The organism is Nostoc cf. commune SO-36 (assembly GCF_023734775.1).
GTDB lineage: Bacteria > Cyanobacteriota > Cyanobacteriia > Cyanobacteriales > Nostocaceae > Nostoc > Nostoc commune_A.
In genome coordinates this window covers 6651940-6767282 of the sequence record NZ_AP025732.1, presented here as the reverse complement: position 1 = coordinate 6767282, position 115343 = coordinate 6651940, and the positions used below count along the sequence as shown (strand labels likewise).

At 41.9% G+C, this 115343-nt stretch carries 94 protein-coding genes, 1 tRNA gene, 8 pseudogenes and 1 CRISPR repeat array (2 of these 104 only partly in view); of the genes and pseudogenes, 47 read left to right on the top strand and 56 right to left on the bottom strand.

Annotation, left to right across the window (positions count from 1 at the left end; all coding sequences use genetic code 11):
* On the top strand, positions 1-453 hold the 3' end of the coding sequence (locus ANSO36C_RS30475; protein WP_251960483.1) for a WD40 domain-containing protein. It extends 3084 nt beyond the left edge of the window; only the last 453 of its 3537 coding nucleotides appear in the window; its start codon lies beyond the left edge, outside the window; the stop codon is at positions 451-453.
* Positions 454-521: 68 nt separating this feature from the next.
* On the opposite strand, the gene ANSO36C_RS30470 is transcribed toward ANSO36C_RS30475, so the two are convergent.
* From ANSO36C_RS30470 to ANSO36C_RS30460, 3 genes are all read right to left on the bottom strand, one after another.
* Positions 522-725, bottom strand: a complete 204-nt coding sequence (locus ANSO36C_RS30470) for a hypothetical protein (RefSeq protein WP_251957803.1) — start codon at positions 723-725, stop codon at positions 522-524.
* 10 nt (positions 726-735) lie between these two features.
* On the bottom strand, positions 736-1299 hold the full coding sequence (gene def / locus ANSO36C_RS30465) for a peptide deformylase (protein ID WP_251957802.1): 564 nt from the start codon (positions 1297-1299) through the stop codon (positions 736-738).
* A 168-nt stretch (positions 1300-1467) separates the two neighbouring features.
* Positions 1468-3648 carry an amylo-alpha-1,6-glucosidase gene (locus tag ANSO36C_RS30460; protein ID WP_251957801.1) on the bottom strand — a complete coding sequence of 727 codons (2181 nt, stop codon included), beginning with the start codon at positions 3646-3648 and terminating at the stop codon, positions 1468-1470.
* 131 nt (positions 3649-3779) lie between these two features.
* Between ANSO36C_RS30460 and ANSO36C_RS30455 the strand changes: the two genes are divergently transcribed.
* Together ANSO36C_RS30455 and ANSO36C_RS30450 are read left to right on the top strand one after the other, a co-directional pair.
* A complete protein-coding gene (locus tag ANSO36C_RS30455) occupies positions 3780-4391 on the top strand; it encodes a peroxiredoxin (RefSeq protein WP_229553532.1) in 612 nt (203 codons plus the stop codon).
* Positions 4392-5036: 645 nt separating this feature from the next.
* Complete coding sequence (locus ANSO36C_RS30450; protein ID WP_251957800.1) at positions 5037-5573, top strand: peroxiredoxin family protein; 537 nt, start codon at positions 5037-5039, stop codon at positions 5571-5573.
* A 186-nt stretch (positions 5574-5759) separates the two neighbouring features.
* On the opposite strand, the gene ANSO36C_RS30445 is transcribed toward ANSO36C_RS30450, so the two are convergent.
* From ANSO36C_RS30445 to ANSO36C_RS30410, 8 genes and pseudogenes are all read right to left on the bottom strand, one after another.
* Positions 5760-6767 (bottom strand): DnaJ C-terminal domain-containing protein, encoded by a 1008-nt coding sequence (locus ANSO36C_RS30445; protein WP_251957799.1) that lies wholly within the window; start codon positions 6765-6767, stop codon positions 5760-5762.
* 119 nt (positions 6768-6886) lie between these two features.
* Entirely contained in the window at positions 6887-7396 is a 510-nt protein-coding gene (locus tag ANSO36C_RS30440) for an AAA family ATPase (protein ID WP_251957798.1), read from the bottom strand.
* A 69-nt stretch (positions 7397-7465) separates the two neighbouring features.
* A pseudogene (locus tag ANSO36C_RS30435) lies at positions 7466-8754 on the bottom strand (glucose-1-phosphate adenylyltransferase).
* Positions 8755-9057: 303 nt separating this feature from the next.
* A complete protein-coding gene (locus ANSO36C_RS30430) occupies positions 9058-9252 on the bottom strand; it encodes a hypothetical protein (protein WP_251957797.1) in 195 nt (64 codons plus the stop codon).
* Positions 9253-9384: 132 nt separating this feature from the next.
* On the bottom strand, positions 9385-10734 hold the full coding sequence (locus ANSO36C_RS30425; RefSeq protein WP_251957796.1) for a WD40 repeat domain-containing protein: 1350 nt from the start codon (positions 10732-10734) through the stop codon (positions 9385-9387).
* Positions 10715-11854, bottom strand: coding sequence for a WD40 repeat domain-containing protein (locus tag ANSO36C_RS30420; protein WP_251957795.1), 1140 nt, complete (start codon positions 11852-11854; stop codon positions 10715-10717). The genes ANSO36C_RS30425 and ANSO36C_RS30420 overlap by 20 nt, the downstream gene beginning before the upstream one ends.
* A gap of 154 nt (positions 11855-12008) precedes the next feature.
* Positions 12009-13178, bottom strand: a complete 1170-nt coding sequence (locus ANSO36C_RS30415; protein WP_323374625.1) for an nSTAND1 domain-containing NTPase — start codon at positions 13176-13178, stop codon at positions 12009-12011.
* Positions 13121-14173, bottom strand: coding sequence for a caspase family protein (locus tag ANSO36C_RS30410; protein WP_251957793.1), 1053 nt, complete (start codon positions 14171-14173; stop codon positions 13121-13123). The genes ANSO36C_RS30415 and ANSO36C_RS30410 overlap by 58 nt, the downstream gene beginning before the upstream one ends.
* 145 nt (positions 14174-14318) lie before the next feature.
* Between ANSO36C_RS30410 and ANSO36C_RS30405 the strand changes: the two genes are divergently transcribed.
* Positions 14319-14690 (top strand): CU044_2847 family protein, encoded by a 372-nt coding sequence (locus ANSO36C_RS30405; RefSeq protein ID WP_251957792.1) that lies wholly within the window; start codon positions 14319-14321, stop codon positions 14688-14690.
* Positions 14691-14733: 43 nt separating this feature from the next.
* Here ANSO36C_RS30405 and ANSO36C_RS30400 read toward each other — a convergent pair whose 3' ends face one another.
* The gene (locus ANSO36C_RS30400) at positions 14734-15033 is read right to left on the bottom strand and encodes a hypothetical protein (protein ID WP_251957791.1); all 300 of its coding nucleotides are present in this window, start codon (positions 15031-15033) and stop codon (positions 14734-14736) included.
* 114 nt (positions 15034-15147) lie between these two features.
* A pseudogene (locus ANSO36C_RS30395) lies at positions 15148-16874 on the bottom strand (S8 family peptidase).
* Positions 16875-17634: 760 nt separating this feature from the next.
* Between ANSO36C_RS30395 and ANSO36C_RS30390 the strand changes: the two are divergent.
* The gene (locus tag ANSO36C_RS30390) at positions 17635-19101 is read left to right on the top strand and encodes a glycoside hydrolase family 13 protein (protein ID WP_251957790.1); all 1467 of its coding nucleotides are present in this window, start codon (positions 17635-17637) and stop codon (positions 19099-19101) included.
* Between the two features lie 101 nt (positions 19102-19202).
* Here ANSO36C_RS30390 and ANSO36C_RS30385 read toward each other — a convergent pair whose 3' ends face one another.
* Complete coding sequence (locus ANSO36C_RS30385; protein ID WP_251957789.1) at positions 19203-19622, bottom strand: fasciclin domain-containing protein; 420 nt, start codon at positions 19620-19622, stop codon at positions 19203-19205.
* Between the two features lie 149 nt (positions 19623-19771).
* Between ANSO36C_RS30385 and ANSO36C_RS30380 the strand changes: the two genes are divergently transcribed.
* From ANSO36C_RS30380 to trpD, 6 genes are all read left to right on the top strand, one after another.
* A complete protein-coding gene (locus ANSO36C_RS30380; protein ID WP_094351515.1) occupies positions 19772-20008 on the top strand; it encodes a DNA-directed RNA polymerase subunit omega in 237 nt (78 codons plus the stop codon).
* A gap of 22 nt (positions 20009-20030) precedes the next feature.
* The gene (locus ANSO36C_RS30375; RefSeq protein ID WP_251957788.1) at positions 20031-20639 is read left to right on the top strand and encodes a hypothetical protein; all 609 of its coding nucleotides are present in this window, start codon (positions 20031-20033) and stop codon (positions 20637-20639) included.
* A gap of 51 nt (positions 20640-20690) precedes the next feature.
* Positions 20691-21056: a DUF1818 family protein gene (locus tag ANSO36C_RS30370; protein WP_251957787.1), complete on the top strand. Its 366-nt coding sequence runs from the start codon at positions 20691-20693 to the stop codon at positions 21054-21056.
* A gap of 51 nt (positions 21057-21107) precedes the next feature.
* A tRNA-Pro gene (locus ANSO36C_RS30365) sits at positions 21108-21181 on the top strand.
* A 283-nt stretch (positions 21182-21464) separates the two neighbouring features.
* Positions 21465-22454 carry a ferritin-like domain-containing protein gene (locus ANSO36C_RS30360; protein WP_251957786.1) on the top strand — a complete coding sequence of 330 codons (990 nt, stop codon included), beginning with the start codon at positions 21465-21467 and terminating at the stop codon, positions 22452-22454.
* A 139-nt stretch (positions 22455-22593) separates the two neighbouring features.
* A complete protein-coding gene (gene trpD / locus ANSO36C_RS30355) occupies positions 22594-23667 on the top strand; it encodes an anthranilate phosphoribosyltransferase (RefSeq protein ID WP_251957785.1) in 1074 nt (357 codons plus the stop codon).
* On the opposite strand, the gene ANSO36C_RS30350 is transcribed toward trpD, so the two are convergent.
* The gene (locus ANSO36C_RS30350; RefSeq protein WP_251957784.1) at positions 23597-24634 is read right to left on the bottom strand and encodes a retropepsin-like aspartic protease family protein; all 1038 of its coding nucleotides are present in this window, start codon (positions 24632-24634) and stop codon (positions 23597-23599) included. The genes trpD and ANSO36C_RS30350 overlap by 71 nt on opposite strands.
* A 299-nt stretch (positions 24635-24933) precedes the next feature.
* On the opposite strand from ANSO36C_RS30350, the gene carA reads away from it, so the two are divergent.
* The 5 genes from carA to ANSO36C_RS30325 all read left to right on the top strand — a co-directional run bounded on the left by carA (position 24934) and on the right by ANSO36C_RS30325 (position 29749).
* Positions 24934-26097, top strand: a complete 1164-nt coding sequence (gene carA, locus ANSO36C_RS30345; protein ID WP_251957783.1) for a glutamine-hydrolyzing carbamoyl-phosphate synthase small subunit — start codon at positions 24934-24936, stop codon at positions 26095-26097.
* Between the two features lie 164 nt (positions 26098-26261).
* Positions 26262-26627, top strand: a complete 366-nt coding sequence (locus tag ANSO36C_RS30340) for an STAS domain-containing protein (protein ID WP_251960482.1) — start codon at positions 26262-26264, stop codon at positions 26625-26627.
* Positions 26628-27605: 978 nt separating this feature from the next.
* Positions 27606-28085, top strand: a complete 480-nt coding sequence (locus ANSO36C_RS30335; RefSeq protein ID WP_190941075.1) for a Mini-ribonuclease 3 — start codon at positions 27606-27608, stop codon at positions 28083-28085.
* Between the two features lie 92 nt (positions 28086-28177).
* The gene (gene rlmB / locus ANSO36C_RS30330) at positions 28178-29359 is read left to right on the top strand and encodes a 23S rRNA (guanosine(2251)-2'-O)-methyltransferase RlmB (RefSeq protein ID WP_251957782.1); all 1182 of its coding nucleotides are present in this window, start codon (positions 28178-28180) and stop codon (positions 29357-29359) included.
* An 87-nt stretch (positions 29360-29446) separates the two neighbouring features.
* Positions 29447-29749: a DUF1816 domain-containing protein gene (locus ANSO36C_RS30325; protein ID WP_251957781.1), complete on the top strand. Its 303-nt coding sequence runs from the start codon at positions 29447-29449 to the stop codon at positions 29747-29749.
* A 126-nt stretch (positions 29750-29875) separates the two neighbouring features.
* Here the strand turns inward: ANSO36C_RS30325 and ANSO36C_RS30320 are convergent, their stop codons facing one another.
* Positions 29876-30727, bottom strand: coding sequence for an alpha/beta fold hydrolase (locus tag ANSO36C_RS30320; RefSeq protein ID WP_251957780.1), 852 nt, complete (start codon positions 30725-30727; stop codon positions 29876-29878).
* Positions 30724-31976: pseudogene (locus tag ANSO36C_RS30315) on the bottom strand (methionine gamma-lyase family protein). Before ANSO36C_RS30315 ends, ANSO36C_RS30320 begins: the two are co-directional and overlap by 4 nt.
* Before the next feature lie 90 nt (positions 31977-32066).
* Here ANSO36C_RS30315 and ANSO36C_RS30310 point away from each other — a divergent pair.
* The 6 genes from ANSO36C_RS30310 to ANSO36C_RS30285 all read left to right on the top strand — a co-directional run bounded on the left by ANSO36C_RS30310 (position 32067) and on the right by ANSO36C_RS30285 (position 38914).
* Positions 32067-32888 carry an acyl-CoA desaturase gene (locus tag ANSO36C_RS30310; protein ID WP_251957779.1) on the top strand — a complete coding sequence of 274 codons (822 nt, stop codon included), beginning with the start codon at positions 32067-32069 and terminating at the stop codon, positions 32886-32888.
* Between the two features lie 213 nt (positions 32889-33101).
* A complete protein-coding gene (locus tag ANSO36C_RS30305) occupies positions 33102-34154 on the top strand; it encodes a fatty acid desaturase (RefSeq protein ID WP_251957778.1) in 1053 nt (350 codons plus the stop codon).
* 218 nt (positions 34155-34372) lie between these two features.
* Positions 34373-35452, top strand: coding sequence for a fatty acid desaturase (locus ANSO36C_RS30300; RefSeq protein ID WP_251957777.1), 1080 nt, complete (start codon positions 34373-34375; stop codon positions 35450-35452).
* Positions 35453-35970: 518 nt separating this feature from the next.
* Positions 35971-36669 (top strand): LabA-like NYN domain-containing protein, encoded by a 699-nt coding sequence (locus tag ANSO36C_RS30295; protein WP_251957776.1) that lies wholly within the window; start codon positions 35971-35973, stop codon positions 36667-36669.
* Positions 36670-37109: 440 nt separating this feature from the next.
* Complete coding sequence (locus tag ANSO36C_RS30290) at positions 37110-37820, top strand: response regulator transcription factor (RefSeq protein WP_251957775.1); 711 nt, start codon at positions 37110-37112, stop codon at positions 37818-37820.
* Between the two features lie 5 nt (positions 37821-37825).
* Positions 37826-38914, top strand: a complete 1089-nt coding sequence (locus ANSO36C_RS30285; protein WP_251957774.1) for a sensor histidine kinase — start codon at positions 37826-37828, stop codon at positions 38912-38914.
* Between the two features lie 328 nt (positions 38915-39242).
* Here ANSO36C_RS30285 and ANSO36C_RS30280 read toward each other — a convergent pair whose 3' ends face one another.
* Entirely contained in the window at positions 39243-40124 is an 882-nt protein-coding gene (locus ANSO36C_RS30280) for a succinate--CoA ligase subunit alpha (RefSeq protein WP_251957773.1), read from the bottom strand.
* 90 nt (positions 40125-40214) lie between these two features.
* Positions 40215-41441: a succinate--CoA ligase subunit beta gene (locus ANSO36C_RS30275; RefSeq protein WP_251957772.1), complete on the bottom strand. Its 1227-nt coding sequence runs from the start codon at positions 41439-41441 to the stop codon at positions 40215-40217.
* 772 nt (positions 41442-42213) lie between these two features.
* On the opposite strand from ANSO36C_RS30275, the gene ANSO36C_RS30270 reads away from it, so the two are divergent.
* Positions 42214-43968: a hypothetical protein gene (locus ANSO36C_RS30270; RefSeq protein ID WP_251957771.1), complete on the top strand. Its 1755-nt coding sequence runs from the start codon at positions 42214-42216 to the stop codon at positions 43966-43968.
* Between the two features lie 601 nt (positions 43969-44569).
* Positions 44570-45277, top strand: a complete 708-nt coding sequence (locus ANSO36C_RS30265) for a polysaccharide deacetylase family protein (protein WP_251957770.1) — start codon at positions 44570-44572, stop codon at positions 45275-45277.
* Positions 45278-45281: 4 nt separating this feature from the next.
* Here the strand turns inward: ANSO36C_RS30265 and ANSO36C_RS30260 are convergent, their stop codons facing one another.
* Positions 45282-46412, bottom strand: coding sequence for a class I SAM-dependent methyltransferase (locus ANSO36C_RS30260; RefSeq protein ID WP_251957769.1), 1131 nt, complete (start codon positions 46410-46412; stop codon positions 45282-45284).
* 650 nt (positions 46413-47062) lie between these two features.
* On the bottom strand, positions 47063-48040 hold the full coding sequence (locus tag ANSO36C_RS30255) for a carbohydrate kinase family protein (RefSeq protein WP_251957768.1): 978 nt from the start codon (positions 48038-48040) through the stop codon (positions 47063-47065).
* A 362-nt stretch (positions 48041-48402) separates the two neighbouring features.
* Between ANSO36C_RS30255 and pedR the strand changes: the two genes are divergently transcribed.
* The 4 genes and pseudogenes from pedR (at position 48403) to rfbB (ending at position 51956) form a co-directional block, all read left to right on the top strand.
* On the top strand, positions 48403-48666 hold the full coding sequence (gene pedR / locus ANSO36C_RS30250; protein WP_069073632.1) for a photosynthetic electron transport-dependent transcriptional regulator PedR: 264 nt from the start codon (positions 48403-48405) through the stop codon (positions 48664-48666).
* A 369-nt stretch (positions 48667-49035) separates the two neighbouring features.
* Positions 49036-49736, top strand: a pseudogene (locus ANSO36C_RS30245) (DUF6391 domain-containing protein).
* Positions 49737-49820: 84 nt separating this feature from the next.
* A complete protein-coding gene (locus ANSO36C_RS30240) occupies positions 49821-50816 on the top strand; it encodes a glycosyltransferase (protein ID WP_251957767.1) in 996 nt (331 codons plus the stop codon).
* Between the two features lie 78 nt (positions 50817-50894).
* Positions 50895-51956 (top strand): dTDP-glucose 4,6-dehydratase, encoded by a 1062-nt coding sequence (gene rfbB, locus ANSO36C_RS30235; protein WP_251957766.1) that lies wholly within the window; start codon positions 50895-50897, stop codon positions 51954-51956.
* Positions 51957-51984: 28 nt separating this feature from the next.
* Here rfbB and ANSO36C_RS30230 read toward each other — a convergent pair whose 3' ends face one another.
* Positions 51985-52146, bottom strand: coding sequence for a hypothetical protein (locus ANSO36C_RS30230; RefSeq protein WP_251957765.1), 162 nt, complete (start codon positions 52144-52146; stop codon positions 51985-51987).
* 107 nt (positions 52147-52253) lie between these two features.
* Between ANSO36C_RS30230 and ANSO36C_RS30225 the strand changes: the two are divergent.
* Positions 52254-53448: pseudogene (locus ANSO36C_RS30225) on the top strand (serine/threonine protein kinase).
* 270 nt (positions 53449-53718) lie between these two features.
* Here the strand turns inward: ANSO36C_RS30225 and ANSO36C_RS30220 are convergent.
* Positions 53719-54495: an ABC transporter permease gene (locus ANSO36C_RS30220; protein ID WP_251957764.1), complete on the bottom strand. Its 777-nt coding sequence runs from the start codon at positions 54493-54495 to the stop codon at positions 53719-53721.
* Between the two features lie 345 nt (positions 54496-54840).
* On the opposite strand from ANSO36C_RS30220, the gene ANSO36C_RS30215 reads away from it, so the two are divergent.
* Positions 54841-55989: a DegT/DnrJ/EryC1/StrS family aminotransferase gene (locus tag ANSO36C_RS30215; RefSeq protein ID WP_251957763.1), complete on the top strand. Its 1149-nt coding sequence runs from the start codon at positions 54841-54843 to the stop codon at positions 55987-55989.
* A gap of 139 nt (positions 55990-56128) precedes the next feature.
* Here the strand turns inward: ANSO36C_RS30215 and ANSO36C_RS30210 are convergent, their stop codons facing one another.
* From ANSO36C_RS30210 to ANSO36C_RS30135, 16 genes and pseudogenes are all read right to left on the bottom strand, one after another.
* Positions 56129-56875: a DUF561 domain-containing protein gene (locus tag ANSO36C_RS30210; protein WP_251957762.1), complete on the bottom strand. Its 747-nt coding sequence runs from the start codon at positions 56873-56875 to the stop codon at positions 56129-56131.
* Between the two features lie 215 nt (positions 56876-57090).
* Positions 57091-61302, bottom strand: a complete 4212-nt coding sequence (locus tag ANSO36C_RS30205) for a DEAD/DEAH box helicase (RefSeq protein WP_251957761.1) — start codon at positions 61300-61302, stop codon at positions 57091-57093.
* Position 61303: 1 nt separating this feature from the next.
* Positions 61304-63091 carry an SWIM zinc finger family protein gene (locus tag ANSO36C_RS30200; RefSeq protein WP_251960481.1) on the bottom strand — a complete coding sequence of 596 codons (1788 nt, stop codon included), beginning with the start codon at positions 63089-63091 and terminating at the stop codon, positions 61304-61306.
* A 796-nt stretch (positions 63092-63887) separates the two neighbouring features.
* Complete coding sequence (bioF, locus tag ANSO36C_RS30195) at positions 63888-65051, bottom strand: 8-amino-7-oxononanoate synthase (RefSeq protein WP_251957760.1); 1164 nt, start codon at positions 65049-65051, stop codon at positions 63888-63890.
* On the bottom strand, positions 65044-65226 hold the full coding sequence (locus ANSO36C_RS30190; protein ID WP_251960498.1) for a hypothetical protein: 183 nt from the start codon (positions 65224-65226) through the stop codon (positions 65044-65046). The genes bioF and ANSO36C_RS30190 overlap by 8 nt, the downstream gene beginning before the upstream one ends.
* Positions 65165-65798 (bottom strand): annotated as a pseudogene (gene ruvA / locus ANSO36C_RS30185) (Holliday junction branch migration protein RuvA). The gene ANSO36C_RS30190 and the pseudogene ruvA overlap by 62 nt, the downstream one beginning before the upstream one ends.
* Positions 65798-66557: pseudogene (locus tag ANSO36C_RS30180) on the bottom strand (sucrose-phosphate phosphatase). Before ANSO36C_RS30180 ends, ruvA begins: the two co-directional pseudogenes overlap by 1 nt.
* 162 nt (positions 66558-66719) lie before the next feature.
* A complete protein-coding gene (locus ANSO36C_RS30175; RefSeq protein ID WP_251957759.1) occupies positions 66720-67760 on the bottom strand; it encodes a hemolysin family protein in 1041 nt (346 codons plus the stop codon).
* Positions 67761-68659: 899 nt separating this feature from the next.
* Complete coding sequence (locus tag ANSO36C_RS30170; RefSeq protein WP_251957758.1) at positions 68660-69070, bottom strand: response regulator; 411 nt, start codon at positions 69068-69070, stop codon at positions 68660-68662.
* A gap of 32 nt (positions 69071-69102) precedes the next feature.
* Positions 69103-69426, bottom strand: a complete 324-nt coding sequence (locus ANSO36C_RS30165; protein WP_251957757.1) for a sensor histidine kinase — start codon at positions 69424-69426, stop codon at positions 69103-69105.
* The gene (locus tag ANSO36C_RS30160) at positions 69311-72385 is read right to left on the bottom strand and encodes a PAS domain-containing protein (protein WP_251957756.1); all 3075 of its coding nucleotides are present in this window, start codon (positions 72383-72385) and stop codon (positions 69311-69313) included. The genes ANSO36C_RS30165 and ANSO36C_RS30160 overlap by 116 nt, the downstream gene beginning before the upstream one ends.
* Positions 72386-72718: 333 nt before the next feature.
* Positions 72719-74665: an APC family permease gene (locus tag ANSO36C_RS30155; protein WP_251957755.1), complete on the bottom strand. Its 1947-nt coding sequence runs from the start codon at positions 74663-74665 to the stop codon at positions 72719-72721.
* A 451-nt stretch (positions 74666-75116) separates the two neighbouring features.
* A complete protein-coding gene (locus ANSO36C_RS30150) occupies positions 75117-75554 on the bottom strand; it encodes a PIN domain-containing protein (protein WP_251957754.1) in 438 nt (145 codons plus the stop codon).
* A gap of 2 nt (positions 75555-75556) precedes the next feature.
* Positions 75557-75772, bottom strand: coding sequence for a hypothetical protein (locus ANSO36C_RS30145; protein ID WP_251957753.1), 216 nt, complete (start codon positions 75770-75772; stop codon positions 75557-75559).
* A 300-nt stretch (positions 75773-76072) separates the two neighbouring features.
* On the bottom strand, positions 76073-76678 hold the full coding sequence (locus ANSO36C_RS30140; RefSeq protein ID WP_251957752.1) for a Uma2 family endonuclease: 606 nt from the start codon (positions 76676-76678) through the stop codon (positions 76073-76075).
* A 46-nt stretch (positions 76679-76724) separates the two neighbouring features.
* The gene (locus tag ANSO36C_RS30135; protein WP_251957751.1) at positions 76725-77204 is read right to left on the bottom strand and encodes a hypothetical protein; all 480 of its coding nucleotides are present in this window, start codon (positions 77202-77204) and stop codon (positions 76725-76727) included.
* A 320-nt stretch (positions 77205-77524) separates the two neighbouring features.
* Here ANSO36C_RS30135 and bioU point away from each other — a divergent pair, with 320 nt between their 5' ends.
* Together bioU and ANSO36C_RS30125 are read left to right on the top strand one after the other, a co-directional pair.
* Positions 77525-78547, top strand: coding sequence for a (S)-8-amino-7-oxononanoate synthase BioU (gene bioU, locus ANSO36C_RS30130; protein WP_251957750.1), 1023 nt, complete (start codon positions 77525-77527; stop codon positions 78545-78547).
* An 84-nt stretch (positions 78548-78631) separates the two neighbouring features.
* A complete protein-coding gene (locus tag ANSO36C_RS30125; protein WP_251957749.1) occupies positions 78632-79546 on the top strand; it encodes an alpha/beta fold hydrolase in 915 nt (304 codons plus the stop codon).
* 96 nt (positions 79547-79642) lie between these two features.
* Here the strand turns inward: ANSO36C_RS30125 and ANSO36C_RS30120 are convergent, their stop codons facing one another.
* Complete coding sequence (locus ANSO36C_RS30120; RefSeq protein ID WP_190943037.1) at positions 79643-80008, bottom strand: BON domain-containing protein; 366 nt, start codon at positions 80006-80008, stop codon at positions 79643-79645.
* A 277-nt stretch (positions 80009-80285) separates the two neighbouring features.
* On the opposite strand from ANSO36C_RS30120, the gene ilvN reads away from it, so the two are divergent.
* Complete coding sequence (ilvN, locus tag ANSO36C_RS30115; protein WP_251957748.1) at positions 80286-80804, top strand: acetolactate synthase small subunit; 519 nt, start codon at positions 80286-80288, stop codon at positions 80802-80804.
* A gap of 615 nt (positions 80805-81419) precedes the next feature.
* Here ilvN and acsF read toward each other — a convergent pair.
* The 4 genes from acsF to ANSO36C_RS30095 all read right to left on the bottom strand — a co-directional run bounded on the left by acsF (position 81420) and on the right by ANSO36C_RS30095 (position 86029).
* Positions 81420-82475 (bottom strand): magnesium-protoporphyrin IX monomethyl ester (oxidative) cyclase, encoded by a 1056-nt coding sequence (acsF, locus tag ANSO36C_RS30110; protein WP_251957747.1) that lies wholly within the window; start codon positions 82473-82475, stop codon positions 81420-81422.
* A 530-nt stretch (positions 82476-83005) separates the two neighbouring features.
* Positions 83006-83713: an actin-binding WH2 domain-containing protein gene (locus tag ANSO36C_RS30105; protein WP_251957746.1), complete on the bottom strand. Its 708-nt coding sequence runs from the start codon at positions 83711-83713 to the stop codon at positions 83006-83008.
* 42 nt (positions 83714-83755) lie between these two features.
* Positions 83756-84460 carry an actin-binding WH2 domain-containing protein gene (locus tag ANSO36C_RS30100; protein ID WP_251957745.1) on the bottom strand — a complete coding sequence of 235 codons (705 nt, stop codon included), beginning with the start codon at positions 84458-84460 and terminating at the stop codon, positions 83756-83758.
* A 21-nt stretch (positions 84461-84481) separates the two neighbouring features.
* Positions 84482-86029, bottom strand: coding sequence for an FAD-dependent oxidoreductase (locus tag ANSO36C_RS30095; RefSeq protein ID WP_251957744.1), 1548 nt, complete (start codon positions 86027-86029; stop codon positions 84482-84484).
* Positions 86030-86322: 293 nt separating this feature from the next.
* Here ANSO36C_RS30095 and ANSO36C_RS30090 point away from each other — a divergent pair, with 293 nt between their 5' ends.
* From ANSO36C_RS30090 to ANSO36C_RS30075, 4 genes are all read left to right on the top strand, one after another.
* Positions 86323-87360: an ABC transporter substrate-binding protein gene (locus tag ANSO36C_RS30090; RefSeq protein ID WP_251957743.1), complete on the top strand. Its 1038-nt coding sequence runs from the start codon at positions 86323-86325 to the stop codon at positions 87358-87360.
* Between the two features lie 50 nt (positions 87361-87410).
* Positions 87411-88205, top strand: coding sequence for an ABC transporter permease (locus ANSO36C_RS30085; protein WP_251957742.1), 795 nt, complete (start codon positions 87411-87413; stop codon positions 88203-88205).
* 57 nt (positions 88206-88262) lie between these two features.
* The gene (locus tag ANSO36C_RS30080) at positions 88263-89057 is read left to right on the top strand and encodes an ABC transporter ATP-binding protein (protein ID WP_251957741.1); all 795 of its coding nucleotides are present in this window, start codon (positions 88263-88265) and stop codon (positions 89055-89057) included.
* Positions 89058-89199: 142 nt separating this feature from the next.
* The gene (locus tag ANSO36C_RS30075) at positions 89200-90717 is read left to right on the top strand and encodes a DUF3131 domain-containing protein (protein WP_251960480.1); all 1518 of its coding nucleotides are present in this window, start codon (positions 89200-89202) and stop codon (positions 90715-90717) included.
* Positions 90718-90959: 242 nt separating this feature from the next.
* Here the strand turns inward: ANSO36C_RS30075 and ANSO36C_RS30070 are convergent, their stop codons facing one another.
* The 6 genes from ANSO36C_RS30070 to ANSO36C_RS30045 all read right to left on the bottom strand — a co-directional run bounded on the left by ANSO36C_RS30070 (position 90960) and on the right by ANSO36C_RS30045 (position 99107).
* Positions 90960-91502, bottom strand: coding sequence for a Uma2 family endonuclease (locus ANSO36C_RS30070; RefSeq protein ID WP_251957740.1), 543 nt, complete (start codon positions 91500-91502; stop codon positions 90960-90962).
* 180 nt (positions 91503-91682) lie between these two features.
* Positions 91683-93478: a CRISPR direct-repeat array (repeat unit 37 nt; unit sequence GTTTCAATCCCTAATAGGGATTTTAGGTAATTGCAAT).
* Positions 93479-93937: 459 nt separating this feature from the next.
* Positions 93938-94261, bottom strand: coding sequence for a hypothetical protein (locus tag ANSO36C_RS30065; protein ID WP_251957739.1), 324 nt, complete (start codon positions 94259-94261; stop codon positions 93938-93940).
* Between the two features lie 171 nt (positions 94262-94432).
* On the bottom strand, positions 94433-94612 hold the full coding sequence (locus ANSO36C_RS30060) for a chlorophyll a/b-binding protein (RefSeq protein ID WP_251957738.1): 180 nt from the start codon (positions 94610-94612) through the stop codon (positions 94433-94435).
* Positions 94613-94772: 160 nt separating this feature from the next.
* Positions 94773-96995: an FdhF/YdeP family oxidoreductase gene (locus tag ANSO36C_RS30055; protein WP_251957737.1), complete on the bottom strand. Its 2223-nt coding sequence runs from the start codon at positions 96993-96995 to the stop codon at positions 94773-94775.
* A gap of 1018 nt (positions 96996-98013) precedes the next feature.
* Positions 98014-98319 (bottom strand): hypothetical protein, encoded by a 306-nt coding sequence (locus ANSO36C_RS30050; RefSeq protein WP_251957736.1) that lies wholly within the window; start codon positions 98317-98319, stop codon positions 98014-98016.
* Positions 98320-98813: 494 nt separating this feature from the next.
* Positions 98814-99107 (bottom strand): hypothetical protein, encoded by a 294-nt coding sequence (locus ANSO36C_RS30045; protein WP_251957735.1) that lies wholly within the window; start codon positions 99105-99107, stop codon positions 98814-98816.
* A gap of 201 nt (positions 99108-99308) precedes the next feature.
* On the opposite strand from ANSO36C_RS30045, the gene aroA reads away from it, so the two are divergent.
* The 3 genes from aroA (at position 99309) to ANSO36C_RS30030 (ending at position 104066) form a co-directional block, all read left to right on the top strand.
* Positions 99309-100589, top strand: a complete 1281-nt coding sequence (aroA, locus tag ANSO36C_RS30040) for a 3-phosphoshikimate 1-carboxyvinyltransferase (RefSeq protein ID WP_251957734.1) — start codon at positions 99309-99311, stop codon at positions 100587-100589.
* Between the two features lie 1113 nt (positions 100590-101702).
* On the top strand, positions 101703-102251 hold the full coding sequence (locus ANSO36C_RS30035; protein WP_251957733.1) for a PEP-CTERM sorting domain-containing protein: 549 nt from the start codon (positions 101703-101705) through the stop codon (positions 102249-102251).
* A 225-nt stretch (positions 102252-102476) separates the two neighbouring features.
* Positions 102477-104066, top strand: coding sequence for an alkaline phosphatase D family protein (locus tag ANSO36C_RS30030; protein WP_251957732.1), 1590 nt, complete (start codon positions 102477-102479; stop codon positions 104064-104066).
* 341 nt (positions 104067-104407) lie between these two features.
* Here the strand turns inward: ANSO36C_RS30030 and ANSO36C_RS30025 are convergent, their stop codons facing one another.
* The 6 genes from ANSO36C_RS30025 to ANSO36C_RS30000 form a co-directional block, all read right to left on the bottom strand.
* Positions 104408-106144, bottom strand: a complete 1737-nt coding sequence (locus ANSO36C_RS30025) for an RluA family pseudouridine synthase (RefSeq protein ID WP_251957731.1) — start codon at positions 106142-106144, stop codon at positions 104408-104410.
* Positions 106145-106545: 401 nt separating this feature from the next.
* Positions 106546-106734: a hypothetical protein gene (locus ANSO36C_RS30020; protein WP_251957730.1), complete on the bottom strand. Its 189-nt coding sequence runs from the start codon at positions 106732-106734 to the stop codon at positions 106546-106548.
* Between the two features lie 370 nt (positions 106735-107104).
* Entirely contained in the window at positions 107105-107860 is a 756-nt protein-coding gene (locus ANSO36C_RS30015) for a hypothetical protein (protein WP_251957729.1), read from the bottom strand.
* Positions 107861-107962: 102 nt separating this feature from the next.
* Positions 107963-108211, bottom strand: a complete 249-nt coding sequence (locus tag ANSO36C_RS30010; protein WP_251957728.1) for a hypothetical protein — start codon at positions 108209-108211, stop codon at positions 107963-107965.
* A 141-nt stretch (positions 108212-108352) separates the two neighbouring features.
* Complete coding sequence (gene fdhD / locus ANSO36C_RS30005) at positions 108353-109192, bottom strand: formate dehydrogenase accessory sulfurtransferase FdhD (protein ID WP_251957727.1); 840 nt, start codon at positions 109190-109192, stop codon at positions 108353-108355.
* Positions 109193-109427: 235 nt separating this feature from the next.
* A complete protein-coding gene (locus tag ANSO36C_RS30000) occupies positions 109428-110180 on the bottom strand; it encodes a Uma2 family endonuclease (protein WP_251960479.1) in 753 nt (250 codons plus the stop codon).
* Positions 110181-110493: 313 nt separating this feature from the next.
* Between ANSO36C_RS30000 and ANSO36C_RS29995 the strand changes: the two genes are divergently transcribed.
* The 7 genes and pseudogenes from ANSO36C_RS29995 to ANSO36C_RS29965 all read left to right on the top strand — a co-directional run.
* Positions 110494-110988: an orange carotenoid protein N-terminal domain-containing protein gene (locus tag ANSO36C_RS29995; RefSeq protein WP_251957726.1), complete on the top strand. Its 495-nt coding sequence runs from the start codon at positions 110494-110496 to the stop codon at positions 110986-110988.
* A gap of 577 nt (positions 110989-111565) precedes the next feature.
* On the top strand, positions 111566-111775 hold the full coding sequence (locus ANSO36C_RS29990; RefSeq protein WP_251957725.1) for an RRXRR domain-containing protein: 210 nt from the start codon (positions 111566-111568) through the stop codon (positions 111773-111775).
* A 96-nt stretch (positions 111776-111871) separates the two neighbouring features.
* A complete protein-coding gene (locus ANSO36C_RS34605; RefSeq protein WP_323374541.1) occupies positions 111872-112270 on the top strand; it encodes a cysteine dioxygenase family protein in 399 nt (132 codons plus the stop codon).
* Positions 112263-112538, top strand: a complete 276-nt coding sequence (locus ANSO36C_RS34600) for a hypothetical protein (RefSeq protein ID WP_323374540.1) — start codon at positions 112263-112265, stop codon at positions 112536-112538. The genes ANSO36C_RS34605 and ANSO36C_RS34600 overlap by 8 nt, the downstream gene beginning before the upstream one ends.
* Positions 112525-113283 (top strand): class II aldolase/adducin family protein, encoded by a 759-nt coding sequence (locus ANSO36C_RS29980; RefSeq protein WP_251957724.1) that lies wholly within the window; start codon positions 112525-112527, stop codon positions 113281-113283. The genes ANSO36C_RS34600 and ANSO36C_RS29980 overlap by 14 nt, the downstream gene beginning before the upstream one ends.
* Before the next feature lie 231 nt (positions 113284-113514).
* Positions 113515-114336 carry an NADPH-dependent oxidoreductase gene (locus ANSO36C_RS29975; RefSeq protein WP_251957723.1) on the top strand — a complete coding sequence of 274 codons (822 nt, stop codon included), beginning with the start codon at positions 113515-113517 and terminating at the stop codon, positions 114334-114336.
* Between the two features lie 943 nt (positions 114337-115279).
* A pseudogene (locus ANSO36C_RS29965) lies at positions 115280-115343 on the top strand (PAS domain S-box protein); it runs 4186 nt beyond the window's last position.

Sequence of the window (115343 nt, the reverse complement as noted above, 5' to 3'; positions counted from 1 at the left end):
ACTTTCAGTCCAGATGGTCAGACTTTAGCTAGTGGTAGTGATGACCAAACAATTAAATTATGGGATGTTTACATGGGCAAGTGCTTCGCAACCTTGCAAGAACATACTAATCGAGTCTGGTCAGTTGCTTTTAGTCCCGATGGTCAAACTTTAGCTAGTGCTAGTGCAGACCAAACGGTAAAATTATGGGATGTCCATAATGGTAAGTGTCTGAAAACTTTACAGGGGGCTAATTGGGTCAGGTCAGTTGCCTTTAGTCTTGATGGTCAAACCCTAATTTGTGGTAGCCAAGATGAGACAATTAAGCTTTGGGATGTATTAACGGGTGATTGCCTAAGAACACTGCGATCGCCACGACCCTACGAAGGAATGAATATTACTGGGGTTACAGGGTTAACCGCAGCGCAGTTAATGACGCTAAAAGCTTTAGGGGCAGTGGAAGAGGAGGAGTAAAAATAAAAGGTAAAAGAATGAATTTGCCTTTTTCATCCATTCCCTTACCTTTTTTATGTACCTGATGCTTATTTCATGTTAGCCCTTGCATCCTTAACTGCGGCAAAGAAAAATAATCCTGTGAGTGGAATGCTCAATCCCAGGATAATCGCCGTGGTTGTGAAACCAAAATCTGGTCGTCCGTAACTGAGTTCAAAAATCGAACCAACAGCTGCGATCGCACTTACACAAGAACCACCCAGAAATAAACCGCTTTTTGGAGTTAAATACACTACTAGCCCCCTATTTTATTGGTTTCACCGCTTGATACGAGAAGCCATTTTTAGATAGCTCCTGGGCTAAAGTCAAGGAGTTTTCTACACGGTCTACAAATACCACGCCGTTAAGATGATCCATCTCATGCTGAATGCAGCGTCCTAAGAGGTCATTAGCCTTTAATGTCCGAGGACGACCGTACTCGTCTTTATAAGCAATTTCCACCACTTCGGGGCGCTTTACGTCTAGATATACATTGGGAATACTTAAGCATCCTTCTTGGGCAACAGAGATGTCGCGGCTGACTTGTTTAATAGTGGGGTTAATCAACACCAAGGGCTGATTAGCTGCGTTTTCTGGTTCTAGGTCGATGACAATTAGTTGTTTATGAATTCCTACTTGGGGTGCAGCCAAACCAATGCCATCCTTGCTGTACATAGTTTGCAGCATTTCGCGCACTATTTTGCGGAGTTCGTCATCAACTTTAGAAACTCGCTTTGCAGCTTGACGCAGCACGCGATCGCCTAAGTAATGAAGTTCCAAAGGTGGATTTTTTAACTTTTTTTTCTCAACAGCAATATCAGAGGGCATGAGTCTTGATGGCTAGATGGTGAAAATTCCGATTATTCTAATTCTATCAATCTCAGTTAGACCTAGTAATCGACCAAGCCAAAAATGATCGATGGGTGAAGGCAGGGGGAGCAGCCGATATTTTTCAGCAGGTTAGAAGTTCCCTGATCAAGAAAATTATATTCAGCACTATTTAATGTGGCGAATTACTTCAGCAACTGACCAAGCTTGAGCGATCGCACCTCTGGGTGTATGAGGTAAATCGCCATCAAAAATCTCAGAAATAGAACCAATAGCAGCATCAAATTGGAAGTGATCTAGCAGGGGTTGCCAATCGAAAGGCAGCGATCGCTGTGGATAAAAACGTTGCCAAGCCCGAATATATGGCCCAATTAGCCAAGCCCAAACAGTGCCTTGATGATAAGCGCGATCGCGTTGCTCTTGGTTGCCCTCATATCTTCCTTTGTATTCGGGATCTCCTGGATCGAGACTGCGAAGACCATAGGGGGTAAGTAAGCTGGCAGTTGCTAAATCTAATACTTGACACCCTTGCTGTTCAGAAAAGGCGCAATGGTGCAGTGACAGCGCCAAAATGGCATTGGGACGAACTTGAAAATTCCGGCGATCGTCCGGCTCAATAGTATCGTATAAATAACCCAGATGAGGATTCCAGAACTTTTGCAGCGAGGTTTTTACATTTTGTGCTTGTTGAGCATAACGCTGTGCTTGCTTAGTCAGACGCACTGAATCACCAAACTCCATCTGGCTTAAGCGCTCTGCCCACTGACTTAGCCAGCATAAAGCTGAATACCACAGCGCATTGATTTCGACTGGCTTACCGTAACGGGGAGTGACGGGGTGTGCCCCAATTACCACATCCATCCAGGTAAGGGCTACACCAGGAGCATCCCAACTAACTAGCCCATCAGTAGCATCGATCTGGATATTGAAATGTGTACCACCGACAAATGCTTTGTAGATTTGCTGTACTAAGGGGAATTGCTCTGCCAAAAATTCCCAGTCTTGGGTAGCTTCTAAATAAAGTCCTAAAGTTTCAATCCACCACAACGCCGCATCAATACTGTTATAAATTGGTTCGCCATTGACATCAGGAAATGCATTAGGAATCAAACCGTGGCGACAATAATGCCCAAAAGTTCGCAATACTCCTTTTGCTAGGTCAAAGCGCTGTGGAACTAATGCCAACCCCGGTAAGGCGATTAATGTGTTGCGTCCCCAGTCATTAAACCAGTGATAACCAGCAATCACCGTGGGGCCTGCAATTGAGGCTCGATAGACAATAAACTGATCGCTTGCTTTGAGTAGTTGTTGGTTAAGTGGATATTGGGCATTGGACATTGGGCATGGGGCATGGGGCATTTGAGATTCGTAATTATTCCCCTGCTCCCTGCTCCCTGCTCCTCTGCCTCCCTCTCTCCATCCAAAAATCTGTGAGAGCCTTTCTTGCTCTGCCTCCACGGCTTCTGCAAAGGTTTTAGGGCTGAGAACACCTGACACCGAGTCGGGAAAACCTACTCGTGCTTCTAGAGTCACAGCATCTCCTGGTTGGAGTGTGACTATTAAGTAACCAGGACTGTACAAGTCTTCTTTGTCGCCTAATCCCCGTTTCGTCTCCTCAGACAATCCATAATCCCAATACCAAACTGCATCTGGTTGATAATTTCCTTGTGTCCAGCGCAAGTGCCAAGGTATACCGAAATGTCCAGAATTGATTGCTTGCAGACAGATTTGCTGTTGCCCTAGCAATTGTGAGAACTTTAATTCTTGACTAGCAGTCTGCTGATGGTGAAAGTCCCGTTCTGCTATCAACAGTCGCAACCGTAAAATTGCTGTATGACTTCCCTCGTAGCGATACTGAATTAAAATTCGATCGCAAAATTGGGCATTGGGTATAAGAGGCAGAGGGGAAAAACTTTCTGCAACTTCTCCCCTGCTCCCCTGCTCCCCTGCTCCTCTGCCCCCCTGCTCCCCCGCCCCCCTGCTCCCCTGCCCTTCGTCCCCAGCCCTCACCAAACCATAGGGCATCAGCAATTGTCTAGTTAACTGCCAGTTATCTTGACCCCAATTCCATTTTGGAACTGGGTTAATATCAAAAGAGCGTAGCAGGTCGTAGCCTGTCCGCTCAATCTTACCGTTACCCCAAAAATTTGTGCCCAGTGCTACAACGTTCCCTAATACTTCCAAACTAGCTTCTAGGTGCGAAAACAGCAGAGTCCTCCCAGAAGGTGGGTTTGTCGCGGCAAACAACCAACCATGATAAGTGCGCGTGCGGACACCAGAAACTGTGCCGCTAGCAAAACTTCCTAAGCCATTAGTAAGCAACCATTCTCTTGTATCTAAATCAGACATTTGCTACTCAAAATCGTTATGAGTATGATATAGTCGTAACAGATCGTAATTAAACTGTAAGAGCGTGGATGGGTAAGTTTTACTTGACCCGAATTCCAACGCTAATAAACCGATAAAGGAGAATTAAGTTAATGTCCCTTACTTACGGAACCGAAGGAAGCCTCCGCGTTGGTCAACAAGCTCCCGATTTCACAGCAACAGCTGTGGTAGATCAGGAATTTAAGACAATCAAACTTTCCGATTATCGCGGTAAGTATGTCGTCCTGTTTTTCTACCCATTAGACTTTACCTTTGTTTGTCCTACTGAAATCACAGCATTTAGCGATCGCTACGAAGAATTCAAGAAAATCAATACTGAAGTCCTTGGGGCTTCCGTTGATAGTGAATTCTCCCACCTCGCTTGGATTCAAACAGATCGTAAGTCTGGTGGTGTCGGCGACCTGAATTATCCCCTAGTCTCCGACATCAAGAAAGAGATTAGTGCCGCTTACAACGTTCTTGACCCAGCAGCAGGCATTGCCTTGCGCGGTCTATTCATCATTGATAAAGATGGTATCATACAGCACGCCACCATCAACAACCTAGCTTTTGGTCGCAGCGTTGATGAAACCCTGCGGACATTACAAGCACTTCAGTATGTTCAGTCTCACCCCGACGAAGTTTGCCCAGCTGGTTGGCAACCTGGTGACAAGACGATGAATCCTGACCCAGTGAAGTCTAAAGTCTACTTCTCTGCTGTCTAAATTTTCTTAGCTAGCAAACTCTAATCCATACTGTTGGAGTTAAGAGCAAAATCAATGAAAACCACAGATAAACAGAGATACACATTAAACAGTGTTAACCTCCGTGTCTATCTGTGGTTTTCTCTTGAAGAATTCAGAAGTCAGAATTCAGGAGTCAGAATGCAAAACGCTCGTTCGTGAAACGTCTCCCCTTGGGAGAAGACTCGCTAACGCTTCTCTACGAGACGCTAAAAGCGAACGCGAACTCGCTCTAAGGGAAGCCATGCCGTTCGGCGTTAGCGTCTCTGAAAGAGAAGGCTTTACGCTATCCGCTTTTTTGGTCAGAATTCATGCTGACTCCTGAATTCTGTTCGATTAAAATGGTATTTAGGACTTACGCACTGTACAAACGAATCATCTTGTGTATTAACACAAATGCGTCGTTTCAGGCTTTTGCAAAGTATCTTTTTTTAATTGCGATCGCAAAAAGTTAGTTGAAAAATCTACCTAAAAGCCCAGAAAAACATAGCTGCTATTTCGCCTTTTCTGTCAATGCGTAAGTCCTAGTATTTAAATAATCAGAGTTAAAAATATATTCAGTTTCAACATTGATGGCGACAGTTATATTCCATAAATCTTTGAAAATCTAAAAGCCAAAATACTACTATGCTTACTTCAACTGATTTTAGTGGTTTATTCAATGAGCGATTTTTCCGCAATTTCTTACCAGTTCCAGCTAGCAATAAACTTAGATTGGAAGTAGGAACACCAGACTTTCAACTGCCAGATATTACCAACGGAAGATTAGTAAAATTATCTGATTATAGAGGCAAACAACCCGTACTAGTTGCCTTTACTCGTATCTTTACCGAAAAGCAATATTGTCCCTTTTGTTTTCCTCACATCAAAGCTTTAAATGAAAACTATGAACAATTTAAAAATTGCGGTATAGAAGTTTTAATGATTACGAGTACCGATGAAAGGCAGAGTCAAATAGTTGTGAGGGATTTAGGCTTAAAAATGCCATTATTGAGTGATCCTAGTTGTAGAGTTTTTCGTAACTATCAAGTAGGACAAGCGCTGGGAGCGCCTTTAGCAGCACAATTCGTATTAGATAAAGAAGGGAAACTCCGCTACTGGCATTTATTTTCTTTTCTGGATCACAATGCTAGTGTTGAAACATTGTTAGAGCAATTTAAGTGAATATCAAAAATTAAATGCTTGGTGCGATCGCTTAGTTGCACGGATAACGTGGCAAGCTACCGAGCCTACACCAGAGGCAATAGAAGCGTTTAAATTCATTCTGATGGCGAGAATGGCGCAGTAAATTCATACCGAATTAATTTAGAAACGCAAAGTGCCCCTCCGCGTTTCTAAAATCCACAATATTCACAGCCTGACTTGGTTCAAATGACTGCGGGGATTATAAGTACGTATAGCCCGGATTTTTTCATAATATTCCCGCTCTTGTTGGCTGAGGTCTTTTGGTGGAACGATCGCCACTTTCACCAACTGATCGCCGCGTCCTCCCTTGGCGAGGGGCCAACCTTTGCCACGTAAACGCAGAGATTGACCAGAACGCACCCCTGCTGGTAGTTTGACATTAACTGAACCATCAGGAGTAGGTACATCAATGGACGCTCCCAAAGTGGCTTCATCTGGGGTGATTGGCACTTCGCAAACAAGATTATCGCCTTCCATTTGGAAAAACGAGTGTGGCTGAAGTTCAACTTTTAAGTATAAATCCCCGCGTTGTTGAGTCATGGGGTTGATTTGACCTTTGCCCCGCACACGCAGGCGAGTACCAGTTCTAGCGCCAGATGGAATGCGGACATCTATTGTTTCGTTACCTAAACTGAAGCGCTTTTGCACACCATTAAAAGCTTCGGTAAAAGTGAGAGCGATCGCAGCTTCACTATCTTGGCTAGTACCCGCACCTGCATCTTGAAACCCAAAATCGTTAAAGCCGCCAAAACCACTTGGCGCACCTGTAGAAGTGCGATAAGAGTAACTTTGTGAGCTACTTTGTCGCCCGCCACGAGGAGTAGCACCACCAAAACGTCCTAGCAACTCATTAATGAACTCATCAAAATTTCCGTATTGGCTGAAGTCAAAGTTACCCATATCGGGGCCAACACCGCCGGATGGAAAACCTTGACCGACTTGTTTCCAATATTGGCCAAATTGATCGTACTTTTTGCGTTTATCTGGGTCTGACACAACTTCGTAGGCTTCGCTAACTTCTTTAAAGCGTGCTTCTGCCTGTTTGTTATTTGGGTTGACATCAGGGTGATATTTGCGGGCTAGTTTACGAAAGGCTTGTTTAATCTCCTCTGGACTGGCAGTCTTACTAACTCCCAAAATTGCGTAATAGTCTTTGAAGTCGGTTGCAGCCATCTACCAGCCTCCTATAGAAATTCCCGTTATGTTTTTTTTTAAGATAAGAGATATTATTTTGCCTGGTATAGTGCCAAGCGAAAAGAATCTGACTTTAAATTAACAAAGAATATAGAAAATCAAGTGTGGTTCTCGCTCATTGAGCGATCGCAATTTCCGTACTCCGATTTTTCTGATAAGCGGATCAGGTTGTCTAGTCCTTCTTCCAGGCTTGGGGGAGCATCGCGGAGTTGACGGTGCATCCGCAAAATAATTTCTTCTGGAACCTGGTGCAATCGTCTTTTATTCCGTGCCAAACATAGCCAGACTGGTGTATCTACCCAAATTACCGTAATGTGGGTAAAACCCAACTCACGCGCTAAAGCAATGACATCACGACGATGGCGGCGCTGGGCATTAGTGGCATCGAAAATAGCTTGATTAGTTGTGGAAATAGCTTGCTGAAATTGCCGCTCAATTTCGCGCCAAATCAGCAGCCACGGCCCCTGAACAGCTTGGGAACCGAACAATTGCCCCCGGATGGCATCTGTAGAAATCAGCGCCATTTGGGGGCATTCTGCCAGTAATTGTTTTGCCAGAGTTGACTTACCGCTACCTGGAAGACCAATTAGCAAAATGAGTTTAGTCATTTGTCCTTTGTCATTTGTTACTTGTGACTATTAACTAATGACTAATGACCAATGACCAATGACCAATGACTAAATGATGGTTCCATCGGGAATTACAGCATTTTTCAACACGACAACAATGCCACTGCGGATGTAGAAACCTTGATTTTCCCGTTCAGCTTCTTGCACGTTATCTTTATTAATTATTTTGACATCGTGACCGATGCGGGCATTTTTATCGATGATGGCACCGCGAATCATCGTGTCTATACCGATACCTACGGGAATGTCGTTTTCTACTAAGTTAGATTGACGTTCCACAGAAGCTTGGTAAAAATCTGCACCCATGAGCAAAGATTCTTCGATGACGCAGCCAGATTCAATCCGCGATCGCACTCCCAAGACTGAATGTTGAATGCGGCAATTTTTCAAAATACAACCTTCGCCGATAATTGATTCTGTGATATGGCAATCTAAAAGTTTAGTTGGAGGTAAGTAACGAGCGCGGGTATAAATTGGTGCCTTTTCATCGTAGAAACTAAAAGGTGGCTGGGGCTGCTGAGTCAGTGCTAAGTTTGCATGATAAAATGCCTCAATTGTTCCAATATCTTCCCAGTAGTCATCAAAAAGGTAAGCTTGAACGTTGTAATCTTTAGAGGCATCAGGAATAATTTCTTTGCCGAAATCAGTCCTTTCGATACCTTCTCTCAATAACTTGAACAAAACCTCTTTCTTAAAGACATAAATCCCCATTGAGGCGATGTAAGGCTGTTGCTTGGCTTGTTCTTTTGATAATCCCAGTACACTTGTATCAACTTGCATTTGGGTTAACGCTTCACCTTTGGGTTTTTCGCTAAAGTCGATTACCCTACCAGAATCGTCAATTTTCATCAAGCCAAAATCTGAGGCGCGCCGCTCATCAATGGGGATGACTGAAAGAGTAATATCAGCCCCTGTTTCCCGATGGCGCTGGATAAACTGGCGATAATCCATCCGGTAGAGGTGATCACCTGAGAGGATTAAATATTCTTCTACATCCCATTCTTCCATTAACCATAGATACTGACGCACAGCATCGGCTGTACCTTGGAACAGTTAGGGTTTTCTGGTGTTTGTTGTGCTGCTAGGACTTCTACAAAACCTTCGTTGAAGCCACTAAAGTTATAGGTACGGGCAATGTGACGATTCAGGGAAGCTGAGTTGAATTGTGTCAGGACATAGATTTTGAATATTTCGGAATTTATGCAGTTACTAACAGGGATATCGATTAGGCGATACTTACCCGCTACTGGTACTGCTGGTTTAGCGCGGAGTTTGGTTAGGGGGTAAAGCCGAGTACCCGCGCCACCACCAAGGATGATTGATAATACTTTTTTCACAAAATTTCTCCCGACTGCCTTTCAACTCTCACTCTCAGTTTAGGACTGTCTGCCACCACAGGTAAGGGGGATCATCTGATTCTTTGGGATGAATTTTACAGAATGCTGGTAGTGTATGGATGGTGGGGCTGATAAGGAGAAAAGCTAGAACGTTTGTATTAGTGAGTATGAAGAATGGGTGCGATCAATCGCTACACTAGTTCTACGACGACTACCATTTTTCTATTCTTTTGCACATCACAATACCTCCAATCCCCCTTGTTTGGAGGAATTAGAGGCAAGAGTATCTGATTTTTGGCAAAATCACACAGAATTTGTATTAACCCCTTTTTTTAGTAGACAACGTGGAGAATCTTTATCTTTCCGAGGACATCCGCGATCGCAAAGTTCAATTAAGTTAATTGATTGCTGAAACGGTCGATAATAATTACTCTTCAACCAAAAATTCGCGGTTTCAGAAGGTTCTTCTACGTTTGTCGGCAGTAGAATTAATTTCATGTGCAGTAACTCCCATTTTTAAATTTTTTGTTTTACGAAGCCATCAATGTTTTTCGCCTAAAAGTATCTCTTAAAGCAATCATTGTGTTTTTGACATTACTATTAGTTTGCTAGTTTAGGCTAGGCATTTTTTTAATTGCCTGGAGTTAAAAAAACGTTCTTAAGAAAATCTCCGATATTTATCTCCCTTGCTTTAGTTTTATCAATACTTAACAAATTTTGTAAAATATCAAAAATTGCTGGTTGATTAACAATGTTTATTAAATAATTATATGTATCTTTTGATATTCGTTCTATTAGTTCTTGTCTACTTTCACCAATGTTTACGGTATCCCAAATTCTAACATTTTTATCATCACCACCAGAAGCGATAAACTTACCATCATGGCTAAAACTAACGCTATTTATCTGAACCCCATGCCAAAATTCTGCTATTGGTTCTGCATTTAAATCTCCATAAGTCACGGTAGACCAAACTCTTACAAATCCATCTTTACTTCCAGAGGCGATCATCTGATTGTCAGGACTGAAACTGATTCCATACACTGTATCTTTATGTTTGCAATTTTTTATAGTCTTCTTTGTTTTTATATCCCAAATCCGAACAAAGTTATCTTTATAAGCAGCAGCTATCATTTGACCATCAAAGCTAAACTTGACATCAAAAACTGGAGTTTTTTGAGCCATTTTTTTCTCTAATTCAGGCACTAAAGAATGTAGCAGTTTAGCATCAGGAGGTAAACTCCAAATATTTACTTTGTTATCTCCACCACCAGAAGCGATAAACTTACCATCAGAGTTAAAACACACTCCATAAACTTTATCGTCGTGTTCGCCAATTTTTATGAGTTCATAGTTATGATCTAAAAGCTTCCAAACCCTTACGTTTTTATCCCAATTAGCAGATACAATTGACTGATCGTCAGGGCTGAACATAAGTTTTAAAACAATCTCATCATTATCTTCTTTTGGTTTTATTTGTCTATTAATACTGTTATTATTTATGCTTGTAATTTTTATAATTCCATCAGCATCACCAGAAGCAATCAACTCACCATTACGACTAAAAGTAACAGACCAAACTGGGCTTTGATGTTGTATATCCAAACTATCAATCATTTTCCATGAAGTTGATAAAAAAGTATCGTCTTCTTGCTTACGCCAAACTTTTACAGTTTTATCTACACTTGCAGAAGCAATCATCTTACCGTCTAAACTTACTTTAACATCATTAACATTGTCATCATGTGCTGGAACATTGCCATCAAATCCTTGCAAGCGCCGACCATATTTACCTTCATAGATCATTTCCTGTATATAATAAATTGCTTTGGGATTTTGCTCGACGATATCTTTAATTAAGTCGTGGATAATTTCCAGCAATTTACTGTTGGTTTCTAGCATAAATTCCTTTAATTTCAAATGTGATTTTGATTTAAATTTAATTATCGCCTCAAAGCATCTATCTCTTGTAAAACTCATCACAGATATGTTTATCTTCTTTTGATATCTGGGAATTGTTAGTTAAATAATTTCGCAGAATATCGCAACTATATTTTAATAATTCATCTCGACTTTTTACTTTTACATTACTTATATTTGAATTGATATGCCAAAGCGTGACGATTTTACTCTGAGCCGATGCTATCATTTGATCCTGATGGCTAAAAGTAACGCTGTTGACACTATCACTGTGCCAAAATTCTTCTAATTTATTGCCGTTAGGAATACTCCAAATTTTCACAGTTTTATCTTTACTAGCAGAAGCTAGCATATTACCATCCTGATTAAAACTTACTGCATAAACTGAGTCTTGATGATGGAATGTTCTTTTAATTTTTTCACTAGCAACATCCCAAATTTTTACAGTTTTATCCTGACTAGCAGAAGCTAGGATACTAGCATCTGGACTGAAACTTACTCCATAAATCACATCTCCGTTTGCAAGCTTTTTCAATAATGTTTTATCTTGAGCTTTCCAAACTTTGACAGTTTTATCATCTCCACCAGCCGCAATCATATTACCATCTAAACTAAAATTCACGGCATTAACCCGATTTCCATCTGTCAAGGTTTTGATTAAATCACCATTTGCAACATTCCAAATTTTTACAGTTTTATCCCAATTAGCCGAGGCAATTGTCCGATCGTCAGGACTAAAGCTCACTTTTAAAACAAGCCTATCGTCTTCTTTAACATTTTTTGGTGGGAGAAATTTTTGTTTCAGCTCTCCATTTCGACTATTCCAAATGTTGACAATTCCACCAGCATCGCCGGAAGCAAGCAAATTACCATCGTTACTAAAAGTAACAGCCCAAACCGCACTATTGTGTTTTAGAGGTTGTTTGAATGGCTTACCTTCCTTAGTCCAAAGTCTGACAGTTTTATCGTTACTTGCAGAAGCAATCATGTTACCGTCTGGACTAATGCTAACATCATTAACTGTCTCACTATGTCCTTCTAAGCGATTGCGCTCTTTGGATTGAGAGATAATATTTTGGAGCCTTTTAGTAGATGCGATTTGCTCTGCACCAATTTTTTTTAAATATTTCAGTACTTTTACACTTTTTATCAATGCTTCTAACTGTTTGTGGACTTTCAATAGCTGTTCTGGTTCTAAAATTAAAACTTCGATAACAGCTTTTTCTCGTTGATTTGCTTGTTGCTTCAGTCCAATAACCAAGACTGCAACTATTGTCAAATTAACTACTGCTAAAGACAACCACCAATTTTTTTGCCTTTCAGCTTTAACTCTATTACGGGCTTCCTGTTGTTTTTTCTGCTTCAGCTTTGGCCCTAGCTTCTGCTTCTTCTTGTCGAGATTCTGCTAGCTCTCGCAATTGGCGTTCATGCTCTAGTTCAGATTGTATTTCTCGATTGCGCCTTTTTAAACTCTTTTGCAAAAACTCTATTTCTGGTGGCGTAAATCTTGGTTGAGTTTTCTCTACCCACTCCGCAATTACAGCTAACTTTGCACCCGTTAATAGTGCATCATCGGATTTATTAAATATTTCCTGCCATTCTTGACAATCTTCTTCTAAAGAGCGATGGAGACGAATATTCTCCAAATCTTTAGCAATCCAACTGTTGAGTAATTTCCACTCAGATATCAGCGCTTCATGGGCGACTTCTATTGTCTTTTCATCAGTGATAATTAAGCGTTGTTGGGAATCAGCTAATAATCCTATCACCCGTTGCAGCTGTTGTGGAGAATCTGAAATTGCTGCTAATCTCTCCCAGCTAACACGCCGCCGCGTCACTCCTCCACTTTTACTTAATTGCACCAACTCCATAAATAAGCTTTGGACAAACTTTTGATCTACGGTTGTAAAACTTTGATATAAAATTGTAGCTCGTTTGTCTAAAGCTCCTATAACTCCCCCAATTTCTTCATATCCTATGTGAGTTAAAAGTGGTTGTGGAGATTCCGCTTCTATACAAACTCGCCATAGTTCTTTAAGGGCGTATTGTAAGAGTGGTAATGCTCCCGGCTGTCCAATAATGTCTTGAGCAATTTGCGATACTAAACCATGTTCAAAAGTCACGCCATGCAAATTCGCAGGTTTTTCAATAGCTTCCTGTAATTCAGCAAAAGACATTGGTGTGACGATGAATGCTGTGGGAGGATCGCTATTAATAAGAGTAATAATTTCTAGATATTCAGCACATTTATTTAAAAAATCACCTCGCATTGTCAAAATTATCCGCGTTTGTTTTTCAGCCGCCTTAACTTCCTGTACCACTGAGCGGATAAAAGCTTTTCTTTCCTCTTCGTCTTCACAGAGAGTGAATATTTCTTCAAACTGATCGATAAATAGCACATAAGGCTGATTTTGTTGTTGTCGAGCCAGAATATCAACTAATTTGCCTAGAGGGTGTTCTCCAGGGGTAAAAGATGCGATCGTCCATTCACTGCTTCCAGGCAGCGATTGTCTTTCAGTTGCGGTAACAAACCTGCTTTTACCAACGAAGATTTGCCACTACCTGAGTAGCCAATTACAGCCAAAAAACGACTATCCAGCAAACGTAAAATCAGTGTGCGAACTGCTTGTTGTCGTCCACCAAAATATTGTGCTTGCTCGAATTCAAAAGCATAAAGTCCTCGATAAGGATTTCTCCGATTAAAAGCAACTTCTTCTTTCGGAATATCTAATTGAGGATAAGTTATCAAAGTAATCAAACTTCCTAAGCCCATACGAATTGGTTCTTGTACTGAACCTTTCAATTCGTTGCTGACAAAATCGAATAAGCGATCGCTACTAATTCGCCTACTACTCCCTGCATTTTCAACTGCTAATCCCTTGATAACAGCACCTGTGAAAATACTATATTCTTCACTCTTAATAACTGCTGCGCGTTCAAAGCGGCGACAAGCTGTAATTAAGTAATAATCCTTTTGTTTACTGAAAGCGTTAAGAGTTCTTTCTATTAATTGTTTTTCTAAAAAATAGCCGCTATGACAACAATCGAGTAGCATCACTAAACTACTCAATTGCGAATATCGAATTAAGTCGTTAAGGCTATCCAAGTCAATGCCATATTTTTGTTCAACATTTTCGTTATCCTTAAATTCAATCTGACAATCGGAACTTGCCAAATATCCTTTTTGTTGTCCTAAGTTGTCGGAAATAGTAAACCCATGCCCGCTAAAATAAATCAGCGCTTCATTATTAGCAGCTTGCTCTAGCAGGAATGTTTTGATTTTTTGACCGATTTCAGCGCCAGTAACTTTTGACGCTGCCATTTCATAGCCGTTTTTATCTTTGTTCCAGCGCTGTGGTAGTCTTTGCACAGACTGGAAATCACCATACTGCTCTAGGAGTTGCGCGATCGCTTCAGCATCATTTGTAGTCTTCGACAAACGCGGTAATGATAGGCTGACATACTCAGCGATGCCAATAACAAGCGCGTATCGTGCCATTTAACACACCTTAGGTTGAAAAATGCGGGATAATCTTGAGAGACACAATGATGACTGTGTTACTAGAAACAATACCATCTATTATTTTTCTACAAGCAAATTGAAATTTTTCAGACACGATACAAAAATTTAACTGAGGTATCCCATGTCAGAAGTACAGCAACTATTTTTTGAAGCAGATGGAGAGATTGAGCAGATTGAGATCAACCTCACAGCCACCGAAACAAGTTCGGAAATTGAGGAGGATGACGATGGCATAGAATACAAGGATGTGCGAACAGATGCGATCGCTCGGATGCAACAAGCTCGGCAAATGATTCGCTCTTATACTATCTATGCTCTTAGTGCTTTTAAAGACTTCAATACTGCTGAGATTGAGGAGGTAAAACTTACATTTGGCATTAAGTTGGGTGGCAAAGCAGGCATTCCTTACATTACCGAAGGTTCAGCCGAAAGTAATCTGCAAATTGAGGTGAAGTGTAAGTTTGCAGAAAAACCAAAACCTGACTCACAATAAACGCAAAAAATTATCCGCACAGTGTAGGGTTAGGTAATGCCCATTAAACACCCAATTTTCCTATATTTAGTCTCCTATTAACCAAACCTAATTGCTGCGATCGCTTCAAATATTTCACCCAAGGTTGCTCTGACAACTGAGAAATGGCATTTGGTGAGAGTGTTGCCGTGAAAATATCTTTGCCACTGCTAACACCACTGACACCAAAACTTTCTAAAACAGCAGTTGCAGCAGAGTTTAAAATTGGTTCAGTATGAATGAAAACTGTCAAACTTGGTTCTTCTGAATTTTGAACATCATTCAGCGCTGTAGCAAGAGCAGCATCTAATTTTTGATAATTCATCAGCAATTCCTTAGTAAAGAGGGTAGACAATTACTGTCTACCCTAACTTATCAAATTTATAGGTTATTATTGCCTACCCTTGTACAGAAATAATATCCACCTTTCTCAATCTAATTACAGATTCAAAGCGTTAATCACTCCATAACCCCATTTCTCATCAAATGTGCCTGGGGGTTTTCCGGGAATAGCACTATTTTTACGTAGCAAGTCTTTCACAGCAGCCGGATCAAGTTTAGGATCTCGCTGCAACAACAGTGCTACTAACCCACTTACAAAGGGTGTCGCCATACTCGTACCCGCCTGCACCACAAACTTAGAATTAATCATCGATGAACGGTCAAAATTTGCATCGGCGGAAAGGGTGGAAATAATCATCGCTCCTGGTGCTGCTACATCCGGCTTGTGTCCATTATTGCGTAGGGGGCCTTCACTACTGAAGTCGGAAACAGTATTTAATTCTAAGCCCATTTCTCGTACTTGGCCATCAATATCTGTGTACTTGGTTCTAGTAGTATAGGCAGCAACTGTAATTGCACTGCTGGCGGCTCCTGGTGAGCCAATTTTTACCGCATCCTTCACACTTTTACCTGTAAAAAACACTGATGAAGTGTCATCTAGTGTCCACACATTCAAACATGTGTCAGTTGAAGAACAGTTGCGGACTCGCAGCTGCCAAATACCTCCCATGACTTGCGAGGGGCCAATACCGCGTATTTGCACAAAGAAATTATGGTCGCCGTTGGCTTGGTCTGGTGGTGGTGTCGCTAATTGCACCCGTGAATCTGGTAACTGGTAATCTTGTGCAGCATTACCATCAGTAATTATTTTTTGGAAGGGAGTTACAAAACCGTTAGGACTCCGCACGGACACTTCCAATTCGCTATCTTTAGAATACCAAGCGTTTAACCAAACTATGCCTACTTGATTCAAGGAACATTAAAGCGCATACCACGAGTGCGTCCACTGGGTATTGTCGTTTGTCCATGAATGTTAGCGTTTCCTTCGTTACCCGCAGCAGAGCAAACAATTCTTCCAGGGCCAGTTTCGGCATCAATAACTTTGGATAAGGAATCACTACCATCATGGGCATCAGCGTGTCCACCCAAGCTGAGATTTACCACTGCTGGGCGTCCTAACTCTTTAGCAAGTCGGAAAATGTAACGCACAGCATCAGCAATGTGGGCATCCTGTAAATCTGACCTGACAATAACTAATTCTGCTTCTGGTGCTACACCGCCATAGCTAGCATCAGCACCGGCGGCAATTCCGGCAACGTGAGTGCCATGACCGCCAGTATCTTGAGAAATTGTCAGTTGCGCTCCCGTGAATTCAGCCCCATAGCCGCCCTCTGTGACTCCTGGGCCTGGTAGTGTTTGATCCCAAATGTGTAAAATTCGTCCAGCAAAGGCAGGGTGTTTCGGATCAATGCCACTGTCTATAATGCCGATGATTACTCCTTTACCAGTCAGTCCGGTTTGATTCTTAAATTCCGGCAGTTTGACTGTTCCTATTGCAGTGTCCATCCTCAAATGAAGTTTGCGTGATGGCTTGATGCGTTGGATAACATCTTCTTCAGATAAGACATCTAAACTTTCTAAGGGTAAGAAAGCTGTCCGCACACTTCCAGAGTTTTGATTGACTTCAATATTATATTGTGATAGATAACTTAAGTCTGCATCAGGGTCGCAGTAGATAAAAACGACGCTCTTAGTGGGCTTTACCGGGCTTTTGTGGGCAATGATGCCAAGCGATCGCTTGTGTGTAACTAAAGCTTGATCTCCTTCGTTTTGATAGTCTTGAAATGCCAAAAGTAGTCCGGGAGAAAGTTTTTCGTGCTTCATCTTTACCTCAAATTAAATTTATTTCCTGAAAGCAAAATAGTGATTCTAGTAAGAATAGTCGCTTTAGTATCGTAGTTTTTTAGCCTTAATTATTTGATGCGACTATAGTTATCTATTGTTTTCATAGATAACATCAAATAAGCTTAGGCGGCTGTAAGTTATTCCTAAGACAATTGCTAATTCATAACTCATATTCCTGAATCACATCTCCCTCATATTGATTTTATTTGGCTCATGAGACATCCTTGAGCAGTTGCATCTAAGAATTACCTAAGACTGGGGTAACAGGTAATTTTTATGAAGCTATTAAATATATCCACTGTCTGCCTAAATCATTACGGATAAAGTCAAAAAAAGAAAATTAAGAATAATTAAGGAATAAATAAAAACTATAAATTTGTTAAAGAAAATTTTAGGAATCATATCAAGTTCGGCAAATCACTTACGATATGTCATTGCGAATGCAACGAAGTGGAATGAAGCAATCGCAAGGCTTTGGGATTGCCGCGCTTCGCTTGCAATTGACATAAATATTAAGTCGCACATGATATCAATGATAGGTCTAACTTGTTGATCTGTTAAAAACCAAAACAAACTGCAATCAAAATAGTTAAGACTGATAACATTTACGTATAAAACAGCAGGAAAAAAGTTAAATCACTAATGACTACTGACAGATGACAGATTCTCTATCATAAGTAAGAGCCATAAAAAAGCTAATATTTGCAACGATCGCTTCTAAAGGTACAAAAAGTTATTCATGCAAATTCAAACACCAGACTGGGTAAAGCACGCGGTTTTCTACCAAATCTTCCCAGACCGCTTTGCTAGAAGCAAACAGCCGCGCAAACGGTTATTGCGGGAAGCCCGTTGGGAAGATTGGGACTCTATGCCAACACTCCAAGGCTATAAAGGTGGCGATTTATGGGGCATCATGGAGGGTTTAGACTACATCCAGGATTTGGGGATTAACGCGATTTATTTCACACCCATTTTTCAATCTGCCAGCAATCACCGCTATCATACCCACGATTATTATCAAGTTGACCCGATGTTAGGGGGCAACGAGGCTTTTAAGGAATTGCTAGATGCAGCCCACCAAAGGAATATCAAAGTAGTTCTGGATGGAGTGTTTAACCATTCCAGCCGGGGCTTTTTCTTTTTCCACGACGTTTTAGAAAATGGCCCCCATTCACCTTGGGTAAATTGGTTCAAAATTGAAGGCTGGCCCCTTTCAGCATACAATGGGGAATTCCCTGCTAATTATGTAGGTTGGGCAGGAAATCGTGCTTTACCAGAATTTAACCACGACAACCCAGAAGTACGAGAATACATTATGGAAATTGCCGAATATTGGATAAAATTCGGCATTGATGGTTGGCGATTAGATGTACCATTTGAAATAAAAACTCCTGGTTTTTGGCAGGAATTTCGCGATCGCGTCAAAGCCATCAATCCCGAAGCTTATATTGTCGGCGAAGTGTGGGGAGATTCCCGTGAGTGGTTGGATGGAACGCAATTTGACGGCGTGATGAATTATCTATTTGCTGGGCCGACAATTGCCTTTGCAGCTGGCGATCGCGTAGACTTAGAACAAGTCCAAAGCCGCGACTATCAACCCTACCCACCCTTATTTGCCGCCGAGTACGCTACCAAAATCCAAGAAGTACTGCAACTTTACCCTTGGGAAATTCAGCTAACTCAACTCAATTTGCTAGCAAGTCATGATACAGCTAGATTGATGACCATTGCAGACGGTGATATAGGTAGTATAGAATTGTCAACTCTATTGCTACTCACCTTTCCCGGTGCCCCCAGTATTTACTATGGTGATGAAGTTGGTTTACCAGGTGCAATAGATCCAGACTCACGGCGTGGCTTTCCCTTAGAAGCTAACTGGAATCGAGAAATTTTCAATACTCACCGTCAATTAATTGCCCTGCGCCACACATACCCAGCCTTGCGTACAGGTGATTACCAAGTTCTCCATGCTCAAGAACAAATTTATATCTTTGCGCGAACTCTAGGGACAGAAGAATTGATAATTGCCGTCAACGCTGGCACAAGTTCGGCAACAGCGAATGCAGATGTCGTCAGTTTGCGTACTCAACCCAACAAGCTTTTATATGGCACTGCTGAAGTTGAGTGGAATGGTGAAGGAGAAACTCAGCAGTTGTCGTTAACTGTCCCCGCACGCAGTGGGTGCATTCTGGGGGCTGGGGATTAGAGGGAGCAGGGGAAGCAGGGGAAGCAAGAATGGAATAACTTGCCCAATGCCCAATGCCCAATGCCCAATGCCCCATGCCCAATGCCCCATGCCCAATTACATTACCTTCCCGCCACCATTGCAGGCATCAACACCGCATCAATAATATGGATCACGCCATTGTCTGTCAGAATATCTGTTTTGACGATATTGGCGTCATTCACCTTAAACTTACCGTCGGCAGATTCAATGGCTACAATTGACCCTTCAAGCGTCTGTGCCTCATTAATCTGTGCCAAATCATCAGACCGAACATCCCCACTAGCAACATGATACGCCACAATTTTCTGGAGCTTGGGGATATCTTGTAATAGCGAATCTAAAGTTCCCTCTGGCAGATTATCAAAAGCTTCGTCAGTCGGTGCAAAGAGCGTGAAAGAACCAGGATTTTTCAAAGTTTCTATGAGATTGACAGCTTTAACAGCCTTTATTAGGGTATTGAAATTACCTGCTGCGATCGCAGTTTCCACAAGGTCAGCCATGAGGGTGCGTTATTTAATACTACAAGTTACTTATAAAGTGACTAAAATATCTTAGCCTCTATCAATAGAGAGGTTGCTGGCATTAAACAGACAGCAGCAGACTGATTTAGTACTGTTACACTGGATAATGACCCCAAGAACCACTGATTATGCTAAAGCGTTCTAAGTTCGAGACAACTCAGTCTCAGATTATGCACCGTGCTGAGGATCTGATTAGTGCAGCCTCAAATCGTTACCGCATTACGGTTCAGGTGGCAAATCGTGCTAAACGTCGGCGTTACGAAGACTTTGAAAGTAACGAAGATGCAATGATGAAGCCAGTACTAAGAGCAATTATCGAAATGTCCGATGAATTGACTCAGCCAGAAATTATCGGCGAACTATAAAAAAGGCTTTAGAGAAGGTAGGATGAGCAAAAATTTCTCGTTCATTCAATCCCTATTTAAACCCTGGCAGACACTCACTGCCTTAATGGTAGTGGGTGTAATTGTTTTGGGTTCAGGGGCGGACAAATCAATACAGAAAAATTTATTTAGTATCCAACCTGTATATGCTCAGAGAATCACTCCAAGCGATGTTTGGCAGCTAGTGTATCAACAGTTGCCAGATTTACCACGGGAAAACAAGTATATCAGTAAAGAAAATGGCAAAGTTGCTGAAAACAACACCTTAGTAACTCGCCTGATCCGATACCATATTTATACCAAAGGGCGTGCCCCAATTTATCGCTTCGATTGGAAGCTAACTTTAGCTGATTACCTAGGTGCGAATGAAATTATGTATGATACTACCTATCCAGGCAACGATTCATTACGGCAAAATCCGATAGAAGGCGATCGCAAAGCAATCACTCGTCTCACCCGCAGCGAACGAAATGCCTTAGTGCAAGTCTTAGTCAATATATTTAATCCTACTTCCCAAAATACCTTATCTCCTAACACCAACACCGCACCCAGTCCGAATACATCAACTACTCCACAGCCAGCACAACGAGGAGGTGCTGAACTACTAAAATGACCATTCCTTTGCGTTACGCCTCTGCGTACCTCTGCCTTTAAAAACTAAACTATGGAACGCGTTATCAAAAGCGGATCGGGTTGGCGTATTGGTTGGAACCCCGATGCACCTGAATTTAAAGGTTTAGTGGGTACAGATGATTGGGCAATAGAGTTAACCGAAGCCGAGTTGAATGATTTTTGCCGTCTATTAGCGCAGCTAGCAGACACCATGAAGCAACTTGCAACTGAATTGATGGAAGAAGAAAAAATTGCTTGTGAAGCCGAGAGCGATTTATTATGGATGGAGGTAGAAGGCTTTCCTCATGCTTATAGCCTACGCCTCATCTTGAATACAGGGCGATGTGTTGAAGGTAAATGGGATGCTTCTGCTGTTCTAGATTTACTGCAAGCGACTGAGATGCTTAAGGTTTTTTAAATATTACCTCTTGATTATCTTAGAGTTTTGCTATATGATGGTAATTCTGACCGGGGCGTAGCGCAGCTTGGTAGCGCGCCACTTTGGGGTAGTGGAGGTCGTGGGTTCGAATCCCGCCGCTCCGATTGATGATAAGCCATACCTGCTAGTCTTTTTAAAAGATTGGCAGGTTTTTTCATAAATTTTTGGAAATGGTATGACACCAGTGCGATCGCAATCTCTGCAATAGAATTAGTAGCTCTCAATAAATCTTGACTTGATTCTAAGAGTATACCAGTATTATCACTGAAGTTTAACACTTAGAGCTAAAGCTATCCTGTAGCGGGAATATACGGAAGTTACCGTATATTAATTGATTCTTCGCAACCAATAGTCAAGGAAAATTTATGAGTTTTACAGAAATTAAGAATGCTTCAATTGCAGAACTTTTACAAACTGAAAGCGCAGAAAGAGATATTGACTGGCTCAAGAACAGTTTTAAATGCAGCTATACAACTGGAGTTAGCTACTTTACCACCATATCTTTGTGCTTGGTGGTCTATTAAAGATTTGCAAGCACCTGCTGCTAGATTGATTCGCACAGTTCTAATTGAAGAAATGCTACACATGGGATTAGTAGCTAATATGTTGACAACTATCGGCGGCAAACCACAAATCAGCACCGTTTTACCTACTTATCCAGGCCCCTTACCAGGAGGTGTACGACCTCAGTTGACTGTATATTTGGCAGGTCTGAGTAAGACTTATTTAGATGAAGTTTGCAAACAAATTGAATATCCTGAAAGTGGGCCAATTGCCTTCTTTTTAGGCGAAACTTTTCCCACCATTGGTGCTTTTTACGATGCAATCCTTGAAGCATTTAAAGAATTGCAACCTAAGATGACTGGTGCTAATCAGCTAACTGGGGCAGTTGGGCCAAAACATGAATTATACGCAATCAACACACTTGCTGATGTAGAGAAGGCAATTAATGAAATTAAGGTGCAAGGAGAAGGAACTTCCTTATCACCAGATTCAGACGAATTTGAGGGAGAACTAGCTCATTATTATAAATTTGATGAAATTTCTCATGGACAAAGATTGATTCAAGTTGATGGTATGTGGAAATATGCAGGTGATGTTGTTCCATTTCCTGAGACATATCAAATGGCGAAAGTTCCTAAAGGTGGTTGGAATAATCCACCTCAAGAAGTTCAACAGCTATTAGATACCTTTAACAACACTTTTCAATTAGTCTTAGATAATCTTGAAGGTGCTTGGAATAATGGCAATCAAGACCTCCTTAATACTGCAATTGGTGATATGTTTCAGTTGAAAGAATCTGCTGTTAAACTTATGCAAACCCCATTACCTGATGGTAGTGGTAATTATGGGCCAGATTTCCTCATAAATAGTTAGAGCTAGGCGATCGCAATCTGTAGAGACGCGAGGAATTGCGTCTCTAGTCAAGCTAACTTTGAGAACTGCCAATTTTCCGGTAGGATAGCTCCCATACCCTTCAATGTAGCTGCACCCTACAATACCATAAACCTTAGCTATGACAACTTTCCCAATCCCTGCTCAAGAATCTTCTGTTAGCTGGTATATCTTGCTGCAACAATTGATAGATGGACAATCATTATCCCGTACTCAATCTGCTGAATTGATGCAAGGATGGCTCAGTGAAGCCGTTCCTCCAGAGTTATCAGGGGCTATTTTAACAGCGCTGAACTTTAAAGGCATTTCTGCCGACGAGTTGACCGGTATGGCCGAAGTATTACAGTCTCAATCAAAAATGGGGGCTGGAGAAAAATCGACTCAATCACCAATCTCCCTAATTGATACCTGTGGCACTGGTGGAGATGGATCATCAACTTTTAATATTTCTACGGCGGTTGCTTTTGTTGCTGCTGCATCTGGTGTATCGGTGGCCAAACATGGCAATCGTTCTGCGTCAAGTCTCACAGGAAGTGCAGATGTTTTGGAAGCCTTGGGAGTCAACTTAAGTGCTTCTAGCGAAAAAGTGCAAGCAGCAATACAAGAAGTTGGCATCACCTTCTTGTTTGCCCCTGGTTGGCATCCAGCACTCAAGGCAGTTGCCCAATTACGGCGAACTTTGAAGGTACGAACAGTGTTTAATCTGCTGGGGCCGTTGGTAAACCCCTTGCGTCCAACTGGGCAAGTGGTGGGCTTATTTACTCCCAAGCTTTTGGCAACTGTTGCCCAAGCTTTACAAAATTTGGGCAAAGAAAAGGCAATTGTGCTACACGGGCGAGAAAAACTTGATGAGGCTGGGTTAGGAGATTTAACTGATTTGGCAGTGTTATCAGAAGGAGAAGTGCAGTTAACTACCATTAATCCCCTAGATTTGGATTTAACGCCTGCTCCCATAGGTATGCTGCGGGGTGGGGATGTGCAAGAGAATGCGGTGATTCTCAAGGCTGTACTCCAAGGTAAGGGAACTCAGGCGCAACAGGATGCAGTCGCTTTGAATGCGTCATTGGCGCTACAAGTAGCGGGTACGATCGCTTTCCTCGATCACGCCCAAGGGATTAAAATCGCTAAGGATATCCTACAAAGTGGGGCAGCTTGGACGAAGTTGGAGCAGTTAGTTGAGTTTCTGGGGAATTAATTTGCGATCGCAACTGCGGACGAAATTCTACGACATTACGTTTGATGGTGACATCGTAATTGCCAAAAAAGTCATGTCCTAGAAGGCCAGTTTCTAGTTCCGCACCTGCGATCGCAACTGGTGTTTTATTTACAATTACCCCGCCAACTGCCATCGAATTAACATAGCCCACCGGAAATTCTACAGCTCTGGCACTCGCGGTGTTTGCTTTAGCTTTTCCCACTGTCACGACTCCTAAAGCATTAGCCATCTGTTGGGTAATCACAGTCCCACTTGCTCCCGTATCCACGATCATCTCAAATTGTTGTCGGCCATTGAAGGTGACTTCCACAATTGGCGTGCCACCAATTCGCCTTTTAATCGGGGCTGTAAATACTTCCTGATCTGGAATTACCACTGCTGATGAAGGCAAACCTGGCTCTGGTGACAACGGTTTTGTTTCTTGTGGAGGTGAGATATATTTTGGTTTGGTTGCCATCTGGGGAACAACAACGACTATTTTTTGAGGTTCCCTAACTGGCACAGGGCGAGGATTAGCTTGCTGTTGGGCATATTTAACTTGGCGGCGATATTCAGTTATTTTAGTTTGAGCGATCGCAAATTCTGGGCTTTGTCGTCGCACTTTTCCCATCAACGCGATCGCATGTTGGTACTGACTCGCCACCAAATTCCAGTCATCTGGAGATTGAGCCGATTGGCTGATACTCCAAGCGCCAACAGCTTTGTCTCGCCCCATCTCAAAAAGACTTGGTTCACTTTCAGACGAATCTAGCGGTTGTACTTCTGGGGTAGCTGCTGGTGTGACTGGTTCAACAGCAGGCTGAATTGATGCCACCCCAATTGGCGTGGGTTGCTCATTGCCACCAGTTGCAGTGTTCCGTTTGTCTTCACTACAGGCAACAGACAAAACCGCTAGAGCGCTTGATACAAAAATTAGGGTTACACGGGATAAAAAAAACTGAAGCATAATTAATTTTAACTGCCCAAGCTTTGCCAAATCCACTCCCGCTACTTTAAATAATTCCCTTTTAATTTTAATTAACTATCTTAAAAACTTCCAATAGCTCAACTCATGGGATAATTAACAATCGCAGTATTGGGGAATGGGGAGTAGGAAATGGGGAAGAGTTTTCCCAACGCCTCTCAAGAGTGCTAAGTGGGGTAGAGGGGAGAATAACTCCAAACTCCTAACTCCTAACTCAGCACTCAGAACTGTTTTGCCTACTCCCCACTCCCCACTCCCCACTCCCCACTCCCCAATTTACTATGCCTCTGACTGACTCAATACCAGCTTTACTTGTCCTAGCAGATGGAACCACTTATCGCGGTTGGTCTTTCGGTGCTACGGGAACAGCGATCGGAGAAGTGGTCTTCAACACTGGCATGACCGGCTATCAAGAAGTCCTGACTGACCCTAGTTACTCTGGTCAAATAGTCATTTTTACTTATCCTGAATTGGGAAATACCGGCGTAAATCCTGAAGATGAAGAATCAGATGGCCCCCAAGTGCAGGGTGCGATCGCACGGAATATTTGTCAACGTCCAAGTAACTGGCGATCGACACAATCTTTACCTGACTACCTCAAACAAAACCAAATACCAGGGATATACGGCATCGATACCCGCGCCCTAACCCGCAAAATTCGGATGTTCGGAGCGATGAACGGTGGCATTTCTACAACCATTCTCGATGAAGCGGAATTGTTAGAGCGGGTACAAGCAGCTCCCAACATGGCAGGATTGAATCTGGTTCGTGAAGTTACCACCGCAAAGGCTTACGAATGGTCAGATCCCACAATTGCAGCTTGGGAATTCAACTCTGAGGCTGCGGAAAATCTTGGAGAACCCTTTACCGTTGTTGCCCTTGACTTTGGCGTTAAACGTAATATTTTACGTCGCTTAGTAAGTTATGGTTGCCGGGTAATTGTTGTACCCTCTGATACGCCACCAGAGGAAATTCTCAAATACAATCCAGATGGTGTATTTCTTTCTAACGGGCCTGGCGACCCTGCTGCCGTCACCGAAGGGATTGCAACTGCCAAAGCACTCCTGTTAAGTCAAAAACCCATCTTTGGTATTTGTATGGGACACCAAATTTTAGGTCATGCACTGGGGGCAAAAACCTATAAACTCAAATTTGGTCATCGTGGTTTGAATCAGCCAGCAGGCCTACAACAACGGGTAGAAATTACCAGCCAAAACCATAGTTTTGCTATTGACCCAGATTCATTACCTACGGCAGATGTGGAAATCAGTCACCTGAATTTAAATGATCGCACCATTGCCGGAGTACGTCATAAATCTCTACCTGTATTCTCCGTACAGTATCACCCAGAAGCCAGCCCTGGCCCCCACGATGCTGATTACTTGTTTGAGCAATTTGTTCAATCCATGCGAACAGCACGTCAAGCCGTGGCAGAGGTGAGGTAAAAATAGGAAATGGGGAATGGGGAATAGGGAATGGGGAATAGGGAAGAGTTTTCCAATACTCAATGCCCAATGCCCAATGCCCAATGCCCTATTCCAGCAGATTGTAGACAATTTGCTCAAAAACCATCTATACTTGAGCGTTCACTTTAACTCATGAGGAGGGAATTATTGCTGAGCCACTAAATCTAACCGTTAGCCTGAGGGGCACTCGTGAAGTCCGGGATAACTGTCAGCTATTCCGCCTCACAGGTTTGTTAGATGCTTTTTCTGAGCCGACATTTCGCAAGACACTTGGCAGCAAGATTGATGAGGGCCCTAAGCACATTATTTTGGATCTCTCACAAATCGACTTTATTGATAGCTCTGGCTTAGGCGCTCTGGTGCAGCTAGCCAAGCAGGCTCAAACTGCTGATGGCACTTTGCAAATTGTCACAAATGCCCGTGTAACTCAAACGGTCAAGCTTGTTCGCCTAGAGAAGTTTCTCTCCCTGCAAAAATCAGTTGAAGACGCTCTAGAAAACGTCAAGTAGTCTTGATAGCTCGACCTGAGAGTTCAATTTAGCTATTTAGATTCAACATCGGATAGCTTAATTTTTAAAACTTCTGGCAAAAAAAACCTCTCTCCTTGTGGGAGAGGCACAAAGCCAGTTGAACTATTATGTTTAAAGTTGAGCAATAAAAAGATATAAACAACCAGTTCTTAGCTATGTAATAGTTGGCTAAAATATAAGTTAAATTAAGAATTCAAGAGTCAGAATGGAAAGCGTGGGGAATTCAGACCTAACACTGTTTAGTTGACCGCTAAATATGCTTTCTTTAGTGTGGGGTCAAAACTGCCGTTTATTCATCCGTCTGCCGGACTCCAATTGATCAAACAGAATTCACGAGTCAGGAGCCAGAATTCAGAATGAATTCTGCGCGACTGGCGGATAGCGCAGCGTTAGCGAGTACTCGAGCGTCGCGTCTGAATAAATGGGTTTAAGACCCCCACCAAATTGAAAATTTGGTGGTCTACAATGAGTGGCGGGTCTGAATCCCCCACTCATTGATTCTGACTCCTGAATTCTGGCTTCTGAATTCTTCTTCAATCAAGCTGATTATGACTCCTGACTCCTGAATTCTGTTTTGATAAACAATCAAGTCTGAAAAATTTGTCAGAAATGCAAAGCCAGTAGATTTATCTACAGGTGGAGTTGGCTTAATACTGTATAGTGAATAGTTGCAGCTTACTAAGTAAGGATGGCAATGCGATCAAGTAAAAGGGTGAATTTGATGTCCAAATTTTACCCCATTTTAGCCCTACACCACAAGAAGTAGGCGAAATTTGGTTTATAGGCTATTGACATCAGGGTGACTTAAAAATGCCAACTATCAATCAAAAAGATGAAATTAGGAAGTAATTTTGATAGTATTGATTATGCTAAGTATATTAGCATGGCATACTTCAGAAAAGTCAGTCTTTGTAAAGATTGCCTGCCAAATGTAGCCCATCAAGGAATGATTTATTTGTGAAGTCACAGGAGGAAGAGCTATTAGATGGACAAGATAAAGCTCCCAAACAGAGTTTATCTTGGAACCAAGCACTCTTGGCAACCACAGCGCCATTCCAACAGATTTCTCTCTCACAAGTGCAAAACATTTCTCCTATTGCTTTAGCATATTTGGGGGATGCAATTTATGAGTTGTATGTTAGAATTTTCTATCTGCTGCCATTGCAGCGGTCAGGAATTTACCATAGTCTGGTAGTGGAGCAGGTAAGAGCGGAAACACAAGCGCTACATTTGCGATCGCTGATTCCTCATCTCAGGGATACCGAATTAGAAATTGTCCGACGGGGTAGAAACGCCGCAACAGGACGCCCTAAGCGACTTAATCCCGAAATTTATCAACAGGCAACTAGTCTAGAAACCTTAATTGGCTACTTATATCTCACCGATTACCAGCGTCTAACCGAACTGTTGCAAATACTTCATATAGAAAAGGAGTGAAAACTCAGTTTCACAGTAGGCACAACACTAGATTAGGTTCAAAAAATTGAGGTAATCGGGATGATCAACCATACGCTATATCTATAACTCAAATGCAGAATAAACCAAGAAAAGTCAAGACTTCTGGCGAAGCTAATCGTGGACAACCCGTAAAAATTAAAGGTAAACGTGTTGTTACTAATCCGACTCGTAATCCCAGGAAAGTAGATAGTAATCCTACTTCTGTTGCGAATCCGACTCGTAATCCCAGAAAAGTAGATAGCGATCCTATTTCTGCTGCGAATCCAACTCGCAATCCCAGAAAAATAGATAGCGATCCTATTTCTGTTGCGAATCCGACTCGCAATCCCAGAAAAGTAGATGGCAATACCATCTCTGTTGTTAATCCGACTCGCAATCCCAGGAAAATAGATAGCAACTCCAGCTATGGCAACTCCCGACAACGAAATAGCAACTTCTCCCAGCCGTCTGTATCTACACAACCGATAGAAGAAGATAACGATCTCATCTACGGTCGTCACCCCGTATTGAGTGCTTTGCAAAATCAGCGCAATCTCAATCGGATTTGGATTACTACCCGTTTGCGCTACGATCCCAGCTTTCACCATTTCCTCTTGCAAGCAAAGGAAAATGGCACAGTTATTGATGAGGTTGAACCCAAGCGTTTAGACCATCTTACTAACGGGGCCAATCACCAAGGTGTGGCAGCACAAACTGCTCCCTACGCCTACATCGAATTGGCGGATCTAATGGAACAAGCGAAATCTATAACCGATCCTGTAATTGTCGTGGCTGATGGAATTACTGATCCCCACAACTTGGGAGCAATTATTCGCACTGCCGAAGCAATAGGCGCTCAAGGGTTAGTTATTCCCCAAAGAAGAGCATCTGGCATCACTTCTACTGTAATGAAAGTTGCAGCAGGTGCTTTAGAAAATTTTGCTGTAGCTAGAGTTGTCAACCTCGGTCGTGCTTTAGAAGAATTAAAAGAAGCTGGCTTTTGGATTTATGGCACTGCTGCAAGTGGAAGCGAACCTGTGCATACAGTTAATTTCACTGGCCCCATCGTTTTGGTAATCGGCTCAGAAGGTGAAGGTCTGGGTATGTTAACTCAACGCTCCTGTGATTTTTTAGTATCGATTCCTCTACAGGGTAAAACTCCCAGCCTCAATGCCTCTGTAGCGGCGGGTATGGCGCTTTATGAAGTTTATCGTCAGCGATCGCTAAATACGCTGCACCTAGAAAAATTACAAAAAATTTCTTTGAAAAAATAACAGTAACAGAGTATAAAGAAATGTAAAAGATAATAAAGCATCATATCGTTTAACACCCTGTAGCACGTTTATAAATCGGCGAAAACCATGAAAACCATTTGGCATAACCTCAAGGAAGTGTTGATTAACACGTTCGAGAACCTCGGCTTGGCTTGGTGGGTAGAGATTGTGACGCAGAATCCCCGTTGCACGTACTACTTCGGGCCATTTCTGAGTTCTTCTGATGCAACCTTAGCAAGCAAAGGATACATAGAAGATTTGGAGCTTGAAGGAGCTACGGGAATTGTTGTAAATGTCAAGCGTTGCAAACCTAATACCTTAACAATTGCTGACGACTTGGGGGAAAGATTTGACCGCAAAGTACAGCCTGCCTTTGGCGGTCAAATTTAAGTTAGGCCAGAGAATAAACACGATGTAGGGATATGGAGACGCAAAGACACAGATAATTCTTTTACTCACTGCGTCACCACATCTTCTTTCTCCATTTATTCTTCGTCAATAGTCAAAATTTTTTACCTATTGACTACTGATTACCTGCGGATGTTCTTCCAGCCAACGATCAATGTCACTGAGAACCAACTGGGGGACTTCCCAAGGAAAAAGATGGGCGGTATGAGGATAGCACTGCCACTGAGAATTTTGCAGGTGTCCAGCAGTTTCTAAGCTGGAATTAGATGTGATGTGGCGGTCTTGCTCACCAGCAAGTACTAAGCTAGGACATTGAATTTGTTGCAAATCTAGAAGTCGGTTGTATCCCGATTGAATTGCACTATAAAGGGCGCGAGTAGCAGCAGGGGAAGTTTGTAAATAAGCTGGTACTGCTTCTTTAGCTATGTAATTGTAAGTGCTATGTGTATGTTGTTGGATTAGGTAACGAAAGAGCGATCGCTTGCCAAAAGTTTCAATATTCCATCGCCAACTCGGTTTTATATAGTTCAATAGGGCAGCAACGCCAGTATATAAATTATCTTGCCAACTAATAGGAGGATGACTACCACGGGGTTTTGCAGCTGTCGCCACCAAAATCAGCCCAGTAATGCGCTCTGGTAAACGTAATGCTAGTTCCATTGCCAGAATGCCCCCAAGTGACCAACCCAATACTAGGCACTTTTCAATCTCTAAGCGGTCTAGCAGCGCTTCTAAATCAGTCAAATGGTCATTCATGTCAAAATTGCTGTTGTAGCGACTTTTGCCGTATCCGCGTAAATCAGGGGCAAAAGTTTTATAGCGTTTTGATAAATGATTGGTGAAGACAGAAAGACTACGACCATTTCCAGGATGGCCATGTAAGCCCAAAATGGGGAATCCTTGACCTTGGATATAGACATTCAGGCGTGTAGCAGTAGTAATATTGTGGCGATCGCTCATTCCTGACGATTCTCCTGTCTATCGATACTGCCAACTGCATTGATAGCAGCCTCCAGTGCGATCGCTACATGAGTCCAATGAGTTCCCCCCTGGCAATAAACCACATAGGGTTCACGCAAAGGCCCATCTGCCGATAATTCTAAGGTACTCCCTTCAATAAATGTCCCTCCAGCCATGACCACCTGGCTCTCATACCCCGGCATTTCATCTGGAACAGGGTCTAAGTAAGAACCGATGGGAGAATGCTGTTGTATGGCTTTACAGAAAGCAATTAGCTTTTCGGCAGAACCAAGTTTTATTGCCTGAATTACATCTCCACGGGGAGCTAAGGGTGCGGATTAACTGGATAACCGAGTTTGTCAAATACATAACCAGTTAAATACGTCCCTTTCATTGCCTCTCCTACCATTTGCGGCGCTAGAAATAAGCCTTGAAACAGCAGGCGATTTTGGTCAAAAGTAGCGCCGCCATAACTACCAATACCGGGAGCAGTGAGGCGACAGGCGGATGCCTCTACTAAGTCGGCACGGCCGGCAACATAACCACCAGCACTAACAATGGTTCCCCCAGGATTTTTAATCAGCGATCCCGCCATTAAATCAGCACCTACGGCTGTAGGTTCCCTGGTTTCAATAAATTCGCCGTAGCAGTTATCCACAAAGCAAACGGTGTTCGGGTTTTGCTGTTTGACTAAGTGGACGATTTTTTCAATATCGGCAATTGATAAACTAGGTCGCCAAGAATAGCCACATGAGCGCTGAATTAACACTAAACGAGTGTTTTCAGTCACATTAGTACTTAAAGATGACCAATCTATAGTTCCTTCTCTGGTTAGCTCCAATTGGCGGTAATTTATGCCAAACTCGATAAGGGAGCCTTGACCTTTACCTCGTAAACCAATGACTTCTTCAAGCGTATCGTAGGGAGAACCGACCACTGCTAACATTTCATCTCCAGGACGGAGAACACCAAACAAAGCACAAGCGATCGCATGAGTTCCTGAAACGAACTGCACCCGCACGGCCGCAGCTTCAGAACCCATAACTTCGGCAAAAACTTTATCTAAAGTTTCTCGTCCTAAATCATCGTGACCATAGCCACTTACACCAGCAAAGTGGTGTGCGCCTACACGGTGATTACGAAAGGCATCCAGCACTCGTTTTAGATTATGCTTGATATGAGTGTCAATTCCAGAAAAAATTTCTAATAGTGCCTGTTCTGCTTGCTGCAGCTGCTCTAAGCTGTTCATCAGTTCCTCGTTCAAAAAAAATTAAATTATAGATATGCGGATTTTAAAATCGCGCAGACTAGGCTGGAAAAATCAAATTCAGGTTACTGCATGACAATTGCTACTTCAACCAAACCTCAAATTAACTGGGTTAATACCCTGTTCTTCATTGGACTGCACATCGGCGCTTTATTTGCCTTTGTTCCTGGTAACTTTAGCTGGACGGCAGTTGGTGTGGGTTTCTTGCTGTACTGGGTAACTGGCGGCTTGGGCGTTACTCTAGGATTTCATCGCCTTGTCACCCACCGCAGTTTTCAAACTCCCAAGTGGCTAGAATATCTCCTGGTTTTCTTCGGCACACTCTCGTGTCAAGGCGGCCCAATTGAATGGATCGGGACACATCGCATTCATCATTTACACTCCGATACTGACGCTGATCCCCATGATTCTACTAAAGGCTTCTGGTGGAGCCACATGGATTGGCTGATTCATTATTGTCCCGCTCACGCTGATGTTCCTCGTTTCACCAAAGACATTGCAGAAGACCCAGTTTATCAGTTTTTAGAAAAATATTTCATTTTGATCCAGGTTGCTCTAGGCGTATTGCTTTTGCTTCTGGGTGGCTGGCCTTTTGTTATTTGGGGAATTTTTGTTCGCATTGTCTGGGTTTACCACTGCACCTGGTTGGTGAACAGCGCTACTCATAAATTTGGCTATCGGAGCTATGATTCTGGGGATCAATCGACTAATTGCTGGTGGGTAGCCGTATTAGTTTTCGGTGAAGGCTGGCATAATAACCATCATGCTTTTCAATACTCGGCTCGTCATGGGCTGGAATGGTGGGAAATCGATTTAACTTGGATGACTGTTCAATTGCTGCAAGCAGTTGGTCTGGCTACTAATGTGAAGTTGGCCCCAACAAAAAGTAGTTAGGGGTAGAGACGCGATTAATCTCGTCTCTACAGGAGTTAGGATGTGTAACGTTTTTAACTCATCACTTCTAACTCCTCACTTTTGAAAAAGCTATTTACTGGTGCGCTTGTGTCGGTTAGATTGCTATAATCCGAAGCGCTAATATTAAGAAATTTTGCGGCAAGCCACTTTTTTGGTGACTTGGTGGAGGAGTTTGTTGTTTTTTAGGTGTCCATGACTACATCAATAATTAATAGCCAGAAACTAAGTGACGAGCCTAGTAATTCCGACTTTCGGCTCAAAGATATTGTCAAAACCCTGCCACGGGAATGTTTTCAACAAAACCGTCGCAAAGCTTGGACACAAGTACTGCTCAGTGTCTTGGCGGTTGCACTGGGCTATTACAGCCTGATTATCACTCCTTGGTTTCTCTTGCCTCTAGCTTGGATTTTTACGGGCACTGCTTTAACAGGTTTTTTTGTAATTGGCCATGATTGTGGTCACAGGTCTTTTGCCAAAAGTCGTTGGGTAAATGATTTGGTGGGGCATTTCTTCATGATGCCGTTAATTTATCCCTTTCACAGTTGGCGCATTAAGCATAATTATCACCATACTCATACCAATAAACTGGATGAGGATAACGCTTGGCATCCAATCAGACCGGAAGTGTTTGAAGATTGGGATAAAACCCGGCAGTCTGCTTTTGAGTTGTTCATGCGTAAACGCCTCTGGTGGGTAGGTTCCATTGGACATTGGGCTGTGGTGCATTTTGATTGGCGGAACTTCAAAACTAAAGACCAATCGAGTATCAAGCTTTCTGTGGCAGTAGTAGTTGTGTTTGCGGCGATCGCTTTCCCAATTCTCATCGCCACAACTGGTATCTGGGGATTTGTCAAGTTTTGGCTAGTGCCCTGGATGATTTACCATTTTTGGATGAGTACTTTTACTATTGTTCACCACACTGCCGCAGATGTTCCTTTTGCGACAGCGAACAAGTGGAACGAAGCTTTAGCACAGCTAAATGGCACTATTCATTGCGATTATCCGCGCTGGGTAGAAATTTTGTGCCACGATATCAATGTTCATGTGCCTCATCATATTTCCACTGCAATTCCGTCTTATAATTTGCGGCTAGCTTACAGCAGCATCAAAGAAAATTGGGAGCCTTATCTGCATGATGAGTGTCAGTTTTCTTGGCCTTTAATGAAGCAGATTACAGACCAGTGCCAACTATACACAACTGATGTTGGCTATAAGACTTTCAACGAACATTACGCAGAGCGATAAATAGCGCTCTGATTACACTCACGCTCTTGAACCAACAAGAGCGTTTATCATGCTGTGTTTATATAGAATCTGGCAATTGTTTACTGAATAAAATTATTAGATAAATTGCCAGAAATTATCCTCTTGTTTGTTAGCGATCGCTAATGTCGTGGGCATCCTAAAGATGAGATAATTTTGTCTCAAATAAAGTTCCGATTTCTATTCAACAAAAGAATCCAGTGCAATTAGATACCATCAGTTTCAACAATCCTCTTAACAGTGAAACTTCTGAGGATACAACTAAATTACCTTTCACACTTGGGGATTTAAAAGCTGCAATACCTGCTGAATGCTTTCAGCCCAATGTGACAAAATCACTTTTTTACTTTTTTCGTGATATCCTGATTATCGGTCTGCTTTATGCAGTTGCTTCTTACCTGGATTCTTGGCTTTTCTTTCCGATTTTCTGGCTAATGCAAGGAACGATGTTTTGGGCTTTGTTTGTAGTCGGGCATGACTGCGGACACCAATCTTTTTCTAAGCAGAAATGGCTCAATGATTTGATTGGACATCTTTCTCACACACCAATACTTGTTCCTTATCATGGTTGGCGGATTAGTCACAGAACTCACCACAAAAATACTGGCAATATTGATAACGATGAAAGCTGGTATCCTGTGACAGAATCCCAATATAAAGATATGCCTTTAGCCCAAAAGATAGGCAGATATTATGTTTTTCTCTTGGCTTATCCTGTATATCTGTTTAAGCGTTCTCCTAATAAAGAAGGCTCCCACTTTTTACCCAGTAGTTCACTTTTCAAGCCATCAGAAAAATGGGATGTCCTCACTAGCACTGTACTTTTGATTGGCATGGTTGGTTTGCTAGGTTTCCTCACCTACCAATGGGGTTGGATGTGGTTGCTGAAATATTATGCAGTGCCCTACCTTGTATTCATAGTTTGGCTAGATTTGGTGACATTCTTGCACCATACTGAGCCAGAACTTCCTTGGTATCGTGGAGAAGATTGGACTTTCTTGAAAGGTGCAATTTCTAGTATTGACCGTGATTATGGTTTGGTTAATCATATCCATCACGATATCGGTACTCATGTTGCTCACCATATATTCCTCAATATCCCTCACTACAATTTGCTGAAGGCAACTGAGGCAATAAAACCAGTGATGGGCGAGTATTTCCATAAATCGGAAGAACCAATTTGGAAGTCATTATGGAATTCATGTATCAGTTGCCATTTTGTACCTGATACTGGTAGTAAGGTTTACTACACATCTAAGAACAAGTCAGCTAAAGCCTAAGACTCAGATTCCCGACTTCTTTCAAAAAGTCGGGAATCTAATATTTTCGTCAGTGCTTATTACATTAAATATTACTTAAATATTTTAGTACAACCTAGCTTTTGAGGTATTTTGGCGTAGCCCGCCGCAGGCATCGCACATTACATTGTTAGTGCTTCTAATTTTGCCAGTATTTGATCTATAAGGTTATTAAAATACAGAGGTAAAATAAAATATAGATAGATGAGGTTCCCAGCTTATTGTTCCTACTTGAACAAAAGATTTATTTTTTCCAGACTCTTGCTGTCTCGGTAGGTAAAGATTAACATATCTGTGGGCATAGGTAATATCTTGTTCAACCCACCCTGACAAAGATGACAAACCCTTGGTTCGCCTACTTTTAATTCTGTTTAGCGACAGTTAAGTTTATTTGCATCTAGTGACTTAATACCATTACCTAGTAGGTTTATAAATCAGCACAGACTATACTATAGACAATTTACTCAAAACTTTTTCCAATTTTAAAATCAGAGGTATCAATGATTATAACTAATTTTAGCAAACAAAGAAATGAATTTAAGGAACCTAAAATACTTAAAGCTAAACCCAATTGGCAAGGGCAAAATTTGAGTGATAGTGCTGTCAAAGGTAAAGATACTAAGAAGATGCATGATACTGCACCTGATGATTCGATTTTCAATAGCTTGAATCGTGGTCGAGTTGCTATTTTTATTGATGGCTTAAACCTATTTCATACAGCTTTACAGTTGGGTATAGAAATTGACTATGTGAAATTGCTTTGTCATTTAACTAACGGTTCTAGACTATTGCGTGCTTTCTTTTATACTGGGGTTGATCTCAGCAATGAAAAGCAACAGGGTTTTCTATTGTGGATGCGTCGTAATGGCTATCGTGTAGTGGCAAAAGAGCTTGTTCTAGCAGCAGAGAATTTCAAAAAGTCAAATCTGAACGTAGAAATTGCTGTAGACATGATCACTTTAGCTCCTTATTATGACACTGCCGTTTTAGTTAGTGGAGATGGGGACTTAGCTTACGCTGTGAACGCCGTCAGCAGAATGGGGGTTCGGGTAGAAGTGGTCAGCCTGCAAACAACGACTAGTGAAAGTTTGATTGATGTTGCTGACTGCTTCATTGATCTCGATAGTATTAAAACATACATTCAAAAAGATTCTAATCTTGGCTATAGTTATCGCACGCCTTCCAATTCAAATCTTTAAATAGCCTATTTCAAATCTATCGAAATCTATACTGAGCTATTGCAAGCTTATAAACAGGAGTCAGGAGTCAGAATACAGGAGTCAGAATACTCCACCCATGAAGGGATGAAGTTTTAATTAGGAGGAATACTTTAATTCTTTTCGCGCCACTTGCGGGCAAGGTTTTAAACCAATATTCAGACGCTCTCTACGAGACGCTAAAAGCGTAGCTTGCTTCCCTGTAAGGGTACGCGGACTCGCTCTAAGCGAAGCATCCCGAAGGGTATACGCTGCGCTATCAACCACTCGTACAGAATTCATGGCTTTTTTCTGACTCCTGATTTCTGAATTCTTCTTATAAAAGGTTTATCGGTTATCAGATTGGGTGGGGTTTAAATCCCCATCCATATCCGTCCTAGTCCCCAATCCCATCTGCCTATTTTGCTCGACCGTATATTGAAATGGATATTTTAATAGTTGAAGATGAGCCAGAAATTGCTCATTTAATTGAACTCTCTTTAGAAAAAGAAGGATTTTTTTGTCGCACTACGCGAGATGGCATCAATGCTTTGCGGATGTTTCAGGAGCAACCACCGGATTTAATCATTTTAGATTTAATGATTCCTGGTTTAGATGGGCTGGAAGTTTGTGCCCGAATTCGCCAGAAACCAGGTGCAAAAGATCCTTATATTTTGATGCTCACGGCTAAGGGTGAGGAAATTGATCGCGTCATTGGTTTATCTACTGGTGCTGATGATTACATGGTTAAACCCTTTAGCCCTAGAGAGTTGGTAGCTAGGGTACGGGCACTATTGCGGCGTAGCCTCCGCCAAGGAGGACAACATCAAGTCAATCGTACCCAACACTTTATTGTCGATGTAGACCAGCGCACTGCCAGTCGTCAGATGGATTCTCAGGAAGTTGAGATTTTGGACTTAACTACCCTAGAATTTAACTTGCTAACTACCTTTGTGAGCAATCCTGGTCGAGTTTGGAACCGCACTCAACTAATTGATAAACTTTGGGGAGATAACTTTTTTGGCGATGAACGAGTGGTAGATACTCATGTAGCTCGGTTGCGAAAAAAGATTGAGCCTGATTCGGCAAATCCTACTTTTATTAAAACTGTTGTTGGGGTTGGCTATAAATTTGAAGATCCTTTGGTAGCGTAAATGTTATGAAGATGGGGCTGAGAGGACGCCTATTTTTCTCCCACTTAATAGTAATGATTGTAGGGTTAGCTAGTCTGGTAAGCATCAGCAAAATCTCTTCCCCTCACTTGTTTATCTTGCATTTGGAACGATTAGAAAATCAGGGGTTCAACTTAATCAATGTTCGTACTAAATTGGTTACAGGATTTGAATTTGCTTGGCAGCGAAGCACTATTTGGTCAGTCTTAGTTGGTAGCACCGCAGCTGGAGGATTGAGTTACTGGGTGTCTAGACGGATTATGCAACGCTTGACGGAGATGGAACAAATCACCCAAAAATTTGCTGCTGGTCAGATGGATGCACGATTACCTCTGTCTGACATTCCAGAACTTAATAGACTGGGTGCTAGTTTCAACCGGATGGCAGCCAGTTTAGAAGGGGTTGAAGCGCGGCGGCGAGAAGTGATTGGAGACATGACTCATGAATTACGGACTCCGTTAACAGTGGTGCGCGGTTACTTGGAAGAACTGGCTGATGGGGAAATTGAAGCGTCTCCTGAAATTTATCGGCGTTTAGCTAAAGAAACTAGACGCTTAGAACGGTTGGTGAACGATTTACAAGAATTGTCTAAGGCAGAAGCTGGTTATTTGCCAATTAATATACAACGGGTAAATCTGCGTCCGTTGTTAGAGTCATTAGTGGAGAAATTCACTGACCAGCTGTTGGAAGATGGGCCAGTTTTGGTATTGCAATGTCCATCTCTGTTGCCTCCTGTATTGGCAGATATTGACCGCACAGAACAGGTGTTGGTTAATCTGTTAGGTAACGCAGTGCATTATACAAATGAAGGTTCAATTACTATTCGTGCTGGGACTGAAGCATCTCAACTCTGGATTGCGGTTGTGGATACAGGTATTGGTATCGCTCCAGAAAATTTACCTGATGTGTTTGAGCGCTTCTGGCGAGCCGACCAATCGCGCGATCGCCATTCGGGGGGTACTGGTATTGGCTTAACTATTTCCCGACGTTTGATTGAATTACAAGGCGGCAAAATTCAGGTAGAAAGCGAGTTGGGAGTTGGCAGTACGTTTCGGTTTTTTCTGCCTTTGGCTTGAGACAATACCTTGAGATCCCAGGGATTGACACAAGGTAGTCACGGCTGTGTCATACCCAATTGCTAATTTGAAAATATCCCAAATCTTGGTTTGTTGATGGATGCTGAGATTTGGGAATTGCATTGAGTATAAAATTATGTCTACTTTTGTTTTAGCTGCTTTTTTGGTTGGTTTACTCAGTCTTTCAGGTTACGCTGCGATCGCCTACCTATTCCCTCAAAATCGTTCCCAAGACTGACCAAATAGTTCGTAGTTCGTAATGGGCTTCGCCCCGCTACGCTAACGTAATTCGTAGTTAAGAATTCAATTACGAATTACGAATTAGTAATTAGTTAATCTCTTTTCTCAATAATTGGGGAATTAGAGAAGGGCGTTCCGCTACTGGAACTTGCGCTTCTTTTAAAGCAGCTAATTTACTTTGGGCTGTGCCAAAATTAGGATCGCGTCCGATAACCGTTGCTAAAGTCCCGGTTTGTCGCCAAGTTTTTCCTGGTGGTGCAAGTCGGCCTGCAATATAGGCAATTACTGGTTTATCAATTGCCTCAGTAATGTACCGCGCTGCTGCTTCTTCACTACCACCACCAGGTTGACCGACTAAAACGATCGCCTCTGTAGTTTCATCCTCATCGAGAATTTGCAGCCATTGCAGAAAGGAGGAACCAACGATCGCATCACTACCAATACTGACACTAATCGACTGCCCTAAACCTGCTTTTGTTAATTCGTAGGCAATTTCGTAGGTGAGTGTGCTGCTACGACTGACGATCCCCACTGTCCCAGGGGTATAAAATTCGCTAGGTTGAGTCCCTAAGAGAATTTTTCCCGGTACAATGATCCCCGGACTGTTTGGCCCGATTACCAAAGTTTCACAGGCTTCGGCTTTGCGGAGTAATTGCACCATATCTAAAGGTGGCACGCCACCAGTGATAATAATAATCTGGCGAATATGAGACGCGATCGCTTCTAATGCCGCATCTAACACGTCGTAAGGGTCAACACAGATAATTGTTGTGTCAATTGTCCCAAATTGTTCTATTACTTCTTCTACTAAGTCAAATACTGGCAGTCCATGCAGTTCCTGTCCGCCACATCCAGGATTAACACCAGCTACCAAATTCGTGCCATAAGCTTGCATTTGAGCAACATGAGTGCTTGATATAAATTCACAAAAGCCTTGAATTAAGACTTTACTCTCTGGCGTTAAGTTCATAAAAAATTACCTTAAGTTTAACAACCCAGTGCCTTGGAATACTGGGCATAAAAACGACAAGTTTGCACTGTCGTATTGATTCAATTTTTACTACTTCTTACTAACGGTTGGTTTAGCAAGACGAACTGCTGCTTCTACTGCCTCATCTAAGTTTTCTACCACAAGTAATGCATCGCTGTGGGTTTTTAGCGTTGTTAAATATTTTCTAGCAGCATTAAATTCAGAACCAGCAAGACGGACAACCAAAGGTGAAAACTTCAGTTCTCGCCTACTTTTAATACCATTAGAATGCACAATCTGTGATTTAAGTTCGCTGCTGTCTTGCTGCACAAATTTGGCTATAACTTCAGCTACTTCCTCAGTTTGAGGAATATTACCTAGAAAGTTAATTAGGATTACTTGAATGCTTTTATCAGCCTCCAGCATTTTCAAACCTGTCTCTAGGCGATCGCGGAAGGTAGTTGGTTTAGTATCTGTAAGGAAAGCATGACGTAGATTCAAGCAAACACCTGGATTGCCACCAGCATTAGCGACTAAATCCAGAGTTGCCATGACTGAACCAGTACCATTACCTAAAATACCGATTTTCCCATGCATTTCTACACCATCCCAATCGCCCAATATACCATTGATTCCAGTACTGGTATTACGGCTAATAATTTTTGCTGCCATCTCGGCAAGGTCGGGATGACGCTTGATTGACCGTTCATTGACCCTGACTTTACCATTAAGAGCCATAACTTGACCAGTAGCACTGACTGCCAAGGGATTTATTTCGACTAAATCCAAGTCTTTTTGCACAAATAACTGGTACATTTTCTGAACAACGCTACTTACCGACTGCATCAGCGCCCCCTGTAAACCCATCTTCAAAGCCAGTCGTCGGGCATAAAATGGCGAAAATTCCTGTTCCACGACAACATGATGCATTCTTTCGCCAGCAGATTCCCAATCGATGTTTGCTTCTTTGCAACCTAAAAGTACTGGTCGGCAGACAGCAGTATCTAAGACCACCGCGAGATAAAATTCCTGGTTGGCATCGTATTGAGATTCTGCCAGCACAACCTCCGGCAATTCGCCCCATATTGGTAGATTAAAGATATTTTGAGCAGCTGCGATCGCATCGATAGTTGTTTGGGCAAACCTGACCCCACCTGCTTTTGCCCGTTCTGCTCCGTGTACTTGAGATTTTAGTACAATTGGAAAACGAATTTTTAAACGTTTCAAATCTGTAGGATGGTCAATTCGTTGAGAAGGCAATACCGGAATGCCTATTTTCCCGAACCATTCTTTAACTTGATACTCTAATAAATCCATTGGTACACCTTATATTTACTATTGACACTTTCCAAGTTTCTGCTGATTCCTGTCTTAATATTTTGCAGCACCTTTATTGCAGAATTTAGCTTTTGGCAGGTATAAAAATTTATTTTTCACGGCTCGAATTTATCGAATTCAGCAAATGAGGTACATTAATTTCGACAGCTAACCTGTTTGTGCCAAAGCCACAACACATAATTAATCTCCTCAATAAGTTTTCCAGCATAGAAGATAACTAGCATTTCTGTCAAAACCCTCTGACATAACATCGTTTTCTTAACCCTTGGATAATTTGGTCACAAGTGGTCTGTAACTATAATTTTTTACGAAAGTAAACAAGCATGAATAATTAAAGGTATGTACTCAGGGCTAAACCCCTGACCAAGAGACAATTTAACTAATTTTACATTGTGTAACATAGTTTAATTTATTATTGCCCATCTGCTTAGTATCTCCTATAAATTTAATTGCCAGGAAACAATGCCGGGGAATGGTGAAAACCTCTATTATTCCCATTTTTTATTTGATATTTATACCTGGAGACAGATTATTTAATTTTGCATCTAGCACAACGAAAATGTATCGCTGCGAACAATAACTACTTTTTTAATTTTTGGTGAAAACTCAGAATTTGTGTTAGAAAGTTGGTCGTTCAGATTTTTAGGCTGTGATTGGTTAAACTGTGCATTTGCATTCAATAAACCGAGAAAGTTCATTTCATCCTCTTAAAAATAATCAAAACAATATAGAAATTCAGCGGGAAAGCTCTATGAAAGTAGCAGTCCAGCAGGAAGATTTACAGCTTTTAGGCAAAACTTTGCAGGAGCAATTACTTGTAGAAGTTTCAACGGCTGAAATCTTCGAGGTTAAGTGTGCCGTCAATAAAGACGAGCTGATGATTTTAACCCAACATGCATCAGATGTAATAGTTGATCCTCAACTAATTTTTGCAGTTATTGAGGAAGTACTTCAGTCTCTAGCACCCCCAAAAGAGCAGAGGGTGCAATGTTTCCTCAGAGTTTTTGGTGAACAACTCCCTTATGCCAAATGTTTCGTGACATTGAAGCAGACGGCAGGATGGGGGGATGGGGGAATGGGAGAATGGGGAGATGAGGAAGCAATATCCTACTTATCCCCCTCATCATCTCTGACATATTCTCCGTTAATCGATGAGACTGATCAAGAGGAAGCGTTTGATCCGTTTGCAGATGTGCCGAATTTGTCGGCATCAAAGCCAGGATTTCAAGTCAAACCGATCCTACTGGTTATAGCCTTGGTGGGAACTCTAGTTTTAAGTTGTGGTGCTTACTTATTAACTCGCCCTTGTGTAATGTCTGAGTGTAAAGAAATACAAAATGCCGAGCAATTAAAAATAAAATCTCCGCAATTGATACGTCGTGCTAGGTCTGAAAAAGAATTAGTAGCTGTACAACAGAAACTTGCGGCAACCAGTACAGCCTTGAATGTAATTCCTAGTTGGTCGCCGCATTATCAGGCGTCTGAAGAAATAAAAGCAAGTTTGTCTGGACGGTCAGAAAAAATCAGCCGAGTGGTCAAAGCTTTGCAGACGGCATCTTTAGCGACACAAAAAGTTCAAACTCCTGCGTATAGTCTAGAGGAATTACAAGCTAGGCAACACTTGTGGCGACAGGCTATAGCGCCACTAGAAACTATAAGTTCTAGTAGTGAACTTTATGGATTGGCACAGGGTAAATTACTTAATTTCCGTGTCCGTTTGCATGCTGTAAATCAGCAAATATTTACGGAGGAAAAATGGCTGAAAAAACTAACAGCAGCAAAAGCTGTAGCCGTTGCAGGCGAGAAGCGAGAAGCTACTGCTAAATCCATAAATGACTGGCAAAAAGTGCAGTCTACTTGGCTGGTGGTAATTAATGCCTTGAATACTATTCCCCGGACTAGCGTTGCATACCAAGATGCCCAAAAGCTTTTGGTAGATTATAAACCTAAGTTTGTATTAGCACGCGATCGCACGACTAAAGAAGGATTAGCTGTTAAAACCTATCAACAAGCCCTTACCATTGCCAAGCAAGCCAAAGTATATGAACAGCAAAACCAATGGCAAGCAGCAGCAACATATTGGGATCAGGCTTTACAAACGGTTAAAAAAGTTCGCCAAGATAGCTTGTACTATACTCAGGCTCAGTCTCTCATCGAACCCTATTCAACTGCGCTCAAACAAGCACAAGAAAAACTACAAGTTGTTAGTACTTTACAACAAACCCGCACTGATTTAGATAAAACCTGTATTAATGTAATTCGGATTTGCACCTTTAGCATTGACGATGCAGGAATTATTGTCCGATTAACACCTGAGTATGACAAAATAAGGCAAAATAACTCGGCTAATCCTTATTCGGAGAATTCGGATACTGCCGTTGATGTTACCAATCACTTGCAAATCTTACGGGAAGCCTTAGCTGTAATTGGTGACAATGCCAACCTGTCCCTTTTCCTCTATGACTCCCAAAGTCAGGTAATTTATACGCGGACTATAGGCGGGTAGAAAAGTTAGTTTCAAAACCTCTCTTTGCTTCTGAGAGAGGTTTTTTTGAAGAAGAATCCAGAAGTCAGAATTCAGGAGTCAGAACAAGAAAGTGAGGGATTCAGACCCGCCACTAATTGTAGACCACTAAATTTTTAATTTAGCGGGGGTGCAAAAACGCCCTTTATTCATTCGCCACTCGCACAGAATTCAATTCTGTTAGCGATAGCGGGGCGTTTAGCCCATTCTGGCTCCTGACTCCTGAATTCTGCTTTGATAAAGGTCTTTGTAAGCATCTTTCAATTTCAATAGGGATGGAGTTTTAATCAAACTCATCGTCTTAGAGGCAACAGGAGGATTAGAAACAGAACTGTTAATTAATCCACGTCAATGTTTAGAGTCACGGTTTTTTGCTAACGATCGCTTGACTTTTAAGACAGTCGCTACAATTTTCTTGATATTGCTTAAGATTTCAAGTTATAAGCACGAAGTTTCGTGTTCTGATAATTTGGCTAAAATATTGAGGCATTGTATATATGCGGTGCGATGTCTACGACGGGCTATTCGGTGTCGCAGTTTCGCAAGCAACACCTACAAAAAGTTGTCAGCAGATAAACGCAAAATGCAACTAGCTCCCCTGTTTCCAATTTTTTACAGCATTCTCCGGCCCAGTTTTCCCAACTGCCTTTGGGCTGGAAATTCTCATACTAAAGCGATCGCACTCACATTCGATGATGGGCCTCATCCTCAATACACACCCGAAGTCTTGGCAGTGTTAGACCATTACAACATTACAGCAAGTTTTTTTTGGTTGGGTGTTTGCGTTAACCGTTCACCAGACATTGCCAAAGCCGTTAGCGATCGCGGACACTGGATCGGATTGCATGGTTACGATCATCGCTCTTTTCCCATACTTTCCCCAAATGACTTGAAGGATAGTTTAGAAAAAACCCAAGCTGCCATTTACAATGCCTGCAACCTGCAACCTGAACAAGTGCGAGATGTCCGTCCCCCCAATGGTTTATTTACACCTGCTACTTTAAAATTGTTTTTTCAGTGGAATTACCGCCCAGTTATGTGGAGCGTTGTACCAGAAGACTGGGTGCGTCCAGGTGTCACCACCGTGGTACAGCGAATTATGCAGCAGGTCAAAAATGGTTCAATAATTGTTTTGCATGATGGTACTTGCGGTGGAGAAGATGTTGCTGCCACAATTAAAATTCTCATTCCGCAACTGCTACAACAAGGTTATGAGTTTGTAACTGTTGATACTCTATGGCAGCAAGTTAAGGAGCGGAGGATTGCTCTCGATAGATTAGGCGATCGCTAAATTATTAGGACTTCCCTAACAAATATTGACCGTTACCAAGAATCTCACCATTACAACCGTCAAAATACATTATGCACAAGAGCAAATAAAGTCTCCACATCCGGCAGAACTTGCCATAGTTCATGCCATAATTTAAATCTTTGATTTTTGCTTGATTTTGATCAAAATTTATCAACCAATTTCTGAGGGTATTTGAGTAATTAGCACCATTTAAATACCATTGATTAATGGTTTTTAGGTCTGTATTAATCTTTGATATAACATCATAATTCCACACCCGCATATTGGGGAAAATATATTTATTGATAAAAGGATGGCTTATATTGTAAGGTAGTTTGGTTGTGATAATGTGAATTAAAACCTTACCATCATCTTTGAGGATAGAAGCCAGCTTTGAGAATGATTTTGTTAAATTACCTACATGTTCAAACACCCCAATCGTCATAATTTTATCAAACTTAGTCTCCAAATTAATATCATTAAAGTCTTCTTCATATAGAGTGAATCTATCTGAACTAAGGTAACTCCTAGGATCTAGCATTTTCTTCCGTATATATTCGCATTGTTGATGGCTCAAATTAACAGCCGTTACTTTCACACGCGGAAACCGGGAAAGAATGTAATTTGATGCAGAACCCCAACCGCATCCCAAATCTAAAATTTCGTCTCCATCTTCAATGCCTGCTTTTGCAATTAAATCGTCGAGCATATCCATTTGAGCTTGCTCAAGGTTAGATGCTCCTTTCTCCCATAAAGCCATACTGTATTTGGGATATAAAAGTTCTGTCTCTTTCAACATCAGACTGAACATTTCTTCTGGTAGGTTGTATTGAACCTTCATTAATTCGTGTGATCCTTCTGCAAGGCGATCGCTTTCTTGTAACAGCCATTCATAGGGAACTAAAAGAGAAGGAAAATACTTGTAACTGATTTGGATAGATAGATTTAAAAGGATTTTAAGCAGAGGATCGGGGATTTTTAGCCCATTGATATAAGCCTCTGCCTCTGCCATTACGATTCCATTGAATCCAGCGATCGCTGTGCGACTCGCTTGGTAAGTAATTCGACTTTTATTATTCACATCTCCTACTAAAGGAGTATGTATTTTGATATCTTTTGGAATGCTGGAAGTCATGTATACAGCCCCAATATTTCTATTAAAATTTTTATTGTCAGATTTTGGAGATCAATGACGTGCTAGTTAAGCCAGAAGACAGTCCCAATGAAATAAGTTTCACCGCCAAGTATGAAAATGTCTTTCTCTTCCTCTGCTCTTTAAAGTCAGAAGGTTTAAGAAATAAAACTCTATCATTTTTTGCGGTGCAAAGGTTGCAGAACCTATGCATTACAATCTCGTCTTAAAGTTGAATCTGAGTTTTTGCGACAAGTTTCACGACTACAGGCAAAATGTTTAAACTTTTTCCCCTGTGCTTCATGCCCTAAAGCGACTAACCTTGAATCATTATCAAAGGTTGCCAATAACTTCTGTTAGACCTATGATAAAACTAAATAAAATTGATATTTATAAAACTAATTTATTGTATTAAAAATTAATATATTATTTTCTGAAGCTTAATAACGGCTCCAAACTAAATTTCCCAGAGGGCGTATGCAAAAATATTATGTTCCTTGCTTCTGGCTGAAGCATTTACACCCAGTGCAAAAGTGTTTCTCTTAGGGTTTTAAAACTATTTAATAAGCAGAATGGGATGACGATTTTCGTCCATTTTCTAGCCGGAAGTATCAGCCTGTGGTGGCTGATATCCCAGTGGCTTATGTTAATTCCTAGAGTTGATGTGTGGCGAGAAAAGCTTCGACTTCAGCAGCAGTCGGTTGAGAAGCGATCGCACCTGCTTTAATGGTAGTCAACGCTCCAACAGCACTGGCATAAGTGACAATACGTTTTGCTGTTTCTGCATCCCGCAAGCTGTGAATGCCGTGCTGACTCAATTGATGGATGAATCCTGCCAAAAAGCTATCTCCTGCACCAGTTGTATCAACAACAGGGATGGAAAACGAGGGTAATTTGCCTTCGTTTTCACCCAGACAATAGGTACAACCGTTTTCTCCATCTGTCACTAATACTCCTTCAATTGAAGCTAGACGATAAGTGATGGCTCCGGGGTCTGCGGTTTCAAATAGCCATTCAGCTTCTTCTTTGGAAAGTTTAAGGAAATCAACTCGCTTAAATAATTCTGGAATTTTTTGATGGGCGATATTTGGCTCATCCCAAAATACAGGACGCCAGTTGACATCCAGCACAATCTTCAAGTCGTAATTTTCTGCTAACTCTAGAGCGCGGTGAATTGCTTTTTCACTTTCAGGATAAGCTAATTCCAAAGTACCCAAAACCAGAAAATCTGCCTCTTGAAAGAGCGAACTTGGCAATTGTTTTGCTTGCAGGTGAGTATCGGCAAATTCTGCGGTATCATACTGACCAAATCCGGCGAAGGTGCGATCGCCAGCCATATCTCGTGTAACATAAACTTGCCGCGTTGGTGCTGTGGGATGGCGTTGTACTCCCGTCGTCTCTACACCTACATCTTGTAATAGCTTGACCAATTCATTCCCTGGTTCATCTTCGCCAACGGCTCCGATAAATCCTGCTGAGGTACCTAGCTTGACTAAAGCACAGGCTACGTTAGCTGGTGCCCCTCCTGGATAGGGAGTCCAAGATTTCACTTCTTCCAGCTTTAGCCCTAATTGATCGGCTAAACAATCAAACAAAATTTCACCAAGGCATAAAACACGAGGATTGCTCATCTCATTTTCAGTTTTAGATTTCGATTTGGAATTAGGAATTTACAGTATAAAATCTACAGCAATTTCTGCTTATCTGTCGCCAGTCCTTCATAGAATTAAATGGCATTTTTTACTACTTATATAATATGTATGCTTCTAATTTTTGCTGACTTTAGCTAAGTGCTTAGACGACACATTTGTTATATTGAGCTATATTTACTACTTTAAACACTGGATAGTTTATTATTGATGCCAACTTGAAATCCAAAGAAAATATTGACAATCACATTACTGCCAACACTTGAAACCCCTACCAAGAAAAGAATCTTCTAGAATTAGAAAGAGCGATTAAGTACATATACCAAGGGAGGATAGAAATAGTCATGGCTGGTGGCAAGTCTGAGACCCCCGTTAGTCTGTCAGACAGAGAACTGCAAATTATCGACTTAGTAGCCGCTGGCTTAACTAACCAAGAGATTGCAGGAAAACTGGAGATTAGCAAGCGTACAGTTGATAACCATATCAGTAATATTCTTACCAAAACTGAGACAGAAAATCGGGTAGCCCTTGTCCGCTGGGCTTTACAGTGGGGCAAAGTCTGTTTGAATGATGTCAATTGCTGTACTCTGCCTAACCAGATCGAATAAGCAATTTACTATTAGCAACGTAATTGCTCTGTCCTGGTATGGTAAGCCAATTTTGAGGTTTACTGATTGTTCCCCTTTTCACGCCTAAGTTTTCAGTGCGAACACTCTACCAAAAGTTCCGAGTCCTTCACTCAGCCGGAGTTTATGTTAGTGGAGCCAGCTGACCCTCGGACTCGGAAACTCAAAATTCAGAATTTATTTGGGGACTGGGGATTGGGGACTGGGGAGAAGCATCTACAATGCCCCATACCCAATGCCCAATGCCCCAACTCAACAATCATCTACAAAAATTAGCAACAATCCAGTGGTGCAAGCGTTACATTTGAAAGAAATCTATATTACCCCATCAGCTTTGGGAGCAGTGTTCCAATGAATACTTCCGCTTCTTCTCAAGGTACTTCGTCTCCCTTTGAATTTTTTAACTTTGGTTTTACGTCACCTGTATCTGAGAAAGTTCCGAGTCTTGAAGGTCGATTTTCAGACTTTCCGCAACCCACACAAGATGCCGACTTACTCAGACAGCTATCGTTTATTCCAGGGTTGAAAGAAATTTTGATGCTGCGGCAGGTTCACGCTTTAGAGCATGCCACTGTTTGGGTTCTTAGCGAATCAAAAAGTGCCTATCCTGCCACAGGAGAAGCCACTAACGTTCAACTAGATGATGAGCTATTAGGCGGTTTGTCAACCGAGCAAGGATTCTACCTCTATGGTGAGGTAAATATTAGTGATTTGCGGCGTGCGATCGCACTTGCTCGACATCGCATCACTAGTGGAGAATGGGATTTGGCTGTACATCCTCGTTGTGGCACAAATTTATCAGTAGCGATGCTCTTAACAGCTGGACTAGCTGTGGGTGTACATCTGTTGTTACCATTTCGACCAATTGAGCAACTTATAGGTTTGGGGTTAGCAGCACAACAGCCGCAGAACTTGCACCTGATTTAGGTTCTGTGGCACAGCGTTATCTAACAACTGCAATTCCTTTTAACCTAGCAATTGAGAATATTACCCGTACACGCGACGTTTGGGGGCGTGAGGCACATTTTGTTAAAGTGGCCTGGCAAGAGTAGGAATAAGACGAATGAGGAGGATGAAGAAGATATTGCCCCTTCATCTACCCCTGCTTTACCATTTCCCACTCCGATAAAAAAATTATGAGAAAACTTTACTTCTTACTCCCCGGTACAGATGGCAAATTTGCTTGTGGTGGTCTTTGGGCTGAGTTAAAAGCCCTTAATCTGGTTCAGCAGTTTTGTAGTGCTGATGTTGTAACTTACCGTCAACGGGAAAAAGATAAACTTTTTCTTGATGATTTGCTAAAAGAGAAAAATTTAAATGATGTAATTTTTGTCATCAGTTGGGGATTTGATGTAGCTCAACTCGTGGCTAAACTTAAGCAATACAATGTGGTTTACCATGCACACAGTGCAGGTTATCCATTTAGACTACCTGCGAGTATTCCGATTATCACTGTTAGCCGTTACACAATGGGATACTGGGGAGAAAAATCACCCAATTCTTTGATTTATTATTTGCCCAATCAAATTTCTGATGAATTTCAAAATTTAGAGCAGGAACGGGATATTGATGTTTTAGTTCAGGCTCGCAAGTCTTCTGAATATTTAATGAGAGAATTGATTCCAGCGTTGCAAAAACGTTGTAAAGTATTGGTTGTCGATTCATACATAGAGGATTTACCTGGACTATTCAACCGAGCTAAGGTTTACCTATATGATTCGGCTGAGTACTGGGCGCAACAGCGTGTTAGCGAAGGATTTGGTTTACAACCAATGGAAGCTCTTGCCTGCGGTTGTCAAGTATTTTCTAGTGTCAATGGTGGACTAGCTGATTACTTAGATCCTGGATTTAATTGCTATAAGATTGCTGGATATTCTCAAGAATATGATGTCCAACGTGTTCTCAAAGTGATTGATTCTTCAGTAGCTTTTAGTTTGTCTGAAGGGTTTTTGGCTGAATATCGGACTGAAAATATTATTAAGCGTTTCCAAGTTATTCTGGATGAGTTAAATGAGTTTTTTGATCACAAGATTCAGCAGCCATCTAATATTAAGAGTTTGACGAAAATACGGATGGCGAAATTACTTGCTCAGAGGATATATGGGAAGCTGAGGAAGAAATATTTTAAGTAATAGAAACGTAGACGCGTAGAGGCTTGCCGTAGGCTACCGCAGAGGCGCAGAGATCACAGAGAGAAGAGAGGAAATAGAATGAGTCGGCGGTTATTAGTTACTGGGGGTGCAGGGTTTATTGGGGCGAATTTTGTGCATCACTGGTGTCAGGTTTATCCAGATGATCAGGTGGTGGTGTTGGATGCGCTTACCTACGCGGGAAATCGTCTCAATTTGGCGCTGGTTGAGGGAAGAGAGAATTTTCGGTTTGTAGAAGGGGATATTTGCGATCGCACCATCATAGATGAGTTATTTTCAACCGAAAATATTGATACCATCGCCCATTTTGCTGCTGAATCTCATGTTGATCGTTCAATTCTTGGGCCGGCTGCTTTTGTACAAACTAATGTAGTGGGAACTTTCACCCTGCTAGAAGCTTTTCGACAACATTGGGAAGCAAAAGACAAGCCATCTGATTATCGTTTCCTACACGTTTCTACAGATGAAGTTTACGGTAGCTTGGGCGCAGATGATGCAGCTTTTTGTGAAACTACACCTTACGCTCCCAATAGTCCCTATTCAGCCTCAAAAGCCGGTAGCGATCATTTAGTCCGTGCTTATTATCATACTTATGAACTTCCAACCATTATCACAAATTGCTCTAATAATTACGGCCCTTATCAGTTCCCCGAAAAGCTAATTCCCTTGATGTGCATCAACACTTTGATAGGTAAGCCATTACCTGTTTATGGTGATGGTAAAAATGTACGGGATTGGCTTTATGTAGGCGATCATTGCCGTGCTTTAGATGTGGTAATCAATCACGGTCAACCAGGGGAAACGTATAACATTGGTGGCAATAACGAGGTGGAAAATATTAACCTCGTCCAACTTTTGTGTCAAATGATGGATGAATTAGCACCTGATTTACCAGTGCGTCCAGCAGAGCAGTTGATTACTTTTGTTAAGGATAGACAGGGACATGACCGGAGATATGCAATTAATGCGAACAAAATTAAAACTCAACTTGGTTGGACACCTTCAGTAACAATTGCTGAGGGTTTGCGTTTAACAGTTGAATGGTATCTCAATCATCGTGATTGGTGGGAACCTTTACTGTCTGCCCAATATCAAGCTTACTATCGCAAAAATTATCTGTAGAATCAGCAAAAACGCCTATATCACTAATTTACCATACACCGGCAACGACGCGCAAGGATGCCAACAACGTGCCGTAATCATTGTTTTCTGTGTATTCCTGAAATATCTCGGTTAAATAATCGTCGATTTGTTCTGGGTGCTTGCGAAAGTATTCTTCTTCAAATTCATCGAGTGTTCTAAGTTTTCTCACGGTTTAGCTACTCTTTGGTCAAAAAATTATCAGGCTCCCACAATTTCTGTAGATAATGACTATCCTTGAATATAAGGGAATCAGAGTAAATTGTCAGCAGGTGTCAGATGCTGCAAGCAGAACAGATATTACAAGATCGTTATCAAATCCAACGCCAACTCGGCAACAATGGAATTCGTCAAACTTGGCTAGCATTGGATTTACAAGCCTCTGATGGCGAAAATTCCACCGTTGTAGTCAAACTTTTAGCCTTTGGCGGTACTGTCCAGTGGGATGACTTGAAACTTTTTGAGAGGGAAGCACAAATACTTAAACAGCTAAATCATCCCCGCATCCCTCGATATATAGATTATTTTTGTATCGACGATCGCACACTTTGGTTTGCCTTAATCCAAGAATATATCCCTGGTGAGTCACTCAAGGAAAAACTTGCTATTGGCGAAAGGTTTTAGTGAAAAACAAGCTAGAAAAATTGCTGTTGAGGTTTTAAATATTCTCATCTATCTACATGAGTTAAATCCAGGCGTGTTGCATAGAGATATTAAACCGAGTAATTTAATTTGGGGCGAAGATAATCGGATTTATTTAGTTGATTTTGGTGCAGTTCAGGATAAAGCGGCAAGAGAGGGCGTTACTTTTACCGTTGTCGGTACTTATGGTTATGCCCCAATGGAACAATTTGGTGGTCGAGCAGTTGCTGCTTCAGACCTCTATGCACTGGGTGCGACTCTGATTCATTTGTTAACAGGAACTTCCCCTTGTGATTTACCCCAGCAGGATTTGCGGTTGCAATTTGCAGACCGAGTTAACTTGAGTCCCAGTTTTATCAATTGGCTACAAAAGTTGATAGAACCTGCTCCAGAACAACGATTTACTGATGCCCGCGAAGCGCTGAATGTTCTCAAATCTCGTTTGGCTATCAAATCTGCAAACAAGAGTCAGCTTTTGCCGCTAAAAGAAATAATCAACAATTCTGGATGTGGGATAAATAATCACAATGAAACAGTCCCAGAGGAAATTCTCGGTTGGAATTGGGGCGCATTTCTCATGCCTTGGTTGTGGATGTGGTCGAATCAAGTCTGGTGTGGAGTGTTCTGTTTTATCCCAAAATTTTCATTGTTTCTGGCGATCGCATTCGGTGCAAAAGGCAATGAATGGGCTTGGAAAAGTAGACGGTGGAACAGTATTGAACAATTCAAAGCGCATCAGAGAGGTTGGGCGATCGCTGGTATTCTAATTGGAGCGCCTACTAGTATTATGTTGTGGGTTCGAGCGATCGCTGTACTCAAATCTGTATTTTAAGGCAGTATGAGGGTAATTTTGTAGTGGCGTGGCAAGACTAAATTGTTGCGAAAAAAATTGTAGGTTGGGGAGCCACTGCGTTGGGCGGCTATGCCGACTTGTAGCACGTGGCGTTTGAGGAACGAAACCCAACTTTTTACGGGGTTTGTTGGGTTGCGCTTTGCTTAACCCAACCGTATTGATTTATAGCACAATTGAACCAAGCACTGTTGATTGCTCTTGATCTGCCAGGGCAAGATGATGAAATATTCTTGGATGTAGATTAACTCTTCACCTCACCAACTGCGCGGCAGAATTGAAAAATTGACGACACAATCCTTTTGTGACTAAAACTGTTGTCAATAAGTTAGCAAAAGCCACCATGAACATAATCAAAATTTCGTAAGAGACAGCATCTAGAGGTTTCACACCAGCTAGTAACTGTCCGGTGGTAATTCCTGGTATTGCGACCATCCCTATAAGTATCATTTGATTGAGAGTGGGAATCAATGCCGCTCTGATACTATCTTTGCGGTACTGGCTAACTGCTTGCTCTGGAGTAGCACCTAAACTCAAGTGGGTTTCGATTTCGAGATGGCTGGAATTAATGGTGCTGACAAGGCGATCGCCTGCGATCGCAGCTGCATTAGTAGCATTACCTAAAACTATCCCTGCCAAGGGAATTATATACTGTGGCTCATACCATCTTTCTGGTTGGATGATCAAGAAGTTGGTGTAAAGCACTGTCAGGACGGTACTAATTAAAATTGCACCCCACACCAAAGGCAACAGATGAGGAATTTTTTGGCTGATGCGATTTCGTGCGACAATCGCCGTAATTGTCAGCATTATTGCTAATAGCGCCAAAACTGCCCAAGCATTGTCTAAAGCCAAGATGAAATCTAAAATGTATCCCAATACAAGAAGTTGTAAGATGGTTCTCCCAGTAGCAAAGGCTAAATTTAGCTCTAGCCCTAATTTTTCCCAGGCAGATACACCAATGGCGATCGCCATCAATCCGACAGCAACAGCTAAATCTACGAAATCCAGCTTGATCAGATCCTGCATGGGTTTTCTATCTCCTGGTATTTTCTTTTCAAAACAGTCTACACAGTTGGAACTTTGATCCGATGTGTTTGATCTGGAGTAAAAGGGACTGGGGACGGGGATGAGGGATTGGGTTTTCAAACGAAAAATTATGGAATTTGTTCTCACCCCTGCCAAATTTTTACATATTTTCCCTGTCCCCAGTACCCTGCGGTAGTTTCCCGTCTCACAATTTAAGTAAAAACCCTAATAAGATGCGTATTTTGGGCGATAGTCTTTTAGTAGCTCCTCTTTGATTAACAATTCAATCAGCAAAAATTGACTGTCGAAGTGCATCCTTTGTATCTCCCGATAAAATGAGAACTCATGATCCAAAGTGTAAATCCTATCCCTGCCTTTGATATCAAGCAGCAATACACCACCATCGAAGCAGAAATAAGTGCAGCCGTCTTAGAGGTTTTGGCTTCTGGCCGCTATATTGGCGGCCCCTTAGTCCAAGGCTTTGAACAACAGTTTGCCGCTTATAATACTGTTACTGAATGTGTGGCTTGTAATTCTGGTACTGATGCGCTCTACTTAGCGTTACGAGTCTTGGACATTGGTGCAGGCGATGAAGTGATTACAACGCCTTTCACCTTTATTGCGACATCTGAAGTGATTAGCGCCGTGGGTGCAAAGCCTGTTTTTGTTGATATTGACGCGACTACGTTTAATTTGGATGTGGAGCAAGTTGCGGCGGCGATTACATCCAAAACTAAAGCGATTATCCCGGTTCACCTATTTGGACAACCCGTGGATATGACATCATTGATGGCGATCGCTCAGTCTCACAATTTGTCAATCATTGAAGATTGCGCTCAGTCTACAGGGGCAATTTGGGCTGATCAAAAAGTAGGAAGTATTGGACATATTGGTTGCTTTAGTTTCTACCCTACCAAAAATCTTGGTGGTTGCGGCGATGGCGGAGCAATAACGACTAATGACCCTGCGATCGCCACTAAACTGCGAATACTACGGGAACATGGTAGTAAAATTCGATATTTACACGAAGAAATAGGTGTAAATAGCCGTTTGGATGCTCTCCAAGCAGCTATTTTGCAGATTAAGCTACGTTATTTAGATATTTGGAATGATCGCCGACGAGATATCGCCAACTATTACTACCAGTACCTGTCTCAAGTTCCGGGGATCGTCCCACCCCAAGAATTACCTGCGGGTATTGGGGTATGGAATCAATACACTGTTCGCATCTCAGGCGAAGGGCGAAATGGTTCTAGCGCCAAATATCGAGATTGGGTGCGTAGTCAATTGCAAGAGCAGGGTGTAAGTTCAATGATTTACTATCCCCACCCTTTACATTTGCAGCCAGTGTATCAAAGTCTGGGCTATCAAATTGGGGATTTACCTATAGCAGAGCAAGCTTGCCATGAGGTCATATCCTTGCCGATGTTCCCAGAACTGACACAACAGCAGCAAGACCGGGTGATTTATGCGTTGAAGGATTGTTTGGGGTGAGGGGAGTAGGGAGTAGGGAATAGGGAATAGGGAATAGGGAATAGGGAATAGGGAATAGGGAATAGGGAATAGGGAATAGGGAATTTTAATATTCACCACTCCCCCTCCCCACTCCCCACTTCCCACTCCCCATTCAAAACTAAGCGATCGCGCGGTTGTTTGCAGTTGCTAAGGCTTCTACTAAGCCACGCACAGCAGCAATCATTGCCACTTCGCTATTGAGTTGGTTGATGGCAGAACCAACACCAACACCAGCTGCACCAGCTGCGATCGCTAATGGTGCAGTAACGTTAGAAATGCCTGAAGCACACAATACAGGTACTGAGACTACACGAGAAATTTCAAAAGCTGCTGCCAAGGTGGGAGCAGCTTTTTCAATTAATCCTAAAGTTCCGGGGTGGACTGGCTGACTGCTAGTACCGCCTTCAGTTTGAATAATGTCTGCTCCAGCTTTCACCAGTTCTTCTGCTAACTGTACTTGTTGATCTAGTTCCAGGATGTGGGGAACGGTGACAGACAGAGTAATTTCGGGGAAAAGAACGCGGGTTTGCTTAGTCAGTGCTAGCACTTCCAAAGCCTCAAAGCGGCGTCCTTGAGCATAGAAAGAATCGAAATTGCCGATTTCAATCAAATCAGCACCAGCTGCCACAGCTTGCACAAATTTCTCTGGTTCTACTGCTGATACACAAACTGGTAAGTTAGTCAAACTTTTAGCTAGCTGGACTAAGGCAGGATCGGCAGCGATATCGACAAAAGTAGCACCGCCAAATTCAGCAGCTTTGACAGTAGCAGCGACGCTAGCGATGTCGAAGTTATTCAAACCGCTGATCACTTTCAGAACGCGGCGGTGATTAAATGCACGTTGGAGTGTGGAATGCATCGTCATAGTTTGGCTTTTGAAGCTACGAAAATTAGGTATATTCTACCGTCCCTCTGCTGATTGGGGAGTAAATCACCTATCGCAGTTGCCAAATCTTGATAGTTTTATCCTTTTTTTCGCATTAGCGTAGTTTACCGCCGCAGGCATCGCAATATTGTAGAATTTTGCACTTGGAGCTTATTGAATGAGCGATTTTTGTCAAAAAAACCTTGGTAAATGCCTTAACCTTCGCTAATTAACTGTAACAATACTTCCGTCGAAATTTTGCCACTGATATCAGCACCTTCCAATAGGCTGTCTGCCAAATCTCGCTTGTGGTGGTGCAACTGCACAATCTTTTCTTCTATAGTATCCTTTGCTACTAGACGATAAATGGTAACAGGGCGTTGTTGCCCAATGCGATGGGCGCGGTCTGAGGCTTGGTCTTCCACTGCGGGATTCCACCAAGGGTCTGTATGAATCACATAATCAGCCGCAGTTAGATTCAGTCCTGTACCGCCCGCCTTGAGACTAATCAGAAAGACATCTCCTGAACCAGCTTGAAATGCATCTACCCGTTTTTTGCGCTCTACTACTGAAGTACTGCCATCTAGATATTGATAATTAATACCTTGCTGTTCGAGGTAATCGCGGATAATGTGCAAATGGTCAACAAACTGACTAAACACTAACGCTTTATGACGATTTTCCAGCAGTTCACCCAGCACTTCACCAAAAAGTTGTAACTTGGAACTGGGTAATTCAGTGTCAGGCATAACGAGGCTGGGATTACAGCAAGCGCGACGCAGTTTCATAATCTCAGCCAAAACTTGCAAATGTTTCTTTCCTGCTTCGGCATCAGTTTCGGTAAGTTTAGATATTGCCTGACGGCGCAACGCTTCATAGAATGCCTTTTCCTCTCGACTTAACTCTACATGCAACAAAATTTCGGTACGAGATGGCAACTCTTCTAATACTTGATTTTTTGTCCGCCGCAACAAAAATGGTTGAATCAGTTTCTTGAGTTTATTACGTGCAAGTTTATCTTGATATTTTTCAATGGGGGTAGCAAAGCGTTGATTGAAGCTTTCAAAAGAACCCAATAACCCAGGATTAATAAAACGGAATAAATTCCATAACTCACCCAGGTGATTTTCAATGGGAGTCCCAGTAGTCAGCAACTTAAAATTAGATTTTAGGTTCATGGCTGCCTGAGAACGTTTAGTGGTCATATTTTTAATCGCCTGGGCTTCATCCAGGACAATTGTTTGCCACTGTACACTAGAAAGCATTTGCGCTACTTCTTCCTGCTGTAATAAACCATAGCTGCATACCAACATATCCAACGGTTGTAAACCATCCAATAATTTTTGACGGTTAGCACCAGAAAATTGAATAATATTGAGAGTTGGGGCAAACTTCTGCGCTTCACTCACCCAATTCATACACACAGAAGTGGGGGCAATAATTAGGGTTGGGCCTTCATGGGCATTTCTGAGAATGACAGCCAATGCTTGCAAGGTCTTACCCAGTCCCATTTGGTCTGCTAAACAAGCGCCCACACCCCAATGTGCTAGCCGCGCCAGCCAACAAAAACCCTCCATCTGGTAGTCTCGTAGTTCTGCAAGAAGTGTAGATGGCAGTTCCGGCTGGAGGTTTTGCACCTCCTTAAGCCTCTCTCTATGTGCCTTCCAATGTTTATCTGCTTTTACCTTACCTACCTCATCGACAAAATCCTCTAACCCTAATGTTGCCAAGGGGTGAAAACGAATACCTTTACTATGTTTTTCCGAAAACATCCGTAATTCGTCGAGGCGTTTCCGAAAAGCTTGAGTTAAAGCCAAAAATTGACCATCACCAAGGGGGATAAAACGGCTGGGGGTTTTCTCCAATAGTTCTAGTAGCTGCTGCATATCTAGCACTAGGTCGTTATTCAATTTCAACTCCCCAGTTGCTGCAAACCAGTCTTGCTGACGTTGAATTGATAAATTAAAGTCTTTCAAGTCGGCATTGTGGCTAACACGCAGTTTTTCTCCTTGTGGCCATTCTATGACTACTTTATTTCCCAGTGCTTGCAGTTCTAGCAGCAGTTCTAAACAGTCTTCTGGATTGTCTATAATCCATTCACCATCTTGTTCTTCAGTTTGAGTCAAGGTGGCGCAGGCGGCTACAGCATCTTTGACAAGTTGCTTTTCTTCAGACAGATTTCGTCTAGTTTGCAGACGTTTACCGTCAATCTCGGCAATTACAGTTTCACCACCTGTACCAGGACGATAGTAGGGGCCACCTTGGGCAAAGGGACGCGACAAAAGGCTGATTTTCAAGCCGGCATTGGCAGGTAAAAGATGAATATGGGGTAGAGTTTGGGCGGGTACTTCTTCTGCACCTTCTGAACCGCCACCAATGTCAGAATGTACGGTAACGATGCCAGAGACGGCATTTATGGCTGCTAAAACTTGTTTCTCTGCGATCGCAGGCACATTTAATTTATTATCTATACCAATAATCTCCGCAATGCGTCTGTGTTCGGCAGTAATTTCAATGACTTTGATGCGGGTTGGAGTCTCTTTAATATGCAGAATATTTTGTGATTCTGGTAATTTGGGAGAAAATTCCAAGGTGAGACGATCTTGTTTCCCTTTTTTAACCAGTAGTTCTGGTTCTCCTTTGACAATTTCTACACGGATATTGGGTGTATCTTCCCAAAAAACTAACGGGTGTCCAATTAAAGCAGAGATGGCTTTTTCACCGAAGGTATAATCAACTTTGCCGTAATAGCCATCACTATATGTCTCAATACAACTACATACCCGCATATCTTGGGGGGTGATGTAATCAAACTCAGATAATGCACTGCTTAGACGCTTGAGGGCTATGGGGCGACCTTTACTCCATTCTCCTTTGGCATTAACTTTTTGTTCCTTTGGTTGTAAGACACATCTGCTGGGATAGAAGGTTATGAACCATGCTAAACGCAGTTCCGATTCTGGTTTTCCTGGGGTTTGTGGTTCTTTTTGGAGATTTGCCAGGGCATTGAGGCACATTTCCCAAGCTTCTTGCGGTCGAATTAAGTCTACGATGGTTTGGATATTGCTATCTTCTCGCAGTGCCTCTGCAAGTTGTTTATAGTTACTACTTGGTTTGAGTCGAGATAGGAGTTCTGCGGTTTCCATTGCTAACCAGTGATAACCGGAAGCGAGCGATCGCCGATACAATGGTTCTAGTAAATTAGGTAAGCGTTTTTTAGCACTCTCAGCATCCATCCAGTAAAGGCATAGCGAACAAAACAATGTTTGTAAGCTATTTTCTTCTTCCACGGAAGAAATATGACCACTGACTACAAATTGTTTTTGAGTAATATCACCTTGGTGGACTTGCAGTACCATTTTCAGTCTGCCATAAATGAACCTGAGCCAATGATCTGATTGACGGGACATCAAACTGGTGTACTCTTCTGCTTCTTTGAGGCGTTGCACTGAACCATCTTTTAAAAGTGCAAGGATAAAAAATAAGCCCCCAATTGTATTGAAATATATTTGCCGTTTGCCTGTAGCCTTTTTGATGGCTTTCAGGGCATCTTTATAATATTTGATGGCTTGTTCATTATCACCCCGCAGAAAATTTAACCAACCCCAAACGATCGCAGCGTTATTTTGATATTCTTTTGATATCCGCTCCAGACTTTCTTGTGCTTCTTGGGTACAACCCTGTAACAACAGTTGTTCTGTCAAAATCAGATGTAAATAATCTGAGCAATGTTTTCCAGGTGTAGAGCATTCTTCTTCTAGCAGCATCAACGCATCTTCAGAAGCGGATAATTTTAAGGCTGAATTGAAGAGGATACTTGATATGCCACTTTCATATAATGCTTGTGGAAGGGTCTTAAACCAATCTGCATCAAATGGATTATTGTATATTTGCTCAAAAATATTTTCTATTATTATTTTTTCTTCACTATCAGCGTACTTCTGATAATCTTCAATTTGCTGATTAATAAAACTAAGGTCTTGACGATAAATACCAATGCGGATTTCTCTGATACACTGGCGTAAGCTGTAGAATATTCGAGAATCTCTGTTCCAGTGAGTACGTATTGGTAGCTTCTCCTCTACTGCTGTAACCAGGATTTCAAACTGTCCGGTTTGTACAGCGTGGCGAGTAGCAATTTCTGTGAGTAACGGATGACATTCAGCACCTTGCCTGTTTTCCTGTATTAACAAGCCTGCTTTTAAAAATTTATCAATTTGGGAACTGAGGGTTTTAGTAACCCAAGGTTTATTGTTTTCATCTAAAGCATCAATTTTACTAAGACAACTTACGAATGAATTTTTGTCTATCGGTGCATAAATTACCGAAAATAACTGGATAATTTTTTGTAAGGAAGGGTGTAACTCGAAATATTTCTTTGCGAGTAGTGCTTGTTGTATTTTGGAATTAGGCTCAAAAATAGTCATATTATGTATTCAGTTCTTTAAATAATTCCATTAATTTGCGTTTACGTCCATGAGCCGCTTCTAATTTTGAGCGATAAGCAGACCATTCAGCTTTTTGTCCTAGTTGAATATAAGCAGCCTTGACTTTTTTGAGCCAACTAACCGCAGCGTCATAACGGTCAGCTTTCCCTTGTTCCATAATTGGTTCTGCCCGTCTGCGAGCGTTATCAATTACCCAATTTGGACGATGGGAAACTGCTGCATCCATGACTCGATGAACCAATTCTGAAGTATAGTAAGTATCTCTCTCTACTGTTTTAATTGCATCATCAATTAATCCCTCATGTAGAAAAATATCAACTTGAGCTTCTCGTATTCCCCAATCTGGCTGATCTCGTAGTGTTTGCAGTAAATCTTGTTTGAGTGTCAACCAAGTTTCTCCTGCATAGTCTTGAATCTTACCATAGTCTCGAAACGATGGTCTGATTTTAAAAGCAATGATGCTGGCAGTTAACGCAGTGGCATTATCTTCTAATCCTTGGGCTAAATCACTTGTCCAAGTAGCAAATTCATATAAACAGTTACCTGTTAAATTGATACCTGCTTGGCATATTTCTAACGCTTCAACCAAATACCCATCTTCTCGCAATATTTTTGCCAAGGCAAAACCCTCTTCTGCTTTTTCCATCAGAATTTTAGCCGCAGACATGGCTTCTTCTACTCTTCCCAAAGCTGCTAATTGCGTCAGGTATTGCAGAGTCATTTCTTCTGCTAAAGCTAGATTTAAATACTCTGTGTAACGATTTTGACGTTCAAGAATTTGCAAGCGAATCAATGCTAAATCATCAGCATAGCTTGGTCGTTCATTTTCCCAAAGTTCTGCGCTATCATCTCCTTGCATAATTTCTTGCAGTGGTTCATAATCCCAACCTTGACGCAATGCTTCTAAACTCATACTAAAGTCTGCACTGATTTCGTCTTGCCAGGATTCCAACATCAACTGCAAATCTACTATTTCTCCTGTAGACATTTCTGCACACAAAATTGCTTCTGTCCAGGCGCTATCAAGAGGTTCTGCAATGGAATAACTGTCTCCACCGTAATCTAGCAACTCGTCCCATTCTTGGGCATAAGTTTCGGTAATAGTTTCGAGAATTGCGATCGCATTATTGCCATCTCCATTTTCTGCTAACTCCCGCGCTTTCTCAATTACAGCCAGTAAATCATCTGTAAATGGGTCTTCTTCTGAACCATACTCTAATTCTTTCAATCCATCCCGCAAAATCCGCTTGACATGAGAGCGAAAAGGTGATGTGTCAATTTTGCTTTGACGGGTAGAAGACTGTTTTGTTTGCGGTTTTGGCAAGTCTATCAAACTGACAAACTCATCAATATCATCAATTATTTCCGGTCTATTTTCCACCAGTTCTTGCAGTAATCGCTGAGTTTGAAGGATATCGAGGCGATTTAATAATTGTTCTAGCGTTGGACGTTCTTCAATGATCTCTGATTGACGCGAACAGCTTAATAAGGTGGCAACAATATGTTTGCACCAGCCATCATAATCATAAGGGCAAGTACAACAAGCTGAGGTGATTCCACCTGCATCAAAACGAATACTGACTCGATATGGTGTGATTTCGCCACCTTCTACCTCTGCTTGAATCAGATTACCTCGTTTTTTGAGATCAGCGTTAGCGAAGCTCACCGAAGGTATCGCACCCCTGCGATAATATTCTTCACCACGACTGTATGATGAAGCGTTGGAATTATGGCGTATTATTGCTTCAGAAATTCCTGGAATCGACATAGCACCCAAGTCTTTTATTTTTAGCTTACGCTTAAGTTTATTCAAATGATATTTTTCTTTTTCCCCTGCTCCCCTGCCTAAGTAAGTAGGCATGATTAAAACAATTCGCAATTCGCAATTAAGTTTTGTGACGGGGATTTATACTCCGACACAAAACGGGCTGCCTGTCTTGCTGGGGACTTAAACCCCCAAAGTTTGTTAAATATTAAGATGTCATTGCGAGTGAAGCGAAGCAATCGCAAAGTCTCTGGGATTGCTTCGCTTCACTCGCAATGACGGAACATATTATATTTATTTACGCCCATTTACTTATACCATTTAACTTTAATAATGATACAAATACGCTGGTAAGGGCTTGTCTTTGCCCATAGGTGTCAACTTAACGTAAAAGCTATGTCTCGCAAGGAACTGAAGTTCCTTGCTAATAGCGAAAGTCATCTGAAGATGACTAAATAATCCGAAAAATCTTGAGTCTACTTTAGTAGACTTTAACTATTAGCCTTGGAATTGATTCCAAGGCGGGTGTGGAGGCAAAGCGAGAAGCTATTTTTAGCTTAAGTTGACACCAATGGGCAATGCCATGCCCCTACGATAAATCTATGTGTATCAGGCTTTTCGTGAATTGGTATTACACAGCGATTGATTATTATTTTTAATTGGAAGTCCCTAATGTATTGGTCGAGACGTTAGCATTCTTGCAAATACTCAAAGCCTGGATTTTCACTCAATATCCCCGCCATCCTCAGAGGACAGACTTTTAACGCTGGGGTAAATCTAACTAAAATTGTTTCACGAGTTAACAGATATCTTTCAGCACTGCTACTAATTTCTCAATCTGCACTGCTTCATGAGTTGCCATCAAAGATATTCTAATCCGACTTGTGGGTACTGTGGGAGGACGAATTGCTGGGGCAAAAATGCCGGCATTTCTTAGCTGTTTTCCAGCTTTGAGGGCATCTGTAGCACTTGGCAATTGAAAACATAGTATAGGTGATTCTGAAGGCAGTAATTTTAAATTAGGTAACTGTTGCTGGAGCAAATTTTTTAAGTAACGTACATTTTGCCACAAATTAGCACGGCGTTGTGGTTCTTGTTGCACTATTTTGATTGCTGCTAAGGCTGCGGCTGTGTCTGCTGGTGAAAGCCCAGTGGTGTAAATCCAAGTGGGTGCGCGGTTCCGCAAGAAGTCAATTAGAGCGCTACTTGCTGCCACATACCCACCTAAACTACCCAAAGCTTTACTCAAGGTTCCAACTTGAATTAATTGCTTTCCTGTACATCCAAAATGTTCAACACATCCAGCGCCAGTTTTTCCTAGTACTCCAGTGGCATGAGCTTCATCGACTAGCAGCATACAGTTAAATTCATCAGCGAGATCCAACAGTGCTGGCAACGGACATAAATCGCCATCCATGCTGAAGACGCTATCAGTAAGAATCAAACAGCGTCGGTAGTTTTGTCGCTGTTGACTCAACTGAGTTTTTAATACTGCAATATCACAGTGTGGGTATTCTACAAATGCTGCACCGCTAAGAATCGCCCCATTTTTCAGACTGGAATGATTGTATTGGTCAGAGAAAATTAAATCACGCTTACCAACAAGAGCGGTAATTGCCCCCAAATTGGCTAGATACCCGGAACTAAATACCAAGGCATCTTCTGTTTGTTTGGTAGATGCGATCGCCTCCTCTAATTCCCTGTGTAATCCCCGATGCCCACTGAGTAATCTAGAACCAGTGCTACCAGTGCCAAATTCAGCGATCGCAGCGATCGCCGCCGCAATTAATCGCTGATCTCCCGCAAGCCCTAAATAGTCATTGCTGGCAAAATTAATTACCTCTTGCCCAGCTAAAACCACCGTTGCACCCGGACGACCATTGATAGGTTGTACCGAACGATACCAGTCTGCCCGATGAATTGTTGCTAAGGACTGTTCTAGCCAAGCATAAGGATCAGTCATTGGGCATTGGGCATTGGGCATTGGGCATTGAGTAGATGAGGGGGATGTAAAAGGATGAGGGGGCAAAGAGAATAACCCATGCGCCATGCGCCATGCGCCATGCCCAATGACAATTAAACTTGTTCGCTACTGAGATGAGCGATCGCTTGTTTAATCCAATCTTCGACATAGGCATCTTTGGGTAGTCCGATGTCTTCGCTGACCACATGATAAGGCGTGACTGACCTCATGGGCAGTGTATCCCAAGGCAAAGAGGGTCATTTGCACTTCTTCGAGAATTCCTGGTGCTGGGCCGCCTGTGGCGACGAAGAACCCGGCTGATTTGCGCCACTCGACCAATTTGCTTTTGAGTTCCAAACAGATGCGTTCAGCGATTTTTTTGCCGACACCGGGAGCCTGAATTAACATTTGTGTGTTGCCAGCGATAATTGCTTGGACTAACTCTGGTAGTTCCAGAGTGTCTAGGAGTGCGATCGCTAAGGCTGCACCAATACCTGTGACAGTCAGCAAGTGGCGAAATAAATCGCGTTCGGCTGGTGAAGCAAAGCCATAAAGAAAGGGCACTTCTTCGCGAATTTGCAGATGAGTAAAAATTTGTGTTACTCCTCCCGATTCTGGTAAATGGTTTGCTAGGCGTTGGGGAACTTGCAAATCATACCCCAAGCCATTCACTTCCAGAGTCAGAATCACGCGACTAGCGCCAATTGTTTGGATACCAGCGACTATACCTTTTAAATAACTAATCATTACAAGAGACCAAAATAATGTAAGCCTTCAATAATTCCACCTGCACAAAAACATGAAGCCAGGTAGCGGTGTTCGGCGGGATGCTCATTGTGCCATTGGAGTAACTCTTTTCGGGCATTCCCCACAATGATTCCCCGTTCGTTGCCTACAGCAAATAAAGCAATATCATTACCTGAATCACCACAGACAACTGTTTGTTCTGCTGCAAATTTCCACTTCTGGCGTAAAAACTGCATTGCCTGACCTTTATCGCTGCTATGGGGTACAATGTCAAGGTCTATTCCGCTACTGTAGATTAACTTTACATTTAATTTAGATTTCTGCAACTCTGCTTCAAGTTGTGAGAGAAGGTTTACAGAGGTTTCTTGTTCTAAAAAAAAACTCACTTTGAAGGGACGCTGCTCTGAATCTGGTTGCCGAACTAACCCACGGTATTTTTTAGTAATAGATAATACAGCTTCCCGATCCCATCCCGGAGAGAGGATTTCTGACCAATCTGAGTCAGCAGTATCAGTACCATCAAGGTAAATTTCTGTACCAACAGACAAGACAACGGCATCTGGTTGCAAAAGATTTTTTTGAGTTTGGAGTTCTTTATAAAGTACAGGCGATCGCACCGGTAGAATAAACAATTTTTGTACCATATTCTTGCCGATGTTGACTCAGCAGTTGATTGAGTTCTGGCAAAGCGCTATCATCGCCCACGGTGCGATGTACGAGGGTATCATCTAGGTCGGTTACAAAAAGAAATTTAGCCATAACCACTTTTTAATGCTTCGTTTTCCATCAAAAAGTTTATGTCCTTTTTGCACTTATCTAAAAAAAACATGATGTAGTAGGGGTGCAAGGTCTTGCGCCCCTACAAATCTAGATGAAGCCTAGATCCCCCCTAGCCCACGCCTGTCGAGAACCGCTATAAGGTTAATTGTTAACATTCATAGACTGCAACATTTTTTCTCGCTTCTTGCGGGCAATTTCTTGCAAGTCAACAGTTCTATCAGTTTCATCTACAATTTCACCAGTTATCACCTCAAGCACATCTTCCAAAGTGATAACACCAGCGATGCTTCCATATTCGTCCACCACTACTGCAAGATGTTCACGAGCTTCTATGAAGTTTTTCAACAGTTTATCTGCCCTAATTATCTCAGGGACAAAGTTCACTTTTCGAGTCAGACTAGCAATTTTTTGATTGTTACTTCCTTCAACCATCGCTGTCAGTAAATTCTGTTTTAAAGCATATCCAATGACTTCATCAAGAGATCCATCTATTACAATAATTCGGTTGTGTTGGGACGCAATAATGTTGGCTTTCGCTTCAGTAAGAGTCATATCTCCGTAGATATATGTCAGCATGATTCGGGGTGTCATTAAATCAGATGCAGTCACATCATTTAATCTGAACACCCGCTGAATCATTTCTGCTTCCTCACTTTCGATAATTCCCTCTTGATGCCCAATCTTCGCCAACAGCTTTATTTCAGCCTCATTGGTGGTCGGTCGTTTTTGCCCTTTAGAAAAAGGTGCAGTAACATTCTCTAGAACCCAAACTAAGGGAGTGAAAGCAATAGCAAGTCCAGCCACAGGTAAAGCCGCAAGTATGGCAATTTGCTCAGAATAACGTTCTCCAATTGTCTTGGGGATGATTTCACCAAAGATGATAATCAAGAATGTTAATACTCCTGAAAATACACCAAGCCATTGATCTCCTAATACTTGAGTAGCAACACTACCTGTGAGAATACTGCCAATGATATTGAAAGTATTGTTGAGGATTACAATAGCCGCAATAGGTCGATTCATGTTTTCACGAATCGCTAAAAGTGTTACTACTGAACGGTTATTTGATTGTGCTAATTGTCTGACTCTTAGGGTCGAAACAGAGAACAGGGCCGTTTCTACACTAGAACAAAGCGCTGAACCTAAAAGAACAACAAACACAATCAATACAAGCTGTAGCATATAATTTCCCAAGTATTGGGAAGCGAAAGTTGAGCTTAACTGATAGCAAGAGGAGTTGCTATTTTCTTATCTTTTGAGTTTACCGCTTTCCTATTTTAAGCTCATCGTCCGGGAAGGCTTTGCTCCCATAGTACTAGATTTTCCGCTTGTAGGTACTTCGTTCTCAAGCAAAGCCTGGGAATACATTCATTGAGCCTCTGACTCAATCTTTAGCCTCTGGTAAGCCATTCCTATGCAGAACATGAGAACAAGAGAAGAATGGAAAAATCGAGCTTTTTTCGACTTGTGTGTACACGGTAGCCTTAAAAAAGGGGGGAACCGGAGTCAAAGTCCCCCTTTTTAAGGGGGATTTAGGGGGATCTAAAATTTTTGATACCGACAATAGTACTTTTCAAACATCCTCTAAAGCCCTTTTTTTAATGGGGTTGGGGGATCTGAGTGCGTAAGTCTTAGTTAAATTTCCGGTAATAAATAGATTTATAAGTTCATTACAATGATTGTTACAAATGCTTAAACGTTTCTTATACATGGAAGAGCATTAGCTGCAAAGCATTAAGCATTTGCAGCAATTAATTATACATTTGCTGCAAATACTTAAGCCTTTCTTATACATGGAAGAGCATTTGTTGCAAAGTATTAAGCATTTGCAGCAACTAAGTATACATTTGCAGCAAATACTTAAGCCTTTCTTATATATGGAAGAACATTAGCAACAAACGTTCAAATTTTGACAACTAATGTTTAAAATTGAGCGATGTCTACAGAGACGTAGCATCAAAAAACAATGTAGAGAGGTAGTAAGACTGTTCCAGTACTACTGGGGTTTTGCATTTTGAACTCAAAGTTTGGTTTTGGGGAAGGGTAAGGGTTAAGGGTTTTTAATTTCCCCTTTCCCCGACTTATGCAAGAAGTCTATTGTGTGCCAGTGCCACCACAGCTTGAACTAACTCTTCTGGATTAAGGGGCTTGGTAACGTGCCGTTGATAGCCACAGGTAATGGCTTGCTCGTAATCATCAACTCTGGCATAAGCAGTCAAAGCGATCGCGGGAATCTGTCCGCCTTTTTCAGCAGTTAAAGCGCGGATTTGTTGGATCAGAGTATAACCATCAACTTCGGGCATTCCAATATCACTCACTAAGACATCGGGTTGAAAGGACTCTAGGTTTGCTAAAACTTCTGCCGCAGAAGTAACAGTCAAGACTGTAGCTCCGTATTCAGTAAGTAATACTGTTAATAGCTCACGGGCATCGGCATCATCATCAACTGTAAGAACTCGAATCCCCGTGAGTTTGAGTGCTTGTTGTGACAACTCATTTGTCTGCTTGATTTCCGATTGAACATTCAGCAGTGCAACTGGACTGTAAAAGTAGCCCCCAACCCTTCGCCAGGACTATTAGCTGTGATAGCCCCCCCGTGAGCCTCAACCAACTGGCGGACGATCGCTAACCCTAATCCTAATCCGCCAAACTTGCGAGTAACTGAAACATCTTCCTGACGAAATGATTCAAACATATAGGGGAGAAAGTCAGGGTTAATACCTTTGCCAGTGTCACTGACGATAATTTGTGCCTGATCCCCAACTCGCTCTAATCGAATTTCTACCCGTCCCCCTTTGGGAGTAAACTTGATAGCGTTGGAAAGTAAATTCCAAACGATCTGTTGCAAGGCGGTTAGAATCTCCAGAGACTTGTCCCAATATTCGCAGTACCGGATGCAACAGAATTGATTTAGCAACAGCCGTTGTACTTACTGTGTCAATTGCAGATTCAATCACAAATGCCAGATTTACAGGAGCGGCATTGATGCTGAGTTTACCCCGCAGAATTTTGGCCACATCGAGCAAGTCATCAATCAGTTGAGTTTGCAATTTCGCGTTGCGTTCGATGATGGCTAAGGCTTCGGCTGTTTTGGTTTCATTGAATTTGCGGGTTTGCAGCAGTTTTGTCCAGCCGAGAATCGGGTTGAGAGGCGATCGCAATTCGTGGGAGAGAATGGCAAGAAACTCATCTTTGATCCGATTGGCGCGTTCTGCTTCTGCTCTGGCTGCTTGCTCTAACTGGAATAAGCGATCGCGTTCAGCCTCCAGTTGTTTTTGCGCTTCGATATCAGTTGCACTGCCAAACCATTTGACAATTTGACCTTGCTGATCTTTTTGGGGAATTGCTTGGTGTAGATGCCAGCGATATACACCATCTGCCCGCCGCATTCGACCTTGGGCTTGATAAGAAGTACTGTGTTGTACTGCCTCGCTCCACTGTTGAGCCATAATAAGTACATCGTCTGGATGGACAATCTCTTTCCAACCCCTTGTCTGGGCTTGTTCTGGCGTTAACCCTGTGTATTCCAACCAACGTTGATTGGCATCGAGTAACGCTCCTTCCGGGTTGGCTGTCCACACTAATTGTGGGATTAATTCTGCCAAGCAGCGATAGCGTTCCTCGCTTTGGCGTAATGCCTTCTCTACCTGTTTGCGATCGGTGATGTCTCGTGAAATCAACAAGATTCGTTCCATCTCCCCGGAAGCATCCAAAATCGGGCTAACGACCACTTCCCACCATTTGGGAGTACCTTTTACGGTTGGGCAGTATCCGCAAAAAATGCTGATTTCGCCGATTTGAGCGGCAGCGAGTGCCTGTTCTGCCTGTTGCCGATCGCTGTTTTCCCAAAAACAGAGCCATTCAGTATTGAGATAGGAATCTAAGTCGTCAATTTCCATCAAACACATTCCACCTGTATTCATGTACAGGAGCCGCCCCTCTAGGCTTAATACCTTGATGCAGTCAGAACTGCTATCTAAAATGCGGTTTTTAAATTCTTCACTCTGGCGCAAAGCAAGCTCTGCCTGTTTGCGATCTGTGACATCATGATGAATACCTGCCATTCGCAGGGGATTTCCCTGTTGATCGCGCGAAACTACTTTTCCGTGGTTGGCAATCCATTTCCACTCCCCAGACTTGGTTAACATCTGATATTCAAATTTGTAAGACACCGAATCGTCCTGAAGATGGGCATTCAACCGTTCCATCACCCAAACTTTATCGTCAGGATGAATTAGTCGCTCCCAACCGCTAAAGTCATCCGGTAACTCTCCTTTTTCATATCCGAGCATTTCCAGCCATCTGGGACTTAAATAATCTTCATTAGTAATAATGTTCCAATCCCATAGACCGCCACCAGAACCTTCCAGAGCCATTTGCAGGCGTTCTTCACTGTTTCGCAAAGCTTGCTCTGCCTGTTTGCGTTCGCTAATGTCTTCGGCAATCCCAGCAAATCGATAAATCTCTCCTGTTTCATCTCGCAGGGGAAAGCAGCGATCGTGAACCCAACGAATACTACCATCGGCTAAAATAATCCGATATTCCTCATCAAATTGACCGACGACAGCTTTTTCATGAAACGCTCTGTCTGTCAATTCTCGATCTTCTGGGTGAATACGATCAATCCATGATTGTTGTCCTTGATACAATTCCTCTGGGTTCAATCCCCATAAGTGTTTGTATGCAGGACTGACATAGCTGACTCGATTTTCCGACGCTTCTCTGAGCCAGAATACTACATCAATATTTTCTGCGATCTGCCGGAAACGTTCTTCACTCTCCCGTAATTCTGCTTCTACCCGTCTGCGCTCGGTCAGTTCATTCTGTGCCTGCTGATAAAGTTCCGCTTGGCGAATTGCAATGCTAACTTGAATCGCTAGTTCTTTGAGCAAGTCAATCTCTAAGGGTTGCCACCTTCGAGGAGTTTCACAGTTATGAGCAATTAGCAATCCCCAAAAGTGGTTATCGTAAATAATCGGCACTACCAGATTAGCTTTTACTTGAAACTGAGCCAACAATTCAACATGACAGGGATCGATACTGCTATCCTGAATGTCAAATATTGCCGTTACGTAACCCTGACGATAGCGTTGGATATAATTCTCAACAAAGGCGGGATCGTAGGTGACAGTTTCCAGTGGATTCCATGCCAGATAGTTCTCAGCGAGGCAGGGATCATAGATAGTAGATGAGAGCAGCGATCGCCACTGTGCCCCAACTGATTCTGCGATTACTGTGCCATCCCCGTCAGGTTTTAACTGAAAAACCAGAACGCGATCGGTGTGGAGAAACCGCCGGACTTCAGCTACGGTTGTCTGGAGAATTTCATCCAAATTCAGCGATTGATGAATTTGCTGAGTAATATATGAGATTACGGAATCTCTTTCAATACGTTGTTGTAGTTGGGTGCGTAGCCGCGCTGTTTCAATTGCCCCATTGACTGCTATTTGCAGCCCTTCTGGGCTAATTTGCTCTTTGACAAGATAATCTTGTGCGCCCGCTTTCATCGCCTGAACTGCGATCGCCTCATTGCCCTGCCCCGTTACAACAATTACAGGTAGGCATATCCCTTGGCTTAGGGGTTGCAATTGTGCGAGAAATTCCAGCCCGTCGAGATCGGGGAGTCGGTAATCAAGTAAAATAACATCAGGCTGATGTTGCTGCCAAAGTTCTAGTCCTTGACGTCCCAGGGTTGCTTCAAAGATTGTATAAGAATATTCGCGATCGCGCCGCAAATACCGCCGATAGAGTTCTCGATCTTCTGGGGAATCATCGACAATTAAAAGGGTGCGCTGTTGCTGAGACATCGTGAATTAATGGAGGGGATAGAGTTAAGCCCCACATTTGGCAGGTTATCACAGAGAAATCTATTTTATGAATACTCCTAGAATCATGATCTACGTCAGGATTTTACCACATCCCTATTTTGTACCTTGGGAAAAGTTTGATGATGAAACTTGCAAAAAATAGGCCTTGCATGTTTGCGGGATGATTTTACTATTTTTGTGGGATGGGCATCTTGCCCGCCTTTGACTATGGGCGGGCAAGATGCTCACCTTTGTCATTTGTCATTCTCCTTCTGCCTCCCCTGCCTCCCCTGCCTCCCCTGCTCCCCTACTCCCTGCCCCCTTGCCTCTATCTCAACCCCCAACATGAATCCCAGGACGCTTATGCGGATCCTTTTCAGCCCGACGGAGTACTTCACGGGTAACTACAGCAATGTCACCTTCACCAAACAAGATAAAACGCAGTAAGTATTGTATGGGGTTTCCCTCAACCCAACCGAAGTAAGCATGGGGAATCTTACCTGTTTGATCACGAATATAGAGTAGTAAAGCTGCGATCGCATTGGGTACTGCGGCACTCTCAGCCCGGAGGATGCGATAATCACCAACTTGCACCCCTTTTACTTTGATGATATCGGCAAATTCCGAAGCATCTGATACCTGAATCTCTAAAAAAAGAATTGGATCGTTGGGGGGAATATGGTTATCCTCGCGTACCTCTTTCTCTTTTAAAAAATACTCGAGAACATCACCCTTATTCAACCGATTTGCAATCAGTCGGATTGCTCCCTGGCTCTCTTCGGCAAGGAATTGACCAGCAAGTTCGTCAACTTCGATCCGGTCTGCTCGTAGTTCTGTTGAACGCCAAACACGAGAAACCAGGGAGGTAAAAATGATCGTGCCGATAAAAAACCCAGCGATTCTAATCCCTTCTGGTCTTTCGATGATATTGACAATGGTGGTGTATAAAAATAACAGTGTGATGATGGCAAATACAAGTCTTGCCCGTTTCTGGCTATGACGGTGGGCTGATAAAGTTACGGCAAAGGCGGCTGAGGTGATTAACACCAGTACACCAGTTGCGTAAGCCCCACCTTGGGCTTCCACGTTTGCTCTGAAAATAATTGTGACAACAAAAGCGATCGCTGTGTAGACCAACACTAAAGGACGTGTTGCTCGTGCCCAATTGGGGGCCATGCCATAGCGTGGTAGGTAGCGAGGTACAATATTCAGCAACCCTGCCATTGCTGATGCACCTGCAAACCACAAAATAGAAATAGTACTTAAATCGTAAATTGTGCCAAAACCATCACCCAAATGCTGATGTGCTAGGTAAGCAAGGGCCCGTCCGTTAGCTTTGCCCCCAGATGCAAATTCTGCGGTTGGAATCAGTAGAGTGGTTATAAAACTAGTGGTAAGCAAAAAGAAGCTCATAATCAGAGCAGCAGTGGTCAGCAGCTTGCGTGTATTCCGAATCCGCCCCTTGGGATGGTGTAGAGTGTCGTTGTTGCTACCTTTGACTAGAGGCATAACAGTAACACCAGTCTCAAAACCAGACAATCCCAGCGCTAGCTTGGGGAATATGAGGAGAGATATGCCGATGAGGATTAAAGGGTTAGAATTGCGGGTAAAAAGTGCAGTCTGCCAATTAGCGATCGCTTCTGGGTGAGTTAAAATTTGATACGCACCAACGTTAACGACAATGAAGTTTAACAGTAAATAAGCTCCCACCAAAACTACTGCAATACCAATCGCTTCTCGGAAACCTCTCAAGAAAACTCCGCCAAGTAATGCAACTAAAATTAGAGTGATTGCGATCGTCTGATTGTGCAGCCAAAGTGGTGTCAGTGGATTTTCGATGACATGGGCTGTGGCATCAGCAGCCGACAAGGTAATGGTAATAATAAAGTCGGTTGCCACAAAGCCTAGTAAGCACAGCACAAGTAATTTGCCTTGCCACCAGGGGAGCAAACGCTCTAACATGGCGATCGACCCTTCACCATGAGGGCTTTCGGCAGCAATGCGCCGATAGATTGGCAATGCTCCAAAGAGCGTCAGCAAAACTAGAATCAGGGTAGCTACAGGAGAAAGAGCGCCCGCAGCCAGTGCTGCAATCCCAGGTTGATAGCCAAGGGTGGAGAAATAATCTACACCAGTCAAGCACATCACCCGCCACCAAGAATGTTGACGATGTGGTTCTTCCTTGCGGTAAGGCCCTTCCTTCTCTCGTCGATCTTCTTCAAGCAACCAGTTGATTAACTGGTTGCCGAGCCGTTTTGTTGAAACAATTGATTTAGCCATCAAATACGGTTGTGTTGCAATCGGCTTTGTGATTTTTTAAGGCTTCGTAGTTTATTAAAATTTTGAACTAAAAAGACATAACACTATATATTGTATGTTAAGCATCATGTCCGATTTACAAAATATATCGTAGATGTTCGTAGCCGTCTGGCGTATCAAGTTAACTTGCAGATTTAAGTATATAAATAAAATAATCATACTCTTGCTTCATGCGATGTCTACGACGGGCTATTCGGCGATCGCACTTCTGATGATAGGGTTAAAGTAGGGAATTACACCATAATCTTGTAAAGGCGATCGCACTTTTGGTGATAGAGTTCAACCAGGCGATCGCACCCCGAATAATCATACTCTAGCTTCATGCGATCGCACTTCTGGTGATAGGGTTAAAGCAGGCAATCGCCAGAGCGAATATTCACTTGTAAAGGCGATCGCAACTCAAGTAACCTCTCTACCTTAATTTAAACGGATTCACAATTTCTAATTGACCAGCTACTATTAACCCATCCTGCATATCTTCAGAATAAAGAATACTTGATCTTGCCGACAGCGCACAAGCAACAATTAAACCATCCCAAAAAGAGAAATTATATCGACTGCGGATATCTGATGCAGATTCAAAAATATTTAAGTTGAACTCTACCACAGTGCAACGGCGATAAAGCGACTGAATCACAGCTTTGATTTGCTCTTCGTTAAAAGCTGCTTTTTTCAGCAAATTAGCAGAAACCTCATTCACAACCTGCGTACTGATAATGATTCCTTCATTTGACGTAATTGAAATAGCAATATTACGTTTTCTGTCTCTTTCTGCCACTTCTATCTTTTTGTCATCAAATAAACGATAGAGCCAAACATTTGTATCAATAAAATATGTATTATCAGTCATAACTAGCGACTGTAAATTTCTTCACGGCTGAGTACACTATTCACTTGAACGGGATTTTCAGTCAACTCATCAATTATGTCCTTTTTTGGAAATGATTTTTTCTGCACCAAAACAATTACTTTAATATCATCTCCTTCTCCAAATTCTTGTTTGTACTCATCAGGAATCTGAATTAACCCATTTTGAATCTTTGCTTGAAACTCTACTGCATTCAACATGTTTAAATTCTCTTATCTAGCTATATAAATCAATGTTAGCTCTATTCCCCAGTTCTCTGATCGGGTTTCCCAAAATCTGAATTGCATTTCTACAGGTTATTTCATTTCCTAATCAAGGCGATCGCCAAGCGCATAATTACGGCTTCTCGCTGCCAAAATTGCATTGCTATATACATAACTCTCGTAGAGGCGATGTCTCTTGATTCGCCGCTTTACATCTACGCACTTATGGTGATAGGGTTAAAGCTGGCGATGTCTACGACGGGCTATTCAGCGCCGCACCTCAACTTTCTCATGCATTTAACGAGGGAGAATATCATTTAAGCGAAGTTGCAACCCAGGTAACAGTGGCGAATTAATTGCTTGATTTAGTCGGTATTGTTGTTGAATATAGGTGTCTTCAACTAATTGACAAATAGTTAATGTAGGTTGTTTAGGTTTACCAATAAATGCTACACCGCCCAATCCCCGATAATCTACAATCCAATATTCAGGGATGCCTAAAAGCGCATATTCCTCAACTTTCCTTGCATAGTCGGTTTCCCAGTTGGTACTAACGACTTCCACCACCAATTTAATTGAGCGTCCAAGAGTAATTACGGGTTCTCGCTCCCAAAGGGGTTCACGATCGAGAACGGTTTCATCAAGAACCACAATATCAGGACGACGAGTTGTAGCTGTATCTGCAAAGGGATAAATTAAACAAGTGCGAGGAATAAACCAGGGGAGTTGTTCTGCAACAAGGTAGATGCCAATTTGGGTTGCAAGTTTACCACTCACCGTTTCGTGAGGGCCGGTAGGTTCCATGTCAACTAGTTCTCCATCTGCTAGTTCATAGCGAGGATTGTCTTGGTATTGGGAGATAAAATCTTCAAATGTGAGAGCTTTTGGGGAGATATATGTCATAAAAGTCAATCTCCTGAAGGGAAGTTGTTTTGATTTTAAGTCAACTTTACGGCATGAAATTCATTTGGTTGTTTGGAGGACAGTAAATACTTCTACCAAAAGAATCGCCAGTTTCTGCATCCGTTAATTCCACAAGTTTAGCGTTATCAGTACAGACACTTCTACCTTTAGCCATTCTCAACTCACCCTGGACAAAACCAGTCACTATCCACACCATTCGGTTGTTAGAAATCGATGATTTGTATTCTCCCGTTTTGGCTGCAAATTCCTCGTATGTTGTAAGTTTTGCTTCTGTGATTTGCATCTTACTAGACTTTTTGATAACACCTTCAATCGTAATCAAGCGGCTTGCTGGTAGGCTATTATTTGCAGGATATATTTGTAATCTTGAGTTAAATAGTATTGGTTGATTGACTTGCTTTTTTGTCTGTACTGGTTTAGCTGTGACTGTCTGCACTAGCAATAAACTAGTGGTGCTAGCAAAGACAAAAGCAGATAATGAAGTGATTGTAAAAATATTAACCATAGTGCAAATGCGCTTCATAATGCTCAGAATGCCAACAACTTTATGCACTACTTTAAGCGATCGCTTCTGGTGAGTGCTTGCATCATCGCGCTACAAACTCTATTCTGTAAGAGCATCAAGTTTAGCCAGTATGCTTAAGCCATCTTTTGGGTTGTCAGTTGCTAGAGATAAATATCTGCAATATCAAGCTAAAGAATCGAGGATAATGAATCATAATTAATCTCTATAGCTTTGAGCTATCAGCCATCAGCCACCAGTTCCAAGCTGGAAGCTGAGATGCCGAATACTCAAGGCTTTTGATTCAACTTAACGAATTGACTATGAATTCTGAACAAATCAAAAATTCTCTAAATATTTCGCCAGCTATACGCGTAGGAGTACTGGGTTTTGGCGGACTCGGACAAGCAGCCGCCAAGGTAGTTGCTGGCAAACAAGAAATGATTTTAGTCGCAGCCGCAGATCAAAAAGGCTACGCTTATGCTGCTGAGGGCTTAAATACTGAAAAATCCATTGCAACATATCAGTCTCAGGGTTCCGTGGGTTATTTAGAGCCAATTGGGACATTAACAAATCAAAGTATTCAGGATTTAATCGAAATAGCTCAACCTGTAGATGGGTATTTTTTAGCTTTACCTAACTTGCCAAATGACTTTATTCCCACTGTCGCCAAGCAGTTTATCAAATCTGGTTGGCGTGGGGTATTAGTAGATGCAATTAAACGCACTACTGCTGTAGAACAACTCCTGGCAATGAAAGAGGAACTGCAAGCCGCCGGGATTACCTACATGACAGGATGTGGTGCTACGCCTGGACTGTTAACAGCCGCCGCAGCTTTAGCCGCCCAAAGCTACGCCGAAATTCATCAAGTTGAAATTACCTTTGGGGTAGGAATTGCTAACTGGGAAGCTTACCGCGCCACCGTTCGGGAAGACATCGGCCATATACCTGGTTACACAGTGGAAGCTGCTAGGGCGATGACTGACGCGGAAGTAGAAGCACTGCTAGATAAAACTAATGGCGTGCTTACCTTAACAAATATGGAACACGCAGATGATGTGATGTTAGAAGTAGCAGGGATAGTGGGGCGCGATCGCGTTACAGTTGGTGGTGTAGTCGATACCCGCAATCCCAAAAAGCCTCTCAGCACCAATGTGAAGGTAACAGGACGTACCTTTGAAGGCAAGATTTCTACCCATACCTTTACCCTAGGAGATGAAACCAGCATGGCAGCCAATGTCTGCGGCCCAGCCTTTGGTTATCTCAAAGCTGGTAGACAACTGCACCAACGCGGCATCTATGGAATATTCACCGCCGCCGAAATTATGCCTCAATTTGTTAGGTAAATAAGACATAAGGACTGGGGACTGGGAATACCCAATCCCCAATTCTTATAATAGGATTTCAACACTGATGAATCGGAGGTAAGTGTGACCACTACGGTACACTGGCAGGAACGGGTTGGTAATCAAAGGGATTGGATTTGGCGCGGCTGGCAAACCCGCTACACTTACATTCGCCCTAGTCAAAATGACCACAAGACAACACCCCTAATTCTATTACATGGCTTTGGCGCTTCCATTGGTCATTGGCGACACAATTTAGAGGTGTTAGGTGAGCATCACACAGTTTACGCCATAGATATGCTGGGTTTTGGCGCTTCTGAAAAAGCCGCAGCTAATTACAGCATTGAACTCTGGGTTGAGCAGGTTTACGATTTTTGGAAAACGTTTATCCGTCAACCAGCAATATTAATAGGCAATTCCAACGGTTCACTTATTTCTATGGCAGCAGCCGCTACCCACCCTGATATGGTGCGGGGTATGGTGATGATGAGTTTACCCGACCCGTCATTAGAACAAGAAGCTATTCCTGCTGTGCTGCGTCCACTTGTCACAGCAATTAAAAATATTGTCGCTTCGCCGTTGATACTTAAACCTGTGTTTAACTTCGTGCGCCGTCCTGGGGTGCTGCGTCGCTGGGCTAGTTTGGCCTACGCTAACCCAGAGGCGATTACCGATGAACTGATCGAAATTTTAGCTGGCCCTCCCCAAGACCGGGGTTCGGCTAGGGCGTTTAGTGCTTTGTTCAAAGCTGCGATCGGCATTAATTTTAGTCCCAGTGTCAAGACAGTATTACCAACCTTAACAATTCCCATGCTTTTAATTTGGGGACAAAAAGACCGATTTGTGCCGCCAGCCCTGGCTAGTCAATTTGCCCAATACAATCAAAAATTAGAAGTACTGAATCTGGAGGATGTAGGGCATTGTCCCCATGATGAATGTCCAGAACAAGTCAACCAAGCGATTTTAGATTGGATTGAGAGATGCCTTGGCGTAGGTTAAGCCCGCCGCAGGCATCGCCAAGCATTGGTTGTTCCCTAAATATTATTATGCAATGGGAGCGTAGGCGTAGCCCGCCGTAGGCATTGCGCCAAGCACTTAGCCAATCGTCGCTTGGTTAGTGTCAACATCTGTAGTACCATTCACTGAACGCGCCACAGAAATCATCTTATTGAGAATTTCTTGACTGGGAACTTTACCTTTTAATACCACAGTGCTACCTGTTTGAGCCACCCAAAGGGTATTAACATCATCAAGTTGGGGATCTTGATCAAATGCCAACGCTACCCGCTTGGCTAAACCACTTTGGTCATATTCTCCGCTTAATCCCAGACGTTCTGGGGGTATTGATTGCGTAGCAGTAGCGACATTAGCACTAGGAGCTTGCTGTACAGCTTGTGCAGTCGGATTTACTTCTGCATTTTCAGGTTTTTCCATGCCAAATAGTCTTTTTAACCAACCCATATAACTTTTCTCCTATTAGAGGCTTATTAAGTATGAGTATAAAAGCTTTACAAAAATGCTGCATCTGCCAACAAAAAGATATTTTTTCAATGAAATCAATGAAATTCCTGGTTGCAGTATGATTTTTGCCCAAATTCCTTTTAAAGATATAAAGAGTGCAGCTCTTAAGTTTACAATAGAAGGTCGCACTGACTTTTTTAGTGCGGTAGTACATTTAGCGTAGCCCTTAGCTAGTGTCTGCGTTACTCAATTCCTGCTCTAGCCTCTGTTGGCGAAGATGAAACATACCCTTTCAGTTCTTGTAGAAGATGAGGCGGGTGTTCTTTCCCGCATTTCTGGTTTATTTGCACGTCGTGGCTTTAATATCGAAAGCCTTGCTGTTGGCCCTGCTGAACAAGGAGGAGTCTCCCGAATTACGATGGTTGTCCCTGGTGACGATCGCGTCATCGAGCAACTTACGAAGCAACTGTATAAGTTAGTCAATGTACTTAAAGTACAGGACATTACCGAAACTCCTTGCGTGGAGAGGGAATTGATGCTTTTGAAGGTGAATGCTAGTACCAGCAATCGCTCAGAAGTAATCGAACTGTCTCAAATTTTCCGGGCGCGAGTCGTGGATGTGGCGGAAGATTCTCTCACCTTAGAAGTTGTGGGAGATCCAGGTAAAATGGTAGCGATCGTGCAGGTGTTGCAAAAATTTGGTTTGAGAGAAATCGCCCGCACTGGCAAAGTATCCCTAACTCGTGAGTCGGGGGTGAATACCGAGTTACTCAAATCTTTGGAAGCAAAGGTTTAGTTGGGAATTTAAATCAAGACTCAGAAATACTCAACCGCAAGCACATAAATCGAACTCAGTAGAAATCATAGTGGCAATTGTTACTATGACTTCTGCTTATGAATTAGGGACTTCCAGTTAAAAAAATATTCCATCCCGCAGGGATGCTCCGCGTTCGCGTAAGTAGGGGCGCAAGGCATTCATAGGTGTCAACTTAACGTAAAAACCAGTCTAGAAAAAGCTTTTAGGATTGCCTCGTTCCCCTGCTCCGACTGGGAATGCCTGTCGTTGGGGCTGCCGCCTCAAGACTTGCGGCAGAGCCGCAATTGAAGTGCATTTCCAGCCCAGAGGCTGGAAACGAGATTTGAAAAGGCTTTTAGCTTAAGTTGACACCAATGCAAGGCGTTGCGCCCCTACAAATCTATAAATAATTTGGGATAATATCATGTTCGACTTAATACTTATGTCATTGCGTACCGCCAAGGGCGGAACCCGCAGGGTACGGAGCGCGGCAATCCCAAACCTTTGCGATTACTTCTCTACGAGACGCTCCGCGAACATTCCACTTCGTTGCATTCGCAATGACGTACTATAAGTGATTTGCCGAACATGATATAATTTATTTTTTGCAAGTCCCTAACGAATCGTTCCCAACAGGGCTTCAGTATCAATGGGTTTGATCAGGTAAAGTAACAGTAGATTCCAAACAATTGCTGCAATCAGAGGTAGCTTGCGAATTAGCTTCACCAATTTCAGCCCAGAACTGCGCTCAATCTCTGCAATTTTCAAGTTGTAAGCTGCACAGCGTTGCAGACGTGGGAAAAACTTGGGATGTTCGGTATTCAGCATCACAGGAAAAGCCCGCCCTGCGGTTTCATTGGTATTACGGACAACTTGGAGATCAAATTCTGTAGCATCAAGTCCCAGTGATTTGTAGAACCCGGAACGTTCATGAACTGTCAGGGTGTGGGTAGCAAATACTGATAGCAAGAAAAAGCGACTCCACAGCCTGGCTTTCCAGTTGTTCCAGAGTTGCGGCTGAGAACGCAATAATGCTTTGAATATGTCCCCGTGGCGGTTTTCGTCCTGACACCAGCTCTCAAAGTAGCGAAAAATGGGGTAAAACTGGTTTTCCGGGTGCTTTTCTAAATGCCTGAAAATAATAATGTAACGCCAGTAGCCGATTTTTTCTGATAGGTAAACGGTGTAAAGTACCCACTCAATCGGGAAAAACGTATAGGTGCGGGTTTTGGTGACAGCCCCTAAATCAAGGGAGAGTTTAAAATCAGCCATTGCTTTGTTGAGGAATCCGGCGTGGCGGGCTTCATCACGCGCCATCAGTTGAAATATTTCCGCTAGCACTGGACTACGATTTTTCAGCTTGCGGGATAATTCCTTGAATAGCAAGAAGCCGGAAAACTCAGAAATGCAAGAGCGTTCCAAATACTCGATAAATGCCTGTCTTGCTTCACCCTCAATGTGTTCCCAAGATTGCTCAAACGCTTCATCACGCACAAAATGGTGGCGGTTGTAGTCTGTCCGCATTTCTGTCAACATCGCCTGCAACTGAGTTTCCTGGGCAGACAAATCAAGGTTGGCTGCGGTTTCAAAATCTGTAGTATAAAACCGGGGCGTGAGTACAGTTTCTTTGCTGGGGGTTTTAATTTCTGGCTTGGGTAGGGTGTTAACCATGAGTAATGTGGCGAATCATCAATAGTTCTATAACTATTAAGTTATGACAAATGCAATTATTTTGCTAGACCTCTTTACAATCCTTCAGTAAAGTCGGAAATCCCTTATTTCCAATAAATAAACCATCCATCTTGGGGGACGAGATGCGCGTCCCCCAAGATAATTTGGGCTATTTTTCATTTGGAGTTCCTCTAGAACCGCGAAAATACCAAGGGAAAGCCTTTGAGGAGTGGAGTTTAAATAATTTATTAAGTTTTGAAACTTATCTCTCTAAGATTTGCTCATCGCTACATAGCTATCTAGTGATAAGTATACCTTCACTTAAAGTTTTAGAGTTTTAAGATAGGTCATAATGCCGATAATTCTCTGCAAGAATCTAGAAATCACACAACATTGCTGGCATCACTTACCAATACAATACTCCAGGATCCACGGGAGCGATCGCAAGGTGTAGGTGTACGGTATGCCGCGCATCTACGAGTGTACCTCACGTAAACGACAACCGCTATAAAACAGGTATAACTCTTAGATCAACGCATACCTAAAATTTCGGAAATAGCCCCTATAATATCGAGATAAAAGTTGCCTTTGACTGCCCGAAACAATTCAAATTTAGAGTCAGGCGCACCAAAAAATGGTCTGAGAAACCATCCTAACTGCATACCAACAAAACCATAAAGCAATAACCAGGATCTTAAAATAGTGGTGCGGGTTTTTTTGCCTATCTCATCTTGTTGAGAAAGTAATTGCATTCCTTCATACAGGAATTTAACGCCAAAGATGCCTGTAATGCCAAAAATTAACACATTCAACAATTTAAAAAATTGATAAGAATCGGGTGTGGTAATCAGAAAAAATAGCGTAACTGGAGCCAAGCTGAATAAAAGCACGCTAATCACAGATACAGATGTGAGCAATACAACAAAATGCTGTTGAATACTGCTCCGGGAACCGAATAAAACATTAAAAAAGAATAAAGTTGGGAAACAAATAATCAATGTGATTAAATAGAATGCCGGAAGTTTAATCGCACCAGATAATGCTTGTGCCCAACTGTGGGATGCACCGATAATTGCTCCATAAAGGGCAAAGAAGATAGAACTAGTTACGAACAGAGAACTAATTTTATTTTGTAATCTGATTCCCTGACGAATTTCTTCTAAAAATAACTGGCGATCGCGCAATAAATTAACCAAGACACCAAATTGTTGAATTCCGCGCTTTTGTTTTCCCAACATGATTTTATATGTTATATGTTTTGTTAAATTATCAATAGCTAATTAACGTATTCCCAAGAGATAGCTAATAGCTTGAATCACGCTCAAATAGAAATTACCTTCTCTTTCGCGGAATAGTTGAAAGACAGAATCAGGTGTACCAAAAAATGGTCTGAGAGTCCATCCTAACTGACTGCCTACAAAAGCATAAAGAAATAGCCAAAACTTTAAAATCTTTTGGCGTGTCTTGCTACCTTCATTATCTTGTTCTAAAACTAAACTTGTGGCTTGATATAAAGACGAAACACCAATAAATCCAGTTATGGCAAAGATAAAGACATTTAACAAAATTAAAAATTGGTAATTATTGGTAGTAATTAAGAAAAACAGTGTGATTGGGGCAAAGCTAAATAAAAGTACACTTGTGACTGAAACCGCAGTTAAAACTAATGCTAAATGTTGTGCAAAAGTCCGCTTGGAACCAAAAATAATGTTAGCAAAGTATAATGTCGGGATACAAATCAAAAGTGTGATTAAATAAAGGGCTGGGAGTTTAATGGCGGAAGATATGGCTTGCATCCAGCTATGATATGCACCAATGATTCCGCCATAAGCAGCGATAAATAAGGAACTGCAAACCAGCAGCGAAATGATTTTATTTGGTAATCTTATACCTTGGCGAACTTCCTCTAGAAATCCCTGGCGATCGCGCAGAAATCCAATCAGCACCGCAAAGTATTTTATTCCTAAAGATTTTCGTTCAATCATCTTATCCTCACACAGGTATTTTCAAGTTTCATCTGAGTAATCACCGCCAGATCCATACTTCCAGGCATCAATTAAACGATGCCAATAATATTGTTGTTCATCTGGTTGATTCTTTATCCATGTTTCTAGCATTGGACTTAACCAAAACAAGGTAGTGTATACACCTAAATTACTGTAATGTAACATCCAATCTAACAAACTTGCCAATCCTACTTGCGGAATTATTTTGGCAACTAATATAGGATGATATAAACCAGTTTTTAACAGTGTTTGCGTTAATGCCGAAAACTGCACTATATCCTGTAAAAATGGTTTTAATACTGGTGTACCCAACTGTTGCATTTCCTGAAATACCGCCGAGAGTAGTTGGTTAATTTGATCAGGGGCAATTTTCTGATTGACACCAACACTCATTGCCCTCTGAAACAACCAAGTAACAGTCAAACTTGGCTGATAGGGTTGCAGCAGTGCTAAGGATTTTGCAGATAATTGTTCTGTTTCCAGCGCTTCGTAAATACCATAAGTCAAACGCTTCAGGTGACGCACCATTGCCCCAAAACCACCAAAACTCAAGGGAGATTGACTACCACTACTATCTCCTGCTGGTAGAATGCGATTCCAAGGCGTTTTTAGCGGACTTTGGCGATAGGTGGGAAAAAAACCAAATAGCGCCCGTTGAAATTTCAGCTTGCTCAATTCCACTCCCTGATATTCTGGTAAAAGACGCAGATATTCCTCAAATAAAGCTTCCAAACTCAAACGTTGAGGATCTGCATCCATGTAGGTAAATAAGTAAGTGGTTCTGCCATCTCTGGCTGGAAAAGCTTCCCAAAAGTATTGACATTGATTCTGCAAAGATGTGAATGACAATAACAAATCGCCTGAGTTATTTTCTGGAAAACCTTGGGCACAACTTCCGACAACTAAGCATAAGGCATCTGGTTTTTTTCCTTGACGTGCTTGTTGAGTGATGGGTGAAAAATGCCCCATTGCATCGATTAATAACCGAGTTTTAAATTGGTTATTTACCATCACCCCATCTGGATGAACTACCGCTTCGGTAAAGGGTGTGTTTTCTAACAACTTTCCACCAGCGCTGAGAAATCGGGTTTTTAAGGTAGCCAATAGATAAACTGGATCTACGCCGATATTCAAAACATCTTCTACCCAAACTTCTGTACCGCCATCAAAACTAACTCGCGCTGGGTTATATTGAGTTGCGATCGCACTCTTTAATTCATCCTCAGTCAGCAAGTTTAGTTCCACAAACACATCTAATTCTTTGCGAGAAATATTCCATTCTTGTTCCCTCCCCCGCAAAATTCCCCGTTCCATCAACGCCACTCGCAGTCCTTTCACCGCCAAGGCGCAACCAATTAAAATACCTAAAGTGCCACCGCAGATAACCACATCAAAGTCTACAACACCTAAAGGCTGTTGATTTTCTTTAACCAAGGTTGGGACAGATGCGGAGTTTTCTCGCAGAGATGTGAGGAGGCGATCGCCTTGGCGCAACCCTGCTAAAACATCGCCGGGTAGTTGGGAAAGGATTTCTTCAGTTAAAGACATTTTGGAAAAACTCAACTCTACATTCCAAAACTACCTCAATCAAAAGACCACTTAAAGGTTTTAGTACACACAACTTCTAAAAGCATAGCTTGACTCATTCTCAGTTTCCGACTGGCTATGGCAGCTAAAAGCGATCGCGCGGGGGTCAACGCCCTATTTGGATAATTTAGAGATTTTTGTAACTTATAATACTTTTTGTCTCATTTTGATGTGTATAAACTTGAGTATAAAAAACTGAAAGCAAAAGCCATTACTAGCAATCAAGTAAAAAATTAATAGCTTTTAAAAATATAATGATTATTCGCCAGGTATCATCTCTATTCACAGCTTTTTTACTCACTCTTTTTATCGCCATTAGTTGTACTCCTAACCAGCAGACTTCTACACCGCAAAATCCTAATACATCAGTCAAAACTGCACTAATTTCTGTTGGTTTTAGTGCTTGGCCAGGTTGGTTTCCTTGGCAAGTTTCTCAAGAAGAAAAATTATTTGAGACGAATAAAGTTAATGTAGATTTAAAGTGGTTTGATGGCTATTTAGATTCTATCAACGCCTTACGAGCAGGTCAACTAAATGCCAATACCCAAACCTTGAATGATACCATTAGCTCAGTGGCAGCAGGCTCAGATCAAGTAATCGTTTTAATCAACGATAATTCGACAGGGAACGATAAAATTATTGTCCGAGAAGGAATAAATAGTATTGCCGACCTCAAAGGTAAAAAAGTTGCTGTTGAAGAGGGAACAGTTGACCATTTTTTATTATTGCTAGGTTTGCAAAAAGCAGGTTTAACCCAAGCTGATATTCAGTTTCAACCACTAGAAACAGGTGCAGCATCAGCAGCTTTTGTTGCAGGTCAAGTTGATGCCGTCGGAGTTTTTGCACCTTTCACTACAAAGGCTTTATCACGTTCTGGCAGCAAAGAATTATTTAGTTCTAAAGATTTTCCTGGTGCGATTCCTGACCATTTAGTTGTGACTCGCAAACTCATTAATGAACGTCCGCAAGATGTACAAGCTTTAATAAATACTTGGTTCGCTACTTTAGATTTTATCAAAGCTAGCCCAGACAAAGCTTACGAAATTATGGCGAAACGCGCTGGTGTGTCAGTTGCAGAATATAAAGCATACAACTCCGGCACGAAAATATTTTCAATAGAAGACAATTTGCAAGCTTTTAGTCCCGGTAAAGACATGAAATCGCTAAGTTACGCTGCCGAGAAAATTAGTAAATTTCTTGTTGAAGCTGGTTTGACAAAACAAGCACCTAATCTTCAAAAAGTTTTTGATGATCGCTTTGTCAAAGCCTATGCCGCGAAGCAAAAATCATGAATCAATTTGCTGACGATTTGTAAAAAATAAACTTCAAACATTTTCATAAAATGTTATCACAAACTGTTTTTTGGCGCATTGCTGAAGAGATACCTAAAAAATTAGCTTGGACTTTAATGTTCTTGTCCATCGCTATTCCTATACTTCTGTGGTGGGTTATTTCTAATACTGGATTAATACCATCATTATTTCTTCCTACTCCTGGTGAAGTGTGGGGTGCATTTCAAAGGCTTTTAGCAAGTGGCGATTTACAAAAAGATATTGCCTTTAGCTTGTTTCGCGTCATAGCTGGTTTTTCGCTGGCGGCAATTGTTTCTATTCCTTTAGGTACTTTAATGGGGACTTTTCCCAGTATCAGGGCATTGTTAGAACCGATTATTGGGATTGTGCGCTATATGCCAGCCCCAGCTTTTATACCCTTACTAATTTTATATCTGGGACTAGGAGAAATACCTAAAATTATGCTGATTTTTATCGGCACACTGTTTTTTAATACCTTAATGGTAATGGATGCAGTCAAATTTGTTCCTCAGCATTTATTAGAAACTACTTATACTTTAGGAGGTCAAAGAAAACAAGTTTTATTACAAGTTATTTTACCTTTTATTCTGCCTAATATTATTGATGCTTGTCGCGTTAATATGGCAGCGTCTTGGAACTTAGTGATTGTTTCCGAATTAGTAGCAGCTACAGAAGGTTTAGGACGTAGAATTAGTGTAGCTCAAAGATATCTGAAAACAGATGAAATTTTTGCTGGTTTGATTGTAATTGGCTTGATTGGTTTAGGAATTGATCTGTTGTTTAGGTTGTTATTACGTGTATCTTGTAAGTGGGCTAAAGATTAGAATAATTCGTAATTTTTATTTCAACTTGCAGAAAATAATATAAAAAATGGAATTTTTATGCATCTAGAGGTTAATCAACTCCATAAACAGTTTCAAACTAAACGCGGTTTGTTGACTGTATTAAAAAACATCAATTTGTATGTAGAAGAAGGTGAGTTTGTCTGTGCAGTGGGAGCAAGTGGTTGTGGTAAATCAACTTTGCTACGGTCAATTGCAGGATTAGATATTCCGACTGCGGGAAATATCTTGGTTGATGGGGTACGCGTGACAGGGCCAGGGTGCGATCGCGGCATGGTATTTCAAAGCTACACTCTCTATCCCTGGATGAGTGTTATGGAAAATGTCGCATTTGGCTTAAAGTTACAAGGTGTACCTCAAGCCAAGCGACGGCAACAAGCTGCTTATTATTTAGAAGTAGTGGGATTGTCAGAATTTGCGAAAGCGCTACCACAGGAACTATCTGGTGGAATGAAACAACGGGTAGCGATCGCTCGTGCTTTAGCATCAAAACCCAAAATTTTACTTATGGATGAACCTTTTGGTGCATTGGATGTGCAGACAAAAGAATCAATGCAGCAATTTCTCCTAGAAATTTGGCGTACCACAAATACTACAATTTTGATGATTACTCACGATGTTGAAGAAGCAATTTTTCTATCTCAACGCATCTACGTGTTAAGCGCCCGACCAGGCACAATTAAGCAAGAATTGCAAATCCAATTGCCAAACAAATCTGATCCTCAAATCAAGCGTTATCACATATTTCAGAAATACAAGGATCAAGTAATGAGTCTATTAACTGACGGGAGTATGCCAGTTTTTTGCACAGAGGGCGAAAGTCACTCAGGATAATTAAGATGAGTGTATTTACTTAACTGATGACCCCTAGTAATAGTCAGGTGGACTTTGTGTTAGTTAGATTCCAAAGTTGGGAAGAATGTATTTGGTGAAACTACGCAAACACGCTGACTTACAAAATAAGGCTTTAATCAGTATGAGTTCTGATTTTCAACCACCACCTAAGAACTTGTCCATACTAGCTTCTGTTGGGGGAGTAGTTACGGCTATTATAGCGATCGCAATTTTAAATGGTTGGTCTAAGCAACTTTCCAAAACTTCTATAGAAAAACCTAAAATATCAACATCCGAAACTGCTTCACAGCAGTTGGTAGAACCCAAGAAACCCCAAAGCCTTGCCTCTGGTGCTAAAGCAGCTGAAATAGTTGCCAGTCTTGATGCTAAATCTGTAATTTTGCCAGGTCAACCTATTCCTAAGAACCAACTAACAGTAGCCATAATTCCATACATTGCTCCTGGAGTTGGAAAACTGACTCCAGAGGAAATGGCAACTGCCCGTATTGCTTGGTCATACTTCCAGCGCAACTGGAACGATGAAACTGGCTTGGTCAATTCAGTTGATGGCTTTGCCTCTGTAAGTATGTGGGATCAGACCGCAGCGATCGCAGCCTTAGTTAGTGCTAGAGAACTCAATATCGTGCCTGTGGCTGAATTTGAAGCCAAAATGAGTAAAATGTTGAAAACACTGGCATCAATGCCCTTGTATAAAGGGGAACTACCCAACAAGGTTTACAATGCCAAAACCCTCGTACCCGTCAATTATGGTCAACTAGAAAAACGCGAAGAAATTGGTTGGTCAGCTATCGATTTGGGAAGAATGGCAATCTGGTTAAAGATTGTCGGGGTGAAGTATCCAGAAATGCGATCGCTTTCCACAGACGTTTGGAAACATTGGCAAGTCAAGCGTCTGACTAAAAAGGGGCAAATGTACGGTACTGCCGTTATTAAAGGTAAAGAACAATATAACCAAGAAGGCCGCTTGGGCTATGAAAATTATGCTGCTTATGGTTTAAAGCTTTGGGGTTTGGATGTTAATAAAGCATTGGATTATCAGTCCAATGCTGCCTTTGTTGATCTTTATGGACAGGGAATTCCTTACGATCGCCGTGACTTTAAAAACTCTGGAGCTAATAACTACGTTCTTAGCGAACCCTATATTTTAGATGGTATCGAAACTGGATTTCAAGCTTTGCCGAAAGCTTATGCCGATCGGATTTTAGCTGCTCAAGCAGCGCGTTATGAAGCCACCAAACAATTAACTGCTGTTACCGAAGACAACTTAGATCGTCCTCCATACTTTGTTTACAGCAGCCTATTTGTCAACGGAGAACCTTGGGCAACCATCGCAGATACCCGACAAAAACACAACGATTTGCGGTTTCTCAGTGCCAAAGCTGCGATCGGCTGGCACGTACTTTATAATACTGCCTACACGCAGCAGTTATTTAATTTCGTCCAAGCTAACCTTAACTCTAAAGATGGTTGGTACAACGGCTTTTATGAGTCTCTGCGTCAGCCGAATAAAACTCTCACCGCCAACAATAATGGCGTGATTTTAGAAAGCTTGCTGTATAAACAAGTTGGACAACCACTTACCGTTTGGGCAGGAGTTAAAAGTCAGAAATCAACCCAGAGGGCTATTAGAAGACCATAACTAACAGTTAAGGTTCTGAGATAGTAAGAGTACTCCAAGTAAAAAAATGCTCAGTTGTCATTGCGAGCAAAGCGAAGCAATCGCAAGGGCTGAGATTGCTTCTCTATGAGACGCTCCGCGAACGCTCGCAATGACGGGTTTTGGATCATTTATTTTTTGGAACACTCTAAAAAATTGGCGTTGCATATCGGAAGAACTGTACCTATATAAGTCTATTCATCTCTCCATTCAGCAACGCTACCCTATGGCAAAAGTCTCTGAACGGACACTGTAACATCTGCAAACGCTAATGGTGTAATCGTTCCTTGCTTAATAGTATATTCTTCAACATACTTACCATCTTGAGGGTTTCTGAACACAATCATCTGTTTAGCAGATAAACTTAAAACCCAATATTCTTGAATCTCAGCCGTCGCATAAATCGCAGCCTTAATCTCCAAGTCCTTGTTTAAGCTAGTGTTGGCAACTTCTACAATCCAGAAAATATCTTTAGCAGCAGGATGGCGATCGCTGTAGGATGATTCTGGAAGTCGAACAATCGCAATATCAGGTTCGGGTTCCGACTCGGATAGTGTAATGGCCCCATTGAAGCGGACATCAGCTTTACCTGAGAGCAATTCTTCTAAATATTTTGCACCCCGTTTTGCTGTGGTGTAGTGAATTGGGGTTTCTGGACTCATTTCAACAATTTCGCCTGCTAGCAGTTCTAGATGACGACCACGCAGAATGCCCGCCTCAACCATGCGGTGATAGTCGTCTACAGACCATTTAGCCAGGGTTTTCATAGCAGAACTGCTCACATTCTTGTGATAGACCTAGTTCAATTTTATAGTTGTTGAATTGCGTTTGTGACAATCTAAAAATACGATCGCCATCTTTGGCTAAGTAAGTGGGCGTAAATAAATATAATATGTTCTGTCAATTGCAATTTTGCGATACACGGCTGCGGCGTAGCGATCGTTTTCGTTTCAATCCCTAATAGGGATTTTAGGTAATTGCAATAGGAAATTAAATACGAACACCCACCTTACGAACCGTTTCAATCCCTAATAGGGATTTTAGGTAATTGCAATTGAATATTTTATCGGCGGGAATATCAAGAAATCTGTTTCAATCCCTAATAGGGATTTTAGGTAATTGCAATTAATTGCAATCTAAATCGGCTGTAACAATCGCTTGGGCTTTCTTGTTTCAATCCCTAATAGGGATTTTAGGTAATTGCAATATCAAAGCTTCGAGTTCTATCACCAGGGAACCCAGTGGTTTCAATCCCTAATAGGGATTTTAGGTAATTGCAATGCTATTTATTCATTAAGTATTAAGAATTTATCGTTTCAATCCCTAATAGGGATTTTAGGTAATTGCAATATAAAGTATGGCATGATAATGTAATAGATAAATCAGTTTCAATCCCTAATAGGGATTTTAGGTAATTGCAATATGAGTGCTTGATGGTAGGCGATCGCCCCGAAAGATAAATCAGTTTCAATCCCTAATAGGGATTTTAGGTAATTGCAATTTATTGATGTGTTCAGCGAACTCTTTTCTGATAGTGCGTTTCAATCCCTAATAGGGATTTTAGGTAATTGCAATTAGAACGGGCCGTGGTGATTGGAGCGAAAGTTAAAGTTTCAATCCCTAATAGGGATTTTAGGTAATTGCAATGTCAGTTGTTCTGATACTGCCATCAGGTTGAATAGTTTCAATCCCTAATAGGGATTTTAGGTAATTGCAATCCTGCGATTTAGTGTAGCTCTGCCTATTTTGAGAATTAGTTTCAATCCCTAATAGGGATTTTAGGTAATTGCAATACACTGGACCCAGCCTTGCATCCGTACCCATACCTCAAGGGTTTCAATCCCTAATAGGGATTTTAGGTAATTGCAATTAGATTGGCAAGTATTTGCTAAGGCTGCCACTGATGTTTCAATCCCTAATAGGGATTTTAGGTAATTGCAATCTCTAGTATTTTCACAGCATTTTCTAGCCTGTTACCTCCCATTGCGTTTCAATCCCTAATAGGGATTTTAGGTAATTGCAATCCCACTAATCTATCTACTGAGAGTTCTGAGTATTTGTTTCAATCCCTAATAGGGATTTTAGGTAATTGCAATAATACTGATACTGATACTGATACAGATACAACTGAGTTTCAATCCCTAATAGGGATTTTAGGTAATTGCAATTTTTGAGCAACCGCCAATCTACTGCTATTATCAGGTTTCAATCCCTAATAGGGATTTTAGGTAATTGCAATAACTTTGTCCGTATTTGTATTAGAAAATGCTAATGTTTCAATCCCTAATAGGGATTTTAGGTAATTGCAATTATTTACTGTGTGCTAGTCAAAGAGCCAGAAAATAGTTTCAATCCCTAATAGGGATTTTAGGTAATTGCAATTTAAGGTTTCCCCAGGGAGGTCTAGGATTTGGTCATGTTTCAATCCCTAATAGGGATTTTAGGTAATTGCAATATTGAAGCCTTCGATGAACTTAGTGGAAGTCCCAGTAGTTTCAATCCCTAATAGGGATTTTAGGTAATTGCAATTAGTTTGTCCCCTCTCCCCGATGATGGCACTGGGTTTCAATCCCTAATAGGGATTTTAGGTAATTGCAATGAACTGGCTACTAGAAGACAATAACCGTAGCATCAAGTTTCAATCCCTAATAGGGATTTTAGGTAATTGCAATCTCAACTACCTGCTTTTCTACCCCAACCTCTTCTGTTTCAATCCCTAATAGGGATTTTAGGTAATTGCAATCGCTGGCTTCTGAAAGCTTTGTCTTATTTGGTTTTCAAGGTTCTATTGCGCGAACATGAAAATAATAACACGAGGAGTTGTGATTTGACTAGAGGCAAATGGCTGAAAACTAGTCCAGGTAAGGTGCGCGAATGGTTTAGAAATACTAATTATCTCAAGTGATTGTATATAGGGCGATTCAGCCATTTTTGTCGTCACCTCTTCCCCAACACCTACCCATCCGCGCATTCAGTGAAAAAACTAATCCGACTCGAAAGCTGCTTACTTTATAAATATCCTACTCGATTAGGTTAGCTGACTTCAAAGCAATGCGTAGATGCTACGCTTACGCAATGCCAACACCATGATGACCTACAGCAGTTTTTGATCAAACCCACCACAAAATAAATCCTAAAACAAATCCCAGTATTGCTTTCAGTACTTTTATCTGTGGCACGTTTGATTGCAATTTGCTGTAACTTACTTGGCAACATCTTCAAAGTCGGTTATGGCACAAGCAAATTCTCTAAAAGCTGTTTTAATCAGAACCTCTTTTGTTCCCCTTTCTAGCGAAGAATTGCGTATGAGGTCTGTTAATTCTATAAACAACAGAGAAAACATAAAACGATCTTGGCGGTCAACTTGTTTCAAGCAAGACGATATAAACTGATAAAGCTCTGTTTTTCTAGGTTTGGTTTGTTCATCCCATATTTGCAACCCAAGCCGAAAAGTTCTCAAGCGGATTTCATTAGTGTTGTAGGACGCGTCTTTGTAGCGAACTGATACGCGCTGGGGTATTTCCATGAGTTTTAGCTATACATATTCGATGTAAAGTAATTATTCAGTTATATTTTGGCTCAACCGGAAAAATCTGAGATTTTGCACCAATCCCAACAACTCCCATAGCTTAGAAACAAATGTCCTTCGTAGAATATATACAGGAACGCACGCCTGTGCGCCCCTGCTATGATCAATTTAGAGAATACCCCAGAAATGGAGTAAGCCTTGACCAGTGAAAGCTTCAATCAAAATCGCAGATAGAAAACCAATCATTGCAAGACGACCGTTCCAATTTTCACTCTGAGGAGTGAAGCCAAAACGCACAGCATTAGGATCTTCTGAAACAATAGGCGCAGGATTGTTAAAACCTGACATGAGTAAAACTCCAAGATTCAAGTGTTATGGCAGTCGTAACTGTCTGTAAAGTAATGTAACAGATGTTTAAAAAAATGCAACAGTAAAACGGACTAAGAACTGGAAATTGGGTAAGGGAGTTCCAGTTAAAAAACATCCTATCTTAGGGGCACAAGGCGTTTCAGATTTTTTCCAGACGCACGATCGCATTATAATCAGGTACACCTTCTAGCGATCGCTTACTTTTATCTAGTAGCACATTCCCTTCTGGCCAATGTACTTGCAAGTTTCCTGACTGAATTGGCGCAATGTAGACTTGACAGAATAACTCGCCTAAATCATTCTTAAGAATGACGCGATCGCTATCTTTTAAACCCAACAGTGCAGCATCAGCAGCATTCATTAGCACCGCCTCTCGCATCGCCCCAGTAATTGCATCCTTACGTTCTTGCACCATACTATTAAATTGTTTGCCTCGGCGCGTTGCTAATAAGAAATAGCCTTCTGGTAATTCTCTTTCGCGTGGCACTAATACCCCAAAATGTGCCTTTCCATCTGGTGTAGGGAAATTCCAACCAAAGCACAAATGTGAGCCACCATATTGAAACTGATCGCCAGCTTGCTGTAAGTGTTGAATACCAGCATATTGTGGGACAACTTGAGCAATTTCTTGACGGATAGCAGCTGTGTCAACAAAAGCCAGCTTATCTGCCAAATCTGGTTTTACCCGCCTTGCCAATTCTAAAAATACTTCCCACTCAGGACGCGCTTCTCCAATACGCGGCCCCGGAATCTCTGGACTGAAAATTACGCGGCGTTCGGTGTTAGTTTCTGTTACTCCCCCTGGTATTTCGTAGCGAGTCGTCGCAGGTAAAAGCACCACAGTATCAGCAGGTTCGACCAACATTTGGCTGGAGAGAACAATATCTATATGTACCCGTAGCGGTATTTGCTTCAGCGCCGCTTCGACATAATCTGGTTCTGGCAGCACTTCTAAAAAATTTCCACCCACGGAAACCAACACATCTAATTGCCCCTGATGTGCAGCGTTAATCATTTCTGGAGCAATTAAACCTTTACTAGCTGGCACTTCAAAGCCCCAATGCTGACTCAATTGAGCAGCATTTTCTGGAGTGATAGGTTTACCACCAGGAAATACTGTGGCGTAACATCCCATTTCAGCACCACCCTGCACCCCAGAGTGGCCACGAATTGGCATTAAACCGCAGCCTTCCCGACCGACAAAACCTTTGGTGAGAGCTAAGTTAATGATACTTCGCACATTATCTTCGCCGCATTCATGCTGAGTAATACCCATACTCCAAACAAATACGGCTTTATTCGCTTCTTTGACCATTTTGGCAAAGGCGTACATTGACTCGCGCGATGTACCAGAAAGTCGCTCTAATTCTTCCCAAGATTGATTTTCTAACGATGCTTTGAGTTGGGCAAAGCCATCTGTATATAAATCTATAAATGACTGGTCTACCCAGTTGTTAGCAATTATATGTTTAATAGTGCCATTCAAAAATGCTATATCCCCGCCCATGTTGATTAAGAAGAAGTCTTCGGCAAACTTTGTACCGAAAACGGCACTTTCTACAATTGAGGGAACCCAGTAGCGCTCCATTCCTGGTTCGCGGTAAGTATTAATAACTACAATCTTTGTGCCAGCTTTTTTTGCATAATGGAGATATTTAACGGTAACAGGCTGATTATTAGCAACATTGGAGCCAATGAAAACTAATAAATCAGTACCAATCCAGTCTTTATAAGAACAAGTCGTAGCCCCTGCACCAAGAGCAGCTTTCAATCCCGCCGTGCTGGGAGAATGGCAAATGCGAGCAGCGTTATCAATATTATTGCTTCCCATTGCCCGCACAGCTTTTTGGGTGGCATAATAAGTTTCGTTGACAGTGCCGCGACTGGTAACATAGAAACTGAGGCGGTCTGGTGTAGTGGAGTGGATGCGATCGCTAATTACCCCTAAAGCTTCATCCCAACTCACACGTCGAAAGCCTTTTTCTCCTCGTTGACGAATCATCGGGTAAGGGAGTCTTCCCAAGTCACGTAATTGGGCACTTTTTTGCTTTTGTAACTGCGAAACATCTGCCAATAACACAGCATCAAAAGCTGGCATCGTATTCATCCGCAACAGCCGCAACCGGACATTGCAGAGATGGATACCATCTAAAGTCCAATCCTTCATCCCAGTTGTTCCAAGAGCGCAACCATCACAGACACCCTTATCGAGAATATTCCACGCATAAGGTAGTTTGTCACGAGACAACCAAATTGCCCGAAATACTTCCCAATAATTGTTGGGGTACTGTTCGCCAATGCCAAAGGGTTTCCAACTTGCCCAGTGCTGGGGTGTCCAGTGTTTTTTGGGTTTGGGTAACATGAGGCAATATGTGTAAGTTGCTGGATTCTCTTAGGCTATCGTTTTGATTACCAAATGAGTAGCAGACAGTTAAAAATCGTTCGGCGTTGCTGAATATGCCAAAAGGAGAAAGTCAAAGCTGTTTTTGAGAAAGAAAAAGCTGCTTTTGCTTGCTGAATATACCGAAATGAGAAAAAAATAGCTGCTTTTGAAAAAGAAAAAGCTGCTTTTGCTTGCTGAATATACTGAAATGAGAAAAAAATAGCTGCTTTTGAGACAGTAAAAGCAGCTTTTGAGAAAGCAATTGCAGATTTTGCTTATTGAATTTAGTGAAAAGATGAAGTTCAGGTAAGTTATTGAAAGCATTCCTTATAATTTCGATGCCTAAGTTAGGTTTTATCCTTGAACACAAGCTACGAATAAATACTTTTAACTTTTTTTAATCCGGGATTAGTAAGAATAAAATTATACTTCAATATGAAAAAAGAAAGGCGATCGCTCTTTGCCAAGAACCTGCGTAGGCGCAGCCCGTCGCAGATATCGCCTTTATGTCAACCTTCAATCAATCTTCTGAAAATTTATGCCCTAACAGGTGTTGGTATTGTTTTTTATACCCCTAACAAACTGAAAATTCTTGCAATCACGTCTGGGTGTCGTAGAATTGCGTTAGCGTAAATTTTACCATATAACTAAGTAATTCTTTTTATCTCATCTTCCCAATCTACACAGCTTCTTCTAGCCTATAGACCATATCTAAAGGACATAAATAGCATCTAAAGTTGTTACTCTATATTGTTGCTATTTCTATTTATCCATAAATTTAAGCAATATTTTATACTAACATTCAAGAGAAGATAAAAAAGTTAAACAACTACATTAAGAGACAGTTAAGAAAGTTAAGAGAATTAAAATAGTTAAAAAAATTAATAAAAGAAGAGATTAGTTGTTTCTTTTTTTACTTTCAAAAGCAGTAGTTGAAATAAAAATCCCTGCCACAGATAGTTGACAGGGATAGCAATTTTGAGATGCGGCTTGTCTCTTAACTAACAAAATCTTTGTGGGCAGCGACAAGCATTTGAGCTTGTCTTAAAACGTTTCCGAATAAATAAAAAGGAATCTGCCAAGCTGCAACGGTAACTTCTTTGACTATATCCTGTACGCTAATTGCGATTAATTCATGCTCTGGCGGCTCTCCTTCAACTGTACCAGACCAAGTAAAAGCTAATAAGAAATCATCCTCTCCAGGCAAGGATGCAATTAAGCATTCTTCTGGTGTTGGCTGGCAAATAATTCCATAATCATTTGCAAGTTCTACTAGTCTTTGAAATTTGTTTACGTTTGTCATTTGTTCTTGGGATGTAATTAAATCTCAGTTTTAGAAGAAATCATATTTTTAACTCCAGAACTCAAGTGAGTTGCTTCATAGCAGAAATTACGAATTATTAATTATTCGTTGAAAGTTACGAGTTATTGGAGTTAGATCGGGCTTAAGTCCAAAATCTTAGCGCGATCGCTTGGTTGCATCAGCAACAATTGTTACTGTTTTAAAAAATCTTAGACTACCTACTTTTTCGGTTGACCCTGTTTACATACACCTCCCTTTGTTACCATTTCAATATTGATGCTCTAATCTCACCCAGGCTGACGCAGTGCATTAAGAATTGCGTAGACGCCTAGCGGCTTGTCGTCAGACATCGCTTTTGGGGGAACATCTGTAAACCGAAGCACAAAAAGATGCTAATCAACATGAGACTGTTGAATCACCTTGTCATAGATGTGTTCTTCTTCTATAGACGGTTCTGCTTCAATTAATAACTTCAGTTTGAGATTACTCAAGAGTTATAAAGAATGTGGCGATGTCTGCTGACAAGACGCTGGGCGTCTACGCAATTGCGCCCCTTTTTCAGAGAGGCTAATCAATGCTCCTAAAAATACTGTTCTCGCTGCATCTTTTACCTGCAAAATGGTATATTTTACAGGTATTTCTCGATTGAGAACAATTATTTTTTCATCATCATTAGGCAAGAATAAATTATATTTACCGCCAATGCCACGAATTTCACAAATTGTCACAAGGTGTTTTATTCCTTTAGGTTCTATTTGTATTTGCCCAGCAATTTGAAGGTCGTCCATTTCATATTGATAATGCCTGAGTTCTAAATTAATCAGGTGAATAAATCAAGTATTCCCAAAAGCACAGTCAGATTACACCCTATATTCAGATAGTAAAAATTACTAAAACTTTCTCTTTGCTCCCCCTGACTCCCCTGCCCCTTTTGCTCAAGATATGGGAATATATAAAGTTGTAGCTAACCGCCTACGTAGAGGTCTAAAGTGGATACCATTGAAATTCCTGCTCTAAATCGGCCAGTAGATGCCACAGTAGAAATTCCCGGTTCTAAAAGTCTTACCAATCGGGCGCTGCTTGTCGCTGCTTTGGCGCAAGGTGATTCCATTTTAGAAAATGCTTTATTTAGTGAAGATAGCGAGTATTTTGCCAAATGCGTAGAGCAATTGGGCATTCCTATTACGCTAAATCCTCATCTGGCACAGATTCAAGTGGCGGGAAGGGGAGGCGACATTCCAGCTAAACAGGCAGATTTATTTGTGGGTTTGGCAGGTACAGCAGCACGGTTTATATCGGCGCTGGTGGCACTGGGGAACGGCGAATATCGTTTAGATGGCGTTCCCCGAATGCGAGAACGGCCGATGGGTGACATGCTGACGGTGCTGCAAACGGGTGGAGCAACCGTTAACTTTGAGGGAAACTCTGGGTTTATGCCCTACACCGTCTATAGCCAGGGATTCGCTGGTGGAAATTTTCGGTTGAAAGCTAACCAAACAAGTCAGCAACTTTCGGCATTGCTGATGATTGCGCCTTATGCTCAACAAGATACGAGCATTGAAGTTGAGGGGACATTAGTTTCTCAATCTTACGTCAAAATGACCTGTCGTCTGATGGCAGATTTTGGGGTGGAAGTGATTCAAATCGGCGATAATCAGTTTCAGATCAAAGCCGGTCAACGTTACCAAGCTCGACATTATACAGTAGAACCTGATGCGTCAAATGCCTCTTACTTTTTTGCTGCCGCCGCCGTCACGGGTGGACGAGTGCGAGTCAAACATTTGACCAAACAATCCTGTCAGGGTGATATTTTGTGGCTGAATGTTTTAGAACAGATGGGTTGCCAAATTAAGGATTCGGATGATTACACCGAAGTGACGGGGCCAAAGCAATTGCAAGGCATCGACATTGATATGAATGATATATCGGATTTAGTGCAAACATTAGGAGCGATCGCGCCTTTTGCCAGTTCACCGATTACTATTCGTAACGTAGAACATATTCGATATAAGGAAACCGATCGGATTAAAGCTGTTGTTACAGAGTTGCGTCGGCTAGGAGTCAAGGTTGAAGAATTCGCAGATAGACTGAGAATTGAGCCTGGCCCCATTACCCCGGCGGCGATTGAAACTTATCACGATCATCGAATGGCGATGGCTTTTGCTGTCACTGGTTTAAAGGTTCCAGGGATTGTAATTAAAGATCCTGGCTGTACAGCGAAGACTTTTCCAGATTACTTTACCCGATTCTTCAAAATGATAGAACAATAATTGAAGAAGAATTCAGAAGTCAGAATTCAGGAGTCAGAATAAAGAGGGAGCATCCCAAATGTGTAAAAACATATTTTGTCATTGCGAGCGTAATGAAATGAAGCGTACCCCTTCGGGGAAGCAAGCTACGCGGAGCGTCTCTAAGAGTTGCAATCGCAAAGTCTAGCGGCTGCGATTGCTTCATTCCGCTTTGCTCCATTCGCAATGACTAGTTCTAATTTGGTAAATTTGCAAAATTGGGATGCTCCCGAATGAAGACGCTTGTTCGCGTAGCGTGTCGCAGACAAGACTCGCTTTCCGCCACTCGCACAGAATTCATTCTGAATTCTGAATTCTGAATTCTGAATTCTGAATTCTGAATTCTGACTCCTGACTCCTGACTCCTGAATTCTGTTCGATAAACCAGAGAAATGGGAAATTGAGATTTTTTCGACTTGTGTGTACACCGTAACCCTGCAAGCGAGGAAGAGATTAAGGGTTGGGTATTAGAGACTTTTGCAAGATATCTATCGATGAGTAGATATAATACGGTTCAGTTAGGTTTATATTAGCGGTGAGTTTGAGTGTGTAAATACGCAAAATTGTACTTTTTAAGTCTGCGCTAACGCGTCTTTACATGGATAGCAGATACATTAAAAATCTCATCCGAACTGTGCTTTTTACCCCTTTCCAAACCTCTCCCCGAAATGGAGAGAGGCTTTGAAATCCAGTTTTAGAGTCGTACAGAATTCATTCTGAATTCTGACTCCTGACTCCTGAATTCTGTTCGATAAAAATGACTTGTTTCTCGACTAACTTAATTTATTAGCAAACTTAAATTATATTTTATTTTTACCTTTAATTAAAGTTAGCTTAAACTCAGGATTCTAAAATAAGGTGTCTCAAAATAATTGAAGACTTGTTTCTTTTTCTGGAAACAAGAAAAATCATTGATTTTCATCGCTGTTCTAACCAGCTATGAATACCCATTTAGAAAATAAGGGAGTTAGAAACAAGCTATTTTTATCCGAATAGCTGTAAAGTCCAATGGCTGCAAAGCAGTCAAAATTAGGGCTGTATCCTAACTTAGTGTAGTTGCATTGCTTACAAAAGTGTATAGTGAGGAAAACTGAGATGAAATTGGTTCCAAAATTATTGGTTGCTGCTACTCTTACTTTAGGTTTTGCTACCGTAGATGCCAAATCTGCATCTGCCGCAATTCTTAATTACGCTTTCACAGTTGATAGCCCAGTAACTAAGGGAAATGGCTTTTTTAGCTTTGATGACTCAACCTTTAGTAATGACTATAATCCCGAAGCTAACATTAAGTCACTCTCTTTCAAATTTGATGGCGACTCTACTGTTTACACTGAACAAGATGATGCCAACTACCCAAATTTCCCTGTTGTCTTTCCAACCACATCCTTAACAGGAGAAACATATTTGGCATTAGATTATCATTTTAATGATAAAGCTAATCCTTCCAGTTCTATCAGTTATGAAATTATTGGTGAGGATTTTACAGCTTACTCTAGAACTTCTCTAAATGCTGAACCCATATCTGGGAGAGTTTCTTATAGACAAGTACCTGAATCTACACCTTTAATTGGCGTTTTATTTGCTTCTAGTCTTGGCTGGATGATGAAGAGAAAAGTAGTATCAATGAAAAAGGTTAAAATCTAACCTTGATTAAGTTGATATTAATGCTTTCTTTGCCAAGAATTAATCTTTTAATAGTAGGATTTTATCTGGCAAAACAACATCTAACACATTGATATTAAGAGAAAAATTAGGAATCAAAACCTAATTTTGTAAGGAAGCTAGTTACGAAGTTTTCCTACAATTAACCTACCTTCTTTGTGTTAGCTGTTGCTGTACTTTAACTTACCTGTTAGTCAGGAGTAGAGAATGGTAAATTACCGGAATTTTGAGCAGTTCTTGCACAGTCGAATGAAACGACGCAACTTAATTATCGGTGCAGGAGCATTGTCTGGTTTAGCGATCGCTAATCAATTTTCTTCTCAACGCGCGATCGCTAAAAGCAGATTTTCCAATTATCCTTTTACCTTGGGCGTAGCGTCGGGTGAACCCTATTCTACTAGCGTAGTGATCTGGACTCGTCTGGCTCCCGAACCCTTAAACGGAGGTGGAATGCCACCTGTAAATGTGCCAATTCGCTGGGAAATAGGAACTGATCCCGACATGAGACGGATTGTCTCTAGAGGTACGGTACTAGCAGCCCCAGAACTAGCTCACTCAGTTAGAGTTGTAGTAGAAGGACTCCAATCTGATACTTGGTACTGGTATCGTTTTCTTGTTGGACAAGACTCTAGCCCCATTGGTCGTACTCGGACAGCGCCTCTAGCAAATAGCTATTTGAGTAAATTTAACTTTGGTCTAGTCTCCTGCCAAAACTATCAACAGGGATTCTATACCGCCTACAAATATCTAGCACAGGAAGACCTCGATTTAGTAGTGCATGTTGGCGATTACATCTATGAAGGGGGAATCTCCAACAATGGCCCTAGACAACACAATAGTTCAGAAATTCTCACCTTAGAAGATTACCGCAACCGTTACGCCCTCTATAAAAGCGATACCAATCTGCAAGCAGCTCATGCAGCCTTTCCTTGGATTGTTACCTGGGATGACCACGAGGTAGAAAACAATTACGCCAACAACATCTCAGAAGTTGATACTGAACCAGATCAGGATCGGGCAATTTTCCTCCAACGGCGAGCTATTGCTTATCAGGTTTACTACGAACACATGCCACTGCGACCCTTCTCGCGTCCTGTTGGCCCCGATATGCAACTTTATCGTCGGCTCTCCTTTGGTAACTTAGCTACCTTCCATGTTCTAGATACCCGCCAATATCGCACCGATCAGCCCTGTGGTGATGGCACCAAAGAACGTTGCCCAGAAAATTTAGATCCGAAGGCAACGATTACTGGTAAGGCGCAGGAGGATTGGTTATTTAATGGTTTAAGTAATTCACAATCCAAGTGGAATGTTTTGGCGCAGCAAGTACCCATTGCTCAACGGGACACGACACCAGGCCCTGGCGGAACTTACAGCATGGATAAATGGGATGGTTATGTGGCTTCGCGCGATCGCCTGATGGCTTTCCTCGGACAGCGCAAGCCTTCTAACCCAGTATCCTTGGCAGGTGATGTGCATTCTCACTGGGCAATGAACCTGAAGGCTAACTTTGATCGGCCAGAATCTGCCACACTTGGCAGTGAATTTGTCTGTTCTTCAATTAGCTCTGGTGGCGATGGAGCAGATACTACCCCCGCAGTTGAAGCTTACTTACCCGATAACCCACACATTAAGTTCTTCAATGGTCAACGAGGATATGTTCGCTGTGCCCTGACTCCCACAACCTGGAAGTCAGATTATTTAGTTATGTCAAACGTCACAACCCCCAATGGCACGATTAGTAAACGGGCTTCATTTGTGGTTGAAAATGGCCGTCCAGAAATACAACAAGCCTAATCGTTTAATTCCCAGGTATTAACATCAGACAATCACAGGTGGAAACAGGTAAATCATTAGTGTTTATCTGTTTCTATCCCAATACGGTTTAGTTAAGGCTAAAACTTTTTGTTAAAGTCAATTTTTTCGAACCACAGAGGCGCAGAGAACACAGAGAGAAGAAAGAAATGCTTAACTGAACTGTATTGCTTTCTCCCCTGCAACGCCAGCGCCCCCTGCTCACCAAAGCGTACCCTTTGGGGAAGCAAGCTACGCGTAGCGTCCCGCAAGGATGGGTATTTTTTTAGTTGGAAGTCCCTGAGAGCGATCGCTGGTATAGCGAAACTGGATATGGCGTTAAGTTAAAACGGTGTATTTGCTTGTAAATGCAGCGTTTGTCTCAATTGTAAATGCTTGAAGCGGAGTTCTCTAGCGTGGAGATGTAATCGACTAGTAACTGCACAGCATCCATAAAGGCGATCGCCTAAAATAGTTACCCCAAGTCCTCGTGTATCAGCCGCATGCACCCTTAATTGATGAGTTCGCCCTGTGAGCGGCGTAAATTGGACGCGGGTATAGTCTCCTTCTCTCGCCATTACTTGGAAGTGTGTCAAGCAGGGTTTACCGTGCTGCCAATCAACTTTTTGATAAGGACGATTTTCCGGATCTCCCCACAATGGCAAATCAATCACACCTTCGTCAACTGTCACAGCGCCAAAAAGTATGGCTTCATAAACCTTGTGAACTTGGCGTTGCTGAAACTGTTGGCTAAGTTGTCGATGGGTAAGGCGATCGCGTGCTAACAACAAAATACCAGATGTTTCTTGATCTAGGCGATGCACAGATGCAAGCGCCATGCCATCTGGTAAAAGATGACGTAACCGACTCAAAACACTATCTTGGCGATCGCGATAACGGCCAGGTATCGAAAGTAACCCAGCAGGTTTGTTTACAGCAATCAGCCATTCATCTTCATAAAGAATAGGGATTTCTCTCTTAATAGGAGAGAAGGCTGGGAAATTACAACGTTTTTCATCGGAGTCAAACACACTGGAGTTACGAGAATGTGTTGTTGTATTAAAATCCTTATTAGGGATTGAAATAGGTTTTAAGCCTGAGAGCAAAAACCCCATCAATGGCTGACAGCGCTCGGCACACGCTCCGTAAAACTCTCCCTGAATTTTATCCTGATTTACGGAAGACGCACCCCACCAAAATTCTGCCATTGCCAATGGTTTGAGATTATGTGTTGCCGCATAATGAAGCAACTTTGGGGCACAACAGTCTCCTGTGCCGGTGGGCGAACCTCCTGGCATCAATTCCTGTAATGATTGCGATCGCCCAGAAAAATTAGTCAGGCTGTAGCTAGCGTGCATCTGAGCTTGCAATTGACCAGACAGTGCTTTACGCTGTTGTTTCAGTTCGCTAATTCGCGCATCCGTCGCTGCAATTACCTGTTGTAAGGGCTGTAATACGGCATTTTGCTGGCGTTTAAGTTGTCGCCGCTCAATTCCCTGCTGACGACTTTCTTCGTCGAGTTGTTCAAGGGCAATCGTGAGTGCTTCTTGAGTAAGTGTATTGTAGATTTGCTGACGTTTTTCCTGTCGTTGATGTTTGCAATGGCGATGGCGATCGCTCATTGCTTGTAACTGCTGCTCAAAGTCATTAAACAGGATTTCATACTGCTGGCGTTCAGTCAGTTGCTTCAAGGTAATAATTTCTTGCTTAATCGCCTCCAACTGTGCCAAAGTCCGGCCTTCCTCTAAAGCAACTTCGTCTCTTCCGGGAATTGGTGGAACCCAGCCCTCAACTACACTACAACCATTCAAAAGACCGGAGAAGGCTTTTAGTACCCGTTGTTCGCCATTAGGCAGTTCAACTAATAGTATTCCATACATCTTGCCTTCGTGAGAATAACATTCATTGTTGGCAAGTTGTTGCATTAGTCCGTGAGCGATCGCTTCGGACATTGAAGTGCGGGGTAATTTTAGGCGATTGCCACTTTGCGGACAACGCCCTTCGTACCAATAGCTACAAGATGAATTGCTGATGGCAAAATCGCAGTCGATAAAATCTGAAAGTGGGTGCAAAACTACCATACAATGTATGATTGCAAATCTAGCTGATCCTATTATTTTAAATTATTGCCCATATTAACAAGTTCGTAGTCAGGGCTTGAATCCTTATTTTCTAATACCAATTTAATGAGAAGTTGCAGATATCTTGATCCCCCTAAATCCCCCTTTTTAAGGGGCAATACAGTTCAGTTAAGCAATTTTTTCCTTCTCTTTCTTCTCTCTGCGTCCTCTGCGCCTTGGCGGTTCGTTAAAAAATTGACTTGGAATAACAAAGTTTTAGCCTTAACTGAACCGTATTGTTTTAAGGGGGACTTTGAATTCCCCCCTTAAAAAGGGGGTCTAGGGAGGATCTAATTCTATGCAACTTCATAAAGAATTGGTATAAGCACTAAAGTAAAGTTCTGACTACAAACCTTCTTTCATTAGCTTGGCAAAGTATTAGTTGCAGTGCGATCGTCTTCTGGTGTAAGCACTTCTTGAGATAAGTTGGTTTCTCCAGACATAGGTTCTGGATCTTTTGTCATCCCATGATGCTCTTGCCCTCTAAGTCCAAGATATGTTGCGGCACTGATTCCTTGTAGCGTCAGAAGTGTATCATCAAATTCTGGCATTGCCAGATTTTTAATTACCTCCCAAACAAAAAATAGTCCGATGCCAACTGTCCAAATAAATGTTTGGAACCGATGAAAGTTTACACCATTAATATCCGATAAGATATCGGTGAAAAACCCTTTAGAAATGCCTTGACTACCTTTTCTTTCTTTTTCATTACCATGCCCATCAATTAAGGAACTACCAAATGCAGTTACAGAGTTAATTCCTAATAAAACTAGTGACTGTCCAGTTAAAATATTGGTGTAATCTCCTGTTATGCCATAGATAATTAGGTAAGCAGAAAAAATTAGAAATGTCCAGAAAGCGAGTTGAGATATTGAGAGGCTGAAGGGATTTCTATACTCTTCTTTTGAACCCAGAAAAAACTTAGCAGTTTCCCGAACGAGCTTCCTTTTCAGGCATAAATCCTTTTGTAATCAACCTTTCCTGACCATTGATTACTTCTTTTTTAGAGTAAATTCCTTCTATTCCAGGGCTACGTAGGCTGTCTCGCCCATACCTAATAAATATCAAGACAATAGCTATAACGAGAAGCAGACACAGCCAAAATCGCCATGAGAACAGAACTATTTTTAATTGAGGAGGTGACAAAGGATCGCTCACCGGAATCTCCACTTTTCCGGGACAGCCTACCCCAACTATGACATCAATACTGGGTTTCGTTGTTCCACCAAGCAGCGAATTCCACGCAGTTTCAGATACATCATTACGTTCAAGCTTAAAGGCTAACCAATCATTATTAAGAGTTGGCTTTTGATTTTCACCCTCCTCCATGATACTAACTGGTTCTCCGTGGAGTTCCTGTAGCTGATAGCCATTGAGGTACAACACTAATTGGCGAGGATCAAATGAATTGCCTTTAGGCGTTGCACTTGTGGCTGCTGCTGACAATCCTTTAACTTTTACCCTGATGCGATCGCCCATCTTAACTTGGCTGCGATCGTTATCAGCAATGACTCGTTCCGTTCTGAGAGTCGCAGGAACATAACAAGCGCGAGACGATGCAAAATTCACAGAAGGGACACCTGAAGTATCTTGAGCGATCGCAGCAAAGTTGATAGAAACAATCAGAGAAAACACCAAGAGAAAAATAGCAGCAAATCTTTTAGTATTTCTATACATTGCTCAGTATTACCAAGTAAACTATGTCGTAGTTTACTCCTACTTTAGCCATGCAGAATATTAAAAAACTTGTCTAAGAAACAACACCTCTAACAAATAAACCTACGGTGTATACACAAGTCTCTTGATCTGCACCTTTGATGCATCGACCTGCACTTTTGATGCATCGACCTGCACTTTTGATGCATCGACCTGCACTTTTGTTGCATCGACCTGCACCTTTGTTGCATCGCCCTGCGCCTTTGTTGCATCGCCCCGCACCTTTGATGCATTGCCCCGCACCTTTGTTGCATTGCCCTGCACCTTTGATGCATCGCCCTGCACCTTTGATCTCGTTCCCATGCTCTGCATGGGAATGCCTGATTTAGGGGCTGCTGCCTCCAGTTAGATATTGAGTCAGAGACTCAATGAATGCAACGAGGAAAGTCAAGGTTTTTAGGACTTGTGTGTACACCGTAGCCCTGAAGTGTGCAACATATCACATCTCGGTTCTTAAGCAGTATTTATTCTTTGCAAACCAGTGTAAATATTGAACCGTTTTCCGCGCAGGAATCCAATTAAAGTAATCCCGAATTCTTTGGCGACAGACACCGCCAAACTACTGGGAGCGGAAACAGAACAGACAATGGGAACTCCAGCAGTTGTAGACTTTTGCAAAATCTCAAAACTAGAGCGTCCGCTCACCAACACAATACAATTATTTAAAGGTAACTCGTCACTAAGCAAAGCTGTACCAATCAATTTATCCAAAGCATTGTGTCGCCCAACATCCTCACGCAGGTTTAACAATTGTCCTTGTGCATCAAAGGTAGCCGCAGCGTGCAAACCTCCTGTAGCTGTGAAGATACCTTGAGCAGCGCGGAGTTTGTCTGGCAAACTATAGATGATTTCAGGTGTTATCGTTGGGCCAGAAGGAATTACTGGACATCCCCGCAAACGCAAAGCCTCAAGGCTAGCTTTACCACACACCCCACAGGCGCTACTAGTATAAAAATGACGCTCCAAAGGCTGTAAGTCTGGAATCAACCCATCCCGCAGTTCTACATTGACGATGTTATGGCGTTGCTCACCATCTACTAATTCATCCACACAGTAGCTGATACGTCGGATATCTTCTCTGTGGTTAACGACTCCTTCACTGTAGAGGAAACCAGCAGCGAGGTCAAAATCTGCCCCTGGTGTCCGCATAGTTACAGCTACCGTCTTCTGAAAAGGGGCGAGGCGAATTTCTAAAGGTTCTTCGGTGGTGAGTTGGTCTAAACGCGATCGCATTTTACCATTTTCCACTACCCAAACTTGCGCTTTGGTTTTACTGCCAGTTCGTGTATTCATTACCTATAAAATTTAGGCATGATCAATTTTTATCGAACAGAATTCAGGAGTCAGGAGTCAGAATGGGGCTAAACGCCCCGCTACCGCTAACAGAATGAATTCTGTACGAGTGGCGGATAGCGCAGCGTATACCCTTCGGGATGCTTCGCTTAGAGCGAGTCCGCGATAGCGTAGCGTTAGCGAGTATTCGAGCGTCTTTATTCTGACTCCTGAATTCTGACTTCTGAATTCTTCTTCAAAAGTTTTCTGGATCAATATTTAGTTCTTGCAGTTTTGCTGCTAAATGATCGGCTCTTTGTTTTTCTTGTTCAGCACGTTGTTTTTCTTGTTCAGCACGTTGTTTTTCTTGTTCAGCACGTTGTTTTTCTTGTTCGGCACGTTGCGTCTGTTGTTGAGCAAGCTCTTCAGGTGTGGGAATTAGCTGCCCTTCTGGGGTGAAATAACGCAATTTATTTTCATGAACACCTAAATACAAACTTAGTTGCTGACTCCACAACCAACCTTGAGGGTTAGATTCTATGGGTTGATAAGTACCCCCAACTAAAATAAACCCAGCAAATTCTAAATTATTTGGGTCAAACCAGAAGTATTCGGGAGTGCGAAAAATATCTTGAAAAATTTGTTTTTTTAAACCTTTGTCAATCGCTGCTGTGGATTCAGACAGAAGCTCGACAATGATATTGGGATATTTGCCATCTTCTTGCCATACTACCCAACTTTTACGAACTTTGCGTTCACACCCCAGGGCGACAAAAAAATCTGGCCCCCGGAAGTCTTCTGACTTACGCTGACGGGGACTGTAGTAAATTGTCAGATTACCCGCAGCATAAAAATCATTGCGATTTTGCCACCACAATTCCAAACATTGTAATAGCAGAATTATTTGGCGTAGATGTAATTCACTTTCCAAGGGCGGTTCGTCACTATATAAGTCTCCTGGAGGAAATATTACATCTTTTGGGAGGTCAAAATCTTTGGTGGCGGACATGAGGGCAAGTTTTGGGGTGACATTAAGTTTAGCGTAGCAGTAGAAGCGCGATCGCATTATAATCACGAATCCCTTCAAGCGATCGCTTACAGTCACAGACGTTACTTAACTTTCCCATACACCAAAACAGGCATTTTTGTAACTAGCAACTTCAGTTATCTATATCTGTCCTATGTAATGAGTCTTATACCTACCCTAAGTAGGGTTATCTATCTGGATTTGTTCGTTAAGTTATATGAAGTACTGAAAGCAAATTTTTTCAGTTAAAAAACTGACGAAATCAAAATAGCCAAAACGATAGTTGGACTTTTTTATGACTTACACAGTTGATGAAGCAACAAGACCAGCTTTAGAAACTTTTCAACGCTTTGATGTAGATACTCAGCTAGCCCTACTTTGGTTCGGTTACTTGGATCTTAAAGAGCAACTAAACCCGACACCTCCTTCAAGCGTTGAAAGTCTTGCTAAAGCAGTCTTTGACCAAATACAGAACTTGTCTAAAGAAGAGCAACTGCAAGCACAACGCGACATTATTAATGGTGCAGCTAACAATATTACCCAAGGCTATAATGCTCTAAGCCCCAATGCCAAATTAGATGTTTGGTTGCTGCTGGCACAAGGAATGGACAATGGAAGCGTCATTCAAATGCCATCCGACTATCAGCTACCTGGTGAAACAGATGAATTTGTTGCATTGATCAAAAAGCTAGAGTTTGAGCAACGGGTTAATTTTATGTTGAGTGTAGTACAGCGATGGGTTAACTTAGCCCAAGAACTCTCAATACTTTCTAGAATTGGAGAGAACTGAATGTAGCAAATTAAGCTAGGCTTGGCTCCTTTTGTTCTACTTTAATAATCGTTAGCTTAAAACTACCGCAGAGATGATTATCTCTGCGGTAGTTTTAATGCAGTGGTAGGGGCGTACAGATGTGCGCCCCTAACGCCTGGGCGTACATCTGTACGCCCCAACTAGCCTATTGCTTTTTAAATTTGTATATGATAATTTCTGCTTGTAGTAAATTCACCGCTTATTCGACTGAATTACAGTATTTATTAAACCAATATCACAGTTAAGAGACTTCCAATAAAAAATATCCAACTACTGATTGTGAGACTACCCCACAATATTGGATAATTTATTCCTTGGAGATCCCTAATAAGTCGGTAAAGACGAGAGTACTGGAGTTGACCTTTAAGCAACTGTTGTCGCTTAGGGAGTTCCAAATATTATAAAATATCCAACTTATAGGGTGAATTCGCCAGAAGCATAAAGCACTGTGACAGATTAAATCAAGATAGTGTCGTACTTATTAACTCACCCTATAGATTTGAATGATTGATTTTTGGTAGTCCTTCACAACATTTATTCGTAAGGAATTTAATGAATGACTAAAGTATTCATTCTCGATGCCAACCAACAACCCTTGTATCCAGTACGCATCAGTCATGCTAGGCTGCTATTGTCACAAGGTAAAGCTACTGTCTTCCAGCGATATCCCTTTACTATTATTCTAAAGGAGTCTCTTTCTAATCTCAAACTTGAGCAACTTGGCTTCAAGATTCATCCTGGCATTAAAATAATTCGTAATTCATAATTCGTAATTTGTAATTCGTAATTGAATTCTTAACTACGAATTACAAATTAATAATTTAGTTAATCTTAGTCGTCTCCTAACCAGAGGAATTAATAGATGACGCACACCATATTGGAACCATTACCAGAAGACCAATGGTTTATTGAGAGCCAGGAAGTACGATCCTTTGTCGCAACAGTGCGGGAAATTAGCGCTAGTACTGTTGACGATCGCACCCAAACTCTCGTTAGATTAGAACCCTATTTTCAAGAACTGCTTGCCCAACAGGAATGGCTACCCCAAAAGTTTGCCCAAGTGAATCCTGAAAGCAAGATGGGTGGCGGTATTGGTCAGTGGTTGCTTTATCGCGCTAAAGACCGTTCTCTGTCAGTATTTAGTTTGGTGATTCCCCCAGGTTCCACAACTCCTGTCCACGATCATCTAGCCTGGGGATTGATTGGTTTATATAAAGGCAATCAAGAAGAAACAGTCTATCGCCGTGTAGATAGTGGGTGAAGCGGAAGGACACGCACAATTACAAGTAACTGAAGTGCGATTGCTCCAACCAGGGGATATCTACCGCCTTTTACCCCCAGATGGTGATATCCACGCCGTTAAAACCACATCCCAGAGCGCATCTGTATCCATCCATATCCTGGGTAATGATACTGGTTGTGTTTTGCGTCACCAGTTCATCCTAGAATCTCACAGCGTTAAATCTTTTCGCTCTGGATATTCCAACGCCCCCTGTAAAGAAGAAGAAATAGAATATGTCCTACATTAGACCACAACCCCCTGTATTCGAGCGAGTTGAAGACGAACGCCTCCACCGCAAGCAACGTCTCGCCGCCGCTTTTCGCCTTTTTGGAAAGTTTGGGTTTAGCGAGGGAATAGCAGGCCATATTACAGCTCGCGATCCAGAGTTTACAGACCATTTCTGGGTCAATCCATTTGGTACATACTTCGGTCATATCCGAGTTTCTGACCTGCTCTTGGTTAACAAAGAAGGTGAAGTAGTTGAAGGCAATGCTGAGGTGAACCGAGCTGCTTTCGCCATCCATTCTCAGATTCATGAAGCTAGACCTGATGTAATTGCGGCGGCTCACGCCCATTCACTTTATGGTAAAGCTTGGTCTAGTTTAGGTCGTCTCCTTGACCCTTTGACTCAAGATTCTTGTGCTTTTTATGAAGAACATTCGCTGTTTGACGATTTCACTGGTGTTGTTTTAGAAACTTCTGAAGGTGAACGACTGGCGCAAGCCTTGGGGCCAAACAAAGCCATAATTTTACGTAATCACAGTATTTTAACTGTAGGACATACAGTAGATGAAGCTGCCTTTTGGTATATTAGCTTGGAGCGATCGTGTCAAGGCCAACTCCTGGCAGAAGCTGCGGGTAGACCTACTATTATCAAACACGAAACAGCTCGTTTAACACAAACTCAAGTGGGGTCACATATAAGCGGGTGGTTCAGCTTCCAGCCTCTTTACGACAGAATTGTACGCGAAGAACCCGAATTGCTAGATTAGTGCTGTATGTTTTGATACTAATTTGAATAAGAATTCAGAAGTCAGAATACTTTAGCCAATATTCAGATGCTCTCTACTAGACACAGCGTGTAGCTTGCTTCTTTACAGAGTGGGCGGACTCGCTACCCCTCATTGAAACTCGAATTTATACTGAATGCTGACTCCTGAGTTCTGAATTCTTCTTTGATCAAACATCTGACAGCTTTTGAAATGTAAATCTGGAAATTGATTATGACTAATCCTACAGAACTTCTGCGCTCGCGCTACGGTGAAATTCCCTTCAATCCCCAAATTGAATGGAATGATTCTCTAACAGCACTACTATCTCACCGTTCAATTCGGTCTTATCTATCTGATTCTTTACCACCAGGAACTTTGGAGTTGTTGATTGCAGCCGCCCAATCTGCGTCTACTTCTTCTAATTTGCAAACCTGGAGTGTGGTAGCAGTAGAAGATGAACAGCGCAAAGAGGAGTTATCTAAGCTAGCAGGAAACCAAGCACATGTTAAGCAAGTGCCTTTATTCTTGGTTTGGTTGGCAGATTTGGCGCGTCTAAGTTACGTTGCTGATAGTCGCGGCATATCTCATGATGCACTGGAATATTTGGAAATGTTTGCGATGGCAACAGTTGATGCAGCTTTGGCGGCGCAAAACGCAACAGTAGCAGCCGAGTCACTCGGTTTGGGAACAGTATATATCGGTGGAATCAGGAATCGCCCCCAAGAAGTAGCAGAGATATTGAATTTGCCCTCCTCTGTGTATGCTGTATTTGGGCTGTGTGTTGGCTATCCAAATCCGGAAGTAGAAGCAGCGATTAAGCCAAGGTTGCCCCAGTCAGACGTGCTGCACCGTGAAACCTATAAATTGGCAGAGCAAGAGGAAGCGATCGCTCACTACAACGAAATCATCAAAGACTTTTATACTGAACAAAAGATGAATATTGCTGGCGATTGGTCAGAACACTCATCCCAACGCATCGCAACCGTAGAATCACTGAGAGGACGCGATCGCTTACGTGAAGCCCTCAATAACCTCGGCTTCAAGTTACTTTGAGATATTCTCACCGCAGAGAGCAGGGGAAGAAAGAGCTATTTACTAATAATTTTTCTTCCTCCCTTGCTTTTCTAAACTTGCTTTTCAATGAATTTAAAATTGATAGATGCTCCGGTGATTCTAATATGGGTAGTTCCAGAGATTAGAGTTTATTATTTATTAATAGTAGTGTACAAACTATTGCACCAAGCATATAAACCATAGACGTGCCAGAATCTTTGAAAAATAGAATATAAAACATGGACAACACTACAAAAATAAATACCGTTATTTTCAACATAAAACCTAACAATTTCAACCATAACTTACGAAGAAAATACATCAAAAAGCTATCTCACGTTTTTTGAAATTGTTGCTTGCATAAAAATATTTCAATTTCTAATAGCATTTAATACTTGAGCAGAGAGAAATTATTGAATCACTATTTTTAATATATTTCTCAAGTGATTGTTTGCTTGATTGTAATTATGACAGTTTTTTTTGTGGTAGTAACTAATCTAGACAAAAGTACCTATACCAAGTATTTTTGTAAAAAAAACTGTTTCATAAATCTGAGCCAATTTTATTGACTACTGCGAAAAAGCTATGGTTTTTGCTTTAAGTAGGTAGGCACAAATAAATCTAACTATATTACAAAAGGTAAATCGCTTAAAAGCCTTGCAATTGCTTCACTCCGCGTTGCTCCGTACCCTACGGGTTCCGCCCTTGGCGGTACGCAATGACATAGTGATAAATGACGATTAAACAGTATCTTTAAATACTTTTTATACAATTAACAATAACTTTTCCTGACCATACAATATTTTTGAGGAATTCGCTTCTAGCAAAAGAGGTTTTTAAAACAAAATAAAAATCTATCCGTGGATAAGTTACCAAAATTTACAAACTAGCTTACGGTATGTAGAGCCTCTGCAATAAGTATTGCTTATTCCAAAACATTTTCATGGCCCATATTAATTATTCCCAATTAGCGCGTTACAGCATTGTTGTATTAATTGTCGCTCTTG

Excerpts from the sequence above, each read along its gene's own strand:
- def (WP_251957802.1), bottom strand. The coding sequence starts at position 1,299 with ATGCCCTCTGATATTGCTGTTGAGAAAAAAAAGTTAAAAAATCCACCT.
- ANSO36C_RS30460 (WP_251957801.1), bottom strand. The coding sequence starts at position 3,648 with ATGTCTGATTTAGATACAAGAGAATGGTTGCTTACTAATGGCTTAGGA.
- ANSO36C_RS30455 (WP_229553532.1), top strand. The coding sequence starts at position 3,780 with ATGTCCCTTACTTACGGAACCGAAGGAAGCCTCCGCGTTGGTCAACAA.
- ANSO36C_RS30450 (WP_251957800.1), top strand. The coding sequence starts at position 5,037 with ATGCTTACTTCAACTGATTTTAGTGGTTTATTCAATGAGCGATTTTTC.
- ANSO36C_RS30445 (WP_251957799.1), bottom strand. The coding sequence starts at position 6,767 with ATGGCTGCAACCGACTTCAAAGACTATTACGCAATTTTGGGAGTTAGT.
- ANSO36C_RS30440 (WP_251957798.1), bottom strand. The coding sequence starts at position 7,396 with ATGACTAAACTCATTTTGCTAATTGGTCTTCCAGGTAGCGGTAAGTCA.
- ANSO36C_RS30430 (WP_251957797.1), bottom strand. The coding sequence starts at position 9,252 with ATGAAATTAATTCTACTGCCGACAAACGTAGAAGAACCTTCTGAAACC.
- ANSO36C_RS30425 (WP_251957796.1), bottom strand. The coding sequence starts at position 10,734 with ATGAGTTTTACAAGAGATAGATGCTTTGAGGCGATAATTAAATTTAAA.
- ANSO36C_RS30410 (WP_251957793.1), bottom strand. The coding sequence starts at position 14,173 with ATGGCACGATACGCGCTTGTTATTGGCATCGCTGAGTATGTCAGCCTA.
- ANSO36C_RS30405 (WP_251957792.1), top strand. The coding sequence starts at position 14,319 with ATGTCAGAAGTACAGCAACTATTTTTTGAAGCAGATGGAGAGATTGAG.
- ANSO36C_RS30400 (WP_251957791.1), bottom strand. The coding sequence starts at position 15,033 with ATGAATTATCAAAAATTAGATGCTGCTCTTGCTACAGCGCTGAATGAT.
- ANSO36C_RS30390 (WP_251957790.1), top strand. The coding sequence starts at position 17,635 with ATGCAAATTCAAACACCAGACTGGGTAAAGCACGCGGTTTTCTACCAA.
- ANSO36C_RS30385 (WP_251957789.1), bottom strand. The coding sequence starts at position 19,622 with ATGGCTGACCTTGTGGAAACTGCGATCGCAGCAGGTAATTTCAATACC.
- ANSO36C_RS30380 (WP_094351515.1), top strand. The coding sequence starts at position 19,772 with ATGCTAAAGCGTTCTAAGTTCGAGACAACTCAGTCTCAGATTATGCAC.
- ANSO36C_RS30375 (WP_251957788.1), top strand. The coding sequence starts at position 20,031 with ATGAGCAAAAATTTCTCGTTCATTCAATCCCTATTTAAACCCTGGCAG.
- ANSO36C_RS30370 (WP_251957787.1), top strand. The coding sequence starts at position 20,691 with ATGGAACGCGTTATCAAAAGCGGATCGGGTTGGCGTATTGGTTGGAAC.
- ANSO36C_RS30360 (WP_251957786.1), top strand. The coding sequence starts at position 21,465 with ATGCTTCAATTGCAGAACTTTTACAAACTGAAAGCGCAGAAAGAGATA.
- trpD (WP_251957785.1), top strand. The coding sequence starts at position 22,594 with ATGACAACTTTCCCAATCCCTGCTCAAGAATCTTCTGTTAGCTGGTAT.
- ANSO36C_RS30350 (WP_251957784.1), bottom strand. The coding sequence starts at position 24,634 with ATGCTTCAGTTTTTTTTATCCCGTGTAACCCTAATTTTTGTATCAAGC.
- carA (WP_251957783.1), top strand. The coding sequence starts at position 24,934 with ATGCCTCTGACTGACTCAATACCAGCTTTACTTGTCCTAGCAGATGGA.
- rlmB (WP_251957782.1), top strand. The coding sequence starts at position 28,178 with ATGCAGAATAAACCAAGAAAAGTCAAGACTTCTGGCGAAGCTAATCGT.
- ANSO36C_RS30325 (WP_251957781.1), top strand. The coding sequence starts at position 29,447 with ATGAAAACCATTTGGCATAACCTCAAGGAAGTGTTGATTAACACGTTC.
- ANSO36C_RS30320 (WP_251957780.1), bottom strand. The coding sequence starts at position 30,727 with ATGAGCGATCGCCACAATATTACTACTGCTACACGCCTGAATGTCTAT.
- ANSO36C_RS30310 (WP_251957779.1), top strand. The coding sequence starts at position 32,067 with ATGACAATTGCTACTTCAACCAAACCTCAAATTAACTGGGTTAATACC.
- ANSO36C_RS30305 (WP_251957778.1), top strand. The coding sequence starts at position 33,102 with ATGACTACATCAATAATTAATAGCCAGAAACTAAGTGACGAGCCTAGT.
- ANSO36C_RS30295 (WP_251957776.1), top strand. The coding sequence starts at position 35,971 with ATGATTATAACTAATTTTAGCAAACAAAGAAATGAATTTAAGGAACCT.
- ANSO36C_RS30290 (WP_251957775.1), top strand. The coding sequence starts at position 37,110 with ATGGATATTTTAATAGTTGAAGATGAGCCAGAAATTGCTCATTTAATT.
- ANSO36C_RS30285 (WP_251957774.1), top strand. The coding sequence starts at position 37,826 with ATGAAGATGGGGCTGAGAGGACGCCTATTTTTCTCCCACTTAATAGTA.
- ANSO36C_RS30280 (WP_251957773.1), bottom strand. The coding sequence starts at position 40,124 with ATGAACTTAACGCCAGAGAGTAAAGTCTTAATTCAAGGCTTTTGTGAA.
- ANSO36C_RS30275 (WP_251957772.1), bottom strand. The coding sequence starts at position 41,441 with ATGGATTTATTAGAGTATCAAGTTAAAGAATGGTTCGGGAAAATAGGC.
- ANSO36C_RS30270 (WP_251957771.1), top strand. The coding sequence starts at position 42,214 with ATGAAAGTAGCAGTCCAGCAGGAAGATTTACAGCTTTTAGGCAAAACT.
- ANSO36C_RS30265 (WP_251957770.1), top strand. The coding sequence starts at position 44,570 with ATGCAACTAGCTCCCCTGTTTCCAATTTTTTACAGCATTCTCCGGCCC.
- ANSO36C_RS30260 (WP_251957769.1), bottom strand. The coding sequence starts at position 46,412 with ATGACTTCCAGCATTCCAAAAGATATCAAAATACATACTCCTTTAGTA.
- ANSO36C_RS30255 (WP_251957768.1), bottom strand. The coding sequence starts at position 48,040 with ATGAGCAATCCTCGTGTTTTATGCCTTGGTGAAATTTTGTTTGATTGT.
- pedR (WP_069073632.1), top strand. The coding sequence starts at position 48,403 with ATGGCTGGTGGCAAGTCTGAGACCCCCGTTAGTCTGTCAGACAGAGAA.
- ANSO36C_RS30240 (WP_251957767.1), top strand. The coding sequence starts at position 49,821 with ATGAGAAAACTTTACTTCTTACTCCCCGGTACAGATGGCAAATTTGCT.
- rfbB (WP_251957766.1), top strand. The coding sequence starts at position 50,895 with ATGAGTCGGCGGTTATTAGTTACTGGGGGTGCAGGGTTTATTGGGGCG.
- ANSO36C_RS30220 (WP_251957764.1), bottom strand. The coding sequence starts at position 54,495 with ATGCAGGATCTGATCAAGCTGGATTTCGTAGATTTAGCTGTTGCTGTC.
- ANSO36C_RS30215 (WP_251957763.1), top strand. The coding sequence starts at position 54,841 with ATGATCCAAAGTGTAAATCCTATCCCTGCCTTTGATATCAAGCAGCAA.
- ANSO36C_RS30210 (WP_251957762.1), bottom strand. The coding sequence starts at position 56,875 with ATGACGATGCATTCCACACTCCAACGTGCATTTAATCACCGCCGCGTT.
- ANSO36C_RS30205 (WP_251957761.1), bottom strand. The coding sequence starts at position 61,302 with ATGACTATTTTTGAGCCTAATTCCAAAATACAACAAGCACTACTCGCA.
- ANSO36C_RS30200 (WP_251960481.1), bottom strand. The coding sequence starts at position 63,091 with ATGTCGATTCCAGGAATTTCTGAAGCAATAATACGCCATAATTCCAAC.
- bioF (WP_251957760.1), bottom strand. The coding sequence starts at position 65,051 with ATGACTGATCCTTATGCTTGGCTAGAACAGTCCTTAGCAACAATTCAT.
- ANSO36C_RS30190 (WP_251960498.1), bottom strand. The coding sequence starts at position 65,226 with ATGCCTATGTCGAAGATTGGATTAAACAAGCGATCGCTCATCTCAGTA.
- ANSO36C_RS30175 (WP_251957759.1), bottom strand. The coding sequence starts at position 67,760 with ATGCTACAGCTTGTATTGATTGTGTTTGTTGTTCTTTTAGGTTCAGCG.
- ANSO36C_RS30160 (WP_251957756.1), bottom strand. The coding sequence starts at position 72,385 with ATGTCTCAGCAACAGCGCACCCTTTTAATTGTCGATGATTCCCCAGAA.
- ANSO36C_RS30155 (WP_251957755.1), bottom strand. The coding sequence starts at position 74,665 with ATGGCTAAATCAATTGTTTCAACAAAACGGCTCGGCAACCAGTTAATC.
- ANSO36C_RS30150 (WP_251957754.1), bottom strand. The coding sequence starts at position 75,554 with ATGACTGATAATACATATTTTATTGATACAAATGTTTGGCTCTATCGT.
- ANSO36C_RS30145 (WP_251957753.1), bottom strand. The coding sequence starts at position 75,772 with ATGTTGAATGCAGTAGAGTTTCAAGCAAAGATTCAAAATGGGTTAATT.
- ANSO36C_RS30140 (WP_251957752.1), bottom strand. The coding sequence starts at position 76,678 with ATGACATATATCTCCCCAAAAGCTCTCACATTTGAAGATTTTATCTCC.
- ANSO36C_RS30135 (WP_251957751.1), bottom strand. The coding sequence starts at position 77,204 with ATGGTTAATATTTTTACAATCACTTCATTATCTGCTTTTGTCTTTGCT.
- bioU (WP_251957750.1), top strand. The coding sequence starts at position 77,525 with ATGAATTCTGAACAAATCAAAAATTCTCTAAATATTTCGCCAGCTATA.
- ANSO36C_RS30120 (WP_190943037.1), bottom strand. The coding sequence starts at position 80,008 with ATGGGTTGGTTAAAAAGACTATTTGGCATGGAAAAACCTGAAAATGCA.
- ilvN (WP_251957748.1), top strand. The coding sequence starts at position 80,286 with ATGAAACATACCCTTTCAGTTCTTGTAGAAGATGAGGCGGGTGTTCTT.
- acsF (WP_251957747.1), bottom strand. The coding sequence starts at position 82,475 with ATGGTTAACACCCTACCCAAGCCAGAAATTAAAACCCCCAGCAAAGAA.
- ANSO36C_RS30105 (WP_251957746.1), bottom strand. The coding sequence starts at position 83,713 with ATGTTGGGAAAACAAAAGCGCGGAATTCAACAATTTGGTGTCTTGGTT.
- ANSO36C_RS30100 (WP_251957745.1), bottom strand. The coding sequence starts at position 84,460 with ATGATTGAACGAAAATCTTTAGGAATAAAATACTTTGCGGTGCTGATT.
- ANSO36C_RS30095 (WP_251957744.1), bottom strand. The coding sequence starts at position 86,029 with ATGTCTTTAACTGAAGAAATCCTTTCCCAACTACCCGGCGATGTTTTA.
- ANSO36C_RS30090 (WP_251957743.1), top strand. The coding sequence starts at position 86,323 with ATGATTATTCGCCAGGTATCATCTCTATTCACAGCTTTTTTACTCACT.
- ANSO36C_RS30085 (WP_251957742.1), top strand. The coding sequence starts at position 87,411 with ATGTTATCACAAACTGTTTTTTGGCGCATTGCTGAAGAGATACCTAAA.
- ANSO36C_RS30080 (WP_251957741.1), top strand. The coding sequence starts at position 88,263 with ATGCATCTAGAGGTTAATCAACTCCATAAACAGTTTCAAACTAAACGC.
- ANSO36C_RS30075 (WP_251960480.1), top strand. The coding sequence starts at position 89,200 with ATGAGTTCTGATTTTCAACCACCACCTAAGAACTTGTCCATACTAGCT.
- ANSO36C_RS30070 (WP_251957740.1), bottom strand. The coding sequence starts at position 91,502 with ATGAAAACCCTGGCTAAATGGTCTGTAGACGACTATCACCGCATGGTT.
- ANSO36C_RS30065 (WP_251957739.1), bottom strand. The coding sequence starts at position 94,261 with ATGGAAATACCCCAGCGCGTATCAGTTCGCTACAAAGACGCGTCCTAC.
- ANSO36C_RS30060 (WP_251957738.1), bottom strand. The coding sequence starts at position 94,612 with ATGTCAGGTTTTAACAATCCTGCGCCTATTGTTTCAGAAGATCCTAAT.
- ANSO36C_RS30055 (WP_251957737.1), bottom strand. The coding sequence starts at position 96,995 with ATGTTACCCAAACCCAAAAAACACTGGACACCCCAGCACTGGGCAAGT.
- ANSO36C_RS30050 (WP_251957736.1), bottom strand. The coding sequence starts at position 98,319 with ATGACAAACGTAAACAAATTTCAAAGACTAGTAGAACTTGCAAATGAT.
- ANSO36C_RS30045 (WP_251957735.1), bottom strand. The coding sequence starts at position 99,107 with ATGGACGACCTTCAAATTGCTGGGCAAATACAAATAGAACCTAAAGGA.
- ANSO36C_RS30035 (WP_251957733.1), top strand. The coding sequence starts at position 101,703 with ATGAAATTGGTTCCAAAATTATTGGTTGCTGCTACTCTTACTTTAGGT.
- ANSO36C_RS30030 (WP_251957732.1), top strand. The coding sequence starts at position 102,477 with ATGGTAAATTACCGGAATTTTGAGCAGTTCTTGCACAGTCGAATGAAA.
- ANSO36C_RS30025 (WP_251957731.1), bottom strand. The coding sequence starts at position 106,144 with ATGGTAGTTTTGCACCCACTTTCAGATTTTATCGACTGCGATTTTGCC.
- ANSO36C_RS30020 (WP_251957730.1), bottom strand. The coding sequence starts at position 106,734 with ATGCCAGAATTTGATGATACACTTCTGACGCTACAAGGAATCAGTGCC.
- ANSO36C_RS30015 (WP_251957729.1), bottom strand. The coding sequence starts at position 107,860 with ATGTATAGAAATACTAAAAGATTTGCTGCTATTTTTCTCTTGGTGTTT.
- ANSO36C_RS30010 (WP_251957728.1), bottom strand. The coding sequence starts at position 108,211 with ATGCAGAGCATGGGAACGAGATCAAAGGTGCAGGGCGATGCATCAAAG.
- fdhD (WP_251957727.1), bottom strand. The coding sequence starts at position 109,192 with ATGAATACACGAACTGGCAGTAAAACCAAAGCGCAAGTTTGGGTAGTG.
- ANSO36C_RS30000 (WP_251960479.1), bottom strand. The coding sequence starts at position 110,180 with ATGTCCGCCACCAAAGATTTTGACCTCCCAAAAGATGTAATATTTCCT.
- ANSO36C_RS29995 (WP_251957726.1), top strand. The coding sequence starts at position 110,494 with ATGACTTACACAGTTGATGAAGCAACAAGACCAGCTTTAGAAACTTTT.
- ANSO36C_RS29990 (WP_251957725.1), top strand. The coding sequence starts at position 111,566 with ATGACTAAAGTATTCATTCTCGATGCCAACCAACAACCCTTGTATCCA.
- ANSO36C_RS34605 (WP_323374541.1), top strand. The coding sequence starts at position 111,872 with ATGACGCACACCATATTGGAACCATTACCAGAAGACCAATGGTTTATT.
- ANSO36C_RS29980 (WP_251957724.1), top strand. The coding sequence starts at position 112,525 with ATGTCCTACATTAGACCACAACCCCCTGTATTCGAGCGAGTTGAAGAC.
- ANSO36C_RS29975 (WP_251957723.1), top strand. The coding sequence starts at position 113,515 with ATGACTAATCCTACAGAACTTCTGCGCTCGCGCTACGGTGAAATTCCC.